This is a genomic window from Nocardioides sp. NPDC092400, assembly GCF_040684155.1.
GTDB lineage: Bacteria > Actinomycetota > Actinomycetes > Propionibacteriales > Nocardioidaceae > Nocardioides.
Window position 1 is genome coordinate 319198 of sequence record NZ_JBFBFJ010000003.1, and the last position, 101641, is coordinate 420838.

The window sequence follows — 101641 nt, forward strand, 5'->3', positions numbered from 1 at the left end:
CTTCACCAGCCAGCGGATGCCGCGGTTCAACTCGATCTCGATCTCCGGCTACCACATGCAGGAGGCCGGGGCGACCGCCGACCTCGAGCTCGCCTACCCCCTGGCCGACGGCGTGGAGTACATCCGCGCCGGCCTGGAGAGCGGGCTGACCATCGACACGTTCGCGCCCCGCCTGAGCTTCTTCTGGGCGATCGGCATGAACTTCTACATGGAGGTCGCCAAGATGCGCGCCGCCCGCGCGCTCTGGGCGCGCCTGGTGCGCCAGTTCGACCCGCAGAACCCCAAGTCGCTGAGCCTGCGCACGCACTCCCAGACCTCCGGCTGGTCGCTGACCGCCCAGGACGTCTTCAACAACGTCCAGCGCACCGCGATCGAGGCGATGGCCGCGACCCAGGGCCACACCCAGTCGCTGCACACCAACGCGCTGGACGAGGCGATCGCGCTGCCGACCGACTTCTCGGCCCGCATCGCGCGCAACACCCAGCTGCTCCTGCAGCAGGAGAGCGGCACCACCGGCACCATCGACCCCTGGGCCGGCTCCTACTACGTCGAGCGGCTGACCCACGACATCGCCGAGCGCGCGTGGGCCCACATCCAGGAGGCCGAGCGGGCCGGTGGCATGGCCAAGGCGATCGAGCAGGGCATCCCGAAGATGCGCATCGAGGAGGCCGCCGCCCGCACCCAGGCGCGGATCGACTCCGGCGCGCAGAAGGTCATCGGCGTCAACACCTACCGGCTCGCCGCCGAGGACAAGCTCGACGTGCTCAAGGTCGACAACGACGACGTCTACCGCCAGCAGGTCGCCAAGCTCGAGCGGCTGCGGGCCGAGCGGAACGACGACGACGTGCGACGCGCGCTCGAGGCGCTCACCGGCAGCGCCGAGCGCGGCGCCGGCCAGGGCCTCGACGGGAACCTGCTCGCGCTGGCCGTGGACGCGGCTCGCGCCAAGGCGACCGTCGGTGAGATCTCCGACGCCCTGGAGAAGGTCTACGGCCGGCACCAGGCCGTGATCCGTACGATCTCCGGCGTGTACCGCGACACCGCAGGCGAGGGCGACGGGACCCTGGTCCAGCAGGTCCTCGACGCGACGGCGGAGTTCGAGGAGGCCGAGGGGCGCCGCCCGCGCATCCTGGTGGCCAAGATGGGCCAGGACGGCCACGACCGCGGCCAGAAGGTCATCGTCTCGGCCTTCGCCGACATGGGCTTCGACGTCGACGTGGGGCCGCTGTTCTCCACGCCCGAGGAGGTCGCGCAGCAGGCGGTCGACGCCGACGTCCACATCGTCGGGGTCAGCTCGCTCGCCGCGGGCCACCTCACGCTCCTGCCGGCGCTGCGCGACGCGCTCGCCGAGCAGGGGAGGCCGGACATCATGGTGGTGATCGGCGGCGTGATCCCGCCCGACGACGTGCCGACGCTGACCGAGATGGGGGCGGCCGCGGTGTTCCTGCCCGGCACCGTCATCGCGGAGTCCGCGCTCGACCTGCTGGCCCGGTTGCGCGAGCAGCTCGGTCACTGATGCCGCCGGACGTTCCCACGCTCGTCGAGGGGATCCGGTCCGGCAGGCGGGCCGCGGTCTCCCAGGCGATCACGCTGGTGGAGTCCTCGCGTCCCCAGCACCGGGCGCTGGCCCGCGAGCTGCTGACCGAGCTGGCCGAGGACTCCGGGGGCCGCGACGTCGTCCGGGTCGGGATCTCCGGGGTGCCCGGCGTCGGGAAGTCGACGTTCATCGAGTCGCTGGGGACCCGGCTGACCGCGGCCGGGCACCGGGTCGGCGTGCTGGCGGTCGACCCGTCCTCGGTGCGCACCGGCGGGTCGGTGCTCGGCGACAAGACCCGGATGGGCCGGCTCGCCTCCGACGCGCACGCGTTCATCCGGCCCTCGCCCAGCGCGGGCACCCTCGGCGGCGTCGCCCGCGCCACGGTCCAGGCGATGGCGGTCCTCGAGGCGGCGTCGTACGACGTGGTGCTGGTGGAGACGGTCGGCGTGGGCCAGTCCGAGGTCACGGTCGCGGGGATGGTCGACACGTTCCTCTTCCTGACCCTGGCCCGCACCGGCGACCAGCTGCAGGGGATCAAGAAGGGCATCCTGGAGATCGCGGACGTCATCGCGGTCAACAAGGCCGACGGCGACCGCGAGGGCGAGGCCCGCGTGGCCGCCCGCGACCTCGCCGGCGCGCTGCGGATGGTCCGTGGCATGGAGGAGTGGGCGCCGCCGGTCGTCACCTGCTCGGGACTGACCGACGTCGGCGTCGACGACCTGTGGGACCGCGTGCTGGCGCACCGCGACCACCTCGGCGCCGAGGGCCTGGCCCGCAAGCGCGCCGAGCAGCAGCTCGACTTCACCTGGGCGATGGTCCGCGACGAGCTCGACCAGCGGCTGCGCCACTCGCCGGCCGTGCGGGCCGTGCGCGACGAGATCCGCGCCGCGGTGCTCACCGGGGAGCTGCCCGCCACCGTGGCGGCCGACCGGATCCTCGCGGCGTACGACGAGGGGCGCACCACCCGGGAATGACCCGGACGGGTCCCCCGAAGATGGGACATCTGACTCATGCGCCCGGGACACGGGGCTGCCCAGGATCGTGGCTCCAGTCACCGTCCTTGGAGGATCCCCATGTTGCGTCCCACCTCCGCCGTGGTCTCGACCGCGGCGCTCGCGCTGGTCGTCCCGGCGCTCGGCGCCACCGCCGCCGGCGCCCCTGCCGCCGCCCCCGCCGGGGGCGGCCAGGTCGTGGCCAGCAAGCTGGTCAGCCCGCTCAGCCTGGCCGTGAAGCCCAACGGCACCGCCTACGTCGCCCAGAACTTCGCCGGCGTCCTGACGAAGGTCAGGAAGGGCGAGAAGCCCGTCGTCGTCGCCAAGGCGCGGAAGGGCCGTGAGATCGGCGCCGTCGACGTCACCCGCGGCGTCGTCACCTATGCCGTCTCCTGGGGCGAGAACGAGGGCGGCATCGTCCGCCAGGTCCGCAACGGCAGGGCGCGGACCATCGGCAACATCGCCGCCGCGGAGCGCGCGACCAATCCCGACGGCGGCACGACCTACGGCTTCACCGACCTGCCGGAGGGCTGCGAGGTGCCGCCGTTCCTCCAGGCCTACGACGGCATCGTCGAGACCCACCCCTACGCCACCGCCGTCGACGGGGGCACGGTGTACGTCGCCGACGCCGGCGCGAACGCGGTGTTCCGGATCGCCGGTGGCCGGGTGACCCCCGTGGCCGCCCTGCCTCCGGTCGAGGTGACCGTCCCGGCCGAGGCCGCCGCCGCGCTGGAGCTGCCCGACTGCGTGGTGGGGGAGACGGTCGCGCTCGAGGGTGTGCCGACCGACGTCGAGGTCGGCCCCGACGGGGACCTCTACGTCACCAGCCTCCCGGGCGGGCCCGAGGACGGCAGCCTCGGCGCCAACGGCTCGGTGCTCCGCATCGACCCGGCGACCGGCGAGGTCACGACGGTCGCGACCGGCTTCCTCAGCACGACCGGCGTGGCCGTGGCGGGGAACGGCGACGTCTACGTCGGGGAGCTGTTCACCGGACGGATCTCCAGGGTCCCGGCCGGCACCAGCACCCCGCAGCCGCTGCGCACCCAGAAGATGCCTGCGGCGCTCGAGCTGCAGGGCCGCTGGCTGTGGGCGACGACCAACGTGCTGGGCGCCGAGGGTGCGCCGCCCAACGGCAAGGTGATGCGCTTCCCGCGCTGACCCGCGGCGCTGCCCCAGCGCTGCCCACCCGCGCGGGTCCCGGCCGGTGGCCGGGGCCCGCGCGGTCATCACGAGGGGACTAACCTGGGAGGTCTGATGACCAGGGACCCCCGCGTGCACGAGCTGATCCGCGAGGTCGTCGAGAAGCACGAGGCGGACCTCGTCGACCTGCGTCGTGACCTGCACGCCCACCCCGAGCTCTCCTGGCAGGAGAAGCGCACCGGCGACCTGGTCGCCGCGGCGGTCGAGAGGGCCGGCTGGCGGGTCACCCGGATGCCGCGGTCCGGCCTGGTCGCCGACCTGGGGGAGCGGGGCCCGGTCGCGGCGATCCGCGCGGACATGGACGCCCTCCCGGTCCACGACGTCACCGACGACCCGTGGCGCAGCACCGTCCCGGACGTGGCCCACGCCTGCGGCCACGACGTGCACACCGCCGCCGCGGTCGGCGCCGCGCTCGGCCTGGGCCGGCTCCACGACGAGGGGCTGCTCGACGGCCGCGTGCGGCTGGTGTTCCAGCCCGCCGAGGAGGTCATGCCCGGCGGGGCCGTGCACCTGATGAGCCTCGGCGTCCTCGACGACGTCGAGCGGATCTTCGCCCTGCACTGCGACCCCGGCGTCGACGTCGGCCAGGTCGGCCTCCGGCTCGGCCCGCTGACCAGCGCCGCCGACCGGGTGGAGGTGCGCCTCGAGGGCCGCGGCGGCCACACCAGCCGCCCGCACCTGACCGGCGACCTGACCTTCGCCCTGGCCAAGGTGACCACCGAGCTGCCGGCGGTGCTCAGCCGCCGGATGGACCCGCGGGCCGGCGTCTCGGTCGTCTGGGGCATGGTCCGCGCCGGCGCCGCACCCAACGTCATCCCCGACGTCGGCGTGGTCGCGGGCACGGTCCGCATCCTCGACGCGGTCGCCTGGGCCGACTGCGAGCGGATCGTGCGCGAGGTCGTGCACGAGCTCGTGGCGCCGTACGGCGTGACGGCGGTGGTCGACTACCAGCGCGGCGTGCCGCCGGTCGTCAACGAGCCGGTCTCGAACCGGCTGCTCGCGCGCTCGGTGCACGCCGTCCTCGGCGACGGCGGCCAGGTGGCCGCCCCGCAGAGCCTCGGTGGCGAGGACTTCGGCTGGTACCTCGACCAGGTGCCGGGCGCGATGATGCGCCTGGGGACGCGGACGCCGGGTGGGCCGACGTACGACCTGCACCAGGGCGACCTGCGGGTCGACGAGCGCGCCATCGCCATCGGCGCCCGGGTGCTCGCCGGAGCAGCAGCCGCGGCCGCCCGCGACGCCTGAGGCGCCGGGACGACCGCGGCCGGGGTGCTGCGGGGGAGGGCGGTCAGCCCTTGCGGTACGGCACGCCGGAGGCAGCCGGTGCCCGGGACTGCCCGACCAGGCCGGCGACGGCGAAGACCGTCACGACGTAGGGCAGCATCAGCATGAACTCGCTCGGCACCGGGGAGCCGATGACCGAGAGCACGCCCTGCAGGTTGGAGGCGAACCCGAAGAGCAGCGCCGCGAGCGTGGCGCGGATGGGGTCCCACTTGCCGAAGATGACCGCAGCGAGCGCGATGTAGCCCGCGCCGCCGGTCATCTCGCGGTTGAACTGCGAGACCGACACCAGCGTGTAGAACGCACCGCCCGCGCCGGCGATCGCGCCCGCGACGAGGACCGTGCGGTAGCGGGTCCGGATGACGTTGATGCCGACGGTGTCCGCGGCCTTGGGGTGCTCGCCGACCGCGCGCACGCGCAGGCCCCACTTGGTGCGGTAGAGCGCCCAGGTGACCAGGGCGACCGCGACGTAGAGCAGGTAGACCAGCGCCGACTGGCGGAACAGGATCGGCCCGATCACCGGGATGTCGCCGAGCACCGGCACGGTCACCGGGCCGAGCCGCGGCGGCGCGTTGAGGTCGGCGGCGTTGGGCGCCAGGACCTGGGAGAACATGAAGCTGGTCAGGCCGACGATCAGCACGTTGAGCACGACGCCGACGATGACCTGGTCGACGAAGTAGCTGATCGCGAAGACGCCCAGGATGAGCGCCACCAGCGCACCGGCGGCCATCGCGCCGAGCACGCCGACCCACGCGGAGCCGGCGACCGAGCCGATCAGCGCGGCCGCGAACGCCCCGGCGAGCAGCTGGCCGTCGATCGCGATGTTGACCACGCCGACCCGCTCGCCGAGCACGCCGCCGAGGGCGCCGAAGACGAGGGGGACGGCGAGGGCGAGCCCGCCCGCGAGCAGGCCGACGACCGGCAGGGTCGCACCGGCGGCGGCCCAGGCCAGGAACCCGACCATGGCGATGACGCCGAAGACGGCCACCAGCCACAGCGGGGTGCGGGCGCGGGCCAGGTAGCGGCGCACCGACTCCGCGGTGCACAGCGCCAGGAGCGCGACGGCGACCCAGGCGGTCGCCACCGCCGGGACGGTGAGGTCGGGGATCTGGGCGAAGTCGTTGCGGGTGGCGATCCGGAAGGTCGTGTCACCGCTTTGGGAGCCCAGCGCGACGGCGGCCGCGAGGGCGACGGTGACGACGGCCAGGATGACCGGGGTCTTCTTGCTGACGACCGCGATGACCGGCGGCTCGTCGGAGACCGGCGCCGGGTTGGTCGTGGTCGGGGCGGACGTGCTCACGCGGCCTCCTTGGCGGGCAGGCGGAACATCGCGCGCACGAGCGGCGGGGCAGCGATGAACAGCACGATGAGGGACTGGATGACCAGGACGATGTCGACGGGGATGCCCTCGGAGGCCTGCATCGAGAAGCCGCCGGCCTTGAAGGCGCCGAAGAGCAGGCCGGCACCGAGGATGCCGAGCGGGTGGGACCGGCCGAGCAGCGCGACGGTGATGGCGTCGAAGCCGATGCCGGCGTCGAGGTCGGTGGTCACGCCGCTGGTGGTCGTGCCGAGGGTCTGGTTGGCCCCGGCGAGGCCGACGAGGGCGCCGGCGATGAGCATCGCGACGACGTAGGTGCGGCCGACGTCGATGCCCGCGGTCCGGGCGGCGCTGGGGTTGACCCCGACGGCGCGGAAGCGGAAGCCGAGCGCGGAGCGGCTCAGCAGCCACCACACGACCGCGACCGCGACCAGCGCGAGCACGAAGCCCAGGTGCAGGTTGAACCGGTCGCCCAGCAGCGCGGGCATCGTGGCGCTCTCCGGCGTGGGCAGCGACTTGGGGTTGATCGACCCGGGCGCCTGCAGCAGGCTCTGGCGCGAGAGCGCGTAGAAGACCAGGTAGAACGCGACGTAGTTGAGCATGATCGTCACGATCACCTCGTGCGCGCCGGTGCGGGCCTTGAGCAGGCCGGCCAGGCCGGCCCACAGCGCGCCGGCGGCCATGCCGACGAGGATCGCGAGCGGCAGGTGCAGGATGCCGGGGAGGTCGGCGTTGATCGCCACCCAGCCGGCCGCCGCGCCCGCGAGCAGCATCTGCCCGCGGCCACCGATGTTGAACAGGCCGGCACGGAACGCCAGGCCGACGCCGAGGCCGGCCGCGATCAGCGGGCCGGCGAACTTCAGGGTCTCGGTCAGCGGGCGGATCTGCGTGGCGAGGTCCGCGCCGCGGGAGTTGTAGACCGAGCCGCGGAACAGCGCGCCGTACGCCCCGGAGATCGCGTCCCACGAGGCCTGGAAGAAGTCGCTGGGCCGCGAGCCGATGTAGCCCGCGGTCTCCCGGACGGCCTCGTCGGTGACGAGGATCAGGATCGACCCCACGACGACGGCGAGGAAGATCGACAGGACCGCCACCAGGGCGTTGCCGGTCGTGATCGCGCGGGCGGTGTCGTACCAGCGGCTGTTGCCGCTCGGTCCGTCCCCGTCGGCCGACGCGGGTGAGGTCTCCACGCCGGTGGTCGCGGCGGGGGAGGGGGCGGGGATCCCCTGGGTGTGCGCGCCGGTGGACGGCTCCTCGGGGTGGGTCATGCGACGGCTCCTGCGGGTCGTTCTCCGGTCATCATCAGGCCCAGCACCGCACGGGGGGTGTCGGCCGGCACGATCCCGACGACCTGGCCCCGGTAGAGGACCATGATCCGGTCGGCCAGCGCGACGACCTCGTCGAGCTCCGTGGAGACGACGAGCACGGGGACCCCGGAGTCGCGGGTGGCGATGATCTGCTGGTGGATGAACTCGATCGAGCCGACGTCCACGCCGCGGGTGGGCTGCGCGGCCACGAGCAGGCGCAGGTCGCGGGAGAGCTCGCGCGCGACGACCACCTTCTGCTGGTTGCCACCCGAGAGGTTGCCGGCGGCGGTGTGGATGCCCGGCGCGCGGACGTCGTACTCCTGCAGCTTCTCGCGGGCGAACTCCTCCAGCTTGCCCAGCTGGAGGGAGCCGCCGCGGACGAAGGGTGCACCGAAGCTGCGGTCGAGCATGAGGTTCTCGGCGATGCTGAAGGTGCCGACCAGGCCGTCGACCTGGCGGTCCTCGGGCACGAACCCGACGCCGGCGTCGAGCACCTGGCGCACCGTGCGCCCGCGCAGCTCGCGGCCGTCGAGGGTGATCGACCCGGTCACGTGGTCCTGCAGCCCGAGCAGCGCCTCGGTGAGCTCGGTCTGGCCGTTGCCCTGGACGCCGGCGACGCCGAGCACCTCTCCGGCGCGGACCTCGAAGCTGATGCCGGCCACGTGCACCAGGCCGGTGGCGTCGGCGACGGTGAGGTCGCGGACGACGAGCGCCTCGCCGCCGAGGGTGGGCTCGTCCTTGCGGACGGTCAGCTCCACCGGGCGGCCGACCATCATCGCGGCGAGCTCGGGGTTCGTGGCGGTGGGCTCGGCCTCGCCGACGACGCGGCCGCGGCGGATGACGGTGATCCGGTCGGCGACCTCGCGGACCTCGCGGAGCTTGTGGGTGATGAAGACGACCGCCGTGCCGCTGGCGCGGAGCTGGCGCATGATCTCCATCAGCTCGTCGGTCTCCTGCGGGGTGAGCACCGCGGTGGGCTCGTCGAACACGAGGACCTTGGCGTCGCGGGAGAGGACCTTGATGATCTCGACGCGCTGCTGCACGCCGACGGGCAGGTCACCCACCACGGCGTCGGGGTCGACGTGGAAGCCGAACCGGTCGGAGATCTCGCGCACGCGGGCGCGGGCGGCGTCGAGGTCGAGGGAGCCGCCGAAGCCGGTCTCCTCGTTGCCGAGCATGACGTTCTCGGCCACCGTGAAGACCGGGACCAGCATGAAGTGCTGGTGCACCATGCCGATGCCGGCGGCGATCGCGTCACCGGGGCCGCCGAAGTGCTGGACCTCGCCGTCGAGGACGATCTCGCCCTCCTCGGCCTGGTAGAGGCCGTAGAGCACGTTCATCAGCGTCGACTTGCCGGCGCCGTTCTCGCCGAGCAGGCAGTGGATCTCACCGCCGGCGACGGTCAGGGATATCCGGTCGTTGGCGACCAGGGAGCCGAAGCGCTTCGTCACGTCGCGCAGCTCGAGTTGCATGGGTCAGTCCTCGCGGCACAGGGGTGGGTGGCGGCAGGGCCGGACGACGCGGTCGGCGTCGCGGCACCTGCACGGTACGGCAGAGGGAGGCCGACCGGCGTGGTCGACCTCCCTCTGCGCGGGTGTCACTGGTTGAGGTAGCTCTTGACCTCGATGGAGCCGTCGATGATGCCGGCCTTCACCTGCTCCAGCTCGTCGGTCAGGGTGTCGGACACCTTGTCCTCGAAGTTGTGGAACGGGGCGAGGCTGACGCCGTCGTTCTCCAGGGTGCCGACGTAGTTCTCGGCGTCGAAGTTGTCCTCGGAGGCGGCCATGATCGTCTCGTAGGCCGAGATGTCCATGCCCTTCTGGATCGAGGTCAGGATGACGTCCTGGGTGGCGGGGTCGGTCTCGAACTGGTCGGCGTCCACGCCGACCATCGCGACGTCGCGGCCGGAGTCGGCGATCGCGGTGAGCGCGCCCTGGTAGATCGGGCCGCCGACCGGGAGGATCACGTCGACGTCCTGGTCGAGGAGCTGCTTGGCGGTGTTGGTCGCCTTCTCGTTGGCCTCGAAGCCGCCGGTGAAGGAGCCGTTCTTGCCGTCCCAGCCGACGACCTTGACGTCCTTGCCCTTCTCCTGGTTGTAGTACTCCACGCCCTGGCGGAAGCCGTCCATGAAGATGGTGACGGTCGGGAACGGCTGGCCGCCGAAGGTCCCGACGACGCCGGTCTTGCTGTAGTCCGCGGCCGCGTAGCCGGCGAGGAACGCCGCCTGGGCGGTGTCGTACAGCAGGGGCTTGATGTTCTCGGCGTCCTTGGTGCCGTCGAAGTCGTTGTCCGCCGCGTCGTCGATGAGCGCGTAGTGCAGCTCGGGGTTCGCGGTGGCCGACTCGACGGTGGCCGCGGAGAGCGCGAAGCCGACGGAGACGATGATGTCGCAGCCCTCGGCGACCAGGCTCTCCATGTTCGGGCCGTAGTCGTTCTCGCTGTTGGACTCGACGGCCTTCGGCTCGACGCCGATCTCCTCAGCCGCCTTGACGACGCCCTCGTAGCTGAGCTGGTTGAAGGACTTGTCGTCGAAGCCACCCGCGTCGGAGACGATGCAGGGGAGGAAGTCGCTCGCCTCGCTGCCGCCGCCGTTGCTGCTCTCCTCCGGCGCGTCGCCGCAGGCCACCAGCATCGTGGATGCCGCGAGCACGGCGATGCCGCCCATCACGGACTTCCTCATCTTGTTCAACGTCTTTCCTCCAGGTCCCAGCCCCCGCTCGTCCGGGGGCGCCACGCGGCACCGTAACCGCTGGTGCCCGGCGGGGAGGGTGCTTCGCAAGGCGAGGGTTCGAACAGTTACCGAGTTGGAACCTGGCGGCCGCTCCCGGCGGCCGGCGGGGGTGCGTGGTCCACTGGGCCCTCGGAGACGGAGGACCCACGGAGGACACATGGCAGACCAGCACCAGCTCGCGGGCCAGCTCGAGGGCCAGCTCGCCGAGGGCGAGGACGTCGCCCTCTGGGCAGGGCTCCGCAGCGCCGCCGTGGAGGCGATGCGCCGGGCGTACGCGCCGTACTCGCACTACCCGGTGGGGGCGGCGGCGCTCGTCGACGACGGGCGCGTGGTGACCGGCTGCAACGTGGAGAACGCCGGGTACGGCGTGACCCTGTGCGCGGAGTGCGGCCTGGTCTCCCAGCTGGTCGTCACCGGCGGTGGCCGGCTGACCCACTTCGTGTGCGTGAACGGCGAGGAGTCGGTGATCATGCCGTGCGGCCGCTGCCGCCAGCTGCTCTTCGAGCACGGCGGGCGCCGGCTGCGCCTGTGGACGGTCTCGGGGCTCAAGGGGATGGACGAGGTGCTGCCCGACGCGTTCGGGCCCGAGGACCTCGACGAGGTCACGCACTGACCCGTCGCCGGCCGGGTGGGTCACGGGGTGGGTCGCCGGGTGGGTCACCGCGCGGGTTACCGAGCGGTGCCGGGGCGGTCGTAGGGTCGCGGCATGCCTGAGCACGACGCCGTCGAGGTCATCTCCGCCAAGCGCGACCGCCACGAGCTGTCCGACAGCCAGATCGACTGGGTCGTCGACGCCTACACCCGCGGCGCGGTCGCGGACGAGCAGATGTCGTCGCTGGCGATGGCGATCCTCCTCAACGGCATGAGCCAGCGGGAGATCGCGCGGTGGACCGGCGCGATGATCGCCTCGGGGGAGCGGATGGACTTCTCCTCGCTCTCGCGCCCGACCGCCGACAAGCACTCCACCGGCGGCGTCGGCGACAAGATCACCCTCCCGCTCGCCCCGCTGGTCGCCGCGTGCGGCGTCGCGGTCCCGCAGCTCTCCGGCCGCGGCCTGGGCCACACCGGCGGCACGCTGGACAAGCTCGAGGCGATCCCCGGGTGGCGCGCGGCGCTGTCGAACGAGGAGATGATGGCGCAGCTCGAGTCGATCGGCGCGGTCATCTGCGCCGCCGGCGCGGGCCTGGCCCCGGCGGACAAGAAGCTCTACGCGCTGCGCGACGTCACCGGCACCGTCGAGGCGATCCCGCTGATCGCCTCCTCGATCATGAGCAAGAAGATCGCCGAGGGCACCGGGGCGCTCGTGCTCGACGTCAAGGTGGGCTCCGGGGCGTTCATGAAGGACGTCGACCGCGCCCGCGAGCTCGCGCGGACGATGGTCGCGCTCGGCACGGACGCCGGTGTCCGCACCGTCGCGCTGCTGACCGACATGGCGACCCCGCTGGGCTTCACCGCCGGCAACGCGATCGAGGTCGCGGAGTCCGTCGAGGTGCTCGCCGGCGGCGGCCCCGCCGACGTGGTCGAGCTGACCCTGGCGCTGGCCCGCGAGATGCTCGCCGGCGCCGGCGTGACCGACGTCGACCCCGCCGACAAGCTGGCCGACGGCTCGGCGATGGACGCCTGGAAGGCGATGGTCCGCGCCCAGGACGGCGACCCCGACGCCGCGCTGCCCGTCGCCCGTGAGAAGCACGTCGTCGCCGCGCCCTCGACCGGCGTGCTCACCCGGCTCGACGCCATGTCGGTCGGCCTCGCCGCCTGGCGCCTGGGCGCGGGCCGCGCCCGCAAGGAGGACCCGGTGCAGGCCGGTGCCGGCGTCGTCTGGCACGCCCGCCCCGGGGACGCCGTGACGGAGGGCGAGCCGCTGTTCACGCTGCTCAGCGACGACGAGCACCGCTTCGAGCGGGCCCTCGCCTCGCTCGAGGGCGGGTACGACGTGGCCCCCGCCGACACCGGCTTCACCCCCCAGCCGCTGATCATCGACCGCATCGGCTGAGCGCTCGTGCCGCGGGCGGGGCAGGTGGCGGGGCGCGTGGCGGGAGGTGGCGCCGGCTCCGGTGCGGTGCCCGGCCCGCGGGAGGCGGCCGCGCTGGTCTTCGGCTCCTCCGCGGCGGTCCTCGTCGTCGAGCTGGTCGCGCTGCGGCTGCTCGCGCCGTACCTCGGGCTGACGCTCGAGACCAACACGCTGGTCATCGGGCTGGCCCTGGCGGCGATCGCCCTGGGCTCGTGGGCCGGCGGCCGGGCGGCCGACGTCGTCGACCCGCGCCGCGCGCTGGCACCGCTGCTCGGCCTGTCCGGCGTGGTGGCGGCCGCGACGCCGTTCCTCGTCCGGGGCGCGGCGGAGACCGCGGGCGGCCCGCTGCTGCTGCTCGCGGTCGCCGTGACGATCGGCGTCCCGGGCGCGCTGCTGTCGGCCGTCACGCCGATGGTCACCAAGCTGGCGCTGACGTCGCTGGCCGAGACCGGCACCGTCGTAGGTCGCCTGTCCGGCATCGGCACCGCGGGCTCGATCGTCGGCACCGTGCTGACGGGCTTCGTGCTGGTCTCGGCCGTGCCCGTCAGCGGCATCCTCGTCGGGCTCGGCGTGCTGCTGGTGCTGGCCGCGGTCGTGGTGGGGGTCCGGGTCAGCGGCTGGCGCGCGGCCGGGCCGTCCCTGGCGCTCGTGCTCGCCGGCACGGGGCTCGGCGCGCTCGGTGCGGTCGCGGCACCGGGCGGCTGCGACGTCGAGACGCAGTACCACTGCGCCCGTGTCGAGGCCGACCCCGCGCGGGAGAGCGGCCGGGTGCTGGTGCTCGACGGGCTGCGCCACTCCTACGTCGACCTCGCCGACGCCACCCACCTGGAGTTCGAGTACGTCCAGGCGGCCGCGTCCGTCGTGGACGCGACGTTCCCCGCGGGCGAGCCGCTCGCGGCGTACCACCTCGGTGGCGGGGGGCTCACCCTGCCGCGCTACCTCGCCGAGGTCCGGCCGGGCACGACCAACGTGGTCTCGGAGATCGACCCCGGCGTCGTGGCGGTCGACCGCGACCGGCTCGGCCTGGAGACCGGGCCGGGGCTCGAGGTGCGCGTCGAGGACGGGCGCCGCGGGCTGGACCGGCTCCCCGACGACAGCCGCGACCTCGTGGTCGGCGACGCCTTCGGCGGGGTGAGCGTGCCCTGGCACCTGACCACCCGGGAGGCGGTGGCGCAGGTACGGCGCGTGCTCCGGCCCGACGGGGCGTACGTCGCCAACCTGATCGACCACGGGCCGCTGGACTTCGCCCGCGCCGAGGTGGCGACCCTGCGCGAGGTGTTCGACCACGTGGCGCTGCTCGCCCGGCCCGGTGCCTTCGACGGGACCCAGGGCGGGAACCTCGTCGCGGTCGCCTCCGACCGGGCCGTCGACCTCGACGCGGTGACCCGCGTGGTCGAGCGGCGCGGGCTCGGCTGGGAGGCCCGCGGCGACGCCGACCTCGACGACTGGGTCGGCGGCGCCGACGCGCTCACCGACGACCACGCCCCCGTCGACCAGCTGCTCACGCCGTACGCGGAGGGGTGACGGTCCCCCGGACCGGTCGTGTCAGCGGGCCGCCCGGCGGTACTGCACCGGCCACAGGTCGGTGCCCTCGACGCCGAGCTCGGCGGCGGCGCGCAGCGGCCAGTGCGGGTCGCGCAGCAGCTCGCGGGCCAGCAGCACGACGTCGGCGGAGCCGTCGGCCAGGACGTCCTCGGCCTGCTTGGGCTCGGTGATCAGGCCGACCGCGCCCGAGCGGATTCCGGCCTCGGTGCGCACCCGGCGGGCGAACGGCACCTGGTAGCCCGGCCCGACGGGGATGTCGGCGGGCGCGTTGCCGCCGGTCGAGGTGTCGACGAGGTCGACGCCCTCCTCGCGGAGCAGCCCGGCGAGGCGCACCGTCTCGTCGGCGGTCCAGCCACCCTCCACCCAGTCGGTGGCGGAGAGCCGCACCACCACCGGCACGCCGGGGGCGACCCGGGCCCGGAGCTCGCGGACGACCTCCAGGGTCAGCCGGACGCGGCCTTCGAACCCGCCGCCGTACCCGTCGGTGCGGTGGTTGGACAGCGGCGAGAGGAACTCGTGGAGCAGGTAGCCGTGGGCGGCGTGCACCTCGAGCACGTCGAACCCGGCCGCGACGGCGCGCTCCGCGGCGTCGCCGAAGGCGGTGACCACGTGGGCGATCCCGGCGGCGTCGAGCGGCTCGGGGTCCTCGCGCAGGCCCGGGTAGGGCGTCTCCGACGGGCCGACCGGGCGCCAGCCGCCGTCGGCGTCCGCGACGCCGCCGCGGGCCGCGGTGAACCCGGAGTACGTCGAGGCCTTCCGCCCGGCGTGCGCGAGCTGGATCCCGGCCGCGGCGCCCTGGCCGTGGACGAAGTCCACGATCCGCGCCCAGGCGGCCTGCTGCTCGTCGTTCCAGAGCCCGGTGTCCTCCGGCGAGATCCGGCCCTCCGGGACGACGGCGGTGGCCTCGGTGATGACCAGGCCGGCACCGCCGCGGGCGAACGATCCGAGGTGCACCAGGTGCCAGTCGTCCGGCATGCCGTCGACGGCGGAGTACTGGCACATCGGCGCCACCCACACCCGGTTGCGGACGGTGACGTCGCGGAGGGTGATCGGGGTGAAGAGCTGGCTCACGGGGTGGTGCCTCCTGGGTGCGGGTGCAGGTGCGGGTGGGAGCGCGTGCTCCCGGGGGCCCAACCGGTCGTCCGGGTCAGGGATTCCCGGCGGACCCCCGGGGCGGGCTCAGCCGAGGGTGGCCGCGTCGATGACGAACCGGTAGCGGACGTCGGAGGCGAGGACGCGCTCGTAGGCCTCGTTGACCTGCTCGGCGGGGATCACCTCGACCTCGGCGCCGATGCCGTGCTCGGCGCAGAAGTCGAGCATCTCCTGGGTGAGCGCGATGCCGCCGATCATCGACCCGGCGAAGGACCGGCGGGCGCCGATGAGCGACATGACGTTGACGCTCAGCGGCTCGGCGGGTGCGCCGACGTTGACCAGGGTGCCGTCCACGGCCAGCAGGCCGAGGTACGCGTCGAGGTCGATGCCGGCGCTGACGGTGTTGAGCACCAGGTCGAAGTGGCCGGCGAGCTGCTCGAAGGTCGCCGGGTCGGACGTCGCGTGGTAGTGGTCGGCGCCCAGGCGCAGGGCGTCCTCCTGCTTCTTCAGCGACTGCGACAGCACGGTCACCTCGGCGCCGAGGGCGTGGGCGATCTTCACCGCCATGTGGCCCAGGCCCCCGAGCCCGACGACGGCCACCTTCCGGCCGGGACCGGCGTCCCACCGGCGCAGGGGTGCGTACGTCGTGATGCCGGCGCACAGCAGCGGCGCGGCCGCTGCCGGGTCGAGGCCGTCGGGGACGGCCAGCACGTAGTCGGCGTCGACCACGACGTGGGTCGAGTAGCCGCCCTGGGTCGTCGTGCCGTCGCGGTCGGTGCCGGCGTACGTCGGCACCATCCCCTCACGGCAGTACTGCTCGTCGCCGTTGCGGCAGCTCGCGCACTCGCCGCACGAGCCGACCATGCAGCCGACGCCGACGAGGTCGCCGACCCCGTGCCGCGTGACGCTGCTCCCGACCTCGGTGACCGTGCCGACGATCTCGTGGCCCGGGACGACGGGGAAGGGCTGCGGGCCCCAGTCGCCGTTCACGGTGTGGATGTCGGAGTGGCAGATCCCGGCGTACCGGATCTCGATGAGCACGTCGTTCGGGCCGACCTCGCGGCGCTCGATCGTGGTGGGGGCCAGGGGCTGGCCGGCGGCGGGTGCTGCGTAGGCGCGGACGCGCATGGGTTCTCCCGGTGTGGGGTGGGTGGGTGTGTGGGGTGGGGTGGGTGCCCGGGCAGGCCGGAGCCGCGGACCGGGTGGTCCGCCGTGGGTCGTCGGGTGGGTGGGTCGGTGGGGCTAGGGCTTGCCGACGGCCTTGAGCCGGTCGGCCAGGGCCCGGGCCTGGCCCGAGAGGAGCTCGGTGCGCGCGTCGTCGCCCGCCTCGACCGCCTCCCAGTAGGCGATCTTCAGGTCGACGTACTCCTGGCGCAGGGCGACCTGCGTGGCCTCGACCCGGAGCCGGTCGCGCTGCTGGGCGAGCAGCTCCACCTGCTCGGCGGCGGCCGCCGGACCGAGCCGGCCGTTGGCGACGTACCGCCGCATGTCGGCCACCGACAGGCCGGTGGCCGCCAGGCAGGCGACCCACATGAGCTGGTCGAGGTCGTCCTCGTCGTAGACGCGGTGCTTGCTGCTCGCGCCGCGGCTGATGGGCGGGACGACGCCGATGGACTCGTAGTACCGCAGCGTGCTGGCCGGGAGCCCGGTCAGCGCTGCGGCCTCCTTGATCGTGTAGCCGCGCTGCGCGGTCGGTCCACTCATGTCCTCGACGCTAGGAACTTCGAGTACTCGAAGTCAAAGGTCGTCCGCGCCACACCGAGCGCACACGTGCGTGGCGGGGTACCGGCGGTCGGGGCTGCGGCCCGGACCGACCGATGAAGGAGCACGACATGGACAAGCGCACGCTCGGCAACGACCGGCTGGAGGTCTCCGCGATCGGCCTGGGGTGCATGGGCATCAGCCAGTCCTTCGGGCCCTCGCCGGAGCGCCCGGAGATGGTGGACTTCCTGCGGCAGGCGGTCGACCGTGGCGTCACGTTCTTCGACACCGCCGAGGTGTACGGCCCGTTCCACAACGAGGAGGTCGTCGGCGAGGCGCTGGAGCCGCTGCGGGACCAGGTGGTCATCGCGACGAAGTTCGGCTTCTCCCTCGACGACAGCGACCGGCGCGTCGACAGCCGGCCCGAGCACGTCCGCGAGGCGCTCGAGGGCTCGCTGCGGCGCCTGCGCACCGACCACGTCGACCTGCTCTACCAGCACCGGGTCGACCCGGAGGTGCCGATCGAGGAGGTGGCCGGGACGGTCGGTGAGCTCATCGCGGAGGGCAAGGTCCGCCACTTCGGCCTGTCGGAGGCGGGCGTCGATACCATCCGCCGGGCGCACGCCGTCCAGCCCGTCACCGCGCTGCAGAGCGAGTACTCGCTGTTCTGGCGCGAGCCCGAGGACGCGATCCTCGGGGCGCTGGACGAGCTCGGCATCGGCTTCGTCCCGTTCAGCCCCCTGGGCCGGGGCTTCCTCACCGGCACGGTCGACGCGACCACCGAGTTCTCCGAGGGCGACATCCGAGCGGGCCTGCCCCGGTTCACCCAGGAAGCGCGCCAGGCGAACCTCGCGCTGGTCGACGGCGTGCGCGCGGTGGCGGACCGGAAGGAGGCGACCGTGGGCCAGGTCGCGCTCGCCTGGCTCCTGGCGCAGTCGCCGAGCATCGTGCCCATCCCCGGGACCCGCCGGACCAGCCGGCTCGAGGAGAACCTCGGCGCCGCCGGGCTCGTCCTCGACGCGCAGGACCTCGCCGAGCTGGACGAGGTCTCGACCCGGGTCAAGGTGGTGGGGGAGCGCTACCCCGAGGCGATGGCGCGGATGATCGACCGCTGAGCCACCGGCCCGTCCCCGGCGGCCCGACGGGCGGCTAGGGTCCGTGGCGTGCGGCAGCGTCTGGTCGAGACGGCAGGCCGGTGCGCGACACCGGTCGGCCTCCCCGGGGCTACCCCGGGGACCACCGGCACGTCCGGGCACAGCACCGCGCGCGACTCGCTGCGCTCCGCTGCAGGTCCTCGCGCGCACGACGGGACTGGTCGAGCAGCGCTGCCGCACCCCGTCATCAGGCGGCGCGGGCCGTCCCCGCGATGAGGGACGACCTCGCGCGGGCGCTCGCCGCCGCGTTCCTCGCGGGCGGGTGGACGCACCCGGCGCTGGTGGAGGCCGGCGCGGTCGTCCTGGGTCGCCGGCCGAGGTGGCTGGCGGTCCTGGCTCGGCAGACGCTGGAGCTCTACCCGCGCCCGCCGCACGACCGGCCCCGCGAGCTGGCCGCCACGATCAGCACCCGGCCCGCGGCGGCGAAGGCCGCTCGCGCCCGGCCGCTCGTGCAGCCGGTGACCCCCACCCGGATGCTCGAGAACCGCTGGCGCCTACCGGTGCTCCACGGCCTCGACGACGTGGCCGACCTCCTGGGGGTCAGCCCCGACGAGCTCGACTGGTTCGCCGACCCCCGCCGCCTGGCGCGGTCGGCCGCGGACGTCCCGCTCCAGCACTACCGGGTGAGCCACCGCGTCGCGGCCAGCGGCGCGATCCGGGTGCTCGAGGCGCCCAAGCAGCGGCTCAAGGGCATCCAGCGGCTGCTCCTCGACGAGGTGGCGTCGCGCATCCCGCCCCACGCCGCCGCCCGCGGGTTCCGGCCCGGCGGCTCGGTGGGCTCGTACGCCGCACCGCACGCCGGCCGGCCGGTCGTCGTGCGCCTGGACCTGGAGGCGTTCTTCGCCAGCGTCACGGTCTCCCGCGTGTACGGCCTGTGGCGGACGGCCGGCTACCCCGAGCCGGTCGCCCACTGCCTGGCCGGGCTGGTGACCACCGTCCTGCCCCGGTCGGCGTGGCGGGCCCTCCCGCGACCGGCCGACGACGGGCTGCTCGACGCGCACTGGCGGCTGGGCCGCCGGCTGGCGGCGCCGCACCTGCCCCAGGGTGCGCCGACCTCCCCGGCGATGGCCAACCTGGCGGCGTACCGGCTCGACGTGCGGCTGACCGCCCTGGCGCAGTCGTGGGGCGGTCGCTACACGCGCTACGCCGACGACCTCGCGCTCTCCGGAGCAGCGGGGTGGGGGAGCGGCACCTCGAGGCTGCTCGACGCCGTCGAGGAGGTCGTGCGCGACGAGGGGTTCCGGCTGAACCCGCGCAAGACCGGCGTGATGCCGCGCGCCGGGCGGCAGACGCTCGGCGGGCTCGTCGTCAACGACCGGCCACGCGTCGCCCGGGCCGAGGTCGACCTGCTCCGCGCGATCCTCCGCAACTGCCGCCGGTACGGCGCGGACAGCCAGAACCGCGACGGCGTGCCGGCCTGGGAGCAGCACCTGCGCGGCAGGATCGCCTGGGTCGCCCAGCACGACCCGGTCCGCGGGGCGCGGCTGCAGGCGCTGCACGACGCCGTCGACTGGGGCTGATCCCGGGCGCCCGGCACCTCCGGGAGACGGGCACGGCGTCCCGGGAGGGCTGGCGCAGGGGTCGCTCAGGCGGAGCCGTTCTGCGGCGAGGTGTTGTCGGTGCCGCCGAGCTGGGCGAGGAACTGGTGGCAGCGGTGGGCCCGGTCGGAGTCCTGCTGCATGACCTCGCGGAAGAAGTCGGCGATCTCCTGCTGTCCGGCGTTCTCCGCGTCGCGGACGTACTGGCCGTAGTCGTGCCCGGCCTTGAGCGAGTGGTACTGCACCGAGATGAGGTCGAAGGTGACGTCGTCGAAGCCGGTCTCTCCGGTGGCCATGGGGTCCTCCTGCGGGGTCGGTGCGCCGCGGTCGTGCCGCGGCACGGGTGGGCTCTCGAGGTGCCCCACGCACCGGGGCGCATACGACGCCCTGCTGGAGCGGGCGGAGGCCCGGTCAGTCGCGCTCGTCGGTCTGCCGGGAGGCGGTGAGCGTGAGCGCCCCCCAGCCGGCGACCAGGCCGACGAGGACCGCGAGGACGGCGTACGTCACCCGCTCGCCGTGGAAGAACGACGCCACCAGCTCACCGCTCCAGCGCCCGGCGGGCAGGGTGGTGGTGACCAGGGCGGCGACCAGCGTGCCGACGACGGCGGTCCCGAGGCTGGCGCCGACCTCCTGCGCGGTGTCGTTGAGGGCGGCCCCCATCGAGGTCCGGTTGCGCGACATCGCCAGGACCAGCGCGACGGCGCAGATGGTCATCACGGTCCGCAGGCCGACGGTCAGCACGACCATGCACACCGCGATCGGCAGGTAGCCGTGGTCGACGCTCCACGCCAGCCCCGCGAGCGACCCGGCGAGGAGGGCGGCTCCCACGAGGCAGGCCAGGCGGTGGCCCAGCCGCTTGCCGAGCGCCTCCGAGACCGGGGTCGCCAGGATCATCGTGAGGATGAGCGGGAGGTTCGCCAGCCCGGCCCGGACCGGGCTCCACCCGTAGGCGTACTGGAAGTGCAGGACCATCCCGAACATCACGCCGGCCATCGCGACCGAGGTGCCGACCTGGGCGATCGTGGCGCCGCGGACCGTGTCGTCCGCGAACACGGCCAGGTCCAGCATCGGGTCGGGCGTGCGCCGCTCGTGGGCGAGGAACGCGACGAGCGCGACGACCGCGCCGAGCACCGACCCGACGGTGGTCACCGACAGCCACCCGTGCTCGACGCCGCTGGTGAGGCTGTAGCAGGCGAGGCCGATGGCGGCGACGCTGAGGACGGCGCCGAGGAGGTCGAGGCGGTCGCCGGTCAGGTCCTCGGTGCGGTCAGCGGGCACGCCGAGGCGCACGCCGATCCAGGCGACCAGGGCGATCGGGGCGTTGACGAGCAGCAGCCAGGTCCAGCTGACGTGGGCCAGCGCGGTGCCGCCGAGGAGCGGACCCAGGATGAAGCCGCTCATGCCGACGACGATCATCACCGTCATCGCGCGGGTCTGCAGGGCCTCGTCGTCGAAGAGGCGGAAGATGAGCGAGTTCGTGATCGGGGCGGTGCCGGCGGCCGCGACGCCGAGCGCCGCACGGAGGGCGATCAGGTCGCCGCCGGAGTCGACGGCCAGGACCGCCAGGCTGGTCACCCCGAACGCCGCGAGCCCCACCAGCAGGACGCGTCGACGACCGAGCCGGTCGGCCAGCGAGCCGGAGGTGAGCAGGAGCCCGGCGAAGGTCAGGGAGTAGGCGCCGGTGACCCACTGCAGCGTCGTCGTGCCGCTGCCGAGGTCGCGTCCGATCGTCGGGAGCGCGACGGTCAGCAGCGTGCTGTCGACCATCTCGACGAAGAACGCCAGGCACAGGGCGGCGAGCGGGATCCAGGCCGCCCGGAGCGAGCCGTAGGTGCGGATTGGTGCGGGAGCGGTGGTGGGGCTCATGGTGGCCTCCTTGGTCGTCGAACGTCGTTCGATTATCGAACGGCGTTCCATAAACTAGAACGGCGTTCGACCGAAAGCAAGGTGTGATGGGATGAGGACCATGGCTGCCCCACGACGCACGGCGAGGACGGGTGATCCGGCAGTCGGGGCCGGTGGCCGGCGCCGCGCGAGCCACTCGATGGAGGCGGTCGTCTCCGAGGCCGTCGCCCTGCTCGACGAGGCGGGGGAGGGGGCGCTGACGTTCCGTGCGCTGGCCGCGCGGCTCGGGGGCGGCGTGGCCAGCATCTACTGGTACGTCGCGAACAAGGACGAGCTGCTCGACCGGGCGACCGACCACGTGGTCGCGGAGGTGCTCGCGGCCACCGCCGGGTGCACCGGGAGCGAGGACCCGGTCGACGACGTCCGCGCGATCGCCGTCGCGCTGTTCGACGCGATCGTGGTGCGGCCGTGGCTGGCGGCGTACTTCATGCGCGACACGGGCCTCCAGCCCAACGCGCTGCTGCTCTACGAACGCCTGGGCGAGCAGGTGCTGCGGCTGGGCCTCGGCCCGCGGGACAGCTTCCACGCGGTGTCGGCGGTGGTCGGCTTCGTCGTCGGCATCGCCGCCGACCTCGGCCAGCAGCCGCCGCAGGAGGTGCTCGAGGGCACCACCAGCCGGGAGGACCACCTCGTGCGGCACGCAGACGCCTGGCGCGAGCTCGACCCGGAGACCTACCCGTTCCTCCACCACGTCGTCGACGAGTTCGCGACCCACGACGACACCGAGCAGTTCCGGGCTGGGCTCGACCTGCTCCTCGCGGGCCTCCGCCTGCAGGCGGGTCGCTGACCGACGCCCGGCGCGGCCGTCGCCCGGCGGGGGGTCAGAGGCGCAGTGCCGTGCGGACGAGGTCGGCCACGGCGCGGGAGCGGCTGTGCGGGGGCCAGGCGACGACGGTCGTGATGGCCGGCGCGCTCGGGACGGGGACGGCGACGACCCCGTCGCGCAGCTGGGCCCGGCAGGAGTCCGGCGCGAGGAAGTGGGTCCGGCCCAGCGAGATGAGCTGCAGCAGCTGGGTGTGGTCGTGCACCTCGGGACCGGGGCCGTCCGGGTAGCGCCCGTCCGGGCCCGGCCAGCGGGGCGCCGGGAGGTCCGGCACGTCGACCAGGTCGTCGACGTGCAGCTCGGCGCGTCCGGTGAGCGGGTGGCCGGCGGGCAGCACGGCGACCTGGCCCTCGGTCACCAGCTCCTCGGAGTCGAGCCCCACCAGGTCGTCGTACGGCGCGTGCAGGATGGCCACGTCGGCCCGGCCGGTCCGCAGCAGCCGCTGCTGCTGGCCGGGGCCGCACAGCGCCACCTCGACGCGGACGGCGCCGGGCTCCGCGGCGTACGCGTCGAGCAGCTTGGCGAGCAGCTCGCTCGAGGCGCCGGCCTTGCAGGCGAGCACGATGCCGGGCTGGTCCGCGGACGCGAGGGCGGCGCGGCGGGTCCGCTGCTCGGCGGCCTCCACCGCGTCGAGCGCGGCCCGTGCCTCGGCCAGGAGCACGGCGCCCGCCTCGGTCAGGGCTACCGACCGGCTGGTGCGGAGCAGCAGCGGGGCGCCGAGGCGCCGTTCGAGCCGGCTGATCGCGCGGGACAGCGGCGGCTGTGCCATGCCGAGGCGCGCGGCGGCGCGGCCGAAGTGCAGCTCCTCGGCGACCGCGACGAAGTAGCGCAGCTCCCGGGTCTCCACCGGGCTGAGCGTAGTCGCGCGCCCGTGGCATCGATACCGCTCGGGTATCGCCGGTGACCCGGACGGTGTTGGACCGCCCGCTCCACGCCGCGGACGATCGAGGACATGGCAGAGCACAGCGAAGACAGCAGGACCGCCCTGGTCACGGGCGCGAACAAGGGCATCGGCTACGAGATCGCGGCGGGCCTCGGCGCCCTCGGCTGGCAGGTCGGGGTGGGCGCCCGGGACGCCGGTCGACGCGAGCAGGCGGTGACGCGGCTGCGTGCGGCGGGCGTCGACGCGTTCGGCGTGCCCCTCGACGTCACCGACGACGACAGCGTCGCCTCGGCCGCCCGGCTGCTGGAGGAGCGGGCCGGCCGGCTCGACGCCCTGGTCAACAATGCCGGCATCACCGGGGGCCCCGCCCAGCAGCCGTCCACCGCCGACCTCGACGTCATCCGGACCGTCGTGGAGACCAACGTCATCGGCGTCGTCCGGGTCACCAACGCGATGCTCCCGCTGCTGCGGCGCTCCTCCGCCCCGCGGATCGTGAACATGTCCAGCGGCGTGGGCTCGCTCGAGCGGCAGTCGGGCCCGGGCGGGGAGCTCACCACCGGCCCGGTCGCGGTGGCGTACGCGCCGTCGAAGACGTTCCTCAACGCGGTGACGCTGCAGTACGTCAAGGAGCTCGGCGAGACCGGCATCAAGATCAACTGCGCGTGCCCGGGCTTCGTCGCCACCGACCTCAACGGGTTCCGCGGCGTCCGGACCCCGCAGGAGGGCGCCCGGACGGCGATCCGCCTGGCCACGCTCCCGGACGACGGACCTACGGGTGGCTTCTTCGAGGACGCCGGCGTCGTGCCGTGGTGACCGGACGGCCGGGGCGCTGAGCCACGCTGCCGACCCCGGGGCCGGGCACGCCGGTCGACATCAGCCGGGCGCCGCCGTCCGCACGCGATCCACCTGCACGAGCCCAGGGCCCGCTCAGTGGGCCGAGGTGTCGCCGCGGGTCCGTCGCCGCGTCCGGGCGGAGCGCGGTGGTGCTGAGCGCATGTGCTCACGCGCGGGCTCGAGCACGGCGAAGAGGTCCTCGACCTGCCGGCGCGACAAGGGCTGCAGCAGGAGGTCCTTGATGACCGCGACGTGTCCCGGCAGCACGTGCGCGACGCGCTCGCGTCCGGTGTCGGTGATCGTGACGGTCACCCCGCGCTCGTCGTCGGCGGCAGGGGCGCGCGTGACCAGGCCGGCCTTCTCGAGCAGCCCGGCCTGGTAGGTCATCCCGCTGCGGCTGTAGACGACGCCGTCCGCGAGGTCGGTCATCCGCTCGCTGCCGGTCGCCGAGTCCAGCCCGAGCCGTGCCAGCAGCTGGAACTGGACGTAGCTGAGGTCGCCCTCCTCGCGCAGCTGCTGCTCCACGGCGTGCCGCAGGAGCCCTGCCACCTCGATCAGGGCGAAGTACGCCCCCAGCTCCACCCGGTCGAGGGGCGGGGGCGCACTGGTCGTGCCGTCAGTCGTCATGGCGAACACGCTACTTCACCTTCGAACCACTTGTTTCGAATTCGAAGCGCTGCTACGGTCGCCCTGTGCTTCAGATTCGAAGCAACCATTTACAGAGGGAGACCAGTCATGAAGGCGATCGTGTTCCACCAGTACGGCGACCCGGGCGTCCTGCAGTACGAGGACGTCGAGACGCCGACCCCCGGACCCGGCCAGGTCCGCGTGCGGGTCGCCGCGACGACGTTCAACGGCGTCGACGGCAACATCCGCGCCGGCCTGATGCAGGGGCCGATGCCCCTCGAGCTGCCGCACGTGCTCGGCCTGGACGTCGCCGGGACCGTCGACGTCGTCGGCGACGGTGTCGACGGCCTCGCGGTCGGCGACCGGGTCGTGGGCTTCCTGCCGTTCGTCGCCGACGGTGCCGCGGCCGAGCACGTCGTCGTCTCCGCCGAGGCGCTGGCTCCCGCGCCGACCAGCATCCCGCTCACCGACGCCGCCGCCCTGCCGGTCGTGGGGCTCACCGCGTGGCAGGCGCTGTTCGACCACGCCGGCCTGGCCGCGAGCCAGCGGGTCCTCGTGAACGGTGCCAGCGGTGCCGTCGGCGGGTACGCCGTCCAGCTGGCCAGCGCTGCCGGGGCCCACGTGATCGCGACCGGGAGCCCCCGCAGTCGGGACCGGCTCACGGCGCAGGGGGCCGCGGAGGTCGTCGACCACACCGCCACCTCCGTCGCCGATGCCCTCGAGGAGCCGGTCGACGTGCTGCTCAACCTCGCCCCCGTCGACCCGGACGTGCTCACCTCGTTCACCGGGCTCGTCCGCGACGGTGGCGTCGTGGTCAACACCACCGTCTGGATGCCCGCGCCCAGCGACGAGCAGCGCGGTGTGCGCGGCATCGACCTCTACGTCCGCAGCGACGCCGCGCAGCTCGCCGAGCTCGTCGCGCGCGTCGATCGCGGCGAGCTGGCGATCGACATCGCCGAGCGCGTCCCGCTCGCCGACCTGGGCTCGGTCCACGCCCGGGCCGCGACGGGCGCCCTCAGCGGCAAGGTCGTCGTCCTCGCCCCCGGAGCCTGACCCGGCCGCACGACCCCGGTGACCCGCAAGCGACTCCGGGAGGGGCGATCAGCCGACCCCGTGGCGCGCGCCCGGGCCGACGTGCACGCCGGCCAGGAACTCGACCATGGCGTCGAGGTCCCAGCCGGTCCCCGACGGGTACTGGATGCGCACGACGCCCTCGGGGTCCCCGGGTCGTGACCGGGTCGCGACCGTCGTGTGGCCGGCGTCGTCGGTGATCCAGAAGCGGCGTCCGTCGCGGTCGAGGACCCGGCCGTCCGGCGGGTTCGCGTCGAAGAGGATGACGAGCTTGCCGCGGAAGTCGTCGGGCTCCTCGGAGACCGACCCGTCGTCCGGCGCGATCGTCACGGCGGTCGGCTGCTGTGCCTGCACCGACCACCCCGCGGGCGCGAGGTCGAAGGTGTACGGCGCGGCCTCGAACGGCTCGGCCACCAGCTCCACGCCGACGGCGCGCGTGGTCGCGGGACGGGCGGGCCCGCCGTCGCCCTGGAGCACCGCACCGGCGCCCACGGCGAGCACCGCTGCGGTCGTCGCGCCGCTCAGGGCGAGCCGGAGCCGGCGTCGTGACCGGGCCCGGGCGGCGGAGCGTGCGCGAGCCAGGTCGGCAGCGGGGTCGGCCGCGGGCCGTTCGCCGTCGGCGACGGTCAGCAATGCGCGCTTGAGGTCATCGGTGGACATCAGGACACCCCCAGGGGCAGGTCGAGGCCGGACAGGTGGGCGCGGAGGTGGGCCAGGGCGCGGGCGTTCTGGGACTTCACGGTGCCGGGGGAGCAGCCCAGCACCCGGGCCGTCTCGGCGACGTCCAGGTCGTGCCAGTGCCGCAGCACCACGACCGCGCGTTGCCGTGGGCCGAGCGAGGCCAGGGCGGCCAGCACCAGCTCGCGGAGCTCCGGGTCGCCCGACGGGGCCGCCTGCTCGTCGCCGAGGGAGTCGATCGGCTCGGACACGGTCCGCTCGCGCCGTCGGTGGGCGCGGCGGGTCTCGTCGACGAAGACGTGGGTGAGGCTGCGCCGGGCGTAGGCGAGCGGGCTGTCGGCCCGTCGTACGCGCGCCCACGCGAGGTACAGCCGGGTCAGCGTCGTCTGGACGACGTCCTCGGCGTACGCCTCGTCACCGGCGCACAGCAGCACCGCCGTCCGGACCAGGTCAGCGCGGTGGGCGCTCGTGAACGCCACGAACTCCGCGGCCCTCTCGTCGTCGCGCACATCGCCCCCTCTCGTCCCGTTGACGGGTGCGGCCCGCCGGGAGGTTGCATGCAACCGCACGGACCGCCGGCACCCGTCAACCAGGCGTGAGGACCAAGGTCGCGCTGGGTGCCTGGAGCATCGTCCTGTTCGTGTCGGCGTGCGCCGCCCCGACCGCCCCCACGGCCCGGGACGCCCCGCCGGCACCAGGGTGGGGCGTCGCCGGGTCCCCGGGCCCAGCGGTCGCCGGGACCGGTGCCCTCGACCTCACGCGTCGGTCGACGACCGACCCCGGGAGCACCTGGGTCGTCGTCAACAAGTCGCACCCGCTGCCTGCCGGCTTCCGGCCGGAGCTGGGCCTGGTGCGCGGCTACCAGGTCGCCCTGCCGGCAGTCGGCCCGCTCACCCGGCTGCTCGACGACGGCGACGCACGCGGCCTGGGCTTCAAGATCGCCAGCGCGTTCCGCTCCTTCGGCTACCAGGAGCAGCTGTACGCCGGCATCGTCTCCAGGAGCGGTCGGGCCGCCGCCGACCGGGTGTCGGCCCGGCCCGGACACAGCGAGCACCAGACCGGGCTGGCGGTCGACCTGGTGACCCCGGCCGACCCCTCCTGCGACCTCGACCCGTGCTTCGCCGGCACCCCCGGCGGTCGCTGGTTGGCGCGCGCAGCGTGGCGCCACGGATTCGTCGTCCGGTACCAGCCGGGCACGGAGGCGATCACGGGCTACCGGGCCGAGCCGTGGCACCTGCGCTACGTCGGCCGCCCCGTGGCCGCTGAGCTGCACCGCACCGGCGTCGCCACCCTGGAAGAGCTCTTCGGGGTGCCCGGCGGCGGCTACCGCTGACCGCGCGGCCGACGCCGCGGAGCGCCGCTGCTCAGCCCCCGAGGGCGGCGAAGATCTGCTCGTACCGCGCCTGTGGGTCGAGGTTGAGGCCGGACTTGACGAGCCTCGCCCACTCGTCCGCCAGCACCTCCTGGGCACCGGACTCGATGGCGTCGAGTGCGGCACGGGCCAGGTCCGACGGTGCGATCTTCGGCGCCTGCACGCCCTTGGCCATGTCGGTGTCGACCAGTCCCATGTGCACGCCGACCACGTGGGTGCCCTGGGCGGCGAGCTCGAGCCGCGTGCTGTCGGTCAGCGCCCAGGCCGCGGCCTTCGACGCGGCGTACGCGCCGGCGGTCGGCGAGGTGAACCACGACAGTGCCGAGATGACGTTGAGGATCGCGCCGCCGCCGTTGGCGCCCAGGACGGGGGCGAAGGCACGGGTCATGCGCAGCGGGCCGTAGAAGTTCGTGTCCATCTCCCGGCGGATCTCGGCCTCGTCGCCCGCGACGAGCGGCGTCCCGGTGGAGATGCCGGCGTTGTTGATGAGCACCTGGACGTCACCCGCCGCGGCGGCGGCCGCCGCGACCTGGCCCGCGTCCGTGATGTCCAGCTCGAGCGCGTGCACGCCCGTGGTGCGGATCGTCGCGGCGTCGCGTGCGGCGGCGTAGACCTTGGCCGCTCCGCGCTCCTTCAGCTGCTCGACGAGCTCGGCGCCGATGCCCCGGTTCGCCCCGGTGACGAGCACCACCGCATTCCTCAGGTCCATGACCCATCCATTCTGTAGCGATCGCTATTGATTGACCCGAGGACCGAAGCACATTCCATAGCGATCGATACGTTATGCTGTGCGGCATGGCCGGCCGACCGCGGAGCTTCGATCGCGACGCCGCTCTGCGCGCGGCTGTCGAGCAGTTCTGGCGCACGGGCTACGAGGAGACCTCCGTCGCGATGCTGACCTCGGCCATGGGGGTGACGCCGCCCAGCCTGTACGCGGCGTTCGGCGACAAGCGCCGCCTGTTCGAGGAGGCCTCGGCGGTCTACTTCGCGCGCACGTGCGAGGAGGTCGACCGGGCCGCGGGGCTGCCGACCGTGCACGAGGCCGTCGCCCGGATGTTGGACGACACCGCACGCGCCCACACGGACCCGGCCACGCCGGCGGGGTGCCTGATGCTGACCGAGCCGCGGCTCGAGGCGCAGCGCGAGGTCCTCCGCCGACGGCTCCAGGAGCGGCTCGACCAGGGCGTGCGGGACCGCGACCTCCCGGCCACGACGGACACCGGTCACCTCGCCTCGTTCCTCGTGGCCGTCATGCGTGGCATGTCCGGCTGCGCCCGCGACGGAGCCACCGCCGAGGACCTCCTGGGCATCGCCGGGACCGCGATGGCCGCCCTCCCCGCGCCGCCGCGCTAGCCGGCGCCCGGGACGGGAGGGCCCGCGCCGGACGTGCGGCGCGGACCCCGCGGCCTACGCCCCGGCCCGCGCCCTCCGGACCCGGTAGACGACCCGGTCGATCGCCACGTTCCCGGCCGCGTCGGTGGCGGTGGCGGTGACGACCACGCGCGTGCCGCCCGCGGTCCTGGTCGCCCGGTGCCTCAGCCGGCAGGAGTCGAGGCCCGAGAGGCGGTCGGAGGCTCGGCAGCGGGCCCGGGGCAGGTCCCCGCGGCGGTACGTCGCGCCGTCGCGGACACCCGTGACGGCAACCTTCGGGCCGGTGCCGTCGATGTCGACGCCGCCCACCCGCACGGTGGCCCGCCCGCCGTCCGTGGCCGTGACCGTGCGGCTCACCCCCTGGTCGGCACCGTCGCCGCGGAGGGTGACCGGTGCGGGGCAGCGACCGGCGAGCGGCGCGCTCCCCGGGGCGCAGGTGAACGTCACGGTCACCGGGCCGGTCCACCACCCCGAGGCCGGCCGGGCCGACGAGAGCCGGGCGGTGATCCTCGGGTCGGTGACGACGACGGCGGCGGAGCCGGTCGAGCCGGTGAAGTCGCCGTCGCCGGCGTACGTCGCGGTCACGGTCGTCGTGCCGGCGGGCGCCGCACGGTCGAGGGTGGCCACCCCGCCGTCCAGCGCGGCGGTGCCGAGCGGGGCGCCGCCGGCGGTGAAGGTGACCGTGCCGGTGGGTGTCCCGGCGCCCGGGGCGACCGGGAGGACGGTCGCGCGCTGCCTGGTCGCGCCGGTGGTCACCGTGGTCGTCGTGGCCGCCCGGGTGACCGTGACCGTGCGCGTCGCGGAGCCCGGTGCGTACGACGCGGTGCCGGCCTGCCGTGCGGTGACCGTGCAGGTGCCCGGGTCGGTGAAGGTGACCGTCGTGCCGGTCACCGTGCAGGTGCCGCCGGCGGCCAGCGTCACCGGGGCGCCCGAGGCGCCGCCCTGGGTCGTGACCGCCCAGGTCTGGCCGACGACCGGGGCGGCCGGCGGCTCGGAGGTGAAGGTCACCGTCTGCGGCTGCGGCGCCGGCGGGGTGGTCGGCGGGGTGGTCGGGGGAGTCGTCGGCGGGGTCGCGACGGTGCAGTCGATCGCGCCGCGGCGCAGCGAGTGCCCGTCGGTGTCGCCGTCGTCGGCCCACAGGACCTCCTTGCGGCCGTCCACGCAGCGCGACTGCGGGGCGATCGCGAAGCCCTCGTTGTTGAGGTTGGGCATCCCGACCGGCCGGTCGTGGGCGGAGTCGACGACGAAGCTGCCCGTGCCGTCGATCGCCAGTTGCGAGGTCCGGCCGTCGTGGGTGTCGTCGGTGACCGCCCACACGCGGCCGCGCTCGGGGTCGAAGGCGACGTCGGCGAGGTGCTCGAAGCCGCTGTCGATGGTGGCGACCTTGTGCGAGGTGGTGCCGTCGCTGTCGAGGGCGAACGCGATGAGGTCGCCGGTGTCCTCGACTGCGACGAACCACAGGCCGCTGCCGTGGGTGGGGTACGTCGCGGGGTCGTACGTCGCGCCGGTGCTCTGGTCCCGGAAGCCGTGGGCGGTCAGGTAGGAGTCCGGCACGAACGCGACGCCCTCGAGCCCGAGGTTGGCGCCGGCGGCCGGGATCTGACGGGTCAGGTCCCACTCGGCGGTGGCGCGGATGGTGGTGCCGGTCGCGGCCGGGTCGTAGCGCAGGATCGACATCCGGCTCACCCCGCTGGCGGCGTTGTTGCGCTCCGAGGCGAGGTAGACGAAGCCGTCGGGGCCGATGGCGATCCCCTCGGTGTCCGGGGCGCCGGTGCCGTCGACGTACACGGGGGTCTTCGGCCAGCCGGACGCCGGCACGAGCTCGGTGCCGCTGCGGGTGAGCTTGAACAGGGTGCCGAGCTTGTTCTGGGCCGCCCACAGCACGTCGGGGTCGGCGGGGTCGAAGGCGAGGCCGGAGAGGTCCTGGGCGAAGGTGCCCGCGAGGTCGGCCGTGGTGACCGTCTGGGCGCCCGGCCACGGGGTGGTGTCCAGGCCCGGGCAGGAGTTGACCGCCCCCTTCGTCGGGGCCTTGGCGTCCCGGAAGTCGCCCAGGCCGTCCTTGCAGCGCGCCCAGGTCCGGGTGGCGGGGGCGGTCCAGGCGTGCTGCTCGACGAGCGCGGTGCCGTCGGCGGCGTACAGGCGCACCGCGTCGGCGTCGTCGAGACCGAACCCGAGGGTGCTTCCCTCGAGCACCAGGTGGCCCTTGGCGGCGATGCTGGTCGAGGCCGGGAGGACGTAGGCGTGCGCGTCGTCGGCGTCCTTGACGACGTAGCCGGAGACGTCGACCGTCGCGGTCGAGATGTTCACCAGCTCGACCCAGTCGCCCGGCGTGCCGCCGGTGCTCTCGACCTCGTTGATGCGGACCGGGCTGCAGGCGTTGGGCAGGCCCCGGGTGGAGGCGGTGGTGTCGCGGAAGTCGCCGGTGCCGTCGGGGCAGCGGCCCCACGTGGTCGCGGCGTGCGCACCCCAGGTGGTGGTGTCGACCTGGGTGGTGCCGTCGGCGAGGAGCAGCGTGACGCTGTCACCGACGCCGAGCCCGAAGCCGGGGCTCTGCGCGATCTCGGTGTAGACGGCGCGGTGGCCGCCCGCGGAGATGGTCGTGCCGGCGGGCACGACGACCGGGGTCGCGGCGTGGGCCGGGTCGCCGTCGAGGATCTTCCAGCCGGAGACGTCGACGGGGGAGGCGGAGCGGTTCTTCAGCTCGACCCAGTCGGCGACCTGGTCGCCGTTCGACTCGACCTCGTTGATCACCACGTCCGGCGGCCCGGCCGGGCCACCGCTGCAGGCGTTGGCCGCGCCGAGAGTGTCGGGCGCCACGCCGAACGCGTCCGAGCCGTCGGGGCACTGGCCCCAGTTCGCGGCGTGCGTGTCGGCGGGGTACGTCGTGGAGTCGAGCAGGACCGCCCGGTTCGGCGGGTACAGCCGGACCGAGTCGCCCTTGCCCAGGCCGAAGGACGGGTTGACGTCGAAGGTCCGGTGGGCGTGCGCCTCGAGGACCGTGCCGGGCGGGACCGTGAAGACGTGGCTGTCGTCGTTGTCCTGGAGCACGTAGCCGGAGATGTCCACGGCCGCGTCGCCGACGTTCGTCAGCTCCACCAGGTCGCCGGGGTCGGACTGGACCTCGTTGACCTTGATGCTCTCCGCACCTGCCGGAGGGGCGCACCGGTTGGCCGCGCCCCGGGTCGCCGCGGCGGTGACCTCGAACGTCCCGGTGCCGCTCGGGCAGCGGCCCCAGCTCCTCCCGGCCGGCGGGTGCGAGGCGTAGGCGTGGGAGTCCACCGGCGTGGTCGGGTCGGTGTCGCTGAACAGCCGGACCGCGTCGCCTCCGCCCAGGCCGAACGCGAAGTCGACGCCCTCGCCGCTCAGGGTCAGGAGGGCGCCGGCGGCGATCGAGCTGCCGGCCGGGAACGTGTACGGGTTCTCCTCCTTGCTGTCCTTGAGGACCCAGCCCGAGAGGTCGACCGGGCCCGCCCCGGTGTTCACCAGCTCGACGAAGTCGGGGTTGTTCGAGGAGAGCTCGTCGATGCGCACCGCACTGTCGGGGGTGGTGCAGGCGTTCTCGGCGCCGGGAGTCGCGGGGACGACGACGAACGTGCCGCCGGTGACCGGGCAGCGGCTCCAGCTCGAGCCCGCGGCCGGGTGCGCGGCGTAGTCGTGGGCGTCGACCGGGCTCGCGAGGTCGCTGTCGCTGAAGAGCCGTACGGAGTCGCCGTTGCCCAGGCCGAAGGCGAAGTCGACCTTCTCGCCGCGCAGGAGCCGCGTCTCGCCGGCGGCGAGGGAGCTGCCGGCCGGGAACGTGTAGGAGTTGCTCTCGCTGTTGTCCTTGAGCACCCAGCCGGAGAGGTCGACCGCGCTGGCGCCGGTGTTGACCAGCTCGACGAAGTCGGGGTTGTTCGACGAGAGCTCGCTGATCCGCACGTCCGCGTCCGCGGCGTCCGCCGGGGCGGCCACCGTGACCAGGCCCGCGAGGGCGAACGTGACGGAGCCGAGCAGGGCGGTCGGACGGTGCCGGAATCTGGCCACGACGCTTCTTCCTCGAGTGTGCTGCCGAGCCAGCGACGGATGGGGGCGACCGGCAGCCTGGGGGAGGGTGGCGAAGCGGAGGTGAACGGCCCGCGGTGGGCCGCTGAACGTCAGGCTCCCGGTGGGCGCCGAGCGGACCGGCGGGCCGGGGCACGAGGTCAGCCGATCGCGTGGACCTCGTTCTCCCGGGCGCAGGCGGTGGGCCCGCCGAAGACGTGGGCGGCGCGGGCGGTGGCGGCCTCCGGTGTCAGCGTGGGGCCGACGTGGGTCACGAGGAGCCGGCCGGCGCCGGCGCGACGGGCCAGCGCCCCGGCGTCCTCCGGGGTGTGGTGGCCCTGCGGCGCGTCCGAGGTCCACCGGTCCGACTCCGCCTCGCACAGCAGGAGGTCGGCGCGCTCGGCGAGCGCGTCGAGCGACGTGCAGGGCCCCGTGTCGCCGGAGAAGGCCAGCACCTTCCCCTCGTACGTCGCGCGGAGGCCGTACGCCTCGACGTCGTGCTGGACCGCGGCGGCTCGCAGCGCCAGGTCGCCGATGCGCACCTCGTGGCCGTCGTGCAGGTCGTGCAGCGCCAGGTGGGGCGCCAGTGCCCCGCCGAGGTCCGGCCGGTCGAGGAAGCCGGACAGGCGCCGCAGCAGCCCGCTCGGCGCGTGCACGGGGATCGGCGCCTCCACCCGCGGGCCGCCGTACGCCAGGGCGTAGAACGCGCCCAGCAGGTCGGCGCTGTGGTCGGCGTGCAAGTGGGAGATCCAGATGGCGTCCACGTCGGTCAGTGCCGTGTGGCGCTGGAGGTTCGCGAGGGAGCCCGGGCCGGCGTCGACCCACACCCGGGTGTCGCCGGCGGTCACGAGGTAGCCGGAGCAGGCCCGGTCGGGGAGGGGGTGCGGGGTGGCGGTCCCGAGCACGGCGAGCGTGAACACGGAACGAACCTAATGTATTGATATGTGTTGCGCAGCATGGTTATCCGGTGTGGCGTCGTCCCGCGCATGGGACCGGCCGAAGAAGTGCGGCTCCGTCGGCGGGGGCACCGTCCGCCGGGGCCCGTTCGGCCGTACGGTCGACCCATGATCACCCCGCGGATGCTCGCGGACGAGCTCGGCGTCACCGACCGGACCATCCGGCGGTGGCTGCACGCCATGGGGTGGCAGATCACGCCGTACGCCTACTTCCGGCTCACCGAGGCGGAGGCCGAGAAGGTGCGGGCCTACGGGCGCGAGCGCCTCGCGCGGCGCGCGCGGGACTGAGCGGCCGCCACTCCCGCTGCGCGGGCGGCGGCGGAGTGCGTCAGCCGGCGAGGAGCAGGACGACGGTCTCGGCGACGCAGGCGGGCTTGGCCTCGCCCTCGATCTCGACGGTGTAGGCGATGACGGCCTGCTTGCCGGCGGGGATGTCGGTGACCTCGCCGAAGGCGACGTGCCCGCGGACGCGCTTGCCGACGAGCAGCGGGTTCGGGAAGCGGACCTTGTTGACGCCGTAGTTGAGCTTGGCGCCGGGGGTGTCGAGGGCGAAGACCTGGCTGCCCAGCCACGGCACCAGCGACAGGGTGAGGTAGCCGTGGGCGATGGTCCCGCCGAACGGGCCGTCCTTCGCGCGCTCGACGTCGACGTGGATCCACTGGTGGTCGCCGGTGGCCTCGGCGAAGAGGTCGACGCGTGCCTGGTCGATCTCCACCCAGTCGGTCGAGCCGAGGTCGGTACCGGCCGCCTCGGCGACCTCCTCGAAGCTGGAGAACGTGCGCATGGGGGCTCCTCGGGGACGCGTGCGGGAAGGCTGTGGGCGGGGGCTGCGGGGCTCGTGCGGGCTCGCACCAGGCGATGTGGAACTCGGTGACCGGGGTGGTTGGATGGTCGGCATGCAAGATAGTGCCCCCGTCACGCTGACCAGGGAACAGGTGCGCCGGGCGCCGAAGGTCCTCCTCCACGACCACCTCGACGGCGGGCTCCGCCCCCAGACCATCCTCGAGCTCGCCGCGGCGTGCGGCCACGAGCTGCCGGTCGCTGGCAACGCCGAGGAGCTCGGCCGCTGGTTCACCGAGGCCGCCGACTCGGGCTCCCTCGAGCGCTACCTCGAGACCTTCGACCACACCGTCGGCGTGATGCAGACCGCCGACGCGCTCACCCGCGTGGCCCGCGAGTGCGTGGAGGACCTGGCCGAGGACGGCGTGGTGTACGCCGAGATCCGCTACGCCCCCGAGCAGCACGTGCAGGAGGGCCTCAGCCTCGACGACGTGGTCGCCGCCGTGCAGCGGGGCTTCGACGAGGGCTGCTCGGCCGCGGGCGACCGGATCGTCGTCCGGCAGCTGCTCACCGCCATGCGGCACCAGGCCCGCTCGATGGAGATCGCCGAGCTCGCGATCGCCTGGCGCGACCGCGGCGTGGCCGGCTTCGACATCGCCGGCGCGGAGGCGGGCTACCCGCCCACCCGCCACCTCGACGCCTTCGAGTACCTCCAGCGCGAGAACTCCCACTTCACCATCCACGCCGGCGAGGCGTTCGGGCTGCCGTCGATCTGGCAGGCCATCCAGTGGTGCGGCGCGGACCGGCTCGGGCACGGCGTCCGGATCATCGACGACATCACCGCGCACGAGGACGGCACCGTCGAGCTCGGCCGGCTGGCGGCGTACGTCCGGGACAAGCGGATCCCGCTCGAGATGTGCCCCGCCTCCAACATCCAGACCGGCGCCGCCGCGTCGATCGCCGAGCACCCGATCGGCCTGCTCAAGAGCCTGCGGTTCCGTGTCACCGTCAACACCGACAACCGGCTGATGAGCGGCACCTCGATGACCGACGAGATGTGGGCGCTGGTCGAGGCGTTCGGGTACGGCGTGCGCGACGTCGAGTGGTTCACGATCAACGCCATGAAGTCGGCGTTCCTGCCCTTCGACCAGCGCCTCGAGCTGATCTCCTCGGTGATCAAGCCCGCGTACGCCGCGCTGGCCGCCGAGCTGGGCGGCTGACCGACCCGGACGTCATGCGGAGGGAGCACCCGCTCCCACGCTCCGGATGACGTCCGCACGCGGGCCGGTTTCTGTCCACAGCGTCCCGCGGGGCGCCGGCGCCCCCAGGGCACCCGCGGAGCGATGGCCCGGGTCCGCCGCTCCGGGGAGCGTGCGTCCGTGCCCGCGACGACTCCCCACGACCTGCCCGTCCTCCTCGCCGCCCGGCGCCTCGCGGCCGACCAGGGCGGTGTGGTGTCGCGGCGGCAGCTCTACGCGCTGGGTGTCACCCGGTGGCAGGTGAGGGGACAGGTCGCCGGCGGCCGCTGGCGACTGGTGGGCGACCAGTCCGTGTGCCTGCACAACAGCACCCTCAGCGAGGCTGGCCACCACTGGGCGGCGGTGTTCCAGGGTGGGCCACGCGCGTGCCTGGACGGGGCGTCGGCCCTGGTGGCTGGCGGCCTGCAGCGGTACGTCGTGGACCGGGTCAGGGTGTCGGTCCCGCGCGGCGCGCGCGTGCGACGGAGCCCGCGGTACGACATCCGGCAGACCCGGCGGTGGAGCGCGACCGACGTCGTGCCGACCGGGGTGCCGCGGACCCGGCCCGCGACGGCGGCGGTCCGCGCGGCGCTGTGGGTCGCGACCGACCGCCAGGCGGCGTACCTGCTGACCCTGACCGTGCAGCAGGGCCTCGCCACCGCCGAGCAGGTGGGCGAGGAGGCGCTGCGCGTGCGGAGGGACCGGCGACGTGCGCTGGTCCAGCAGGTGGTCGGTGAGCTGCTCGAGGGCGCCCGCACGTTGGACGAGGCGGCGATCGTGCGGGAGCTGGTGCGCCGGGGGCTCCCGGCGCCCGCGCGGCAGGTGGTGCGGCGCGGGCGCAACGGTCGGTACGTCCTGGACCTCTGCTGGCCCGAGCACCGGCTGGTCGTCGAGGTCGACGGCATCCAGCACGCCTGGGTGGACCACGTCGTCGGCGACGCGGTCCGGCAGAACGACCTGGTCCTGTCGGGCGACCGGGTGCTGCGGGTGCCGATGCTGCGGCTGCGGCCCGACACGTTCTACGGGCAGATCGAGCAGGCGCTCCTGCACCGGACGGGCCACGCCTCGGACGTCATGCGGGCCGAGCACCCGCTCCCACGCTCCGGATGACGTCCGGGACCACGGCGAACCACGGCCGGTCCCACCCGGCCACCCGCAGCCGCCCGGCCGCGAACGCCTCCCGGCGGACGACCACGACGTCTCCCCGGGCCGGGTCGTAGAGCCGCAGGCGGTCCGCCTCGACAGCCAGGACCAGCACCACGTGGCGCGGGAGGAGCCGGTTGCCGACGTAGAGCGCGCTGCGCCCCGTCGCCTCCTGCAGGGTCGACCAGCGGGCGCGCCGGACCCGGTGCCGCACACCGGTGACCAGCGCGAGCTCCCGGGCCACCGCCCACGGCGGCGTGCCGAGCGCGCGCGGCCAGGGCAGCTGCGCGCGGCCGTCGCGGGACCGGTGGCCGGTCACCCGCCGGTGCAGCGCGAGCACCTCCGCCGGGAACGACGCGGCGGCTCTCGCGGCGTACTCCTCCTCGGCGAGCATCCGCGCGACCACCAGCACCGAGGCGCCGCAGGAGAGCGGGTCGGGCTGGCGCAGCGCGGCGCCCCAGGGGAGCAGGGTCACCCCCGAGTCATAGCAGCCGCCGGAAGCGGGCGCCGGGAGCCGTCGTCGGGACCCCGCGTCAGCGGGCCGCGTCGGCGGTCAGCCGCGCGACCTCGGCGCAGGCCTCGTCGGGCGTGACCGGCCGGCAGCCCTTCGCGACGGCGTCGGCGACGACCTCGCGCTGGGCGCGCATCAGGGCGATGCCCCGCCGGACGAGGACGAGCGGCGGCTTGCGGTGCTCCCGCAGGTCGCGCTGGAGGCGGAGCCAGAAGGTGCGCAGGGGCGACCGGCGGATGCAGTACGCCGCGGCGAGGATCCCCGCCTCACGCGCGGGCCGGACGACGTCGGGGGCGAAGATCCCCTCCGCGACGTAGTACGGGGCACCGTCCAGGTCGAGGGTCTGCCACCCGCAGCGGCCGTCGTGGGCGATGTCGTAGATCGGCACCTCGGCCTTCCCCTCGCGGCACAGCGTCTCCATCGCGGCGAGCGCGTCGTCGGGCAGCCAGGAGTCGGGGTGGTCCCAGTCGATGATGCCGGCGTTCGCGCCGTGCTCGATGCGGGGGAGCGTGGGGTCGCCACCGGACTTGTAGAAGTCGTCGAGGCGCAGCACCGGCAGGCCCATCCGCGCGGCGAGCCGGGACTTGCCCGACCCCGAGGGGCCGGCGAGGACGATCACCCGGGCGCGCACCGGGACATCCTGCCGTGTCCCGGCCCCCGGGGCTCAGTCGACCCGGACCTGGTCGCCCTCGACGTGGGCCTTGCCACGGCGCAGCCGGAGCACCTTGGAGTACGCCGCCACGAACTGGCGGTAGCCCCGGGCCGGGCCGTGGTAGCCCAGGAACCCCTTCGGCCCGTCGACCATGACGCCGGTGCTGACGTCGTACCGGCTCTGGTGCCACGGGCAGACCAGGCACCCGTCCGCGTCGACGTGGCCCTCGCTGAGGTCGGCGAGCTGGTGGCGGCACCGGCGCGAGACCGCGAACGGCTCCCCGGTGCGCGCGGTCGGGTCGGTGGTGTCCGTCGTGCGGCGCAGGCCGACCACCCACTGCCCGACCAGGCGGACCTTGCCGCCGGCCAGCTCGGAGAGGGGGACGCCGGGCTGCTTGTCGTCGCTCATGGGAGGGCCGGTACCCGCTCCGGGCCCTCCGTCTGCGACCGGGTCGCCGACGATGACGGCGACGGCAACAGCGGTCAGTAGCTGCCGGAGCCGGAGGACGCGCCGTCGCCGGCGGAACCGAGGAGCGCGCGGCTGCCGGAGACGCCGAGCCGGGAGGCACCGGCGGCCATCATCGTGCGCGCCTGCTCGAGGGTGCGCACGCCGCCGGAGGCCTTGACCTGCAGCTGAGGGACCGTCTGGGCCATCAGGCGCACGGCGTGCTCGGAGGCCCCGCCGGAGGGGTGGAAGCCGGTGGAGGTCTTGACGAAGTCCGCGCCGGCGGCGGCCGCGGCGCGGCACACGCCGACGATCTCCTCGTCGGACAGGGCGGCGGACTCGATGATCACCTTGAGCACCGTCGGCGCCGGTGCGGCCGCGCGGACCGCGGCGACGTCGGCCTCGACCGCGTCGTACCGGCCCTCCTTGGCGGCACCGATGTCGATGACCATGTCGACCTCGTCGGCGCCGTTCGCGACCGACTCCGCAGCCTCGGCGGCCTTGACCGTGGAGGTGTGCTTGCCGCTGGGGAACCCGCAGACGACGGCGACCTTCAGCCCGCTGCCCTCCGGCACGGCGACGGGCAGCATCGAGGGGGAGACGCACACGGAGTAGGTCCCGAGCTCGACGGCCTCGGCCACCAGCGCCTCGACGTCGGCGCGGGTGGCCTCCGGCTTCAGCAGGGTGTGGTCGATGGCCTGGGCGACCTGGGTGACGGAGGGTTCGCTCACCGGTTCAGCATAGGCTCGACGCCGCGCCCGGCCCGACGGTGGGCTGGGGCACGACCGGACCGAGAGCAGGAGGACGACGCGGTGGGCGAGCAGGGACCCGGCGAGGTCACGGAGAGCTTCCGACCCACCAGCGGACGGGTGAGCGGCGTCCTCGGCCTGCTCGCGGCGCTCGGCGCCGTCGTCCTCGGCGTCACCGAGAGGTACGACGCGGCGGTGGTCGTCGGCGCGGTCTTCTTCGGCGTCCTGGTCTGGGCGGCCACGCTCCGCCCGCGGGTGCTCGTCGCCCACGGCCGGCTGGTGCTGCGCAACATGCTCGAGACGGTCACGATCCCGCTCGCGGCGGTCGAGGAGCTCGGCGTGCGGCAGGTCCTCGCCGTGCGCGCGGGGGAGAAGCGGTACGTCTCGCCGGCCATCGGCCAGACCCTGCGCTCGACGCTCCAGACGCGGGCGAGCTCGACCCCCGGTGGCACAGACCCCGACCTGGGCACCCCCGGCCCGTCGTACGCCGACATCGTCGAGATGCGGATCCGTCAGCTCGTCGACGAGGACCGCACCGCCCGCGGCATCCGCCGCTCCTCCCCGGAGGTCACCGCGCTGGCCGCCGAGGTGCGCCGCACCCCGGCCTGGGCCGAGATCGTCCTCCTGGCGGTCACCTTCGTCGGGTTCCTGGTCACGCTGGTCCTCTGAGGAGGCCTGCTCGACTGGTCCGGAGGTCAGCGCATCGTCTCGCGGAAGGTGCGCAGCAGGGAGCCGACCACCTCGGTGTGGCTGTCGTCGCCGGTGGCAGGGTCGTCGCGTCCGCGGAGGAAGTCGGTGAAGCCGTCCTCGCGCTCCAGGTCGACGCCGCTGACGTCGCGGAAGCCCATCGACCAGTCGGGGAAGGCCCGCTGCTCGATCCGGTCGCGCAGCAGCACGATCACCCCGCGGTGGCGGGGGTCGCGCTCGATGTCGGCGAAGGTCTGCTCGACCTCCTCCTCCGGGCCCTCGAGCACCTGGATGATGTTGCCGTCGCGGTAGAGCAGCACGCCGCTGAGGCCGCGCTCGTGGTTGCGCGGCCGGCTGGTCTCGAGGAGGCGGACCAGGGCGTCGGCGTCGAGCAGCTCGGTGGCGGAGCTGACGTAGGTCAGGGAGAGCACGGCGTCCGGGTACCCAGTCGTCCGGCGGGTCTGCCGCTCAGATCCCGGCCGCGGACTTGATGTCCGAGCGCAGGGCGTCGAGCCGGCCGGCGGCGTGGATCCGCGCCGCGTCGACGCCGTCCTCGCGGTCGACCGGCACGACGACCTCGAGGTAGCACTTCAGCTTCGGCTCCGTCCCGCTCGGTCGTACGACGACGCGCGCGCCGCCCGCGAGGGCGTAGCGCAGCCCCTCGGTCGGCGGGAGGTCCGCGGAGCCGGTGCTCAGGTCGTCGACCCGCTCGACGGCGAGGCCGCCCAGCGCGGCGGGCGGGGTCGCGCGCAGCCGCTCCATCGCGGCGCCGATCTCGGCCAGGTCGGTGACCCGCACGGAGAGCTGGTCGGTCGCGTGCAGGCCGTGCTCCAGCGCGATGTCGTCGAGGACGTCGGGCAGGCCGCGGCCCTCGGCCTTGGCCCGGGCGGCGAGCTCGCACAGCAGCAGCAGCGCGGAGACGCCGTCCTTGTCCCGGACGTGCTCGGGGTCGACGCAGTAGCCCAGCGCCTCCTCGTAGCCGAACGCGAGCCCCTCGACCCGGCCGATCCACTTGAAGCCGGTGAGCGTCTCGGCGTACGGCTGGCCGGCCTTCGCGGCCATCTTCCCGAGCAGGGAGGAGGAGACGATCGAGGTGGCGTAGGTGCCCTGCTTGCCGGAGCTGAGCAGGGCGTGGGCGAGCAGCGCGCCGACCTCGTCGCCGCGCAGCATCCGCCACCCGTGCGGGCCCGGCACCGCCGCGGCGCAGCGGTCGGCGTCGGGGTCGTTGGCGACCACGAGGTCCGCGCCGTGCTGCTCGGCGAGCGCCATCGCGAGGTCCATGGCACCGGGCTCCTCGGGGTTCGGGAACGCGACCGTGGGGAAGTCCGGGTCGGGCTGCTCCTGCTGCTCGACGACCCGCGGCTGGGAGAACCCGGCGGACTCCAGCACCTGCAGCACCGACGTGCCGCCGACGCCGTGCAGCGGGGTGTAGACGAGGTCGAGGTCGCGGGGGCCGTCCTCGGCGAGGCCGGCGACGGTGTCGAGGTAGCGGTCGACGATGCCCTCGTCGAGTACCGCGCCGCCGTTCCCGCGGGGCACGTCGGCGACCGGGCCGACCGCCGCGATCCGGGCGGCGATCTCGGCGTCGGCCGGCGGCACGATCTGGCTGCCGTCGCCGAGGTAGACCTTGTAGCCGTTGTCCTGCGGCGGGTTGTGGCTCGCGGTCACCATCACGCCGGCCGAGCAGCCCAGCTCCCGGATGGCGTAGGCCAGCAGCGGCGTCGGGAGCGGCCGCGGCAGGAGGTGGGCGGCGAACCCGGCGCCGGTCACCACCTCCGCGGTGTCGCGGGCGTAGACGTCGCTGTCGTGGCGCGCGTCGTACCCGATGACCACGGGGCCGGTGGCGCCGGTGTCGCGCAGGTACGCCGCCAGGCCGGCGGCGGCGCGGGTGACGACGACCCGGTTCATCCGGTTCGGGCCGGCGCCGATCGCGCCCCGCAGGCCCGCCGTGCCGAACTCCAGCGTCCCGGCGAACCGGTCCGCCAGGTCGGCCGTCGCGGCCGCGTCCCCGGCCTCGACGCGGGCGACGACCGCCTCGAGCTCCTCGCGGGTGCGCGGGTCGGGGTCCTCGGCGGTCCAGGCGCGGGCGGCGGCGAGCAGGGAGGGAACGTCGGTGTTCGTCACCGGTCCACCCTACGAGCCGCCGACCCCGCGCCCGGCCGCGCCTCAGGCCTCGATCGAGGACATGTCGCCGTACCGGTCGCCCACGACGGCGTCGCGCGGCACGGCCTCCTCCAGGCGGCGCAGGTCCCCGGCGTCCAGCGGCACGTCCAGGGCGCCGACGTTCTCCTCGAGGTAGGCCACCCTCTTGGTGCCCGGGATCGGCGCCACGTCGTCGCCCTGGGCCAGCACCCAGGCGAGGGCGAGCTGGCCGGGGGTGCAGTCCTTCTCGGCGGCGAGCTCGCGGATCTTGTCCACGAGGCGGAGGTTGGCGCGCAGGCCCTCGCCGTTGAGGCGGGGGAAGTACGCCGAGCGGCGCGAGTCGTCCTCGGCCAAGGACTCCTCCGAGGTGATCGCGCCGGTGAGGATGCCGCGGCCGAGCGGGGAGTACGGCACGAGCCCGATCCCCAGCTCGCGGATGGTCGGCAGGATCTCGTCCTCGAGGTCGCGGGTGAACAGCGAGTACTCCGTCTGCAGCGCGGTGATCGGGTGGGTCGCGTGGGCGCGGCGGATGGTGGCGGCCGACGCCTCGGAGAGCCCGAGGTGGCCGACCTTGCCGGCGGCCACCAGCTCGGCCATCGCCCCGACGGTCTCCTCGATCGGGACCGACCGGTCCACGCGGTGCTGGTAGTAGAGGTCGATGTGGTCGACGCCGAGCCGCGAGAGCGAGGCGTCGCAGGCGGCCCGGACGTACTCCGGGCGGCCGTTGATGCCGACGCGGGTGCCGTCGGGCAGGCGCTCGTTGCCGAACTTGGTCGCCAGCTGCACCTCGTCGCGGCGGTCCTTGATCGCCGCCCCGACCAGCTGCTCGTTGGTGAACGGGCCGTACATGTCGGCGGTGTCGAGGAACGTCACGCCCAGGTCGAGCGCCCGGTGGATCGTCGCGGTCGCCGTCGCCTCGTCTGCGGTCCCGTAGAACTCCGACATCCCCATGCAGCCGAGGCCGAGGGCGGACACGGTGAGGGACGAGGCGGTGCCGAGGGTGCGCTTCTGCGTCACGGAAGAGGTCATGCCCCCAGCAAAGACCTCTGCTCCAAGCCGTGCCAGGTCCTGGTGGGGCCAGGCTCGGGGTGGTCGGTTTCCCCGGGGCCCCGGGGAAACCGGCACCTCTCAGGGGTTGCATCCCCTGAGGAGTGCCGGTTTCCCCTGAGGAGTCGGGGCGAAGGGTGGCTCAGGAGCGGTCGAGGGCGGGCCGCTCGAACGTCGGCGTGGCGTACGGGCCGCCGACGTGCGCGGCGTCCCAGTCGTCCTCGGGGGAGGGCTGGATCCGGTCGGCCCAGGCCTCGGCGTCGTCCTGCGGGTCGTAGCCCAGCGCGCGACCCGGCTCGAGGTCCCACCAGGCCCGGGTGTTGGCGGAGATGCCGTACAGCACCGCGAAGCCCGGGGCCGTGGCGGTGAGGCCGGCCTCGACCATGCGGACGCAGTCGTCGTGGGAGAGCCAGGTGGAGAGGTTGCGGACCGTCTCGGGCTCGGGGAGGAACGAGCCGATCCGGCAGACGACCGCGTCGATGCCGTACCGGTCGACGTAGAGGCTCAGCAGCGCCTCGGCGGCCACCTTGCTGACGCCGTAGAACGTGTCGGGCCGCGGCCGGGCGTCGACGCCGACCAGGTCCCGGCGCGGGGTGCGGCCCAAGGCGTGGTTGGAGGAGGCGTAGACGATGCGGCGCACGTCGTGGGCGACCATCGCGTCGAGCAGCGCGCCCGTGGTCACCACGTGGGAGGCCAGCGAGTCCGGGAGGTTCGCCTCGCCGGGGTGCCCGGCCAGGTGGACGACCGCGTCGAGGGACTGCTCGACGAAGACGGCGTCGACGGCGTCGGGGTCGGTGCAGTCGACGGTGTACCAGGCGCCGTCCTCGCCCGAGGGCTGCGGCAGCCGGTCGAGGCCGACGACCTCGTGCCCCCGGTCGGCGAGGCCCAGCGAGACCACCCGGCCGATGCTGCCGGCGGCGCCGGTGACCAGGACCCTCATGCGGACGCGCCCCGGACGCCGCGGCGGTCGTGGGAGCCGGCGGGGCCGGTGTCAGTCCTGGCGTGCCGGGCGGCGGTAGGCATCGATGCGTTCTCCGAGCTCGGTGAAGAGGGCCTGGTTCAGCCGGAACGCTACCTTCACCTCCTCGACCACCCGGTCCACCCCGGCGCCGTCGAGGCCCAGTGCGTCGAGGCGGGCGCGGTAGGCGTCCTTGTACGGCTTCGGCTTGGGGATCGCGGGGAACGCGTAGAACGCCGTCCCGGCCCCGTCCAGCTCGAAGGCCCGGTCGAGCACCCGGCCGATCGCCTGGCCGCCGGACAGGTCGCCCAGGTAGCGGGTGTAGTGGTGGGCCACCAGCGCGCCGCCCCAGGACGCCCCACGGAGGCGGTCGCAGTACGTCGCCGCCGCCGGCGACTCGCCGGGCGCGAGGTCGTGGTCGGCGCCGGGCGCCCAGTGGTCCAGGTCGGCGTCGATCGCGGCGAGCCGCTCCAGGGCCGGGTCGTGGACGGCGGCCACGAGGGGGTCGTCCGAACGCTCCCGGACGACGGTCTCCATGGCGGCGTACACGCCGCGGAGCCGGCGCAGGTACGCAGCGTACCCCTCCTCGGAGATGCGGCCGTCGAGCAGCTCGGACATGAACGTCGACCCCTCGGCGTCCTCGTGCTCCGCGCGGGAGCCCTCGCGCATCGCGACCGACAGGGCGGGTGTGGTGGGGCCGGCGTCGAGCACGGTCATGAGTCTCTCCTGCGGCTGTTGCGTCGCTGTGACGGGGGCTGGAGCGGGGGCTGGAGCGGGGCTGCGCCATCGAAGCGCGGTCCGGACACGCTGTCAAAAACATCCTGACACACTGTCAGATCGGTCTGGACATTTGGTGAGGCTTACCTAACTTAGGTGTACCTTACTCGGCGTGCTGCCCCCGTCCTCCTCCGTCCGCCTGCTGGTCCCGTCGATCGCCGGGCTGGTGGTCGCGCTGCTGCTGGCCGGCTGCGGGATCTCCACCGGCGAGCGGGCCGTCGGCTCCGACGCCGACCCCTCGGCCCTGCGGACGGCGCCACCGCTGGCCGACGTGGAGCCGCTGGAGGACGTCCGCGCCTGGGACGGCGAGGCCGTCGTGGCGGCCGACGACGCGATCGACCCCGTCGCGGAGGCGCCCGAGCAGCACCTGCCGGTGACGCTGACCGACGCCCAGGGGACCGAGGTGCGGGTCGAGGACGCCAGCCGCGTGCTGGCGCTCGACGTGCACGGGACGCTCGCGCGCACCGTCGCCGAGCTGGGCCTGGCCGACGTGCTCGTCGGCCGCGACGTGTCCACCCAGGTCGCGGGGCTCGACGACCTGCCGCTGGTCACCCAGGACGGGCACGACCTCGTCGCCGAGGCGATCCTCGAGCTCGATCCCACGCTGGTCGTCACCGACACCTCCCTCGGTCCCTGGGACGTCGTGCTGCAGGTGCGGGACGCCGGCATCCCCGTCGTCGTGCTCGAGCCGGAGCGCACCCTCGAGAACGTCGGAGGACTGGTCCACGGCGTCGCCGAGGCGCTCGGCGTCCCGGAGGAGGGCGCGGCGCTCGCCGAGCGGACCCGGCGGGAGATCGACGCGGTCACCGCCGAGGTCGCGCGCGTCGCGCCGGCGGACGAGGGCGAGCGGCTGCGGATGGTGTTCCTCTACGTGCGCGGGCAGAGCGGCGTCTACTACATGTTCGGCGAGGGGTCGGGCGCGGACTCGCTCATCGACGCGATCGGCGGGTACGACGTCGCCGAGGAGATCGGCTGGAACGGCATGAAGCCGCTCACCGACGAGGGCCTGGTCGCCGCGCAGCCCGACCTGGTGCTGATGATGTCCGGGGGCCTGGAGTCCGCGGGCGGGGTCGACGGCCTGCTCGAGCGGCTGCCCGCGCTGGCCGAGACCCCCGCGGGCCGGCACCGCCGGTTCGTGGCGATGGGCGACGCGGCCGTCCTCGGCTTCGGCCCCGCGACCGCCTCGGTCCTCGAGGCCCTCACCGTCGCGGCGTACGCACCGGGCGAGCTGTCGTGACCGCCACCCCCACCGCCGCCCCTCCCGCCGCCGGCCGCACCGCCCCGGCGACCCCGCGGACCGCCGCCCGCGTGCTCGCGGGCCGGGTCGGCCTGCTCGGCGGGCTGGGCGTCGCCCTGCTCGTGGCACTCGTCCTCGGGGCCGGCCACGGCCAGCTCGACGTGCCCCCGAACGAGGTCGTCGGGTCGGTGCTGCACCGCCTCGGGCTGGACTGGGGCCCCGTCCCGTCCCACCCCCAGGGCGAGAGCACCCTGTGGCAGGTCCGGTTCCCGCGCGTGGCCATGGCCGCCCTCGCGGGCGCCGCGCTCGCCACTGCGGGCGCCCTGATGCAGGGCGTCTTCGGCAACCCCCTGGCCGAGCCCGGCGTCGTGGGGGTCTCCTCCGGGGCCGCCGTCGCGGCGGCCTCGGTGATCGTGCTCGACCTGACCTTCGCCGGCACCTGGACGGTCGCGGTGTGCGCCTTCCTCGGCGGGCTGGTGACCACCGTGCTGGTCTACGTGATGTCGCGCGACGAGGGCCGCACCGAGGTGGTCACGCTGGTGCTGACCGGCATCGCGCTCAACGCGGTGACCAGCGCCGGGCTGGCCTTCCTGATGTTCCTGGGCGACACCCAGGCGCGCGAGGAGATCGTCTTCTGGCAGCTGGGCAGCCTCAACGGGTCGCGCTGGGAGCAGGTCGGCGTCGTCGCGCCGCTCGCCGTCGGCGGGATCCTCGTCGCCCTCCTCCTCGCGCCCCGGCTGGACCTGCTCGCGCTCGGCGACCGCGCCGCCCGCCACGTCGGTGTCGACGTCGAGCGGCTGCGGATGACCACGATCGTGGCGGTCGCCGTGCTCACCGCCGCGGCGGTGTCCTTCTGCGGGATCATCGCGTTCGTCGGGCTGGTCGTGCCGCACCTGGTGCGGTTGGTGGCCGGTCCCGGCCACCGGCTGCTCGTGCCCGCCAGTGCGCTCGGCGGTGCCGTCCTCCTCGTCGTCGCGGACCTGTGGGCCCGCACCGCGATCGAGTACGCCGACCTGCCGATCGGGATGCTGACCTCCCTGGTCGGCGGCCCCTTCTTCTTCTGGCTGCTGCGCCGGGCCCGTCGTACGGCGGGGGGCTGGGCGTGACGGCCCCCGGCGCGACGGTCCGCGCACGCGGCGTCGGCGTGGCCGTCGACGGCCACCGCATCCTCGACGGGGTCGACGTCGACGTCCGGCCCGGGGAGCTGCTGGCCCTGGTCGGGCCGAACGGCGCCGGCAAGTCCACCCTGCTCGGCGTCCTCTCCGGCGACACCGTGCCGACGACGGGCACCGTCGAGCTCGGCGGGCGCGAGCTGCGCCGGCACGCCGCCCGCGACCTGGCCCGGGTGCGCGGGGTGCAGCTGCAGCAGCAGGGCCTCGCGTTCGGGTTCCGCGTCGAGGACGTCGTGCGCATGGGCCGCTCCCCGTGGCACCGGACCCCGGCCGAGGACGACGACGAGCGCGTCGTCGCCGAGGCCATGGAGCGGGCGGACGTGGCCGCTCTCGGGCAGCGGCACTTCCCCACGCTCTCGGGCGGCGAGCAGGCGCGCACGTCGTTCGCCCGGCTGCTCGCCCAGGCCACCCCCGTGCTGATGCTCGACGAGCCGACCGCGGCCCTCGACATCCGTCACCAGGAGGCGCTGCTCGACGTGCTGCGCCGCACCGTCCGGGCCGGTGCCGCCGCCGTTGTCGTGCTGCACGACCTCTCGCTCGCCGCGGCGTACGCCGACCGCGTCTGCGTCCTCGCCGACGGCCGGGTCCGCGCCGACGGCCCGCCCGCCGAGGTGCTGACCGGGGCGCTGCTGAGCGAGGTCTACGGCCACCCGGTCGACGTCGTCGAGCACGCCGGCCACCTCCTCGTCGTCCCCGTCCGCACCCCGTCGCCGCTCCAGGAGGTCCTGTGAGGTCCCGGCTCCTCGCCGCGCTGCTGCTCGCGGCCACCTGCTCGCTCGCCGTGCCCGCAGCCCCGGCCGCCGCGGCCTCGCGGGTCACCGTCGCGAACCCCGACGGCGACGCGGCCGTCGACCCGACGTACGCCACGACCCTGCAGGTGCGGGGGAGCGGCTTCCAGTCGATCCGCGGCGGGCACGGGGGGATCTACGTCTTCTTCGGTGCCGTCGACGGCACCTGGCAGCCCAGCCGCGGGGGCGCGACCGGTGAGGACTACTGGTACGTCCCGGACAGCGAGGCGCGCGACAACCAGGGCTTCCAGAAGTACGTCGCGTTCCCCGGCTCCGACACCGCGGGCTCCGCCAACGGCGGCACCATGTCGGCGAAGGGCACGTGGTCCACGACGGTCGTCGTGCCCGGCGCGACGTTCCGGGCCTACGACCGCGACGACTCGGTGCGGACCATCGACTGCCGGAGGCTGACCTGCGGCGTGATCACCGTCGGTGCCCACGGCGTGAAGAACGCCCGCAACGAGACCTTCACCCCCGTGCGGGTCGCCTCGCTGCAGCAGGCGGCGCCCACCGACCCGGCCGACCCGGCTGACCCGACCGACCCGGCCGCGCCCGCGGCCGGGGCGGACACCGGCGCACCGGTCGCGCCGCCCGGTCCCGTGGCCGGGGCCGTGCCGGAGGGATCCGTGCCGAGCGGCGCCCAGACGCCCGCCGCGGGCGAGGTGCCCGGTGCCGGCGCCGCGGCGAGCACGCCCACGCTCAAGGTCGACCGCGCCTCGGCCGTCGCCGGCAACGTGCTCGCCTTCACCGCCGCCGGCCTCCCGCCGGGCCGCCAGGTCACCGTCGTCCTCGACGACGGTGCGGCGGGTGCCGGGCCGTTCCTCGTCGGCGCCGACGGCGGCACCGCCGGGGTGCTGGCCCTGCCCGAGGACGCCGCGGCCGGCACCCACGAGCTGCGTGTCCACGGCGTCGACGGGGCCCCCGCGGTCTCCTTCGCGATCACCGGGACCGACGCGGTGGCCGCGACGGCCCGCCCGGGCTCCGAGCGGGCCGGCCTGCTCGTCGCCGGCGCGGCGGGCCTGGTGCTCCTCGCGGCGGCCGGCCGCGCGGCGTACCCCCTCCTGCGCACGCGGCGGGTGCGTCGTGCGGCCTGACCGGCGACGGCACGGCATCGCCGCCGCGCTCGCCTCGGCCGCCGTCGTCGCCCTGCTCGGCGGGACGTCCGGCGGGGTGCTCGGGGCGGCGCCCGCCGGTGCCGAGGAGCCCGCCGAGGACCCCACGACCCGGGTCGAGCTGGACGGGGCCGTGCTCCGGTGGGGGATCAACCACGAGTCGAGCAACCGGGCGCACGCGCCGGACACCTACAACTTCCTCTCCGCCGGCCGGGTCCCCGACCCGGGCCGGGGCGGCACGACGCTGCCGCGGTCGTCCTGGCAGCAGCGCGAGGGCGACGTCCGCATCCAGAAGTGGGACGGCCGCCGGTGGCGCCCGGCGACCTGGAAGGGGTTGTCCACCGATGCCGCCGGGAAGCCGCTCGGCCCACCCGCGAGCGGGTCGACGAGCGGTCTGCGGTTCACGATCGCCTCGGGCGAGGGGTACGTCGACCCCGCCGCCGGCACGGCCCACGTCGCGTGGGACGGCGACCTCACGGTCGTCTACTACTCCGGGATGTCGATGTTCCACGTCAGCGACCCCGTGCTCGACGTGGCCGACGGGCGGGGCACCCTCACCGCGACGGTGAGCGGGTACGCCTCCTCGGTCGACGACCCCGGGTCCTGGACCCCCGTGCCGGGGGAGACCGTCACGCTCGCCGACCTGCCGGACGTCGACCTCGGCGACGCCGGACCGGGCGGCGGGCTGAGCGTCGAGCCGGCGTACCGCGGCGTGACCGTCGACGGCCTCGGCCAGACGACGGGGGAGGAGTGGTCGGGCTCCTTCCCGGGGGCCTTCGTGGCGTACATGGACCGCCTCGGCACCGCCGCCTTCTGGTTCTCCAGCGGCTCCTCGACCGACCCGTTCAAGGTCCCGCAGCCGCTCACCGTGTCCTACGACGCCACGGGCACCGACCCCGCGCCGACCCCGACCGCGCCGCCCACGCAGCCGGTCATCGTCAACCCGACGGTCGCGCCGCCGACCGCGGACCCGGCGCCCGGTCCCGCGCCGGTGGCCCCCGCCCCGGTGGCCGCCCCGGCCCCGGTGGCCCCCGCCGTGCCGACGGTGCCGGCCGCACCGGTCGCCGCCGCACCGGCCGCGGCTGCGCCGGCCGCGCTGCCGGCCAGCACGCAGCTGGTCGCCGCGGCGCCCACCCGGGCCGAGCCCGGCCCCGCCCCGTCCTGGCCCTGGTGGCTGGCCGGTGCCCTCCTGCTCGCCGCGGCCGTCGTGCTGCTGCTGCCCGTGCCCCGACGCGCCCGCGTCGCCTGAGAGAGGAACGCCATGATCCGCCCCACCCGCTGGGTCGCCTCGGCGGCCGCCACGACGCTCGCGGCCTCCGGCCTCGCGCTCGTCGCAGCCGCCGCGCCGGCCCCCGCCGCGCCACCGGCCCCCGTGCTGACCTGGGAGATCTCCCAGCAGTTCGACGACCACCTCTCGAGCCACGTCCTGGGCGGTGGCGCCACCGAGACCACCGAGGGTGTCGTCACCTTCCCGGACGGCGTGGGGACCTACGACCCGGCGACCGGTGCGGGGTCGGTGTCCTACGCCGGCTCCGTGGCGGGCTCGTTCGCCTTCGGCGGCTCGCCGTTCTACACGGTCACGATCGCGAACCCCACGGTCACCGTGGACGCCGACGGCGAGGGCACCGTGACGGCCGAGGTGTCCGCCTCCAACGTCGGCAGCGGCCAGGCGCCCGCCGCGTCGACGGATCCCGAGCGGGTCACCGTCACGACCTTCGACGCGCCGGCCTGGACGGTCGCGGACGGCCTCGGGTCCGTCACCGCCACGCCCGACTGGGACGGCGTGCTCCCGGAGGGCCCGGAGTCGGTTGCGCTCGGCATCAAGGCCGGCCAGCCGGTCGCCGGCCGGTCCTGGCACCCTGCGTTCCTCGGCCAGCTGACCCCCGGGGTCCGCGCGCACTTCCACGCCTCCGGTGCGGGCAGCGACGCCAAGAAGGCGCCCGCACCCTTCACCGCCCAGGCCACGCCGGCCGCGGCGCCGGTCGCCACGCCCGCGCTCGAGGTGACCACCACCTCCGCGTCGTACGCCGACGGCCTCGCGCTGTCGGTGACCGGGACCGGCTTCGACCCCGACGCGAAGGTGCAGCGCGCGCCGGACGGCGTGTACGTCGGCGTCGCGCCCAGCGGCGGCATCCTCGGCCTGACGGACGCCGGCTTCGCGGCGGCCACGCACGTCGGCAGGGCGAAGCTGGTCAGCGGGTCGTTCACCACCGCGCTGGTCGTGCCGACCGCGAAGCTCGACCCCGCGAGGTCGTGGTCGGTCTACACCTGGAGTGCCCACGGCAACCCGGTCGCGGACGACTCGCAGGCCGTCGAGAAGGCCCTCGCCGTCGACTGGTCGAAGCTGGCGCAGCCCGGCACCGGCCCCGGGACCGACCCCGGCCCGGGCACCGGTCCCGAGGTTCCGGCGAGCAACCCGCGGACGACCGCGTCCGTGACGGCCGCGTCGTACGCCGGCGGGGTGCAGGTGGCCGTCTCCGGCACCGGCTTCCGGGCGGTCACCAACGCGGGCGACAACGGCGTCTACGTCGGCCTGGCGCCCGCGGGCGGGATGCCGAGCACCGGCTCGCAGACCGACCAGGCCGCGTTCGCGGCGGCGGCCTGGGTCATGCCGCAGCAGATGCCCGGCGGCGCCTTCAGCACCACGCTGCTCGCTCCGACCGCGAAGCTCGACCCCACCAGGAGCTACGCGGTCTACACGTGGCAGGCGCACACCCACTCCAACACCAGCCAGGACACCCAGACGCCCGTCACCATCGACTGGTCCAGGCTCGCGCCGCCCGCCGGTGGGCCCGGCGGGGGCAGCGGCCCCGAGCAGCCCGAGCAGTCCGGCGAGGAGCCCGAGCAGCCGGGTGAGGAGCCCGAGCAGCCCGCGGCGGTCGGGGTCACCGGCCCCGCCCAGGCGGCCTTCGGCCGGTCGGGCTCGATCTCGGCCGTGATCACGGTCGGCGGCGAGCCGGCGTCCGGCACCGCGGTCCTGACCGGCCTCGGCGCCGAGCAGACCACCGAGCTCGTCGACGGCCGCGCGACGTTCCGCATCCCGGCCCGCCTGGGCGCGGGCCGCCACACCGCACGGATCTCCTTCGACGGTGTGGTCGTCGCCGAGCACGTGGTGGTCGTCGAGAAGGCGTCGCCGGTCGTCACCGCGCGCTGGTCGCGCCAGCCCACCGCCACCGCGGCGGGCCGGCTGACCACGGTCGTCCGCGGAGCGGCTGCCGTCGGCGACCCCGCCGGCCGGGTGCGGCTGCGGCTCTACCGCGACGGGAAGCTCCGGCGCACGATCGCGCCGGTCGCCCTCGAGGACGGCCGGGCCACGTTCGCGGTCGCCCGGCTCGGTGCCGGCACCTGGAAGGTCCGGGTGCGCTACCTCGGCGCCCGCAACTACGTCGGCGACACCACGGTCCTCGACCTGCGCGTCCGCTGAACCACGGCGGGGGCGCACCCGCGTGCCCCCGCCGCCACCCCGTACCGAGAGGAAGCACCATGATCCGCCCGACCCGCTGGGCCGCCTCGGCCGCAGCGACCACGATGGCCGCCTCCGGCCTGGCCCTGGTCGCCACGGCCGCCCCGGCCACGGCCGCCCCGGCCACCGCCGCGGCCGCGCCGTCCCTGACCTGGGAGATCTCCCAGCAGTTCGACGACCACCTGTCGAGCCACGAGCTCGCCGGCGGGGCCACCGAGGCCGCCGACGGGGTGGTCACCTTCCCGGACGGCGTGGGGAGCTACGACCCGGCGACCGGTGCGGGGTCGGTGTCCTACGCCGGCTCCGTGGCGGGCACGTTCGAGATCCCGATGGTCGGCACGGCCGTCTACACGGTCACGTTCGCCCAGCCGCGGGTGACCGTCGAGGCCGACGGCGACGGCACGATCAGCGCGCTCGTCTCGGCGAAGGTCAACGGCGGCATGGGCCAGCCGGCGAGCGACGTCGCCCCGGCGCGGGTCACGGTCACCACGTTCGACGCGCCGGCCTGGACGGTCGCGGACGGCCTCGGCTCGATCACCGCCACCCCCGCCTGGGACGGCGTGCTCCCGGAGGGCCCGGGGTCGGCGGCGCTCGGGATCCCCGCCGGCCAGCCGGTCGACGGGAAGGCCTGGGCCGCCGACCTCCTGGGCCACCTGCCGTCGGGGCTGCGCGCCCACTTCCACGCCTCCGGCGCGAGCAGCGACGCCAAGAAGGCGCCGGCGGCGTTCACCGCCCGGGCCACCCCGGCCGCCGCGGCCGCGCCCGCGGTCTCCCACACCGCGACCACCTCGCGCAGCGGAGTCGCGTTCACCGTCTCCGGCACCGGCTTCGACGGCACCACCAACCCCGGCGACAACGGCGTGTACGTCGGTCTCGCGGAGGCCGGTGGCCTGCCCGAGACCGACGACATGGCCGACCAGTCGGAGTTCGTGGCGGCGGCCTGGGTGCCCGCTGCGCAGGTCGTGGGCGGTGCCTTCACCACGTCGCTCACCGCGCCGGCGGCCAAGCTGGAGCGCGGCACGTCGTACTCCCTCTACACCTGGCAGGCGCACACCCACTCCAACACCTCCCAGGACACCGAGACCCCGGTGACCATCGACTGGGCCGCGCTGGGCGGCAAGACCGAGCCGCGCGCGACCGTCGCGGTCACCAAGAAGCCGACGTCCGTCCGGGCCGGCAGGCTCCGCGTCGCCTACACCGGTGACGCCGGCACGGTCGGCGGCAAGGTCACCGTCCGCATCGCCAGGGCGGCGACGTCGGGGCGGACCGGCAAGGTCGTGGCCACCCGCACCGCGAGGCTGGCCGGGGGCAGGGCCACCGTCGCCCTGCCGAGGCTCGCGAAGGGCGGCTACCGGATCAAGGTCGTGTACGCCGGCTCGTCGGTCTACGAGCGCGTGGCGCGGACCGTGGCGCTGAAGGTCGCCCGCTGACCCCTCAGCCCGCGGAGCCCCCGGCCCCGACCGCGCGCAGGACGAACGACTCGATCGTCCGCGCCGGGAGGTGCCGGGGGCTCAGGCACGCATGGACGAGGGGCAGCGTGGCCTCGACGTCCTCGACCACCATCCGCCCGGAGTCGCGCCCCGCGACGAGGACCGAGCGCAGGACGTCCTCGACCGCGACGACGTGCCCGCGGATCTCCCGGCGGGCCTCGTCGCTCAGCATCGCGAACAGCCGCGGCCCCAGGCCGAGGTGGAACTCCTCGTCCGCGGCGAGGTGGTGGCGCACGTAGGTGCGCAGCTGCTCGACCGGGTCGTCGGTGACGCCGAGGACCTCGGTCAGCCGGGCGACGTACCGCTCGGTCTCGTCGCTGGCGAAGGCGACGACGACGGCGGCCTTGTCGGGGAAGTGGTGGTAGATCGCGGTGCGGCCGATGCCTGCTCGCTCGGCGATCGCGGCCATGGTGACGGCGTCGTAGGACCGCTCGCCGACCAGCTCGGCGAAGGCGTCGAAGACCCGGCGTCGCAGGTCGGCGCGGTGCTCCTGCAGCGAACCGGCGCTGATGCGCGGCACGCGGCCACGCTACCGGTCGGTCGGCAGCGGCGCGGGGACCGGCGCGGGGACCGGTGCGGTCACCATCGCGGTGGCCATCAGCACGAGGTTCTGCACGAACCGCTCGGTCGGCAGCTCCTCGCGGCCGCTCGGCGGCAGCTCGCCGGCGCGGGCGCGCGCGGCCACCGAGTGCATGACGAACGCCGTCATCAGCGCCAGCCGCTCGTTCTCCAGCGACTGGTCCATCGCCATCGGTGCGAGCCGCTCCCGCATCAGCCCGAACAGCTCGTAGCCCCCGGTGCGGGCGAACGCGGCCTGGACGTCCGGTCCCAGGGGCGTGATGTCCTGCTGGACCAGCTCGCCGACGATGACGATGTAGCACCGCCCGCGCCAGCCCATCTCCGAGACCTCCGTGACGGGCCGCACGATCGCCTCGACGACCGAGGCGATGTCGTCGGCGGGGTGCTGCCGCGCGAGGTCGAGCAGCTCGACCTCGCGGCGGCCGATGTCGTCGGCGTGCTGCTCCAGGACGGCGGCGATCAGGCCCTCGCGGCTGCCGAAGTGGTAGTGGACCGCACCCCGGTTGCGCTGCCCGGCCTGGCGGGTGATCTCGAGGAGCGAGGCGTTGTGCACGCCGTGCTCGGCGAAGGCCCGCAGGGCGGCGTCGACGAGCAGCTGCCGGGTGCTGCCCGCCGCGGTGTCCATGTCCGGGCTCAGATCCTGGGGACGATCCGGCCGAGGAGGTCACCCATGCGCGTGGCGGCGGCGCGCCCGGCCTCGAGCACCTCCGCGTGGTTGAGGGGCTCGCCGGTGATGCCCGCGGCGAGGTTCGTGACCAGGCTGATGCCCAGCACCTCCATGCCGGCCTCACGGGCGGCGATCGCCTCCAGCGTCGTGCTCATGCCCACCAGGTGACCGCCGATCGCCCGGGCCATGCCGATTTCGGCCGGGGTCTCGTAGTGGGGGCCGGGGAACTGCACGTAGACGCCCTCGTCGAGGGTCGGGTCCACCTCGCGGCACATCGCCCGCAGCCGGCTGGAGTAGAGGTCGGTGAGGTCGACGAAGTTCGCGCCGACGATGGGGGACCGGCCGGTCAGGTTGATGTGGTCGGAGATCAGGACGGGGGTGCCCGGCGTCCAGGTCTCCTTGAGCCCGCCGCATCCGTTGGTGAGGACGACGGTGGAGCAGCCGGCCGCGGCGGCGGTCCGGACGCCGTGCACGACGGCGGCGACGCCGCGACCCTCGTAGTAGTGGGTGCGGGAGAGGAACGCCAGGACGTTCTTCTCGCCGACCTTGAGCGACCGGATCTTCCCCGAGTGGCCGGCGACGGCCGCGGCGCTGAAGCCCGGCAGGTCGGTGGTGTCGATCTCGGCGGTGGCCCCGCCGAGGGCGTCGACCGCCGGCAGCCAGCCGGAGCCGAGGACGAGCGCGAGGTCGTGGCGCTCGACGCCGGTCAGGTCGGCGAGGGCGGTGGCCGCCTCCTGCGCCAGGGCGTACGGGTCGGGGGAGCTGGTCTCGGTCACGGCGGAACTGTAGGTCAGGTCCGCCGCCCGGTCAGAGTCCTGTCGACCGGCAGGGGCGGCGCCTGAGGGCCGCGACGTAGTCGGCCGGCGCGTCGGCGGCCTCGGCCGCGTCGGCGAGGACACCGAGGTACGACGCGGAGGGCAGCCCGCCCTCGTAGGCGTCGAGCACGTAGGTCCACACGACGACCTCGCCGTCCATGGTGGAGACCCGGACCTTGGTCTTGCGGTACAGCCCGGAGTCCGCGGCCTCCCAGCCGTCGAGGTGCTTCTCGTCCTCACGGGTGATGTCGTAGACCGCGACGAAGACCTGCTCGAAGGGGTCCTGGACGATCGTGGAGAGCGCGCCGTCCCAGCCGTGCTCCTCGCCGCCGAACGTCAGCCGCCACCCGCTGAGCCACCCGGTGGTGCGCATCGGGGAGTGCGGGCAGCGCTCGCCCATCCGGGCGGGATCGAGGTTGGTCCCGTAGGCGGCGTAGAGCGTCACGTCCGCAGGCTACTGGTCGGTGGGCGACCCGGTCGGGGTGACCTGCGCGACAGAAGTAGGCTGGCGACCGTGACGAACCACTTCGATGTCCTCGTCCTCGGCGCCGGTCCCGGGGGCTACGTCGCGGCGATCCGCGCCGCCCAGCTCGGCAAGACGGTCGCCGTGGTGGAGGAGAAGTACTGGGGCGGTGTGTGCCTCAACGTCGGGTGCATCCCGTCGAAGGCGCTGCTCAAGAATGCCGAGCTCGCCCACGTCCTGACCCACGAGAAGGACAAGTTCGGCATCGAGGGCGACGCCACGATGTCGTTCGGACCGACCCACAAGCGCAGCCGCCAGGTCTCGGCCGGCATCGTCAAGGGCGTCCACTTCCTCATGAAGAAGAACAAGATCACCGAGATCGACGGCTGGGGCACCCTCACCGGCCCGACGTCGGTCGACGTGACCAAGGACGGCGAGACCACGTCGTACACCTGCGACGACCTGATCATCGCGACCGGCGCGCGGACCCGGCTCATCCCCGGCACCGAGCTCTCGGACCGCGTCGTGACCTACGAGGAGCAGATCCTCACCGACCAGCTCCCCGGCTCGATCATCATCGCCGGGTCCGGCGCGATCGGCGTCGAGTTCGCCTACGTCATGAAGAACTTCGGCGTCGACGTGACGATCGTGGAGTTCCTCGACCGGATGGTGCCCACCGAGGACGCCGACGTGTCCAAGGAGCTGCTCAAGCACTACAAGAAGCTCGGCGTGAAGGTGCTGCTGTCGACCAAGGTCGAGGGCATCGACGACTCCGGCGACAAGGTCAAGGTCACCGTCTCCAGGGACGGCGAGCAGCAGGTGCTCGAGGCCGACAAGGTCCTGCAGGCGATCGGCTTCCAGCCGCGCACCGAGGGCTACGGCCTCGAGGCGGCCGGTGTCGAGCTCACCGAGCGCGGCGCCATCGCCGTCGACGGCCGTGGGCGCACCAACGTCGACCACGTCTACGCCATCGGCGACGTCACCGGGAAGATGATGCTCGCCCACGCCGCCGAGGCGATGGGCATCGTGGCCGCGGAGACGATCTCCGGCGCGGAGACGATGGAGATCGACTTCGACATGATCCCGCGGGCGACGTACTGCCAGCCCCAGATCGGCTCGTTCGGGTACACCGAGCAGCAGGCCAAGGACAAGGGGTACGACGTCAAGACGGCGACGTTCCCGTTCTCGGCCAACGGCAAGGCCCAGGGCCTCGGCGACGCGGTCGGCTTCGTCAAGGTCGTCGCCGACGCCGAGCACAACGAGATCCTCGGCGCCCACATGATCGGCCCGGACGTCACCGAGCAGCTGCCGGTGCTGACCCTGGCCCAGCAGTGGGACCTCACCGCCGACGAGGTGTCGCGCAACGTCTTCGCCCACCCGACGCTGTCCGAGGCCGTGAAGGAAGCCGTCCACGGCATCGCCGGCCACATGATCAACTTCTGATGGCCACCGACCGCGTCGTCATCGTCGGGGGCGGGCCCGGCGGCTACGAGGCCGCGCACGTCGCCGCCCAGCTGGGCGCCGAGGTGACGGTCGTCGACACCGACGGGGTCGGTGGCTCGGCGGTCCTCACCGACTGCGTCCCGAGCAAGACCCTGATCGCGACCGCGGAGGTCATGGACGAGCTGGCCGGCGCGGCCGAGCTCGGCGTGATCTTCACCGACACCGAGGGCGACGCCGCGGAGACCATCCGCGTCGACCTGGCCCGGGTCAACGCCCGGGTCAAGCAGCTCGCCGCCGACCAGTCCGCCGACATCGCCCGCCGCCTGGCCAAGGACGGCGTGCGCGTCGTCGAGGCGCGCGGCCGGCTCGACGGGCCGGGCCGCGTCGTCGCGACCGCGGCCGACGGCTCCGAGCAGACCCTCGAGGCCGACGCGGTGCTCATCGCCACCGGTGCGGCCCCGCGCACGCTGCCGACCGCGCAGCCCGACGGCGAGCGCATCCTCACCTGGGAGCAGGTCTACGACCTCACCGAGGTGCCGACCGAGCTGATCGTGGTCGGGTCGGGCGTGACCGGCGCGGAGTTCGCCAGCGCCTACCTCAACCTCGGCATCCCGGTCACCCTGGTCTCCTCCCGCGACCGGGTGCTGCCGGGCGAGGACGCCGACGCGGCCACCGTGCTCGAGGACGTCCTGCGCCGCCGCGGCATGACCGTGCTGTCGAAGTCGCGGATGGAGTCGGTCACCCGCGACGGCGACGTCGTCACCGTCGCGCTCACCGACGGCCGCACGGTCCAGGGCTCGCACTGCATCCTGGCGCTCGGCTCGGTCCCGAACACCACGGACATGGGCCTCGAGGAGGCCGGCGTCGTCCTCAAGGACGGCGGCTTCGTCAACGTCGACCGGGTCTCGCGCACCTCGGCGCGCGGCGTCTACTCCGCCGGCGACTGCACCGGCGTCTTCATGCTGGCCTCGGTCGCCGCGATGCAGGGCCGGATCGCGATGTGGCACTTCCTCGGCGACGCGGTGCACCCGCTGGACCTGAAGAAGGTCTCCTCCAACGTCTTCACCTCCCCGGAGATCGCGACGGTCGGCTGGTCGCAGCAGGCCGTCGACGCCGGCGAGATGCAGGCCGAGGTCGTCACGCTGCCGATGTCGGGGAACCCGCGCGCGAAGATGCAAGGGGTCCGCGACGGCTTCGTGAAGCTGCTGTGCCGCCCGGGCACGGGCATCGTCGTCGGAGGCGTCGTTGTCGGCCCGCGCGCCAGCGAGCTGATCCACCCGGTCTCCGTCGCCGTCGCCGAGTCGCTCACCGCCGACCAGCTCGCCCAGGCGTTCACGGTCTACCCGTCGATGTCCGGCTCGATCGCCGAGGCCGCCCGGAGGCTGCACCACTTCTGAGCCTCCCGGCCCCCGTCCGCGATCCCACCGGCCCAGCAGTCACAGCGGCACCAGGTTGGGTGCGTACGACGGTTCGCCGGCGAGCCCGCTTCACCCGCGCTGACCTGTGCTGACCTGCGGAAACTACAGATCTGTAGTTCACTCGCACCGATTGCGGGACTCCTGTGACAGGTGGTGCCATTGGTGCATGCGTCTGTTCTCGACCCTGGCGGCCTGCGCCCTCGTGCTGCCGGTCGCCCTGCTCCCGGGGGCGGGGCAGGCGGCTCCCGCCCGTGCCGCCGCGTCCACGATCGACGACTGGGCGGTGCCGCGCGCGGCGACCGTGACCATCACCGGTCGCGGCTACGGGCACGGCCACGGCATGTCGCAGTACGGCGCCGAGGGCGCGGCCCGGCAGGGCCTGGGCCACCGGGAGATCGTGGAGTTCTACTACCCCGGCACCCAGTGGGGGACGAGCCGGGGCCGGGTCACCGTGGCGCTGTCCACCGATCCCGGTGACGACGTCGTGGTCCGTCCGCGCCGCGGGCTGACGGTCCGGGACCTCGCCGGCGGCGACCGGCTGCGGCTGCCCGAGAACGGCGCGAAGCAGTGGCGCATCGCCGAGGCCGGGACGGGGAGGCTGCGGGTCGCCTACCGGACCGACAAGTGGCGCAGGTGGCGCGACCTCGCGGGCAACGGCGAGTTCTACGCCGGGGGAGCGCCGGTCACGCTGGTGACGCCGGCGGGCGACAGGCCCTACCGCGGCCGGCTCCGCGCCGCCCGCGTCGGCACCGGCGTCGAGACCGTCAACGACCTGAGGCTCGACAGCTACCTCAAGGGCGTCGTGCCCCTCGAGATCCCGGCGACCTGGAGCCCCGCCGCCGTGCGGGCGCAGGCCGTCGCGGCGCGCACGTACGCGTCGTACGAGCGTGCCCACCCGCGGGCCTCGGCCTACCAGCTGTGCGACACGACCTCCTGCCAGGTGTACGGCGGCGTGGCCGCCGAGCACCCCGCCTCCAACGCCGCGGTCGACGCGACCGCCGGGCAGGTGCTGACCGCCGGCGGGGAACCCGCCTTCACCCAGTTCGCCTCGAGCAGCGGCGGGTGGACCTCGGCCGGGTCGGTGCCCTACCTCACCGCGCAGAAGGATCCGTACGACGGCTGGGCCGGCAACCCGGTGCACCGGTGGAGCACGACGGTCGACGACGGCCGCATCGAGCGCGCCTGGCCCGCGGTCGGCGACCTGCGGCGGATCGTGGTCGCCTCGCGCGACGGCAACGGCCAGTGGGGCGGGCGCGTCGCCAGCGTCCGGCTGGTCGGCTCGCGCGGCTCGGTCACGGTGTCCGGCGACACGCTGCGGTCGGTGCTGGGGCTGCGCTCGACGTACCTCACCTTCAAGGTCGCCTCCCGCTGACGGCGGCGCGGTCGCACGGGGGGATGATTCCGCCCGTGAACCCGCCTGACGCCGCGCCCACGTCCGTCGCCGAGGTCGAGCGGCTGCTCGCCCGGATCGCCGAGGTCGACCCGGTCGTCCGCGCGGTCTGCACGGTCCACCCCGACGCCCTCGGCCAGGCCCGGGCGCGCGACGCCGAGTCCGCGGCCGGCCGCAGCCGCGGTCCGCTGCACGGGCGGGCCGTGCTGGTCAAGGACAACGTCGACACCGTCGACCTGCCCACGACCGCCGGCTCCCTGGTGCTCGCGCAGCGGCCGAACCCGGTCCAGGACGCCGCGCTGGTCGCCCGCCTGCGCGAGGCCGGGATGGTCGTGCTCGGCAAGGCCAACCTCTCGGAGTGGGCGAACATCCGCGACTACGAGTCCACCTCCGGCTGGAGCGCGTACGGCGGGCTCACCCGCAACCCCTACGCGCTCGACCGGTCGGCGGGCGGGTCGAGCTCCGGCAGCGGCGCGGCCGTCGCCGCCGGCCTGGCGGCGTTCGCGGTCGGCACGGAGACCGACGGCTCGATCAGCTGCCCCGCGGCGTACAACGGCTGCGTGGGGCTCAAGCCGACCGTCGGTCTGGTGCCCACCACCGGGGTCGTGCCGATCGCCTCCTCCCAGGACTCGCCCGGACCGATGGCCACGACGGTGCGCGACGCCGCGGCGCTGCTGTCGGTGCTCGCCGGGGACGGCGTGGACTACGCGGCGCACGCCGTCGAGGGTCGGTTGGCCGGGAAGCGGATCGGCGTGCCGCGCGGGCCCTACTGGGGCTACTCGGCCGAGGCCGACGCCGCCGCCGAGCGCGCGATCGCGGCGCTGTCGGCCGTCGGGGCCGTCGTCGTCGACGGCACCGACCTGCCGACGATGCCGGCCTCGCTCTACGACGACGAGCTGCTGGTGATGCTCGCCGAGCTGCGCACGGAGCTGGCGGCGTACCTCGCCGGCCGCCCGGGCGACGGCCCGCGCGACCTCGCGGAGGTCGTGGAGTTCAACCGGCGCCACGCCGACGTCGAGCTCGAGCACTTCGGCCAGGTCTGCCTCGAGGAGGCGCTGGCGGGCCCCGGCACCGACTCCGAGGAGTACGCCGCCGCGCGGGCGCGCTGCGTGGCCGCCACCCGCGAGGGCGGCATCGACCGGGTGCTGCGCGAGCACGCGCTGGACGTGCTGGTGACCCCGTCCTACCCCCGCGCCCACCGGATCCGGCTCGACGGTCCCGAGGAGCTGATCGGGTCGTGCACCGGGGTTCCGGCGATGGCCGGCTACCCGCTGCTCACCGTGCCGACCGAGCTCGCCGACGGGCTGCCGGTCGCGGTGTCGTTCTGGGGCACCGCCGGCAGCGAGCGGACGCTGGTGGAGGTCGCCCACGGCTACGAGTCGCTGCGCGACCCGCTCCCCGCGCCGACGTTCGCGCCGTCCGTGGGCTGAGGCCGGCCTGGGCCGTGGTCGCGGCCACCCGGATCGTTCAATTGCGCGATCGCTGTGGCGTGGGAGCGCTTCCTCGGTCGTGGCACCACCCGGATCGTTCAATTGCGCGATCGCGGTGGCGGCCCGAGCCCCAGCCCGGGCCATCCCGGACCGAGCCGACGCCGACGCGGCGGACTCAGCCGCGGGCGCGGAGGAGCGGGCGGAGCGCGAGGCCGGCGAGGAGCGCCCAGAACGCCGAGCCGACGCCGAGGACGGTGACGCCGGAGGCGGCGACGAGGAAGCAGACGGCGGCGGCCTCCCGGCCGTCCTCGTCGGCGAGCGCGCCGGAGAGCGAGGCGGCGAGGGTGCCGAGGAGCGCCAGGCCGGCGGCGGCCTGGACGACGTCGCCGGGCGCGGCGACGACGACGGCGGTGAGCGCGGAGCCGGCCGCGGCGAGGACGAGGTAGGAGACCGCCGCGCTGGTGCCGGCCAGCCAGCGCCGGGAGCGGTCGGGGCCGGCCAGCGGACCCGCGGCCATCGCGGCGGTGATCGCGGCGAGGTTGACGGCGTGCCCGCCGAGCGGTGCGGCGAGCAGCGTCCCGAGGCCGGTGACCGCCATCGACTCGCGCCACGGCACGGCGTACCCGTGGCTGGCCATGACCGCGACGCCGGGGACGTTCTGCGAGGCCATCGTCACGACGTACAGGGGGAGCGCGATGGAGACCAGGGCCGGCAGGGTCCACTCCGGCGTCGTCCAGGCGAGGGTGGGCAGCAGGCGGTCGGTGTCGACCGTGTCGCCGGCCTCGAGCAGCACGACGGTGAGCGCGACGACCAGCGCGGCCGGCACCGCCCACCGCCGGAAGAGCAGCTGCCCGACGACCCAGGTGAGCACCACGGGACCGACCAGGCCGGGGGCGTCCGCCAGCCCGGTCACCGGAGCCAGGCACAACGGCATCAGCACCCCGGCCAGCATCGCGCGCGCCAGCGACGCGGGGATGCGGCCCACCAGGTCGCCCAGCCAGGGCACCAGGCCGGTCAGGCCGATGAGGAGGGCGGTCACCACGAAGGCGCCCACCGCGGCCGGCCAGCCGCCCTCGACGGCACCGGTGGAGACCAGGAGGGCCGCACCCGGGGTCGACCAGGCGAGCGTGAGCGGGGTGCGGTGGCGCAGCCCCAGCCAGAGCATCCCGAGCGCCTGGGCCAGGCAGAGCGCGACCAGCCCCGACGCCGCCTCGGCCGAGGAGGCGCCCACGGCGGCGAGGCCCGCGAGGACGACGACGAAGGAGCTGCTGAACCCCACCACCGCCGTGACCACCCCCGCCACGACGGGGGTGGACCGGCCGGCGGCCAGGTGGGCGCCGGCCGCGCTCACCCGGCGCTCACCCGGCGCCACCCGCGCCACGAGCGGCTCACCGGCGCGTCACTCGGCCAGGACGAGCACCAGGTCGCCACCCTCGACGGCCTGGGTGCCGCCGACGGCGACCCGCTCGACGCGGCCGGCGACCGGGGCGGTGATCGAGGCCTCCATCTTCATCGCCTCGATCGTGGCGACGGTGTCACCGGCGGCCACGGTGTCGCCCTCGGCGACCACGACCGTGACCACGCCGCCGAACGGCGCCGCGACCTGGCCGGGCCGGGAGGTGTCGGCCTTCTCCGCCGCGGCCACCTCGGAGGCCACGGACCGGTCCCGCACCGCGATGGGCCGCATCTGGCCGTTGATCGTGGCCATGACGGTCCGGAAGCCGCGCTCGTCGGGCTCGCTGATGGCCTGCAGGCCCAGGATCAGCCGGATGCCCTCGGCGAGGTCGACCTGGTGCTCGACGCCGGTGCGCAGGCCGTAGAGGTACTCGACCGTCGGCAGCACCGAGACGTCGCCGTAGGTCTGGCGCTTCTCCAGGAAGTCCTTGGTCGGCCCGGGGAACAGCAGCTGGTTCAGCGCACGCTGCCGGGGCGGTCCGGCCTGCGCGAGCGCGGCGCGCTGGTCCTCGGTGAGGTCCTGGTCGGGTGCCTGCCAGGTGCGCCCCTCGAGCGCCTTGGTGCGGAACGGCTCGGGCCAGCCGCCCGGCGGGTCGCCGAGCTCGCCGTTGAGGAAGCCGATCACCGAGTCGGGGACGTCGAAGCGGCCCGGGTCCTCGGCGAACTCCGCCGGGTCGGCGCCGATGCCCACGAGCGAGAGCGCGAGGTCGCCGATGACCTTGGAGGACGGGGTCACCTTGGGGACGTTGCCGAGGATGTCGTTCGCCGCGGCGTACATGTCCTCGACCTGCTCGAACTTCTCGCCGAGGCCCAGCGCGATGGCCTGCTGGCGCAGGTTCGACAACTGCCCGCCGGGGATCTCGTGGCGGTACACGCGACCGGTCGGTGAGGCGAGGCCGGACTCGAACGGCGCGTAGACGCGGCGAGTGGCCTCCCAGTACGGCTCCAGCGCGTTGACCGCCGCCAGCGACAGCCCGGTCTCCCGCTCGGAGTGGTCGGTGGAGGCGACCAGCGCCGAGAGCGGCGGCTGCGAGGTGGTGCCGGCCATCGACGAGGTCGCGGCGTCGACGGCGTCGACCCCCGCCTCGATCGCCGCGGTCAGCGTCGCGAGCTGGCCGCCGGTGGTGTCGTGGGTGTGCAGGTGCACCGGCAGGTCGAACCGCTCGCGCAGCGCGGTCACCAGCGTCCGCGCCGCCGGGGCGCGCAGCAGGCCGGCCATGTCCTTGATCGCCAGCACGTGCGCGCCGGCCTCGACGATCCGCTCGGCCAGGCGCAGGTAGTAGTCGAGCGTGTAGAGCTGCTCGCCCGGGTCGGACAGGTCGCCGGTGTAGCACAGCGCCACCTCGGCGACGGTGGTCCCGGTCGCGCGCACCGCCTCGATCGCCGGGCGCATCTGCTCGACGTCGTTGAGGGCGTCGAAGATCCGGAAGACGTCGATGCCGGTGGCGGCCGCCTCCTCGACGAAGGCGTCGGTCACGGCGGTGGGGTACGGCGTGTAGCCGACGGTGTTGCGGCCGCGCAGCAGCATCTGCAGGGCGATGTTCGGCACGGCCTGGCGCAGCTGGGCCAGCCGCTCCCACGGGTCCTCGGCGAGGAAGCGCAGCGCCACGTCGTACGTCGCGCCGCCCCACGCCTCGAGCGACCACAGCTCCGGGGTGGTCCGGGCGACGTGCGGGGCGACCGTCAGCAGGTCGCGGGTGCGCACGCGGGTGGCGAGGAGGGACTGGTGGGCGTCGCGGAAGGTCGTGTCGGTGACGGCCACCCGGGACTGCTCGCGCAGCCGGCGGGCGAACTCCTCGGGCCCGACCTTGAGCAGCAGCTGGCGGGTGCCGTCCGGCGCCGGGACCTGCAGGTCGGTCGGCGGGAGCTTGGTCGCGGGGTCGACCGAGACCTTCGCCTCGCCGTGCGGCTGGTTGACGGTGACATCGGCGAGGTAGGTCAGCAGCTTGCTGCCCCGGTCGCCGCTGCCGCGCGCCTGGAGCAGCTGCGGGTGGGTCTCGATGAACGACGTCGTGACGTTGCCGGAGGCGAAGTCGGGGTCGTCGAGCACCGCCTGCAGGAACGGGATGTTCGTCGAGACGCCGCGGATGCGGAACTCCGCGACCGCCCGCCGGGCCTTCTCGACCGCCTTGTCGAAGGTCCGGCCGCGGCAGGTCAGCTTGGCCAGCATCGAGTCGAAGTGCGCGGAGACCTCGGCGCCGGTGTAGACGGTGCCGCCGTCGAGCCGGATGCCGCCGCCGCCGGGGGAGCGGTACGTCGTGATCACGCCGGTGTCGGGGCGGAAGCCGTTCGCGGGGTCCTCGGTGGTGATCCGGCACTGCAGCGCGGCGCCGCGCAGCACGATGCCCTCCTGGGAGAGGCCGAGGTCGGCGAGGGTGTCGCCGGAGGCGATCCGCAGCTGGGACTGCACCAGGTCGACGTCGGTGACCTCCTCGGTCACCGTGTGCTCGACCTGGATCCGGGGGTTCATCTCGATGAAGACGTAGTTGCCCTGCGGGTCGAGCAGGAACTCCACCGTGCCGGCGTTGCGGTAGCCGATCTCGCGGGCGAAGCGCACGGCGTCCGCGCAGATCCGGTCCCGCAGCTCGGGATCGAGGTTCGGCGCCGGCGCGATCTCGACGACCTTCTGGTGGCGCCGCTGCACCGAGCAGTCGCGCTCGAAGAGGTGGATGACGTTGCCCTCGCCGTCGGCGAGGATCTGCACCTCGATGTGGCGCGGGTCGACGACGGCCTGCTCGATGAAGACCGTCGGGTCGCCGAAGGCCGCCTCGGCCTCCCGCATGCAGGTCTCGACCGCCTCGCGGAGGTGCTGGTGGTCCGGGCCGGGCTCGTCGACCTTGCGCATGCCGCGGCCGCCACCGCCGGCGACGGCCTTGACGAAGAGGGGGTAGGGCATCTCCGAGGCCGACGCGACCAGCGCGTCGACGTCGGTGGAGGGCTCGACGCTGGCGAGGGTCGGCACGCCGGCCGCCTTGGCCGCGGCGATCGCGCGCGCCTTGTTGCCGGTGAGCTCCAGCACCTCGGACGTCGGCCCGATGAAGGTGATGCCGGCCTCCGCGCACGCCTCGGCGAGCGCGGGGTTCTCCGAGAGGAACCCGTAGCCGGGGTAGACCGCGTCCGCGCCGGCGCGCACCGCCGTGGCGACGATCGCCTCGGGGTCGAGGTAGGCCCGCACCGGGTGCCCCCGCTCGCCGATCTCGTAGGCCTCGTCGGCCTTGAGCCGGTGCTCGGACCACCGGTCCTCGTAGGGGAAGACCGCCACCGTCTTCGCGCCCACCTCGTAGGCGGCGCGGAACGCACGGACCGCGATCTCGCCGCGGTTGGCCACGAGCACCTTGGAGAACATGGCGGACAGGCTAGGGGTCCACGGCCGTCACCGCCGTGGCGGAGGCCACGCGCGAGACGACCGGCGGCACGGGACCGGCCCGGGACCGGCACGGGACCGTCGCCGCCGGGCCGCCGCTACACCGGCCGGTTGCGGAACCGGCGTCCGGTCAGCAGGCGCACGAACCCCAGCAGGACCCAGCAGCCGAGCACGATCGGGAGGCCGAAGAACAGGCCGGCAGCGATCCCTCCGCCGGTGCCGCCCCAGTAGTCGCCCTCCTGCCGCACGAGCGGGTCGGCAGGGAGCTGCTCGAGCCACTCGGGGATGCGCAGCGCCGCGTCGCCGAGGTACGACGGCTCGTCCTCCGCCTCGCCCCAGTCCTCGGCGTACCGGTCCATCGTCCAGCCCGGCGAGACCTGCGTCGTGCTGGCCTCGGGGCCCTGCCAGAGCACCAGCACGCCCGGCTCGTCGAGCCGGTGGAGGACCTGCTCGGCGGCCTGGATGTAGTGGTCGTAGCCCGCGAACCAGCTGTCGCGCCAGACCAGGACGTAGACCGGGAGGTCCCGCTCGGCGACGAGGTCGGCGATCTCCTCCTCGGCGGCCTCGTCGAGCATGGCCCGCCCGTCCGCGGTCACGTGCACGTGGTCGTCGCGCAGACCCTCCGCCGCGGCCACCACCCGGTCGCCTGCTGCGAAGGCCTCGTCGGGACTCTCGTCGAGCCGGTGGTCGACCACCAGGGCGGCGCCGGCGCCCAGCACGAGCGCGGCCACGCCGCAGGCCAGCCGTCCCAGCGCCGTCACCGCGACCGCCGCAGGTCGGCGGCGACGTGCTGCCACAGGTCGTCGACGAACGCGCCGTACCCGGTGCGGGCCCAGACGGTGTCGAGCTCGTACCAGGGCCGGGCGCGCCCGAGCAGCCCGCCGCGGACCACCATCGGCGCCAGCGCCGTGCCGGTGGCGCGGGTGCACCGCGGGCACGCCGGCACGGTCAGCTCGCGGTCCCCGACGGGGACGGTGCGGCGTGCGGTGCCCTCGCCGTGGCGGGGGTCGAAGAAGCACGGGCGGTACGGCGCTGGTGCCTGAGCCTGTTCCTGGGCCTGTTCCTGGGCCTGTTCCTCGGCTTGTCCCCGTGCCGACCGGCGCGAGCGCTTCCGCGTGCCCGCGGCCCGGGTGGCGACCCGGACGAGGACCAGCGCCCCGAGCAGGTCGTCGAGGTCGGCGGGATCGGTGCCGGTGCGCTCGAGCAGCGAGCGGGCGGTGTCGTAGGACCCGTCCACCAGCTCCCGCTGCTCCGGTCCGAGCGGCCGGCCCGCACCGCGGGCGAGCAGCCGCGACAGGGACTCCAGCTCGCGCTCGGCGGTGGCGCGGACCTCCGCCGGGCCGGGCGCGGGCGCCGGGGCGTCGCCTCGGGCGGCACGACGCTGCTCCGACGAGCGGGTCCGTCCCGTCCGGCGGGCGGCCGCCACCGGGCCGGCGGCGGGGGCCGTCTCGCGCCACCGGAATGCCGTGCGCAGCAGCAGGTAGGAGCAGCCGGCGACCGCGACGAGCGCCAGGGTGCTGCCCATCGCGTAGGTGCCGGAGGTCGGCACGTCGTAGTCGAGGTCCCACTCGGCCGGCTCCTGGAAGACCGTCCGCCCCGACCAGGAGTCGAAGCGGTCCTCGGAGACCTCCTCGCCCCGGTCGACGGCGTCGAGGACGTCGAGCGTGCGTGCGGAGATGCCCGCGGGGGCCAGCCCGGCGTTCGCGCCGCCCTCGGGCCGCAGGCCGGTCTCGACCTCGTAGCGCAGGGTCGCCTCGGGCACGTCGCCGAAGGAGGCGAACGTCAGGGCGTGGCTCTTCGGGTCGGTCTGCACGACGTAGAGCCCGTCGCCGCCGATCCGCTCGTGCAGGCGGGTCGCGAGGTCGCGGCCGGGGTCGGTCCCGGAGAGGCCCTCGGGACCCGGCGCCAGCACGACGTACGCCGGGTAGCCGAGGCCGTCGACGACCTCGGTCAGCGCCGCGTCGACCTCTTCGGTGCGGCCGTTGCCGAAGAGCGGGTCGACGAGGACGTGGTCCTCGGCCAGCGACCCGGCCAGCGACTCCAGGTCGGTGACGCCCGGCGTCGCGTCGGCCGTCACCGGCGACCACCGCGGTGCAGGCGCCGGACCAGGTCGGGCTCAAGCGCCCCGAAGCCGGTGGAGGCCCACGGCTCGCGGTCGGTCTCGAAGTAGTGCTGGGGCCTGCCGCGGACGACCACCTCGAGGATGTCGGGCCGGCGCCCCGCCTGGAGGTCGCGGCGGCAGGCCGCGCAGATCGGCGCCTCGACGCGGCGGCCGTCGTGCTCGAGGGCGTGGTCACGCGACGCGCGGCCGTGCAGCGGGTTGAGGAAGCAGCGGGTGGAGGGCTCGAACGGCCGGCCGCGGCGGGCGGCGGCGAGCGCCTCCTCGCCACGCCCCGCGAGCACGACGGCGCCCACGGCGTCGAGCGGGTCGACCTCGGCGGTCGGCTCGTCGGGGAGCAGCCGCCCGGCGGCGTCGTAGTGGTCGAGCGCCGCCGCCCAGGCGCTTGCGCCGGAGCCGCCGAGGTCGGCGGCGTCGATCCGCTCGCCGAGGGCCAGCACGTCGGCGCGGGCGCGGCGGGCCAGCTCGGCGTCGCCGGCCTCGCGGACCCGGTCCAGCACGGAGTCGGGCAGCGCGAACGTCCGCGCCCCGCGACGGGCACGCACCCGCCGCCCCACGGCCGCGGCCCCGAGGCCGAGGGCCGCGAGGAGGACCAGGACGGTCACGCCGCCGACCACGGCGTCCGAGGTGTCGCCCTCGTCGGCGTACGACGTGGAGGACCCGGTCGAGCCGCCCGACTCGCGCTCCGCCTCGTACCGCGCGGAACGGCCGTCGCTCGCCGCGGCGGCGGCGGCCTCGTAGGTCCCGTCGTCGAGGTGCCGGACCAGGGACAGCAGCGCGTCGGCGAGGGGCTGGGCGTCGCCGTCCGCGTCGGACACGAGCAGGGACTCGGCGTCCCGGGCGACGTCGGGACTGCCCGCCACGTCGCCCCACTGCTGGACCGCCGGACGCACCTCGCGGCCGCCGGGGATGGTGGGGTACGACGCCGGCTCGCCCTCGGCGACCGCCCACTCGCTGTTGGCGCCGACGTAGAGCCCGTCGGGTCCGCCGGCGTCGTGGACGCGCGCGAGCAGGTCGTCACCGGCGTAGATGTTGCTGTCCTCGGGCGGGCGGACCAGCACGACATGGACCGGCACGTCGGCCTCCGCCAGGGCCTTCCGCACCGCCGCGACCTCGGCCTCCGTCATCCAGGTCTCGGTGCCCGGCCCGAGGTGCAGGCCGGAGGTCGTCAGGTCCTCGACGATGGCGTCGATGTCGTCGGCCACGGCGTGCTCCTCCCGGTCGCCGGGTGATCGTAGAGGAACGGCTCGACCAGCCCGGGGGTCGCCGCGGCGGCGAGGGCGACCGCGTCCGCCTCGGGCACGTCGAGCAGCGTCACCGCCTGACGACCGCCCGCCGTCGTGGCGACCAGCGAGACCAGCCCCACGCGGCGCTGGAACCAGGTGGCACGGAGGTTCCAGCCGATCACCGCGCCCACGTCGAGCACGTCGCGCCGGCGGTAGAGGCTGCCCGACCGGCTCACGACGTACCCCTCGACCAGCGCGTGCCCGAGCGAGCGTGACCGGTCGGCCGCCAGGGCGCAGGCGACCACCGGCGCCACCACGGCCAGGACCAGCAGCCAGGTGGAGGCCCAGCCGGCCCGGCCCGCGAGGAGCAGGCAGCCGCCGGCGACCACCAGGGCGGGCACCAGCGCCCGGGTCCACCGCCGGTGGGTGGCGGCCGGACCGTGCCGGCGCAGGGGTACGTCGACGGGCCCGGCGACGCCGAGCACCCGCCGCGCGGTCGCCTGGACCACGCCGCGCGGCGCGGGCGGCACGAGCACCGAGGAGGACTCCTGGCCGTCGCCGAGGCCCGTGACGATCGCGGCGAGCCGGCCGCCCCCGGTCGCGCGCAGCCCGAGCGGCTCGCCGAGGGTCACGCCCGCCAGCCGGGCGTCGTCGAGGCTGGTCTCGCGGGTGGTGAGCAGGCCGCGCGACAGGTGCCAGGCCCGGTCGGCGTGGCCGAGGGTGAACCCCCAGTTGGCGAGCAGGTAGCCGCCGACCGCCAGCACCGAGGTCACCACGCCGACAGCCAGGACGGCGGCCACCGCGGCCAGCAGCACCGGCGCGCCCGCGGCGCGGTCGGCCCACGAGGAGACGTCGAGGCGGCGGGCCCCGCCCACCGCCTCCAGCAGCTGCACGCCGCCGCCGAGGACGCCGGCGCCGAGCACGACGCCGGTCGAGGTCAGCGGGGCGAAGCGCGCCCAGGCGGGGTCGAAGGTGAGCACCGGCGGGGGAGCGGCCGGCGCGGGACCCGCCTCGCCCGGGTCGAGGGCTCCGCCGGGCCCGGGAGCGGCCCGGAGCAGCTCCTCGCGCAGCCGGCGCGCCCGCTCGACCGGCAGCCCGTCGAGGTCGAGCTGCTCGTCGTCGCTGGTCGAGGCGGTGCCGGTGCCGACCCGCACGGTCGTGAGGCCGAGCAGGCGGTGGATGGGGGAGGCGGTCAGGTCGACGGTGCGCACGCGGTCGACCGGGGTCGAGAGCACGTGCCGCTCGAGGAGCCCGCGGCGCAGCTCGACCCGGCCGCCGGCGACGCGGTAGCTGGTGGTCAGGTACCGGAGCAGGCCGAGCGCGACGGGCACCAGGATCCCGAGCAGCTGCCAACCACGGGCGCCCGACGCCGTGCCCGCGACGAGCAGGCCGAGCAGCACCGGGGCGAGCTTCACGGTCTCCCGGACCGGGTGCACCAGGAGCATCCGCGGGTCGAGCCGCTGCCAGTCCTCCGGGGCGCCGGGCAGGCTCACGTCGCGTCGCCGTCGACGGCGTCGGCGCGCGCCGTCAGCTCCGCGACGAGGTCCCGGGCCAGGGCCCGGTCGAGGCCCTCGATCTCGAGGGCGCCGGCGGCCGAGGCCGTGGTCACGGTGACCGTCGCCAGGCCGAAGAGCCGCGCCACCGCGCCCTCGGCGCGGTCGACGGTCTGGATGCGCGAGAGCGGCGCGATCCGCTGCTCGCGCGCCCACCACCCCCGCTGGGTGTGGACGGCGGTGTCGGTCACCTCCCAGCGGTGCACGGCGTAGCGCCACTGCGGCACCACCGCCACCCACCCGAGCACCGCCGCCCCGGCGAGCGCCACCGCCCACCAGGGCACGTCGACGGCGTCCACGGTGAGGTCGACGACGAGCACGACGCCTATGGTCACCACGCCCTCGACCAGGGCGGTGACCTGCCACATCAGGCGGGCTCGGGGACTCACCCGGTGGCGCGGCTCGCGCAGGACGGTCGTCACGCGGACACGCTAGCCAGCCGCCCGCCGGCGGCCGGGAGTCGCGTCAGTCCTTGACCTCGCAGATGACCGCGCCGTTGGTGACGGTCTGCCCGACCTCGGCCTGCAGGCCGGTGACGGTGCCGGCCTTGTGCGCCTTGAGCGGCTGCTCCATCTTCATCGCCTCGATGACCACCACGGTGTCGCCCTCGGCGACCTCCTGGCCCTCCTCGACGACGACCTTGACGACCGTGCCCTGCATCGGGCTGGTGACCGCGTCGCCGCTGGCCGCCGCACCGCTGCCGCCGCCCTTCTTGCGCTTGGGCTTCTTCGCAGCCGCACCGGCGCCGCCGCCGGCGGAGATGCCGCCCAGCCCGGCCGGGAGGACGACCTCGAGGCGCTTGCCGCCGACCTCGACGACGACGCTCTGCCGCTCCTCGGGCTCGTCGGCCTCGGCGGCGTCACCGGAGTAGGGCTCGATCCGGTTGTCGAACTCGGTCTCGATCCACTGCGTGTAGACGTCGAAGGAGCCCTCGCCCGAGGGCGTCGAGGCGCCGACGTACGCGGGGTCGGAGACGACCGCGCGGTGGAAGGGGATGACGGTCGGCATGCCGTCGACGACGAACTCGTCCAGCGCGCGGCGCGAGCGCTCCAGCGCCTGGGTGCGGTCCCGGCCGGTGACGATCAGCTTGGCGATCAGGGAGTCGAACGAGCCGGGGATGGTCTCGCCGTTCTCGTAGCCGCCGTCGAGGCGCACGCCCGGGCCGCTCGGCGGGCTCCAGGCCGACAGGGTGCCGGGCGCCGGCATGAAGTTGCGGCCGCCGTCCTCGGCGTTGATCCGGAACTCGATGGAGTGGCCGCGGATCTCCGGGTCGTCGTAGCCGAGCTCCTCGCCGGCCGCGATGCGGAACATCTCGCGGACCAGGTCGATCCCGGTGACCTCCTCGGAGACGCAGTGCTCGACCTGCAGGCGGGTGTTGACCTCGAGGAAGGAGATGGTGCCGTCCTGGGCGACGAGGAACTCGCACGTGCCGGCGCCGTGGTAGCCGGCCTCGCGCAGGATGCGCTTGGAGGACTCGTAGAGCTCGGCCAGCTGCTCGTCGGACAGGAACGGCGCGGGCGCCTCCTCGACGAGCTTCTGGTTGCGGCGCTGGAGCGAGCAGTCGCGGGTCGAGACGACCACGACGTTGCCGTGCTGGTCGGCCAGGCACTGGGTCTCGACGTGGCGCGGCTTGTCGAGGAACTTCTCGACCAGGCACTCGCCGCGGCCGAAGGCGGTGACCGCCTCGCGGACGGCGGACTCGTAGGCGTCGGGGATCTGCTCGAGCGTGCGGGCGACCTTGAGGCCGCGCCCGCCGCCGCCGAAGACCGCCTTGATGGCGACCGGGAGGCCGTTGGCCTCGGCGAACTCCACGACCTCGTCGGCGTCCTTGACCGGGTCCTTGGTGCCCGGCGCGAGCGGGGCGTTCGCCTTGTCGGCGATGTGCTTGGCCCGGGCCTTGTCGCCGAGGGCCTCGATGGCGGCGGGCGGCGGGCCGATCCAGGTCAGCCCGGCGTCGATGACGGCCTGGGCGAAGTCGGCATTCTCGGCGAGGAAGCCGTAGCCGGGGTGGACCGAGTCCGCGCCGGACTTCTCGGCCACCGCGATGATCTTGGCGATGTCGAGGTAGGAGTCGGCCGGGGTGGCGCCGCCCAGGGAGTGGGCCTCGTCGGCCAGCCGGACGTGCATGGCGTCGCGGTCGGGCTCGGCGTACACCGCGACGCTGCCGATGCCCGCGTCCTTGCAGGCGCGGATGACCCGCACTGCGATCTCGCCTCGGTTGGCGATCAGGACCTTCGTGAGGGGCTTGCTCTCCGGCACCGTGGGCACTCCTGGCTCTCTCGGACGCTCGTTCGACGGACGGGTCGGGCGACCCGGCGGGCAGGTTATCGCCCCCTGTCCAGGGGGGTCCGGGTGGTCTCAGTCGCGAGACGGCGATCCGACGGCCGCTGGTGGTTAACAACCATTAACCTCTGCGTCTAGCATGCCGTGCATGACGTCGTTCGAGCTGTCCCGCGAGCACGAGGAGTTCCGCCGCAGCGTCCGCGAGTTCGCGGAGGCCGAGATCGCGCCGCACGCGGCGCGGTGGGACCGCGAGCACCACTTCCCCGTGGAGGTGGTGCAGAAGATGGGTGCGCTCGGCCTCTTCGGCCTCACCGCGCCCGAGGAGTACGGCGGCGCCGGGGACGATGGCGACTTCACGAGCCTGTGCGTGGCGATCGAGGAGATCGGCCGCGTCGACCAGTCGATGGGGATCACCCTGCAGGCCGGGGTGGGCCTCGGCATCAACCCGATCCTGACCTACGGCACGCCCGAGCAGCGGGAGCGCTGGCTGCCGGCCCTGGTGGCCGGCGAGCGGCTCGCCGGGTTCGGCCTCACCGAGCCCGGTGCCGGCTCCGACGCCGGGGCCACCCGGACGAGGGCCGAGCTGGTCGGTGACGAGTGGGTCGTCGACGGGTCGAAGCAGTTCATCACCAACTCCGGCTCTGCGATCACGTCGGTCGTGACGGTCACCGCCCGCACCGGCACGCGGGAGGGCGGCAAGCCGGAGATCTCCGCGATCATGGTCCCCGCCGGGACGCCCGGCTTCACCGTCGAGAAGGCCTACGACAAGCTCGGCTGGCACGCCTCCGACACCCACCCGCTGTCCTTCGCCGACGCCCGGGTGCCCGCCGACCACCTGCTCGGCGAGCGGGGCCGGGGGTACGCCCAGTTCCTCGCCACCCTCGACGACGGCCGGGTCGCGATCTCGGCGCTGTCGGTCGGGTGCATCCAGGCCTGCCTGGACATGGCGGTCGCCTACGCGGGGGAGCGGCAGACCTTCGGCGGCCCGATCGGTCGCAAGCAGGGCGTCGCCTTCCAGGTCGCCGACCTCGAGGTGATGCTGCACGCCAGCCGGATGCTGACCTACCGCGCGGCGGCGATCAAGGACTCCATGGCGGCGGGCGGCGCGACGTACCAGGAGTTCAAGCAGGCGGCGGCGGTCGCCAAGCTCTACTCCACCGAGTCCGCGGTGACCGCGACCCGGATCGCGACGCAGGTCTTCGGCGGCTACGGCTTCATGGAGGAGTACCCGGTCGCCCGCTTCTACCGCGACGCGAAGGTGCTCGAGGTCGGCGAGGGGACCTCGGAGGTCCAGCGGATGCTCATCGCGCGGGGGCTCGGCCTGCCCGTCGAGTGAGGAGCGTCATGGTGCGCCTGTCACGATGAGGCATGGCTGCTGACCGGGTGCTCGCGATCGTCCAGGCCGGAGGCGCCGGTGGGCGCATGGACGTGCTGACCCGGGAACGGGCCAAGCCGGCGCTGCCGTTCGTCGGGGTCTACCAGCTGCTCGACTTCCCGCTGTCCAACCTCGCGCACTCCGGCGTGACCGACGTGTGGCTCTCGGTGCAGTTCCAGGGCGGGACGCTCGAGGAGCAGGTCGCCAACGGCCGGCCCTGGGACCTCGACCGCAACACCGGCGGCCTGCGCCTCCTCATGCCCCAGGAGGGGACCGGGAGCCTGGACGAGGACGGCTTCGCGAAGGGGAACGCCGATGAGCTGTTCCGCATCCGCGACCAGGTGCAGGCCTTCGACCCCGACGTGCTGCTGGTGATGAGCGCCGACCACGTCTACCGCTTCGACTACCGCGACGCGATCGCCACGCACCGCGAGCACGGCGCCGAGTGCACCGTCGTCACCTCCGAGGTGCCGATCGAGCAGGCGTCCAACCACGCCACCGTCGAGCACGACGAGGACGGCCGGGTCACGGCGTTCGACTACAAGCCCGAGGAGCCCACGACGGGGACCGTCGCGACGGAGATCTTCGTCTACGACCCGGCGGTGCTGGTCGAGGAGCTCGGCCGGCTGCACCAGGAGCTGAGCGGCGACAGCCCCGCGGGCGACACCGGCCTCGAGGACTTCGGCGACCACCTGCTGCCCCGGCTCGTCGAGCGGGGCAAGGTCGTCGCCCACCCGATGCCCGGCTACTGGCGCGACCTCGGCCAGCCGCACCTCTACCTCAAGGCGCACGAGGAGTTCCTCACCGAGGACCAGGACGTCGTCGGCGTGCGCGGCTGGGACATCCTGACCCGCCAGCCCCAGCGTCAGCCCGCCCGCGTGCTGGCCTCGGCCACGGTCGCCGACAGCATGGTGAGCCCCGGCTGCCGGGTCGCCGGCGAGGTGGAGCGGAGCGTGCTCGGCCCCGGCGTGGTGGTCGAGGAGGGCGCGGTCGTCGCGGACAGCGTCGTGTTCACCGACAGCGTCGTACGACGCGGCGCGCAGGTGCACCGCTCGATCGTCGACAGCGGCTGCGAGATCGCCGCCGGCGCCCGCGTCGGCGACCCGGACGCACCAGCCACCGAGGACCCCGACGCGGTGACGATCGTCGGGCGGCACAGCGTCGTCGGCGAGGGCGTCGTCCTGGAGGCCGGCAGCCGGCTCGAGCCGGGCACCACCGCCTGAGCGGCGCTCGCGGGGGCGGCGGTCGCGCCGAGGCGGGGAAGCGGACCGACGTTCGTTAGCCTGGGCACCATGTCGAACCGGCGCTTCCTCGGTGAGGCCGGTCGGTTCGTCGCCGTCGGCGGCCTGGCCACCGTCGTGGCGCTGTTCATCTTCAACCTGCTGCTGCACGGCTACAACACCGGCGAGCACGCGCTGCTGCCCGACCAGCCGATCCTGGCGTACGTCATCGCCAACACGGTGGGCATGTTCGTCAGCTACCGCGGGAGCCGGACCTGGGCCTTCCGGGACCGCCCGCCGCGGCAGGCCGACGGCGGCCTGACGGCGTTCGTCGGCATCAACGCGGTCACCATGCTCTTCCCGATCGCGTGCCTGAAGATCAGCCGCGACGTGCTGGGGCTCAGCGACCCGATCTCGGACAACATCGCGGCCAACGTGATCGGGCTGGTGCTCGGCCTGGTCTCGCGGTTCTACCTCTTCCGGCGCTTCGTCTTCCGCCGGCCGATCCACCTCACCGAGATGTACGACCCGGCCGAGCCGGTGCTCCCCGCGGAGCCGGACCACCTCGGTGAGTCGACCGACCCCGACGGCACCGCGCTGCCGGGCGGTCCGGTCAGCGAGTCCAGAGATCCGTCCACGAGTGGCCCAGGTCGCTCATCAGCGTCCGGAGCAGGGGAAGGCTGACGCCGACCACGTTGTGGTGGTCGCCCTCGATCCCGGTCACGAACGCGCCGCCGAGGCCGTCGACGGTGAAGGCGCCCGCCACGTGCAGCGGCTCGCCCGTCGCGACGTACGCCGCGACCTCCTCGTCGCCGACGTCGGCGAAGTGCACGGTGGTCGACGCCGTGGCGGCGACGACCCGGTCGCTGGCGGTGTCCCGGAGCGAGTGACCGGTGCGGAGCACGCCGGACCTGCCGCGCATCGAGCGCCACCGCTCCACGGCCTCCTCGGCGTCGGCCGGCTTGCCCAGCGCCTGGCCGTCCAGCTCGAGGACGGAGTCGCAGCCGAGGACCAGGGCGCCGGCGGGCACCTCGGGGCGACCGGCGACCGCCGCGCACTTCAGCTCGGCCAGCTGCAGCGCCAGCTCGGCCGGCGGCACGCCGACCACCTGGGACTCGTCGACCCCGGAGACGACCACCAACGGGTCGAGGCCGGCGTTGCGCAGCGTCGTGAGGCGGGCGGGGGAGGCGGAGGCGAGGACGAACGTGACCACCGGCCCAGCATCGCGCACCGCCCGGCAGGCACAATGACCGCGTGCCCCTCGACCCTCCCGGCCGCACGGACGAGCCCTCCCGTTCCGGTCTGCCCCGGGTGCTCCTGGTGGCCGCCGTCGCCGTCGTGGCGCTCGCCGTCGGCGGTGTCCTGGTGGCCCGCGCCCAGCACCTGGGGCCGTTCGAGCTCGGGCCGCAGGAGACCAACCCGTTCGCCGAGCGGCCGCAGTACGCCGACCCCGACTCCCGCACCGCGCAGGCGGCCCGGCAGGCCGAGGCCGACGGCCGTGCCGAGGAAGCCGCGGCGTTCGCCGAGCTCGTCGAGGTGCCGCAGGGCATCTGGCTGACACCGGAGGAGCGCCCGCCCGGCGACGTCGGGGGCTACGTCCAATCGGTCGTGACCGCCGCGGACGAGGCGGGTCGCGTGCCGCTGCTGGTGGTGTACGGCATCCCCGACCGGGACTGCACGGGCGGCTACTCCAGCGGCGGGCTCGACGCCGAGACCTACGTGCCGTGGGTCCAGGAGATCGCGACCGCCGCCTCCGGGTACGACGCCGCCGTGGTGCTCGAGCCGGACGCGCTGGCCTCCGCGGTCGACTGCGACCGCCGCGCGGAGCGGGTGGACCTGCTGGCGCGGGCCGTCGACGTCCTCGTCGAGGCCGGCGTGACGACGTACATCGACGGCGGCCACTCCGGCTGGGTCGCCCCCCGCCAGGTCGCCGCGCTGCTGCGCGAGGTGGGCGTCGCGGACGTGCGGGGCTTCGCGACCAACGTGTCGAACTACCAGACCGACCCCGCCGAGGTGGCGTACGCCGAGGAGGTCAGCGAGCTGGTCGGCGGCGCTCACTACGTCGTCGACAGCGGACGCAACGGCGTCGGCTCGGGCGACGAGTGGTGCAACCCGCCCGGGCAGTCCCTCGGCCAGCGGCCCGGGTACGTCGACGACGGCACCGGGCTGGACGCGTTCTTGTGGATCAAGCCGCCGGGGGAGAGCGACGGGGAGTGCAACGGCGGCCCGCCGGCGGGCGAGTTCTGGCCCCAGCGCGCCGGCGAGCTGCTCGCCGCACGCTGACCGCGCACCCGGACGGGGCAGCCGTTGTTAGGGTTCGTGCCATGCAGGGGGATGCGTGGACCGCGGTCATCATCGAGGACGACCCGGACGTCCGCGATCTCATCGACATCGTCCTGACCCAGTCCGGATTCTCGACGGTCGTCGCGCCCGACGGTCCGTCGGGCGTCGAGGCGGTCCGCACGCACAACCCGCTGATCACCACCCTCGACGTGAACATGCCCGGGATGGACGGCTTCGCCGTGGCCCGGCGGCTGCGCGAGTTCAGCAACACCTACCTGATCATGATCACCGCGCTGGCCGACGAGATCGACGTGGTGCAGGGCTTCGAGGCCGGCGCCGACGACTACCTCGTCAAGCCCTTCCGCCCGCGTGAGCTGCGTGCCCGCGCCGACTCGATGCTGCGCCGCCCCCGGGTGCGTGCTGACCAGCCCGTCGGCTGGGCCGAGGAGGTCGAGGCCGGTGCTCCGGCCGCCGCTGCCGCCGAGCCCGAGCCGCCGCAGGAGTCGTGGGCCGCGGCCGCCGCCCGCGACCTGACCCAGAACTCGCCGCTCCGGCTCGTCCGCACCGACGACCCCGTGCAGCCGGCACCGCCGCAGCAGCCACAGCCCATCGCCCCGCCGCCGCAGCCGACCTACGAGCCCCACCACCAGCCGCCGCCCCCGGCGCCGGCGCCCTCCCCGGCCCCGTCCTACGAGCGGCCCGCCTACCAGCAGCCGGTCCACGAGCAGCCGGTCGCCGAGCCGCCGGTCGCGGAGCCGCCGACCTACCAGCCGACGCCGTACCAGCAGCCGGTGCAGCATCAGCCGGTGTACGAGCAGCCCGCCGCGCCGCTCCCCCCGGCCGCGCCCGCCGCTCCGCCCGCGCCGGTGCAGCAGCCGGTGCAGCAGCCGGCGTACCAGCCGCCCGCGCCCACCGGCGGGACGCACGCGGCCCCCACGGCGCCGGTGCCTCCTGCGGGCGGCCCGTCCGCCGACGGCTCGTGGATCCGGTTCAACGGCCTCGCGCTCAACAACGAGACGCGGGTCGTGACGGTCGGCGGCGGCGCGGTCGACCTGACCCGCACGGAGTTCGACCTGCTCGCCTCCCTGCTCAGCACCGGGCGCCGGGTCCGGAGCAAGGCCGACCTCGTGCTCACGATGCGCGGCCAGCAGTACGTCACCTCCTACTTCGTCAACGAGGCCGACAAGCGCTCCGTCGAGCTCCACATCGCCAACCTGCGCCGCAAGATCGGCGACGACGGCGCCGTCCCCCGCTTCGTCGAGACCGTCCGGGGCGTCGGCTACCGCCTCGCCGAGACCGCCTGACCCACCCCGCACGTCGAGCGCCGTCGAGACCCGCGCCTGCAGGTCGAGGGTCGCCGTGACGCGCGCCCGCTGGTCGAGCAGCGAGCCCTGGCGAGCGTCGTCGAGACCCGGCCCTGTTGGTCGAGCAGCGAGCGCGAGCGAGCGTCGTCGAGACCCGGTGAGGTGCGCAGGGCCTGGGGGTGGTCGCCGGGCCGCCGGGTGGGCTCGGCTCGAGGTCTCTTTTCGAGTCGTGTGGTTGCGCGCCGCTGTGGTCGAGGTCCTGGTCGCGCCTGCTTCTCGGCCCACGGTCGGCGGGGGTCGACCGCTGTGGTCGCGGAGGTGGAGGAGGGAGCCGCTCGGGTCGGCCTAGGGCCGTCGGTGGAAGGCGACCTTCCCGCCTTGCAGGTGGGTGGTGTCGTAGGCCGGGTCGTGGATGCGGGCGTGGTGGCGCGGGCAGAGGTTGCGGGCGTTGGCCAGGTCCGTGGCGCCGCCGGTGGACCAGGGTTGGTCGTGGTGGGCGTGGCAGAGGTGGGCGGGCCAGTCGCAGCCTTCTGCGGTGCAGGTCGGCTGGGTGAGGTTCAAGGCTCTGCGTTGGGCACCGGTGAAGAGCCTCGCGGTGCGGCCGAGGTCGAGCAACTCTGACTGAGTGCCGAGGACAGCGGGGATGAGTCCTGCCTCACAAGCCAGCCGTCGCGCCTGGGCGGCGGAGATGGTGGTGCCGTCGTCGAGGACACCCGGTGCGAGGCCGCCGAGGAGCGAGGCGATGTCCATGGTGACGACGACGGTGGCGTTGAGGCAGCCGAGCTTCGGGACGGACGTGGTGGGGAGGCGTTCGAGGAGCTCGCAGAACGCGTCGCCCATCCGCTCCGGCGACGGCCGCCGCTCCACGGGCTCGGATCCGCCTGGTTCCTGGGTGGCGGCTTGGTGCTTGGGCGCCGCGAACGCGAGGAGGGTCTTCCTGAGCATGGCGCCGTGGAGCTCGGGGATCTTGAACTTCCCCGTCACCGAGCCCCGTCCGTCGGGGCTCATCGTCAGCCACGCCGTCTCGCGGGCGAGCCGCTCCTCCGCTTCGAGTGCGCGGGCGTCGCGTGCTTCGCCGATCTCGGGTGCGACGACGGTGAGGACGTGCTTGGCCAGGATCCGCAACGCCTTGGGGTCACGGTGCTGCGCCTCGGCCAGCAGGTGCTGCTCGGCACGGAGCGCGATGGTCGGGTCGTCCAGGTCGGTGGGCAGCTGGTCGAGGCACTCGGTGATGACGCGAGCGTGATCGACCGACACCTCGCCATCGGCGAAAGCCGTTGCCGTCTGGCAGTGGCGGTCCAAGGACTCGGCCAGCCGCATGCGGTGCTTCGCAGCGGGACGGGTCTGATGCGTTTCGGTCGCCCACCAAGCGGCGGTGTCGGTGGCACCGACCCGCTCGCCGGCGTGCCGGCGGTCGGCCTCGGCGACCAGGCGGAGCTCCAGTGCCTCGACCTGTGCACGGAGCCGCGCGGCCTCGCGGAGCGTGTCGGTGACGTCGTCGTCCGACATCGACCACAGGTGGACCTCGGCGGCTGACCGCATCTGCTTGCGGGACTTCGCGACAGCGCGGCACACCACGTGTGTGCTGCGTCGGGAGTCCTTGGCCATGGGTCTACTCAAGCACCGACCACCGACAGTCAGACGCGTGTTTCCCCAGGTCAGGCCGCATCGTGGACCACGACTTCAGGGAACTTCTCGGCGACCCCAGAGGCTCGATGCCCTGCGCACCTCGCCGGGTCTCGACGACGCCTCGCCAGGGCCCGGCTGCTCGACCAGCGGCAGCCGGGAGACCGCCGCGACCACTCGCCGTACCTCTCCCGTAGCTGCCCCCACCGCGACCACCCATGGCCAGGAAGCCGGAGACGAGCACCCAGGCCCTGCGCACCTCACTGGGTCTCGACGACGCCTCGCCAGGGCTCGGCTGCTCGACCAACAGGGCGACCTGGCAGCCGGGAGACCGCCGCGACCACCCGCCGTACCTCTCCCGTAGCTGCCCCCACCGCAACCACCCATGGCCCGGAAGCCGGAGGCGAGCACCCAGGCCCTGCGCACCTCACCGGGTCTCGACGACGCCTCGCCGGGGCTCGGCTGCTCGACCAGCAGCGACTCCCCAGGCCTGCGCACCTCACCGGGTCTCGACGACGCCTCGCCGGGGCTCGGCTGCTCGACCAGCGATGCTTCGGCTGCTCGACCAGCGGTGGGTCAGTTGGCGTTGATCGGGATCTTGGTGACGACCGTGGGGGTGTCGGACTCGAAGATCGCGATGGGGACGGTCTGCTTCACGGTGCGGGCGACGAACTCACCGGAGCCGGGGGAGGTCTCGAAGTGGACGTCCGCGACGAGGGTGAGCTCGACGCCGCGGGTGTCGTCGGAGACCGGGCCGATCTTCTGGTTGCGCAGCTCGAAGGCGCCCTTCGGCGAGGTGATCAGCATGCCGTGGAGCGGATGGGTGACCGCCTCGGGGTCGAAGGTGATCCGCGAGGCCTCGGCGTCGAGGCGGTAGGGGTGCTGGGTGCGGCCGCCGTCGGAGGTGATGGTGCGCGAGGTGGCCTTGATGTTGCCCAGGTAGGCCTTGCGCTTGGTACGGAAGGGGTCGCGCAGCTTCCGGTCGAGGTCGTAGACCTGCAGGGTGAGGGAGAAGAACTTGTTGCCCTTGGGGAACCACTCGTTGGTCCGCGGCGTGGCCTTGGTCGGCCACATCGTGTAGACGAAGTCCATCCCGTCCATCTTGATGTGCGACTGGAACGTGCCGTCGCGGGTGAACTGCGAGTCGTACGCCGGCTGCGCGGCGGCGGGGTTCTCCGCCTTCACCGGCTCCGGGTCCGTGCCGAAGCCGTCGAGGACCGAGCAGCTCGACAGCGAGCCGGCGACGAGGAGGGCGAGAGCGGCGGCGAGGCCGCGCAGTCCGCGGGACCGGCGGGGGCCGCCGGGGCGGGAGGACGTGGACACGGTGGTGGTCTCCGGAGCGGTGGGTCGGGTGGGAGCGGGTACGGCGGCGCGGGCGCTCATGCCTTGAACCCGCGGTAGCGCCGGCACGACTTGATGAACATCCAGACGGTCTGCAGCACGGTGATGACGCCGAGGATCGGCCAGCCGAACGCCAGCAGGTCCGACGTGGTCTGCACGGGCACCTGCGTCCAGGCCGCCCAGGTGGCGACGAAGAAGACGCCGAGGGCGACGAACGGGTAGGTCCAGGCGATGCCCTTGCCGCGCTCGGCCTTCGCCTGGGCGGCCCAGTTGTCGGTCTGCTGGCGGCTGAAGAACTTCAGCCAGGCCCGCACGAAGTGGCCCATCCGGATGAACATGTAGAGCTCGGCGGGGAAGACGAGCAGCACGAAGAGGTAGTCGCGCCGGTTGGCGAACTGCATCGAGTGCGCCACCCGGAAGTTCAGCCACACCGCGGCCAGCGGCGGGATCAGCCACCAGGCCTGGAAGACGAACGCGTCGATCATCAGCGAGCCGATGAGGAGCGCCAGGAACATCAGGCGCGTGGTCATGTTGATGACCATCGAGAGGTGCTCGAACCACCGCAGCCGCAGGTTGGGGTGGAACGGCTGGCCCTTGGTGTCGCCGCGCTGACCGGGCCACATCAGGTCGATCGCGCCGAAGTTCCACTTGACCTGCTGGGCGTCGAGCGAGCGCAGCGTGGTCATGCCGCCGACGTGCGCGCGGGCACGGGCGGAGATCTTGGTGAGGTAGCCGGCGGACTTGATCTGCAGCGAGAGCAGGGAGTCCTCGACCTCGGAGTCGCTGACCCACGGCGTGCGCTGGTGGCTGTCGCGCATGACGTCGCGCAGCGCCTGGGTGGAGAAGATCGAGAACTGGCCGCCGAGGACCGCCATGTTGCGGCCCTTGAGCAGGTTCTGCATGTTGAACGCCGAGAACTGCGCGCGCTGGCCGGCGATCAGGAACTTGGTGACGACCCCGTCCATCGCGGAGTCGTCGATGGAGTAGATCGCCGAGATGCCGCCGATGCGGTCGTCGCTGGAGATCTCGTCCACGAGGTGCTGGATCGCGTCCGGCTCCGGCGTGGTGTCGCCGTCGACGCCGAGCAGGTAGTCCATGTGCTCGACGAGGGAGTAGCCGTAGTTGAGGGCGCCGACCTTCTTGTCGGGGTTCTTGCCGATGTCGTGGACGTAGACGACCGTGGTCTGCTCGCCGGTCGGCGTCATCCGCGTGTGCGGGCCGGCGTAGTGGCTGGCGATCTCGACCGAGTCGTCGCTGGTGTTGTTGACGACGAGGTGGATGGCGTCGGGCAGCCGGGTCTGCTGCAGCAGCGAGTCCAGGACGCCGGCGATGGTCTCGGCCTCGTTGTACGCCGGGATGACGCAGCCGACGGTCGGGCGCAGCGTCGGCAGCTCGTCGACCGCCTCGAGGAACTGCTGGGCGTAGGCCTCGAGTGCCGGGTCGGGCATCCGCACGTAGCGCGGGTCCTCGACGCCCGGGGCGAGCCCCGCCGTCAGCTGGTCACCCGCCGACCCCATGTCGTTCGCGTCCACGTGCTGTTCCTATCCCTGCCGGGCCGCTCCGTGGCTGCCCGTCCGGTCGTCTGTCGGGACGATCCTGGTGGGCCCACCTCAAGGGGTGGCGCCGCGAACCTCAACTTCCGCTCAAGGATGACGTGCGGAGGGGGCTCGGCGGGTGGGAATCAGCGAGGAAGTGCGCTCGATCGCCAGCCGCCGGGGCCGTGCGGCAGCGTGCGGCGTACGGCGCGGTGCGGCGCGCCCCACTCGGGCCGCGGCCGCGGGGGCGCCGGCTCGTCGCCGCCCATCGCGGAGAGCACGGCCACCAGCGCCGCGACCTCCTCGGGGGTGGCGTGCGGGCTGACGACCCGCAGCAGGGGCCGGGTCGGCTCCTGCCCCTGGTCCTGCGCCTGGTCCTGCGCCTGCTCCGGGGCGACGGCCGGGGACTGCTCGTCGGCGGCCATCAGAGCGGGATGTTCCCGTGCTTCTTCGGCGGCAGCGTCTCCCGCTTGGAGCGCAGGAGCCGCAGCGCACGGACGACCTCGGCCCGGGTCTCGTGCGGCTGGATGACCGCGTCGACGTACCCCCGCTCGGCGGCGATGTAGGGGTTGGCCAGCGTGGTCTCGTACTCGTCGATCAGCTCGGCGCGCCGAGCCTCGACGTCGCCGCCCTCGGCCTCGACCTGGGCGAGCGTCTTGCGGTGCACGATGTTCGCCGCGCCCTGGGCGCCCATGACCGCGATCTGGGCGGTCGGCCAGGCGACGTTGATGTCGGCGCCGAGGTGCTTGGACCCCATGACGTCGTAGGCGCCGCCGTAGGCCTTGCGGGTGATGACGGTGACCAGCGGGACGGTGGCCTCGGCGTAGGCGTAGATGAGCTTGGCGCCGCGGCGGATGATGCCGTTCCACTCCTGGTCGGTGCCGGGCAGGAAGCCGGGCACGTCGACGAAGGTGAGGACGGGGATGTTGAAGGCGTCGCAGGTGCGCACGAAGCGCGCGGCCTTCTCGGAGGCGTCGATGTCGAGGGTGCCGGCGAACTGCATCGGCTGGTTGGCGACGACGCCGACGGGGCGGCCCTCGACGCGGCCGTAGCCGATGATCAGGTTCGGCGCGAACAGCTCCATGACCTCGACGAAGTCCTCGTCGTCCACGACGGCCCTGATGACGTCGTGCATGTCGTAGGGCTGGTTCGGGGAGTCCGGGATGATCGTGTCGAGCGCACGGTCGGAGTCGTTGACCTCGAGGTCAACGACCTCGTCATAGGCCGGCGGCTCGTCGAGGTTGTTCTGCGGGAGGAACGAGAGCAGCGCCTTGACGTACTCGATCGCGTCCTCCTCGTCGGAGGCCATGTAGTGGGCGTTGCCGGACTTGGTGTTGTGCGTCCGGGCGCCGCCGAGGTCCTCCATCGAGACGTCCTCGCCGGTGACGGTCTTGATGACGTCGGGACCGGTGATGAACATCGCCGAGGTCTGGTCGACCATGACGGTGAAGTCGGTGACCGCGGGGGAGTAGACGTGGCCACCGGCGCAGTTGCCCATGATCATCGAGATCTGGGGGATGACGCCCGAGGCGTGCACGTTGCGCCGGAAGATCTCGCCGTACAGGCCGAGCGAGACGACGCCCTCCTGGATGCGGGCGCCGGCGCCCTCGTTGATGCCGATGATCGGGCAGCCGGTCTTCATGGCGAGGTCCATCACCTTGGTGATCTTCTCGCCGTACACCTCGCCGAGCGAGCCGCCGAAGACCGTGAAGTCCTGGGAGAACACGCACGCCTGGCGACCGTCGATGGTCCCGTAGCCCGTGATGACGCCGTCGCCGTAGGGACGGTTCTTCTCCAGGCCGAAGGCGGTGCTGCGGTGCCGGGCCAGCTCGTCGAGCTCGACGAAGGAACCCTCGTCGAAGAGCATCTCGATGCGCTCGCGGGCGGTCTTGCGACCCTTGGCGTGCTGCTTCTCGACGGCCTTGGCCGAGCCGGCGTGCACCGCCTCGTCGAGCCGCCGGTCGAGGTCGGCCAGCTTCCCGGCCGTGGTGTGCAGGTCGATGTCCGCGGGGACGTCGGTCCCCTGCCCGGGACGTTCGGTGCTCTCTGCGCTCACGGTCCGGAGGTCTCCTCGCTGGCGTCGGTGCTGGCGTCTGGCTGGCGTCTGGCTGGCGTCTGGTTGGCGCCGTGGCTGGGCCGTGGGTCAATGTAGTGCCCGTGACCGCGACGTCGGCCGAGCGCCCACCACTTGACGAGACCGTCCTCTCCGCCATCAGTCCGGACCTCGTCCCGGGCCTCCTCGTGGAGGTGGTGCCGCAGGCGCCGTCGACGAACGCGCTGGTCGCGGAGCGCGCCCGGGCGGGTGCGCCGGAGGGTCTGGTCGTCGTCACCGAGCACCAGACCGCCGGCCGGGGTCGGCTCGACCGGTCGTGGGAGACGCCGGCCCGCTCCGCGCTCACCTTCTCGGTCCTGCTGCGCCCGACCGCGCCGACCCGGAGCTGGCCGTGGCTCCCGCTGCTCGCCGGCTACGCCGTGGACAAGGCGCTCAAGGCCGACGGCTTCGCAGCCGGGGTCAAGTGGCCCAACGACGTGCTCATCGGCGACCGCAAGGTCGCCGGCATCCTGGTCGAGCGGATCGAGACCGAGGGCGGGCCCTGTGCCGTCGTCGGCATCGGCATCAACGTCGGGCTCGCCCCCGAGGAGCTGCCGGTCCCGACGGCGACCTCGCTGGCCATCGAGGCCTCCCACGGCTCGGCGGGCGGGACGGCGCCCGACCGGACCCGGCTGCTGGTCGACGTGCTCGCCAGCCTGCGCGAGTCCTACGACGCGTGGCAGGCCGGTGGCGACCTGGCCGGCATGCGGCTGGCCGAGTCGTACGCCGACGCCTGCGTGACGGTCGGCCGGCAGGTGCGGGTCGACCTGCCCGACGGCTCGGTGCTGACCGGGATGGCGACCGCGATCGATCCCTCGGGGCACCTCGTCGTGGCCGGCCCCGACGGCCCGGTCGCGGTCGGTGCCGGCGACGTCGTGCACGTGCGTCCCGCGGACTGACTGCTTCCCGCACCGCTCCGGGTGTGATCGGTGACATGATCCGCGGGTGGCCATCTCGCAGAAGCTCCTGAGCGACGGGGAGACCGTCGTCGTGAGCACCCGCACGCACGCGAAGGCACTCCTGGCGCCGCTGCTGGTGCTGGTCGTGGTGCTCGCCGCTGCGGTGTCGGTGCAGGTGCTGGCCGACAACCGGTACGTCACGTGGTTCGTCTGGGCCGTCGCCGCGGTCGTGCTGCTGCGGTACGTCGTGTGGCCGTTCCTCGTCTGGTCGACCGCGTCGTACACCTTCACCGACCGGCGGCTCGTGACCCGGACCGGAGTCCTGACCCGCCGCGGCCACGACATCCCGCTGTCGCGGATCAGCGACGTGGCGACCGAGCTGCACCTGACCGACCGGATGCTCGGCTGCGGCACGCTGGTCATCAGCGACGCGAGCACGCACGGCCAGGTGCGGCTGCCGGACATCCCGCACGTCGAGGACGTCCAGCGCCGGCTCAACGACCTGCTGCACGGCCTGCACGACCCCCGGACCGACCGACGCGACGAAGGTGCCTGAGCTGACCTCCCAGAACCCCGACCAGCCCGACCAGCCCGACCAGCCGCCCGGGGAGGGCCAGGCTCCCGAGGAGCTGCACCGCACCATCCTCGGCGAGGCCCTCGACCTGAGCGCCGAGGACGTCGCGGCGGGCGCGGGGGTGAGCCTGGAGGAGACCCGCCGGCTGTGGCGGGCGCTCGGCTTCCCTGAGCACGGCGAGGAGGCGGCGTACAACCAGGCGGACCTGCGGGCGCTCTCCACCCTCGTCGACGGCGTCCGCGCCGGCCTCTTCGACTTCGACCTCGCGGTGAACATCACCCGGGCCGTCGGCCAGAACATGGCGCGCCTCGCCGACTGGGAGGTGGCTGCGATGGTCAACCGGATCGACGAGCTCGAGCACGGCGACGAGGCGACCGGCACCCGCGGCGGGTCGGCCCGGCGCTTCCTCGACCACTTCGGCGGGCCGTTCGAGGAGCTGCTGATCTACGCCTGGCGGCGGCACCTGGCCGCGGCGGTCGCGCGGATCGAGGCGCTCGGCGCCGACGAGGAGGACCTGCACACCACGACCCTGTCGGTGGGCTTCGCCGACATCGTGTCGTTCACCGCGCTGTCCAACCAGCTGAGCGAGGAGCGCATCGGCGACCTGGTCGAGCTCTTCGAGTCCCGGTGCGCGGACGTGGTGGCGATCCAGCGCGGCCGGGTCATCAAGAGCATCGGCGACTCCGTGCTGTTCGTGAACGACGACCCCGTCCGGGCCTACGACACCGCCGAGGGGATCATCAACGTCATCGGCCGCGACCAGCGGATGCCCGACGTCCGGGTGGGCCTCGCCACCGGCTCGGTGGTCATGCGGCTGGGGGACGTCTTCGGGCCGCCGGTGAACATGGCGGCCCGGCTGACCGCGGTGGCCCGGCGCAACCGCGTGATCGTCGACGCCACGACCGCCGAGCTGCTGCCCGCGGACCAGTTCGAGACCCGCCGGCTGCCCGCCCGACCGGTCCGCGGCTTCGGCATCGTGGAGCCGTTGGCCGTCCGGAGACATTAAGACGGGTCTCACCTTTCTGGGTGAGAAACCTGGCAGGAAGTTGTCACTGTCAATACGGGGCGTTTTTACCCGGTTCACGGACTGGCTGCCTACGGTTGTCGTGTGTTCGAGGTGCAGGACGTCCGAGTCGACCCAGACAGCCGCCGTGCGTGGCGCGGCCAGGAAGAGGTCGTGTTCTCCCGCAAGGAGTTCGACCTCGTGCAGGCCCTGATCTCGCGGGCCGGGGACATCGTGACCCGCGACGAGCTCATGCGCGACGTGTGGCACACGACGTTCTGGACCTCCTCGAAGACCATCGACGTGCACCTCGGCTGGGTCCGCCGCAAGCTCGGCGACGACAGCCGGCGCCCGCACCTGATCACCACGATCCGCGGCAAGGGCCTCCGGTTCGAGACCCGGCCGCCCGCCTGACCGGCCCCCTGCCGAGGGCGTGGCGCTGACCGGCCGCCGGACGGTGGGGTCGTCTGCTCTAGGGTTCCGACGTGCCTGAGCTCGCTCCCACGCTGGCCGTCATCGGCGGTGGCCAGCTCGCCCGGATGATGGCGCAGCCGGCGATCGCGCTCGGCCTGCCGCTGCGGCTGCTCGCCGAGGCCGAGGGCGTCTCCGCCGCCCAGGTCATCCCCGACCACCTGGTCGGCGACCACCGCGACCTCCCGACGCTGCGGGCGGTGACAGCCGGCTGCCGCGTGGTGACCTTCGACCACGAGCACGTGCCGACCGAGCACCTGCACGCCCTCGAGGCCGACGGCGTCGCGGTCCGCCCGGGCCCGGACGCGCTGGTGCACGCCCAGGACAAGGGCGTGATGCGCGAGCGCCTCGCCGCGCTCGGGGTGGAGTGCCCGCGGAACGCGATCGTCGCCGACGTCGCCGACGTCGAGGCGTTCGGGCTCCCCTGCGTCCTGAAGACCACCCGCGGCGGGTACGACGGCAAGGGAGTGTGGTTCGTCGGCTCCGCCGAGGACTGCGCCGAGGCGTTCGCCGCCGCCCGGGCCACCGGGGTGCGGATCCTGGCCGAGGAGCGGGTCGACTTCCGGCGCGAGCTCTCCGCGCTGGTGGTCCGCTCGCCGAGCGGCCAGGCGGCGGCGTACCCGGTCGTGGCGAGCACCCAGCGCGACGGCATCTGCCACGAGGTGGTCGCCCCGGCGCCCGACCTCGACCCCGACCTCGCGACCCACGCCCAGCAGGTCGCGCTCCGGATCGCCGGCGAGCTCGGCGTCACCGGGGTGCTCGCGGTCGAGCTGTTCGAGACGACCGACGGGCGCGTCCTCGTCAACGAGCTCGCGATGCGGCCGCACAACACCGGCCACTGGACCCAGGACGGCGCGGTCACCTCGCAGTTCGAGAACCACCTCCGCGCCGTGATGGACCTGCCGCTGGGCTCGCCGGCCCCCCGCGCGCGGTGGACGGTGATGGTCAACATCCTCGGCGGCCCCGACCCCGAGGTCGGGCGGCTCTGGGACGGCTACCCGCACGCGATGGCGCGCGACCCGCACCTGCGGGTCCACCTGTACGGCAAGGAGCTGCGACCGGGCCGCAAGGTCGGCCACGTCAACGCCTACGGCGACGACCTTGAGGACTGCCTGGAGCGGGCGCGGCACGCCGCCGCCTGGTTCCGTGGCGACCTCGGCAACGAGAGTGAGTGACATGGCTGAGCAGGTGCGCGTCGGGATCGTCATGGGGTCGGACTCCGACTGGCCGACGATGCAGGCCGCGGCGGAGGCGCTGGAGGAGTTCGGTGTCGCCCACGAGGCCGACGTCGTCTCCGCGCATCGGATGCCCGAGGAGATGCTCGCCTACGGCAAGGAGGCCGCCGGCCGCGGGCTCTCGGTGATCATCGCCGGGGCCGGGGGAGCGGCGCACCTGCCCGGCATGCTGGCCGCGGTCACCCCGCTGCCGGTCATCGGCGTCCCCGTGCCGCTGCGCTACCTCGACGGCATGGACTCGCTGCTCTCGATCGTCCAGATGCCGGCCGGCGTCCCGGTCGCCACGGTCGCGGTGGGTGGGGCCCGCAACGCCGGCCTGCTCGCCGTCCGCATCCTCGCCGCCACCGACCCCGCGCTGCAGCAGCGGATGGTCGACTTCCAGGCCGAGCTCAAGGCCTCCGCCCAGGCCAAGGGCGAGGTCGTGCGCCGCGAGTCGGCGCCGCGACGCGTCGGCTTCTAGGCGGCTCCCTGCCGCCTGCCGTCGGGCCACCGCGATCGTTCAATTGCGCGATCCGGGTGGCGAAGACCGGGATCCGCTGAACAGGCCACCGCGATCGTTCAATTGCGCGATCCGGGTGGTCGAGGACCGCAGCAGGGCCGGGATCAGCCCCCGACGAGCCCGTGCTCGTGGGCGAAGACGACGATCTGCACCCGGTCGCGCAGCGCCAGCTTGCGCAGGATCGCGCCGACGTGGGTCTTGACCGTGGACTCGCTGGCGTAGATCCGCGCGGCGATCTCGGTGTTGGACAGCCCGCGGGCGACGGCGGCGAAGACCTCGCGCTCCTTCTCGGTCAGCCCGGCGTACGCCGCGGGCACGGCCGCCCGGGCGCGGAACTGGCCGTCGAGCAGCGTCGAGAGGTCCGAGGGCGCGAGGACGGCGTTGCCGGCGTGCACGGTGCGGATCGCGTCGCGCAGCATCAGCGGGGTGGTGTCCTTGAGCAGGAACCCGCTCGCGCCGTACCGGATCGCCGTCGCCGCCCGGTCGTCGAGGTTGAACGTCGTCAGCACCACCACCCGCAGCGGCTTGCTGCGGCGAGCGGCGCGGTCGGGGGTGAACAGCTGGCGGGTCGCCTCGACGCCGTCCATCTCGGGCATCCGGATGTCCATCAGCACCACGTCGGGCTCGAGCTCGTCGACCAGGCGCAGCGCCTCGAGGCCGTCCCCGGCGGCGCCGACGACCCGCATGCCGTCCTGGGCGTCGACGATGACCCGCACGCCCTCGCGGAAGAGGTCCTGGTCGTCGACGAGGAGGACCTCGATCTCGCCGGGGGTCGAGCCGCTCACCGGCCGGCTCCCCGGGGCACGGACCGCAGCGGGACCCAGGCCGTCGCGGTGAAGGTCGCGCCGCCCGGCTCCTCGCGGCGGCGCACGTCGAGCCGGCCGCCGACCGCCTCGAGGCGGCGGCGCATGCCCTCCAGCCCGTGGCCGGCCGTCGCCTGCGCCTCCATCTCCGCGGGGTCGACGGCCGCGAGCGGGCGGGTCTCGTCGGCGGCGGGCGGGGCGCCGACCACGTTGCGCACCTCCAGCCGCAGCTCGCCCTCCCAGTGGCGCTCGACCAGGACCGGCTCGCCCCGGTGGCCGTGGCGGATCGCGTTGGTGAGCATCTCCTGCAGCACCCGGAAGGCCACCACCTCGAGCTCGGGCGGCAACGGCCGCGGGGTGCCGACCTCGGAGGAGACGACCTCGTGGCCGCTGGCCCGGACGCCCTCGACCAGGGCGTCGAGGTCGCCGTGCTGGCCGGCCGCGGGAGCGGCGCCGGCGGAGGCGCTGAGCACCTGGCGGACGTCCTGGAGGGACGTGCGGGCCGAGGTCGCGATGTTGGCCATGGTGCGGCGCAGCGCCTCGGCGTGCGCCTCGAGGTCCGTGGCGGGGAGGTACTGCGCCGACTCGGCCTGGGCCAGGATGACCGCCAGGGAGTGCCCCACCACGTCGTGCACGTCGCGCGCGAGCTGCGCCTGTCCCTCGCGCAGCCGCGCGATCTCCTCGGCCTGGTCGCGCTCGGCCTCGGCGGCGACCTGGGAGACCCGCGAGCTGCGGGCCCGGTCGAGGAACCGCAGGGCGAGGCCGGCCAGCCACGGGGTGGCGAGCAGCGCCAGGATCAGCAGGCTGGCCGGGACCCGCCAGTCCCCGCCGCGGTACGCCGTCTGGGCGAGCAGGCGGACGCCGACCAGGTCCAGCGCGCGGTAGACGAGGTCGCTGTCGAGCCAGAGCACCGCGATGAGCGCGCCGAGCGGCATCGACAGGCCGCTGAGCCACACCGTGAGCGGGCGGCCCCAGCGGGCGCACCCGAAGGCGGCGACCGCCAGCAGCACCTCGACGAGCATCGCGCCGGTCCCGCTGGTGACCTGCACGGCCCCGGCGAACCACGCCGCGGCGAGCGACCCGGCCGGCAGCGCCCGCGAGAGCCCGACCGCCACGGCGACGGCGAGCACGACGAGGTACGCCGCGCCGCCGTCGTCGAGGAAGAGGTTGCCCCGGACCTCGATGATCCCCAGGGCAAGGGTGGCGACGCCGGCGGAGGCATCGGGCACCCACCGCTGCCAGGTCGGCGCCTCGCTCACGCGGCCACCGGGGCCCGGTCGGGCGCGGCCGCGCGGCGGCGCTGGAGGGGCGCCTCGACGAAACGCCAGCTCAGCGCGGCGCACACCAGGGTCAGCACGGCCGCCAGCGGGCCGGCGAGGTCGGTGTGCGGGCGGAGCCAGACCGTCAGCGGGTAGTTCCACAGGTACGCGGCGTACGACACCGTCCCGAGCCACACCAGCGGACGCAGGAGCGGGGAGCCCACGGTCGTCCAGGTGCGCCAGGACGACAGCACGACCGCCGTGAGGAGCGCGATGGCCGGGCCTCCTGCCAGGTAGGTGAGCGCGTGACCGCGCAATGGAACCACGGCCAGGACCGCCAGCGCGCCGAGGGCCGCCAGCACGACCGGTCGCGGCACCCGCAGCCGGTCGGCACCGATCCGGGACGCCGCACCCACCACGAAGCACACCGCCCAGGAGGTCGGCAGCGCGTAGGCGAGGTCGGGGTCGCTGCGCAGCCACACCACGGTCGCCGCGCAGGCGAGCAGGCAGCCGACGGTCGCGACGACCAGCAGCGTGCGGGTGCGGCCGCGGGGCACGGCGAGCAGGAGGAGCGCCGGCCACACGAGGTAGAACTGCTCCTCCAGCGCCAGCGTCCACAGGTGGAACGTCGCGTCGCTCGGGTCGCCCAGCGGGAGGTCGGCGGTCCAGGTCAGCGCGACCAGGACGGTGTCGCCCAGCCGGTCGCGGTCGCCGATCGGGTCCAGCGCGAGCGTCACCACGACGACGCCGGCGACCAGCACCAGCAGCGGCGGGACGAGCCGGCGCGCGCGACGACGGTAGAAGCGGAGCAGGTCGATCCGCCCCGTGCGGGCCACCTCGTCGACCAGCAGGCCGGTGATCAGGTGGCCCGAGAGGGCGAAGAACACCACGACGCCGACCACGCCCGCGCCCGGGAAGGGGTCCGGGGCCGCGTGCCGCAGCAGCACGAGGCCGACGGCCACCCCGCGCAGCAGGTCGATGCCGTCGACCCGCCCCCTCACGCCAGCGCGCCGCGGACGAGCTCGTCGAGCAGGGCGGCGTACGGCAGGCCGGCGGCGGCGAACATCCGCGGCACCTGGGAGTGCTCGGTCATCCCCGGGACGGTGTTGACCTCGTTGAGCACCAGCCCGTCGGCGGTGAGGAAGAAGTCGACCCGGGCGACGCCGTCGCAGCCCAGCGCGTCGTACGTCGCCACCGCGGCCTGCTCGAGCGCCTTGGCGTCGACCTCGTCGAGGTCCGCCGGCACGAGGAGGTCCGCGTGGCCGCCGTACTTCGCGTCGTGGTCGAAGAGCCCGTCGACCACGATCTCCAGGGCGGGCGAGGCGAGCAGCGACCCGTCCGGCCGCCGCAGCACGGCGACGTCGACCTCGCGGCCGTCGACGACCTCCTCGACGAGCACGCGTCCGTCGAGGGCCAGCGCCGCGTCGAGCGCGGGCGCGAGCCGGTCGGGCGTCCGGACCAGGGTCACGCCGTGGCTGGAGCCGGCGGCCACCGGCTTGACCACGACCGGCCCGGTCCACGCGAGCGTCGCGGCGGTGTCGGCGGTGACCAGCCGTCCGGCGGCGGTGGCGATGCCCACCGCGCCCGCGACCAGCTTGGTCACCCACTTGTCCATGGCGACGGCGCCGGCGCCCACGCCGGAGCCGACGTAGGGCCTGCCGGCGAGCTCGCACAGCGCGGCGAGCTCGCCGTCCTCGCCGTGCGGGCCGTGGACGACGGGGAAGACCACGTCGCAGCCGGCCAGCACCCCGACGGCGCCGGCCAGGTCGAGCGGGGTGCCGTGCTCGTCGAGCCAGGACCCGTCCCGGGCGATGGTGAGCCGCACGACGTCGTACGCCGCCGGGTCGAGCGCGTCGGCGACGGACGCGGCCGAGGCCAGCGACACGTCGTGCTCGCAGCTGCGGCCGCCGCCGATGACCGCCAGGCGGGTCGGGACGCGGGTCGGGACGTGGGTGGACCGGGGGCTGGTGAGGGTGGTCACGGGAGGCTCCTGAGGTGGGTGGCGCCGGCGGTGCGGCGCTGGAGACGGGCGGCGGCGCCGAGGCCGGTGACGACCTCGTGCGGGATGGTCCCGGCCCAGGCGGCCCACTCCTGCGCGGTCGGCTCGCCCGCGTCGCCGGGACCGAGCAGGGTGACCGGCTCGCCGAGGTCGACCGGGCGGTCGCCTAGGTCGACGACGACCTGGTCCATGGAGACGCGGCCGACCAGCGGGCGCCGGCGGCCGGCGACGAGCGCCTCGGCGCGGCCCGAGGCGGCGCGGGGGAGCCCGTCGGCGTACCCGACCGCGAGCAGGCCGAGGTGGGTGGCGCGCTGGGTGCGGTGCGCGTGGCCGTACCCGACCGGCGTCCCGGCCGGCACCCGACGCACGGAGACGACGGGGGCCGTCAGCGTGAGGGCCCCGCGCAGCGGCGTCGTGCCCGAGGGGTCGATGCCCACGAGCCCGGCACCGACCCGGCTCATCGTGTGGTGGGTCCGGGGGTCGGTGAGGGTCGCGGCGGTGGCGGCGAGGTGGCGGTGGACCGGCCGCAGCCCGGCGGCACGGGCCGTCTCCAGCGCCCAGGCGAACCGGGTCCGGGCGAGCCCGTTGCACGGGTCGGTGGGGTCCTCGGCGCAGCCCAGGTGGCCCATCAGCCCCACGACCTCGACCTGGCCGCGCCGCTCGGCACGGCGCGCCGCGGCGCACAGCGCCGACCAGGAGGCGGGCGCCGCGCCGTCGCGGGCCATGCCGGTGTCGACGTGCAGGTGGACCCGCGACCGGCCCGGTGCGGCGGCGACCGCGGCGAGGTGCTCGGCGCCGGGGACGGCCACGTCGACGTCGCGGGCGGCCGCGGCGGCCCAGTCGGCGTCCACGGGGTTGAGCCAGCTCAGCAGGGGCGCGCGCAGCCCGGCCGCCCGCAGCGGCCACGCCTCGCCGAGCCCGGTGGTGCCGAGCCAGGTCGCGCCGTGCGCCAGGGCGGTGCGGGCGACGTCGACCGCACCGTGGCCGAAGCCGTCGGCCTTGACGACCGCCATTAGCGCGCCCTGCGCGCGGTCGGCCAGCAGCCGGGTGTTGGCCGCGACGTCCGCCAGGTCGACCTGGAGCACGGGCACCTGTGCCGGCCCGGGGACCGCCGTCGGCGCGGGGGAGCACGCCGTGCTCACGCCGCCACCGCCTCGGTGACCGGGCCGTGCAGCGCGTGGGCGGCCCCGGTCACCAGCGCCCAGTACCGGTCGCCGTGGCTCCAGTGCCACCACTCGGTGGGGTAGTTGACCAGGCCCTCGGCCCCGAGCACCTCGGCGAGCAGGCGCCTGCGGGCGCGGGCGGCCGCCGGGATGTCGGTGGCGGCGGTGAAGCAGCGGCCGCCGCTCTGCTCGGGGGTCGCGTCGACCGGCGTGCCAAGGTCGAGCTCCACGCCGGCGGGGTCGGTGCGGACGTCGACGAGGGTCAGGTCGACGGCGGCGCCGGCCACGTGCGGCGCCACGTCGAGGGGCGAGACGAACCGGCTGGTGAGGCGCTCCAGCGCGGCCGGGTCGCCCGCCGCCTCCGGGTGCAGGACCCGCAGCTGCGCGGCGTACGCCGTGATGATCGCCTGCTGGTCGACCGCGCTGCGGTGCCCCTCGAGCACCCGCAGCCGGAGGCCGTCGGGCAGTGCCGCGTCGGCGCGCACGAGCCGCTCCGCGAGGCCGCGGCGGACCCGCGCGCCGACGGGGGAGAGGTCCGCGCCGAGGCGGACCAGGGGCTCACCGGACTCGACCACCGGCACGGCTCGGACCCGCGGGTCCGACAGGAGGATCGTCATGGTCCCCACGCTGCCGCGGCCGCCGCCGTGGCGCGTCCGCCTCAGGTGCCGGACCGCTGTCCTCGAGGACGAGATCCCCTCCCACCGGCGGATCGGCTCAGGTCGGCGCCGTGCCGACCGATGAGGGGGCTGCCGAACATGGATGGAAGGCAGCAGGACACACATGGACGAGATGGACGAGATCGTCCAGGAGTTCCTCGTGGAGAGCCACGAGAACCTGGACCAGCTGGACCGCGACCTGGTCGCCCTCGAGCGGGAGCCCGGCTCCCGGGACCTCTTGGCGAGCATCTTCCGCACGATCCACACGATCAAGGGGACCAGCGGGTTCCTGGCGTTCGGGCGGCTCGAGGCGGTCACCCACGTCGGGGAGAACCTGCTCGCGAGGCTGCGCGACGGCAAGATGTCGATGACGCCCACGACGACCGACACGCTGCTGGCGATGGTCGACGTCGTCCGCGAGCTGCTGACCTCCATCGAGGCAACCGGCGGCGAGGGCGAGGTCGACGTCGAGCCGGTCGTCGCGCGGATCTCCGCGGTGCTCGACGGCGGCCAGGCCCCCGTGGACGCGGTCGCCGAGCCGGCCCCCGTGCTCGAGCTGGAGCCGCTCGTGGCCGAGCTCCTCGCCGAGCCGCAGACCGGGCCCGAGCCCGAGCCGGCCCGCGAGCCCGAGCCGGCCCCCGAGCCGCTGCCGGTCGTCCGGCAGGCGGCCGAGGACACCGCCGACGCGACGGCTGCTGAGCCGGCGCGCCGGAACGTGGCGGACGCCTCGATCCGGGTCGACGTCGACCTCCTCGACACGCTCATGCGGCTCGTCGGGGAGCTGGTGCTGACCCGGAACCAGATCGTGCGGCAGGCGGGCGCCCAGAGCGCCGACCAGGAGCTGGCCGGTGCCGCGCAGCGGCTGAACCTGATCGCCAGCGAGCTGCAGGAGGGCGTGATGAAGACGCGCATGCAGCCGATCGACCACCTGTGGTCGAAGCTGCCCCGCGTCGTCCGCGACCTGGGCTCCGCGCTCGACAAGTCCGTCGAGCTGGTCATGGAGGGTCGCGAGACCGAGCTGGACCGGTCGCTGCTGGAGTCGGTCAAGGACCCGCTGACCCACCTGGTCCGCAACGCCGTCGACCACGGCCTCGAGAGCGCCGCCGACCGCCTCGCCGCGGGCAAGCCGGCGCAGGGCGGGCTGACCCTGCGGGCCTACCACGAGGGCGGCCAGGTCGTCGTCGAGGTGTGCGACGACGGTGCCGGCATCGACCCGGCCCGGGTGTCGGCCAAGGCCGTCGAGCGGGGCCTGCGCACACCCGCGCAGCTCGAGGCGATGACCCACGCCGACGTGCTGCAGCTGATCTTCACGCCGGGCTTCTCGACCGCCGCGGCGGTCACCAACGTCTCCGGCCGCGGGGTCGGCATGGACGTGGTGAAGACCAACATCGAGGCCATGGGCGGCACCATCGAGGTGGAGTCCGCGCTCGGCCGCGGCACCACCTGCCGGCTCCGCATCCCGCTGACCCTCGCGATCGTCCCCGCCCTCACCGTCGAGTGCGCCGGCGACCGGTACGCCATCCCGCAGGTCAGCCTGCTGGAGCTGGTCGCGCTCGACGCCGACCGGGCCGCCAGCGAGGTCGAGGACGTCAACGGCGCCAGCGTCTACCGCCTCCGAGGCGCGCTGCTGCCGCTCGTGCGGCTCGCCGACGTGCTCGGTGTCGAGTCCGACCGCTCCGACGGCCACGTGCTGATCGCGGTCCTGCAGGCCGAGGGCAAGCGGTTCGGCCTGGTCATCGACCGGGTGCTCAGCACCGAGGAGATCGTCGTCAAGCCGCTCACCTCGCGGATCAAGGAGCTCGGGACGTACTCCGGCGCCACGATCCTCGGCGACGGCCGCGTCGCGCTCATCCTCGACGTGCAGGCGCTGGCCCGGCGGGTGCTGTCCGCCGAGGCGCTGGAGCGCGCGACCGGGCAGGCCACGGCCGTCGAGGCCGTCGCCGCGAGCGACCACCTCCGGATGCTCGTCGTGGGCATCGGGGGCGAGCGCCGGGTCGCGATCCCGCTCTCCTCGGTGACCCGGCTCGAGAGCATCCCGGCCTCCACGGTGGAGCAGGTGGGCAGCCGCGAGGTCGTGCAGTACCGCGGCGCGATCCTCCCGCTGCTCCGGCTCGACCGGCACCTCGGGGCCTTCGGGGGCCAGGAGAACGACGAGCTGACGGTCGTCGTGTACTCCGCCGGCGAGCGCAGCGTGGCGATCGTCGTGGAGGAGATCATCGACATCGTCGACGAGGACGCCCAGGTCCGCAGCGACATCGACGACCACGGCCTCCTCGGGTCGGCCCTGGTGCGCGACCGGATCGTGGAGCTGCTCGACGTGCGCGCCGCGATCCTCGCCGCCGACCCCGGCTTCTACGACCACGCGCCCCTCGAGGCGGCGCCCGAGCTCGCGGAGGCGCTGTGAGCACCCGACTGGTGACCTTCACCCTCGACGACCGCGTGTACGGCGTCGACGTGGACGCCGTGCAGGAGGTGCTGCGCGGGCAGCCGCGGACGCGGATCCCGCTGGCACCGACCAGCGTGGCCGGGCTGATCAACCTGCGCGGCCAGGTGCTCTCGGCGGTCGACCTGCGCGAGCAGCTCGGCCTGGCGGCGTACTCCAGCGACCAGGAGCCGATGCTCGTCGTCATCCGGGTCTCCGGCGAGCCCGTGGCCCTGCTGGTCGACAGCATCGGCTCGGTCGTCGACGTGGAGGCCGACCAGTTCGAGCCGCCGCCGGACACCCTCGCGGGCGTGGCCCGCGACCTCATCCTCGGCGCCTACAAGCTCGAGGACCAGCTGCTGCTCGCCCTCGACGTCGACCGCGCCGTCGCGGCCTGACCCGGACCCCGGAGCCATCATGAAGACCCTCATCACCTGGTCGGTGGGGCGGCGCCTCGCCGCGATCGCCGGCATCGGCGTCACCACCTCCGTCGTCATCACCGGCGTGGCGGTCCACGGCCTGCAGCAGGTCGACCGGCTCAGCCAGGAGCTGGCCGCGCTGGAGGACACCCGCTCGGGCATGCACGCGATCGACACGCGCTCCAGCGAGCTGAAGTACGACGCGCTGAAGTCGCTCACCGCCGAGGACCCCCGCACCGTCGTGACCGACGTCGAGGAGGACGTGGCCACGATGGAGGAGCTGGTGGCGTCCCTGCCGTCGGACAACATCGAGGTCAGCCCGGACGAGGTGGCCGCCTTCGGTGCGGCGCTCGACGGCTACGGCCGCGACATCGCCGCCTTCGTGGCGGGTGCGGTGAAGGACCAGCGCGCGATGCATGCCCGGGTCGGGGAGATCCAGGAGGCCAACGACAAGGTCGACGACATCGTCGGCGGGGCGGTCGAGGACCTCACCGGCTCGGCGGAGGCCAAGACCGACGAGGTCGACGGCGCGCGCAGCGACATGATGCGCAACATCCTCGTCGTCGCGGTGCTCGGCATGCTCGCCCTCGCTGGGCTGGCGCTCGTCATCGCCCGCTCGATCACCCGGCCGCTGCGCCGCGGGATCGACGTGCTCCAGGCCCTCGCCGGGGGCGACCTGACCCGGCGGGTCGAGGAGACCTCGACCGCCGAGCTCGGCGACCTCGAGCGTGCGCTCAACGCCTCGGTCGGATCGGTCGCCCAGATCGTGACGTCGGTGTCGGAGTCGGCCGAGGCCGTCGCCGGTGCGGCAGAGGAGCTGTCGGCGGGTTCGCAGCAGATCGCTGCGGGTGCGGAGGAGACGTCGGTGCAGGCGGGTGTGGTCTCGGGTGCTGCGGAGGAGGTGTCGCGGAACGTGTCGACGGT

General features: G+C 74.3%; 92 protein-coding genes and 1 pseudogene. 43 read left to right on the forward strand and 50 right to left on the reverse strand.

Annotated elements, in window-relative coordinates:
- The 4 genes and pseudogenes from AB0N29_RS13280 to AB0N29_RS13295 form a co-directional block, all read left to right on the forward strand.
- Positions 1–1516, forward strand: a pseudogene (locus AB0N29_RS13280) (methylmalonyl-CoA mutase family protein); the annotation flags it as partial.
- Positions 1516–2511 carry a methylmalonyl Co-A mutase-associated GTPase MeaB gene (meaB, locus tag AB0N29_RS13285; protein WP_302267908.1) on the forward strand — a complete coding sequence of 332 codons (996 nt, stop codon included), beginning with the start codon at positions 1516–1518 and terminating at the stop codon, positions 2509–2511. The pseudogene AB0N29_RS13280 and the gene meaB, both read left to right, overlap by 1 nt.
- 99 nt (positions 2512–2610) lie before the next feature.
- Positions 2611–3687 carry a ScyD/ScyE family protein gene (locus tag AB0N29_RS13290; RefSeq protein WP_364867343.1) on the forward strand — a complete coding sequence of 359 codons (1077 nt, stop codon included), beginning with the start codon at positions 2611–2613 and terminating at the stop codon, positions 3685–3687.
- A gap of 96 nt (positions 3688–3783) precedes the next feature.
- On the forward strand, positions 3784–4974 hold the full coding sequence (locus AB0N29_RS13295) for an amidohydrolase (protein WP_302267905.1): 1191 nt from the start codon (positions 3784–3786) through the stop codon (positions 4972–4974).
- A gap of 43 nt (positions 4975–5017) precedes the next feature.
- On the opposite strand, the gene AB0N29_RS13300 is transcribed toward AB0N29_RS13295, so the two are convergent.
- From AB0N29_RS13300 to AB0N29_RS13315, 4 genes are all read right to left on the reverse strand, one after another.
- A complete protein-coding gene (locus tag AB0N29_RS13300) occupies positions 5018–6310 on the reverse strand; it encodes an ABC transporter permease (RefSeq protein WP_364867346.1) in 1293 nt (430 codons plus the stop codon).
- Positions 6307–7593 carry an ABC transporter permease gene (locus AB0N29_RS13305; protein WP_302267903.1) on the reverse strand — a complete coding sequence of 429 codons (1287 nt, stop codon included), beginning with the start codon at positions 7591–7593 and terminating at the stop codon, positions 6307–6309. Before AB0N29_RS13305 ends, AB0N29_RS13300 begins: the two co-directional genes overlap by 4 nt.
- The gene (locus AB0N29_RS13310) at positions 7590–9104 is read right to left on the reverse strand and encodes an ABC transporter ATP-binding protein (protein WP_302267902.1); all 1515 of its coding nucleotides are present in this window, start codon (positions 9102–9104) and stop codon (positions 7590–7592) included. Before AB0N29_RS13310 ends, AB0N29_RS13305 begins: the two co-directional genes overlap by 4 nt.
- A 125-nt stretch (positions 9105–9229) precedes the next feature.
- On the reverse strand, positions 9230–10312 hold the full coding sequence (locus AB0N29_RS13315; RefSeq protein ID WP_302267901.1) for a BMP family ABC transporter substrate-binding protein: 1083 nt from the start codon (positions 10310–10312) through the stop codon (positions 9230–9232).
- A 208-nt stretch (positions 10313–10520) separates the two neighbouring features.
- Between AB0N29_RS13315 and AB0N29_RS13320 the strand changes: the two genes are divergently transcribed.
- The 3 genes from AB0N29_RS13320 to AB0N29_RS13330 all read left to right on the forward strand — a co-directional run bounded on the left by AB0N29_RS13320 (position 10521) and on the right by AB0N29_RS13330 (position 13898).
- The gene (locus AB0N29_RS13320; RefSeq protein WP_302267900.1) at positions 10521–10976 is read left to right on the forward strand and encodes a cytidine deaminase; all 456 of its coding nucleotides are present in this window, start codon (positions 10521–10523) and stop codon (positions 10974–10976) included.
- 93 nt (positions 10977–11069) lie between these two features.
- Positions 11070–12356 carry a thymidine phosphorylase gene (locus tag AB0N29_RS13325; RefSeq protein ID WP_302267899.1) on the forward strand — a complete coding sequence of 429 codons (1287 nt, stop codon included), beginning with the start codon at positions 11070–11072 and terminating at the stop codon, positions 12354–12356.
- Between the two features lie 36 nt (positions 12357–12392).
- Positions 12393–13898 (forward strand): fused MFS/spermidine synthase, encoded by a 1506-nt coding sequence (locus AB0N29_RS13330; RefSeq protein WP_364867350.1) that lies wholly within the window; start codon positions 12393–12395, stop codon positions 13896–13898.
- A 21-nt stretch (positions 13899–13919) separates the two neighbouring features.
- Here the strand turns inward: AB0N29_RS13330 and AB0N29_RS13335 are convergent, their stop codons facing one another.
- The 3 genes from AB0N29_RS13335 to AB0N29_RS13345 all read right to left on the reverse strand — a co-directional run bounded on the left by AB0N29_RS13335 (position 13920) and on the right by AB0N29_RS13345 (position 16715).
- Complete coding sequence (locus tag AB0N29_RS13335; protein ID WP_364867352.1) at positions 13920–14990, reverse strand: NADH:flavin oxidoreductase/NADH oxidase; 1071 nt, start codon at positions 14988–14990, stop codon at positions 13920–13922.
- 108 nt (positions 14991–15098) lie between these two features.
- Complete coding sequence (locus AB0N29_RS13340) at positions 15099–16139, reverse strand: NAD(P)-dependent alcohol dehydrogenase (RefSeq protein WP_364867354.1); 1041 nt, start codon at positions 16137–16139, stop codon at positions 15099–15101.
- A 114-nt stretch (positions 16140–16253) separates the two neighbouring features.
- Positions 16254–16715, reverse strand: a complete 462-nt coding sequence (locus tag AB0N29_RS13345) for a MerR family transcriptional regulator (protein WP_364867356.1) — start codon at positions 16713–16715, stop codon at positions 16254–16256.
- 128 nt (positions 16716–16843) lie between these two features.
- On the opposite strand from AB0N29_RS13345, the gene AB0N29_RS13350 reads away from it, so the two are divergent.
- Both AB0N29_RS13350 and AB0N29_RS13355 read left to right on the forward strand, forming a co-directional pair.
- The gene (locus tag AB0N29_RS13350; RefSeq protein ID WP_302267894.1) at positions 16844–17827 is read left to right on the forward strand and encodes an aldo/keto reductase; all 984 of its coding nucleotides are present in this window, start codon (positions 16844–16846) and stop codon (positions 17825–17827) included.
- 251 nt (positions 17828–18078) lie between these two features.
- Positions 18079–19386, forward strand: a complete 1308-nt coding sequence (locus AB0N29_RS13355; protein WP_364867359.1) for a reverse transcriptase family protein — start codon at positions 18079–18081, stop codon at positions 19384–19386.
- A 65-nt stretch (positions 19387–19451) separates the two neighbouring features.
- Here AB0N29_RS13355 and AB0N29_RS13360 read toward each other — a convergent pair whose 3' ends face one another.
- Positions 19452–19700, reverse strand: a complete 249-nt coding sequence (locus AB0N29_RS13360; protein ID WP_302267891.1) for a hypothetical protein — start codon at positions 19698–19700, stop codon at positions 19452–19454.
- A 115-nt stretch (positions 19701–19815) separates the two neighbouring features.
- Positions 19816–21270, reverse strand: a complete 1455-nt coding sequence (locus AB0N29_RS13365) for an MFS transporter (protein ID WP_364867361.1) — start codon at positions 21268–21270, stop codon at positions 19816–19818.
- A 100-nt stretch (positions 21271–21370) separates the two neighbouring features.
- Between AB0N29_RS13365 and AB0N29_RS13370 the strand changes: the two genes are divergently transcribed.
- Positions 21371–22096, forward strand: coding sequence for a TetR/AcrR family transcriptional regulator C-terminal domain-containing protein (locus tag AB0N29_RS13370; RefSeq protein WP_364867363.1), 726 nt, complete (start codon positions 21371–21373; stop codon positions 22094–22096).
- Between the two features lie 34 nt (positions 22097–22130).
- Here AB0N29_RS13370 and AB0N29_RS13375 read toward each other — a convergent pair whose 3' ends face one another.
- Positions 22131–22979 (reverse strand): LysR family transcriptional regulator, encoded by an 849-nt coding sequence (locus AB0N29_RS13375; RefSeq protein ID WP_302267884.1) that lies wholly within the window; start codon positions 22977–22979, stop codon positions 22131–22133.
- A gap of 105 nt (positions 22980–23084) precedes the next feature.
- On the opposite strand from AB0N29_RS13375, the gene AB0N29_RS13380 reads away from it, so the two are divergent.
- Entirely contained in the window at positions 23085–23828 is a 744-nt protein-coding gene (locus AB0N29_RS13380) for an SDR family oxidoreductase (RefSeq protein ID WP_302267882.1), read from the forward strand.
- Positions 23829–23942: 114 nt separating this feature from the next.
- Here the strand turns inward: AB0N29_RS13380 and AB0N29_RS13385 are convergent, their stop codons facing one another.
- A complete protein-coding gene (locus AB0N29_RS13385; RefSeq protein ID WP_364867366.1) occupies positions 23943–24476 on the reverse strand; it encodes a MarR family winged helix-turn-helix transcriptional regulator in 534 nt (177 codons plus the stop codon).
- Positions 24477–24584: 108 nt separating this feature from the next.
- Here AB0N29_RS13385 and AB0N29_RS13390 point away from each other — a divergent pair, with 108 nt between their 5' ends.
- The gene (locus AB0N29_RS13390; RefSeq protein WP_364867369.1) at positions 24585–25529 is read left to right on the forward strand and encodes an NADP-dependent oxidoreductase; all 945 of its coding nucleotides are present in this window, start codon (positions 24585–24587) and stop codon (positions 25527–25529) included.
- 48 nt (positions 25530–25577) lie between these two features.
- On the opposite strand, the gene AB0N29_RS13395 is transcribed toward AB0N29_RS13390, so the two are convergent.
- Both AB0N29_RS13395 and AB0N29_RS13400 read right to left on the reverse strand, forming a co-directional pair.
- Positions 25578–26207, reverse strand: a complete 630-nt coding sequence (locus AB0N29_RS13395) for a hypothetical protein (RefSeq protein ID WP_364867371.1) — start codon at positions 26205–26207, stop codon at positions 25578–25580.
- Complete coding sequence (locus AB0N29_RS13400; protein ID WP_302267876.1) at positions 26207–26734, reverse strand: SigE family RNA polymerase sigma factor; 528 nt, start codon at positions 26732–26734, stop codon at positions 26207–26209. Before AB0N29_RS13400 ends, AB0N29_RS13395 begins: the two co-directional genes overlap by 1 nt.
- An 86-nt stretch (positions 26735–26820) precedes the next feature.
- Here AB0N29_RS13400 and AB0N29_RS13405 point away from each other — a divergent pair, with 86 nt between their 5' ends.
- Positions 26821–27558, forward strand: coding sequence for a M15 family metallopeptidase (locus tag AB0N29_RS13405; RefSeq protein ID WP_364867373.1), 738 nt, complete (start codon positions 26821–26823; stop codon positions 27556–27558).
- A 31-nt stretch (positions 27559–27589) separates the two neighbouring features.
- Here AB0N29_RS13405 and AB0N29_RS13410 read toward each other — a convergent pair whose 3' ends face one another.
- Entirely contained in the window at positions 27590–28306 is a 717-nt protein-coding gene (locus AB0N29_RS13410; protein WP_364867375.1) for an SDR family oxidoreductase, read from the reverse strand.
- 86 nt (positions 28307–28392) lie between these two features.
- Between AB0N29_RS13410 and AB0N29_RS13415 the strand changes: the two genes are divergently transcribed.
- The gene (locus tag AB0N29_RS13415; RefSeq protein ID WP_302267870.1) at positions 28393–28950 is read left to right on the forward strand and encodes a TetR/AcrR family transcriptional regulator; all 558 of its coding nucleotides are present in this window, start codon (positions 28393–28395) and stop codon (positions 28948–28950) included.
- 54 nt (positions 28951–29004) lie between these two features.
- Here the strand turns inward: AB0N29_RS13415 and AB0N29_RS13420 are convergent, their stop codons facing one another.
- Both AB0N29_RS13420 and AB0N29_RS13425 read right to left on the reverse strand, forming a co-directional pair.
- Positions 29005–32991 carry a lamin tail domain-containing protein gene (locus tag AB0N29_RS13420; RefSeq protein ID WP_364867377.1) on the reverse strand — a complete coding sequence of 1329 codons (3987 nt, stop codon included), beginning with the start codon at positions 32989–32991 and terminating at the stop codon, positions 29005–29007.
- A gap of 158 nt (positions 32992–33149) precedes the next feature.
- Entirely contained in the window at positions 33150–33908 is a 759-nt protein-coding gene (locus AB0N29_RS13425) for an MBL fold metallo-hydrolase (RefSeq protein WP_364867379.1), read from the reverse strand.
- A gap of 144 nt (positions 33909–34052) precedes the next feature.
- Here AB0N29_RS13425 and AB0N29_RS13430 point away from each other — a divergent pair, with 144 nt between their 5' ends.
- Positions 34053–34232 carry a hypothetical protein gene (locus AB0N29_RS13430; RefSeq protein ID WP_302267864.1) on the forward strand — a complete coding sequence of 60 codons (180 nt, stop codon included), beginning with the start codon at positions 34053–34055 and terminating at the stop codon, positions 34230–34232.
- 40 nt (positions 34233–34272) lie between these two features.
- On the opposite strand, the gene AB0N29_RS13435 is transcribed toward AB0N29_RS13430, so the two are convergent.
- On the reverse strand, positions 34273–34728 hold the full coding sequence (locus AB0N29_RS13435) for a MaoC family dehydratase (protein ID WP_364867382.1): 456 nt from the start codon (positions 34726–34728) through the stop codon (positions 34273–34275).
- Positions 34729–34840: 112 nt separating this feature from the next.
- On the opposite strand from AB0N29_RS13435, the gene AB0N29_RS13440 reads away from it, so the two are divergent.
- Positions 34841–35944, forward strand: a complete 1104-nt coding sequence (locus tag AB0N29_RS13440; RefSeq protein WP_302267862.1) for an adenosine deaminase — start codon at positions 34841–34843, stop codon at positions 35942–35944.
- 159 nt (positions 35945–36103) lie between these two features.
- Positions 36104–37072, forward strand: a complete 969-nt coding sequence (locus AB0N29_RS13445) for a DUF559 domain-containing protein (RefSeq protein WP_364867384.1) — start codon at positions 36104–36106, stop codon at positions 37070–37072.
- Here the strand turns inward: AB0N29_RS13445 and AB0N29_RS13450 are convergent.
- The 4 genes from AB0N29_RS13450 to deoC form a co-directional block, all read right to left on the reverse strand.
- Positions 37035–37580: a hypothetical protein gene (locus AB0N29_RS13450; RefSeq protein ID WP_364867386.1), complete on the reverse strand. Its 546-nt coding sequence runs from the start codon at positions 37578–37580 to the stop codon at positions 37035–37037. The two genes, AB0N29_RS13445 and AB0N29_RS13450, sit on opposite strands and share 38 nt — an antisense overlap.
- A gap of 58 nt (positions 37581–37638) precedes the next feature.
- Entirely contained in the window at positions 37639–38247 is a 609-nt protein-coding gene (locus tag AB0N29_RS13455) for an ATP-binding protein (RefSeq protein ID WP_302267859.1), read from the reverse strand.
- A gap of 33 nt (positions 38248–38280) precedes the next feature.
- Positions 38281–38676, reverse strand: a complete 396-nt coding sequence (locus tag AB0N29_RS13460; protein ID WP_302267858.1) for a Rieske (2Fe-2S) protein — start codon at positions 38674–38676, stop codon at positions 38281–38283.
- A 74-nt stretch (positions 38677–38750) separates the two neighbouring features.
- A complete protein-coding gene (gene deoC, locus AB0N29_RS13465) occupies positions 38751–39443 on the reverse strand; it encodes a deoxyribose-phosphate aldolase (protein WP_364867389.1) in 693 nt (230 codons plus the stop codon).
- A gap of 81 nt (positions 39444–39524) precedes the next feature.
- Here deoC and AB0N29_RS13470 point away from each other — a divergent pair, with 81 nt between their 5' ends.
- Complete coding sequence (locus AB0N29_RS13470) at positions 39525–40130, forward strand: hypothetical protein (protein WP_302267856.1); 606 nt, start codon at positions 39525–39527, stop codon at positions 40128–40130.
- 26 nt (positions 40131–40156) lie between these two features.
- On the opposite strand, the gene AB0N29_RS13475 is transcribed toward AB0N29_RS13470, so the two are convergent.
- From AB0N29_RS13475 to AB0N29_RS13495, 5 genes are all read right to left on the reverse strand, one after another.
- A complete protein-coding gene (locus AB0N29_RS13475) occupies positions 40157–40579 on the reverse strand; it encodes a BLUF domain-containing protein (protein WP_302267855.1) in 423 nt (140 codons plus the stop codon).
- Between the two features lie 37 nt (positions 40580–40616).
- Complete coding sequence (locus AB0N29_RS13480; protein ID WP_302267854.1) at positions 40617–42272, reverse strand: phospho-sugar mutase; 1656 nt, start codon at positions 42270–42272, stop codon at positions 40617–40619.
- 42 nt (positions 42273–42314) lie between these two features.
- Positions 42315–43319, reverse strand: a complete 1005-nt coding sequence (locus AB0N29_RS13485) for an aldo/keto reductase (protein ID WP_302267853.1) — start codon at positions 43317–43319, stop codon at positions 42315–42317.
- 160 nt (positions 43320–43479) lie between these two features.
- Positions 43480–44277, reverse strand: a complete 798-nt coding sequence (locus tag AB0N29_RS13490) for an NAD(P)-dependent oxidoreductase (protein WP_364867393.1) — start codon at positions 44275–44277, stop codon at positions 43480–43482.
- Between the two features lie 51 nt (positions 44278–44328).
- Complete coding sequence (locus AB0N29_RS13495) at positions 44329–45012, reverse strand: biliverdin-producing heme oxygenase (RefSeq protein WP_364867395.1); 684 nt, start codon at positions 45010–45012, stop codon at positions 44329–44331.
- 172 nt (positions 45013–45184) lie between these two features.
- Here AB0N29_RS13495 and AB0N29_RS13500 point away from each other — a divergent pair, with 172 nt between their 5' ends.
- Genes AB0N29_RS13500 through AB0N29_RS13530 form a run of 7 tightly spaced genes read left to right on the forward strand, consistent with a single transcriptional unit; the run spans position 45185 to position 54274 of the window.
- Complete coding sequence (locus AB0N29_RS13500; RefSeq protein WP_364867397.1) at positions 45185–46309, forward strand: ABC transporter substrate-binding protein; 1125 nt, start codon at positions 45185–45187, stop codon at positions 46307–46309.
- Positions 46306–47415, forward strand: a complete 1110-nt coding sequence (locus AB0N29_RS13505; RefSeq protein WP_364867399.1) for an iron ABC transporter permease — start codon at positions 46306–46308, stop codon at positions 47413–47415. The genes AB0N29_RS13500 and AB0N29_RS13505 overlap by 4 nt, the downstream gene beginning before the upstream one ends.
- Positions 47412–48212: a heme ABC transporter ATP-binding protein gene (locus AB0N29_RS13510; RefSeq protein ID WP_364867401.1), complete on the forward strand. Its 801-nt coding sequence runs from the start codon at positions 47412–47414 to the stop codon at positions 48210–48212. Before AB0N29_RS13505 ends, AB0N29_RS13510 begins: the two co-directional genes overlap by 4 nt.
- On the forward strand, positions 48209–49363 hold the full coding sequence (locus AB0N29_RS13515; protein ID WP_364867403.1) for a hypothetical protein: 1155 nt from the start codon (positions 48209–48211) through the stop codon (positions 49361–49363). The genes AB0N29_RS13510 and AB0N29_RS13515 overlap by 4 nt, the downstream gene beginning before the upstream one ends.
- Positions 49353–50630 (forward strand): hypothetical protein, encoded by a 1278-nt coding sequence (locus AB0N29_RS13520; protein ID WP_364867405.1) that lies wholly within the window; start codon positions 49353–49355, stop codon positions 50628–50630. Before AB0N29_RS13515 ends, AB0N29_RS13520 begins: the two co-directional genes overlap by 11 nt.
- Before the next feature lie 12 nt (positions 50631–50642).
- The gene (locus AB0N29_RS13525) at positions 50643–52805 is read left to right on the forward strand and encodes an HtaA domain-containing protein (protein ID WP_364867407.1); all 2163 of its coding nucleotides are present in this window, start codon (positions 50643–50645) and stop codon (positions 52803–52805) included.
- A 59-nt stretch (positions 52806–52864) separates the two neighbouring features.
- Positions 52865–54274, forward strand: a complete 1410-nt coding sequence (locus tag AB0N29_RS13530) for an HtaA domain-containing protein (RefSeq protein ID WP_364867410.1) — start codon at positions 52865–52867, stop codon at positions 54272–54274.
- 4 nt (positions 54275–54278) lie between these two features.
- Here the strand turns inward: AB0N29_RS13530 and AB0N29_RS13535 are convergent, their stop codons facing one another.
- From AB0N29_RS13535 to AB0N29_RS13550, 4 genes are read right to left on the reverse strand one after another with little or no spacing between them, the layout of a single operon-like run.
- On the reverse strand, positions 54279–54854 hold the full coding sequence (locus AB0N29_RS13535; protein WP_302267843.1) for a TetR/AcrR family transcriptional regulator: 576 nt from the start codon (positions 54852–54854) through the stop codon (positions 54279–54281).
- A 9-nt stretch (positions 54855–54863) separates the two neighbouring features.
- Complete coding sequence (locus AB0N29_RS13540) at positions 54864–55538, reverse strand: TetR/AcrR family transcriptional regulator (protein WP_302267842.1); 675 nt, start codon at positions 55536–55538, stop codon at positions 54864–54866.
- 8 nt (positions 55539–55546) lie between these two features.
- Positions 55547–56356, reverse strand: coding sequence for a purine-nucleoside phosphorylase (locus AB0N29_RS13545; RefSeq protein ID WP_302267841.1), 810 nt, complete (start codon positions 56354–56356; stop codon positions 55547–55549).
- Positions 56357–56387: 31 nt separating this feature from the next.
- Positions 56388–56840: a gamma-glutamylcyclotransferase gene (locus AB0N29_RS13550; RefSeq protein WP_302267840.1), complete on the reverse strand. Its 453-nt coding sequence runs from the start codon at positions 56838–56840 to the stop codon at positions 56388–56390.
- Positions 56841–56909: 69 nt separating this feature from the next.
- On the opposite strand from AB0N29_RS13550, the gene lpdA reads away from it, so the two are divergent.
- The 4 genes from lpdA to AB0N29_RS13570 all read left to right on the forward strand — a co-directional run bounded on the left by lpdA (position 56910) and on the right by AB0N29_RS13570 (position 62539).
- Complete coding sequence (gene lpdA / locus AB0N29_RS13555) at positions 56910–58301, forward strand: dihydrolipoyl dehydrogenase (RefSeq protein WP_364867416.1); 1392 nt, start codon at positions 56910–56912, stop codon at positions 58299–58301.
- Complete coding sequence (locus AB0N29_RS13560; protein WP_364867418.1) at positions 58301–59698, forward strand: NAD(P)H-quinone dehydrogenase; 1398 nt, start codon at positions 58301–58303, stop codon at positions 59696–59698. Before lpdA ends, AB0N29_RS13560 begins: the two co-directional genes overlap by 1 nt.
- Positions 59699–59885: 187 nt before the next feature.
- A complete protein-coding gene (locus AB0N29_RS13565) occupies positions 59886–61091 on the forward strand; it encodes a SpoIID/LytB domain-containing protein (RefSeq protein WP_364867420.1) in 1206 nt (401 codons plus the stop codon).
- A 35-nt stretch (positions 61092–61126) separates the two neighbouring features.
- Positions 61127–62539, forward strand: coding sequence for an amidase family protein (locus AB0N29_RS13570; protein WP_364867422.1), 1413 nt, complete (start codon positions 61127–61129; stop codon positions 62537–62539).
- Between the two features lie 175 nt (positions 62540–62714).
- Here the strand turns inward: AB0N29_RS13570 and AB0N29_RS13575 are convergent, their stop codons facing one another.
- From AB0N29_RS13575 to AB0N29_RS13610, 8 genes are all read right to left on the reverse strand, one after another.
- Positions 62715–63890, reverse strand: a complete 1176-nt coding sequence (locus AB0N29_RS13575) for a benzoate/H(+) symporter BenE family transporter (protein WP_364867424.1) — start codon at positions 63888–63890, stop codon at positions 62715–62717.
- A 48-nt stretch (positions 63891–63938) separates the two neighbouring features.
- Positions 63939–67340: a pyruvate carboxylase gene (locus AB0N29_RS13580; RefSeq protein ID WP_364867426.1), complete on the reverse strand. Its 3402-nt coding sequence runs from the start codon at positions 67338–67340 to the stop codon at positions 63939–63941.
- 116 nt (positions 67341–67456) lie between these two features.
- A complete protein-coding gene (locus AB0N29_RS13585) occupies positions 67457–68119 on the reverse strand; it encodes a hypothetical protein (RefSeq protein ID WP_302267832.1) in 663 nt (220 codons plus the stop codon).
- Positions 68116–69435 carry a hypothetical protein gene (locus AB0N29_RS13590; protein WP_364867429.1) on the reverse strand — a complete coding sequence of 440 codons (1320 nt, stop codon included), beginning with the start codon at positions 69433–69435 and terminating at the stop codon, positions 68116–68118. Before AB0N29_RS13590 ends, AB0N29_RS13585 begins: the two co-directional genes overlap by 4 nt.
- Entirely contained in the window at positions 69432–70682 is a 1251-nt protein-coding gene (locus AB0N29_RS13595) for a hypothetical protein (RefSeq protein ID WP_364867431.1), read from the reverse strand. The genes AB0N29_RS13590 and AB0N29_RS13595 overlap by 4 nt, the downstream gene beginning before the upstream one ends.
- Positions 70646–72196 (reverse strand): PH domain-containing protein, encoded by a 1551-nt coding sequence (locus AB0N29_RS13600; RefSeq protein ID WP_364867433.1) that lies wholly within the window; start codon positions 72194–72196, stop codon positions 70646–70648. The genes AB0N29_RS13595 and AB0N29_RS13600 overlap by 37 nt, the downstream gene beginning before the upstream one ends.
- Complete coding sequence (locus tag AB0N29_RS13605; protein WP_302267826.1) at positions 72193–72678, reverse strand: PH domain-containing protein; 486 nt, start codon at positions 72676–72678, stop codon at positions 72193–72195. The genes AB0N29_RS13600 and AB0N29_RS13605 overlap by 4 nt, the downstream gene beginning before the upstream one ends.
- A 43-nt stretch (positions 72679–72721) precedes the next feature.
- Positions 72722–74515, reverse strand: a complete 1794-nt coding sequence (locus AB0N29_RS13610; RefSeq protein ID WP_364867436.1) for a biotin carboxylase N-terminal domain-containing protein — start codon at positions 74513–74515, stop codon at positions 72722–72724.
- A gap of 172 nt (positions 74516–74687) precedes the next feature.
- Here AB0N29_RS13610 and AB0N29_RS13615 point away from each other — a divergent pair, with 172 nt between their 5' ends.
- From AB0N29_RS13615 to AB0N29_RS13625, 3 genes are all read left to right on the forward strand, one after another.
- Entirely contained in the window at positions 74688–75875 is a 1188-nt protein-coding gene (locus AB0N29_RS13615; protein WP_364867438.1) for an acyl-CoA dehydrogenase family protein, read from the forward strand.
- 32 nt (positions 75876–75907) lie between these two features.
- The gene (locus tag AB0N29_RS13620) at positions 75908–77137 is read left to right on the forward strand and encodes a sugar phosphate nucleotidyltransferase (RefSeq protein WP_364867440.1); all 1230 of its coding nucleotides are present in this window, start codon (positions 75908–75910) and stop codon (positions 77135–77137) included.
- A 69-nt stretch (positions 77138–77206) separates the two neighbouring features.
- Positions 77207–77818 (forward strand): GtrA family protein, encoded by a 612-nt coding sequence (locus AB0N29_RS13625; RefSeq protein ID WP_364867442.1) that lies wholly within the window; start codon positions 77207–77209, stop codon positions 77816–77818.
- Here AB0N29_RS13625 and AB0N29_RS13630 read toward each other — a convergent pair.
- Positions 77748–78347 (reverse strand): nucleoside triphosphate pyrophosphatase, encoded by a 600-nt coding sequence (locus tag AB0N29_RS13630; protein WP_364867444.1) that lies wholly within the window; start codon positions 78345–78347, stop codon positions 77748–77750. The genes AB0N29_RS13625 and AB0N29_RS13630 overlap by 71 nt on opposite strands.
- A gap of 41 nt (positions 78348–78388) precedes the next feature.
- Between AB0N29_RS13630 and AB0N29_RS13635 the strand changes: the two genes are divergently transcribed.
- Positions 78389–79417, forward strand: a complete 1029-nt coding sequence (locus AB0N29_RS13635; RefSeq protein ID WP_364867446.1) for a glycoside hydrolase family 6 protein — start codon at positions 78389–78391, stop codon at positions 79415–79417.
- Positions 79418–79458: 41 nt separating this feature from the next.
- A complete protein-coding gene (locus AB0N29_RS13640) occupies positions 79459–80721 on the forward strand; it encodes a response regulator transcription factor (protein WP_364867448.1) in 1263 nt (420 codons plus the stop codon).
- A 345-nt stretch (positions 80722–81066) separates the two neighbouring features.
- Here AB0N29_RS13640 and AB0N29_RS13645 read toward each other — a convergent pair whose 3' ends face one another.
- From AB0N29_RS13645 to AB0N29_RS13665, 5 genes are all read right to left on the reverse strand, one after another.
- Complete coding sequence (locus AB0N29_RS13645) at positions 81067–82329, reverse strand: DUF222 domain-containing protein (protein WP_364867450.1); 1263 nt, start codon at positions 82327–82329, stop codon at positions 81067–81069.
- Between the two features lie 594 nt (positions 82330–82923).
- Positions 82924–83730 carry a hypothetical protein gene (locus AB0N29_RS13650; RefSeq protein WP_302267815.1) on the reverse strand — a complete coding sequence of 269 codons (807 nt, stop codon included), beginning with the start codon at positions 83728–83730 and terminating at the stop codon, positions 82924–82926.
- Entirely contained in the window at positions 83727–85220 is a 1494-nt protein-coding gene (locus AB0N29_RS13655) for a glycosyltransferase family 2 protein (RefSeq protein ID WP_364867453.1), read from the reverse strand. Before AB0N29_RS13655 ends, AB0N29_RS13650 begins: the two co-directional genes overlap by 4 nt.
- 149 nt (positions 85221–85369) lie before the next feature.
- Entirely contained in the window at positions 85370–85648 is a 279-nt protein-coding gene (locus tag AB0N29_RS13660) for an acyl-CoA carboxylase subunit epsilon (RefSeq protein ID WP_364867455.1), read from the reverse strand.
- On the reverse strand, positions 85648–87279 hold the full coding sequence (locus AB0N29_RS13665; RefSeq protein ID WP_364867457.1) for an acyl-CoA carboxylase subunit beta: 1632 nt from the start codon (positions 87277–87279) through the stop codon (positions 85648–85650). The genes AB0N29_RS13660 and AB0N29_RS13665 overlap by 1 nt, the downstream gene beginning before the upstream one ends.
- A 101-nt stretch (positions 87280–87380) precedes the next feature.
- On the opposite strand from AB0N29_RS13665, the gene AB0N29_RS13670 reads away from it, so the two are divergent.
- From AB0N29_RS13670 to purE, 6 genes are all read left to right on the forward strand, one after another.
- Positions 87381–88214, forward strand: coding sequence for a biotin--[acetyl-CoA-carboxylase] ligase (locus AB0N29_RS13670; protein WP_364867459.1), 834 nt, complete (start codon positions 87381–87383; stop codon positions 88212–88214).
- A 46-nt stretch (positions 88215–88260) separates the two neighbouring features.
- Positions 88261–88770 carry a PH domain-containing protein gene (locus tag AB0N29_RS13675; RefSeq protein WP_364867461.1) on the forward strand — a complete coding sequence of 170 codons (510 nt, stop codon included), beginning with the start codon at positions 88261–88263 and terminating at the stop codon, positions 88768–88770.
- A complete protein-coding gene (locus tag AB0N29_RS13680) occupies positions 88763–89794 on the forward strand; it encodes an adenylate/guanylate cyclase domain-containing protein (RefSeq protein WP_302267809.1) in 1032 nt (343 codons plus the stop codon). Before AB0N29_RS13675 ends, AB0N29_RS13680 begins: the two co-directional genes overlap by 8 nt.
- 102 nt (positions 89795–89896) lie before the next feature.
- Positions 89897–90205 (forward strand): winged helix-turn-helix domain-containing protein, encoded by a 309-nt coding sequence (locus tag AB0N29_RS13685; protein WP_364867463.1) that lies wholly within the window; start codon positions 89897–89899, stop codon positions 90203–90205.
- A 71-nt stretch (positions 90206–90276) separates the two neighbouring features.
- A complete protein-coding gene (locus tag AB0N29_RS13690; RefSeq protein ID WP_302267806.1) occupies positions 90277–91437 on the forward strand; it encodes a 5-(carboxyamino)imidazole ribonucleotide synthase in 1161 nt (386 codons plus the stop codon).
- Position 91438: 1 nt separating this feature from the next.
- The gene (purE, locus tag AB0N29_RS13695) at positions 91439–91957 is read left to right on the forward strand and encodes a 5-(carboxyamino)imidazole ribonucleotide mutase (RefSeq protein WP_302267805.1); all 519 of its coding nucleotides are present in this window, start codon (positions 91439–91441) and stop codon (positions 91955–91957) included.
- A gap of 143 nt (positions 91958–92100) precedes the next feature.
- Here the strand turns inward: purE and AB0N29_RS13700 are convergent, their stop codons facing one another.
- Genes AB0N29_RS13700 through AB0N29_RS13725 form a run of 6 tightly spaced genes read right to left on the reverse strand, consistent with a single transcriptional unit; the run spans position 92101 to position 97837 of the window.
- The gene (locus AB0N29_RS13700; protein ID WP_302267803.1) at positions 92101–92781 is read right to left on the reverse strand and encodes a response regulator transcription factor; all 681 of its coding nucleotides are present in this window, start codon (positions 92779–92781) and stop codon (positions 92101–92103) included.
- Complete coding sequence (locus AB0N29_RS13705) at positions 92778–94058, reverse strand: histidine kinase (protein ID WP_364867467.1); 1281 nt, start codon at positions 94056–94058, stop codon at positions 92778–92780. The genes AB0N29_RS13700 and AB0N29_RS13705 overlap by 4 nt, the downstream gene beginning before the upstream one ends.
- Positions 94055–95059 (reverse strand): acyltransferase, encoded by a 1005-nt coding sequence (locus AB0N29_RS13710; RefSeq protein ID WP_302267801.1) that lies wholly within the window; start codon positions 95057–95059, stop codon positions 94055–94057. Before AB0N29_RS13710 ends, AB0N29_RS13705 begins: the two co-directional genes overlap by 4 nt.
- Positions 95056–96039, reverse strand: coding sequence for a D-alanine--D-alanine ligase (locus AB0N29_RS13715; RefSeq protein WP_364867470.1), 984 nt, complete (start codon positions 96037–96039; stop codon positions 95056–95058). Before AB0N29_RS13715 ends, AB0N29_RS13710 begins: the two co-directional genes overlap by 4 nt.
- Positions 96036–97199, reverse strand: a complete 1164-nt coding sequence (gene alr / locus AB0N29_RS13720) for an alanine racemase (protein ID WP_364867472.1) — start codon at positions 97197–97199, stop codon at positions 96036–96038. Before alr ends, AB0N29_RS13715 begins: the two co-directional genes overlap by 4 nt.
- Positions 97196–97837 (reverse strand): M15 family metallopeptidase, encoded by a 642-nt coding sequence (locus tag AB0N29_RS13725; protein WP_364867474.1) that lies wholly within the window; start codon positions 97835–97837, stop codon positions 97196–97198. The genes alr and AB0N29_RS13725 overlap by 4 nt, the downstream gene beginning before the upstream one ends.
- A gap of 163 nt (positions 97838–98000) precedes the next feature.
- Between AB0N29_RS13725 and AB0N29_RS13730 the strand changes: the two genes are divergently transcribed.
- The 3 genes from AB0N29_RS13730 to AB0N29_RS13740 all read left to right on the forward strand — a co-directional run.
- A complete protein-coding gene (locus AB0N29_RS13730) occupies positions 98001–100280 on the forward strand; it encodes a chemotaxis protein CheA (RefSeq protein ID WP_364867476.1) in 2280 nt (759 codons plus the stop codon).
- Entirely contained in the window at positions 100277–100696 is a 420-nt protein-coding gene (locus AB0N29_RS13735; RefSeq protein ID WP_302267796.1) for a chemotaxis protein CheW, read from the forward strand. Before AB0N29_RS13730 ends, AB0N29_RS13735 begins: the two co-directional genes overlap by 4 nt.
- A 19-nt stretch (positions 100697–100715) precedes the next feature.
- A partial coding sequence (locus AB0N29_RS13740) for a methyl-accepting chemotaxis protein (protein WP_364867479.1) occupies positions 100716–101641 on the forward strand: 926 nt, incomplete at its 3' end.

Coding starts and splice junctions, on each gene's coding strand:
- purE (WP_302267805.1), top strand. CDS start 91,439: ATGGCTGAGCAGGTGCGCGTCGGGATCGTCATGGGGTCGGACTCCGAC.
- AB0N29_RS13360 (WP_302267891.1), bottom strand. CDS start 19,700: ATGGCCACCGGAGAGACCGGCTTCGACGACGTCACCTTCGACCTCATC.
- AB0N29_RS13315 (WP_302267901.1), bottom strand. CDS start 10,312: ATGAGGAAGTCCGTGATGGGCGGCATCGCCGTGCTCGCGGCATCCACG.
- AB0N29_RS13485 (WP_302267853.1), bottom strand. CDS start 43,319: ATGACCTCTTCCGTGACGCAGAAGCGCACCCTCGGCACCGCCTCGTCC.
- AB0N29_RS13390 (WP_364867369.1), top strand. CDS start 24,585: ATGAAGGCGATCGTGTTCCACCAGTACGGCGACCCGGGCGTCCTGCAG.
- AB0N29_RS13560 (WP_364867418.1), top strand. CDS start 58,301: ATGGCCACCGACCGCGTCGTCATCGTCGGGGGCGGGCCCGGCGGCTAC.
- AB0N29_RS13370 (WP_364867363.1), top strand. CDS start 21,371: ATGGCTGCCCCACGACGCACGGCGAGGACGGGTGATCCGGCAGTCGGG.
- AB0N29_RS13355 (WP_364867359.1), top strand. CDS start 18,079: ATGAGGGACGACCTCGCGCGGGCGCTCGCCGCCGCGTTCCTCGCGGGC.
- AB0N29_RS13645 (WP_364867450.1), bottom strand. CDS start 82,329: ATGGCCAAGGACTCCCGACGCAGCACACACGTGGTGTGCCGCGCTGTC.
- AB0N29_RS13415 (WP_302267870.1), top strand. CDS start 28,393: ATGGCCGGCCGACCGCGGAGCTTCGATCGCGACGCCGCTCTGCGCGCG.
- AB0N29_RS13730 (WP_364867476.1), top strand. CDS start 98,001: ATGGACGAGATGGACGAGATCGTCCAGGAGTTCCTCGTGGAGAGCCAC.
- AB0N29_RS13530 (WP_364867410.1), top strand. CDS start 52,865: ATGATCCGCCCGACCCGCTGGGCCGCCTCGGCCGCAGCGACCACGATG.
- AB0N29_RS13440 (WP_302267862.1), top strand. CDS start 34,841: ATGCAAGATAGTGCCCCCGTCACGCTGACCAGGGAACAGGTGCGCCGG.
- AB0N29_RS13340 (WP_364867354.1), bottom strand. CDS start 16,139: ATGCGCGTCCGCGCCTACGCAGCACCCGCCGCCGGCCAGCCCCTGGCC.
- AB0N29_RS13385 (WP_364867366.1), bottom strand. CDS start 24,476: ATGACGACTGACGGCACGACCAGTGCGCCCCCGCCCCTCGACCGGGTG.
- AB0N29_RS13625 (WP_364867442.1), top strand. CDS start 77,207: ATGTCGAACCGGCGCTTCCTCGGTGAGGCCGGTCGGTTCGTCGCCGTC.
- AB0N29_RS13430 (WP_302267864.1), top strand. CDS start 34,053: ATGATCACCCCGCGGATGCTCGCGGACGAGCTCGGCGTCACCGACCGG.
- AB0N29_RS13490 (WP_364867393.1), bottom strand. CDS start 44,277: ATGAGGGTCCTGGTCACCGGCGCCGCCGGCAGCATCGGCCGGGTGGTC.
- AB0N29_RS13615 (WP_364867438.1), top strand. CDS start 74,688: ATGACGTCGTTCGAGCTGTCCCGCGAGCACGAGGAGTTCCGCCGCAGC.
- AB0N29_RS13320 (WP_302267900.1), top strand. CDS start 10,521: ATGGCAGACCAGCACCAGCTCGCGGGCCAGCTCGAGGGCCAGCTCGCC.
- AB0N29_RS13580 (WP_364867426.1), bottom strand. CDS start 67,340: ATGTTCTCCAAGGTGCTCGTGGCCAACCGCGGCGAGATCGCGGTCCGT.
- meaB (WP_302267908.1), top strand. CDS start 1,516: ATGCCGCCGGACGTTCCCACGCTCGTCGAGGGGATCCGGTCCGGCAGG.
- AB0N29_RS13325 (WP_302267899.1), top strand. CDS start 11,070: ATGCCTGAGCACGACGCCGTCGAGGTCATCTCCGCCAAGCGCGACCGC.
- AB0N29_RS13435 (WP_364867382.1), bottom strand. CDS start 34,728: ATGCGCACGTTCTCCAGCTTCGAGGAGGTCGCCGAGGCGGCCGGTACC.
- AB0N29_RS13295 (WP_302267905.1), top strand. CDS start 3,784: ATGACCAGGGACCCCCGCGTGCACGAGCTGATCCGCGAGGTCGTCGAG.
- AB0N29_RS13345 (WP_364867356.1), bottom strand. CDS start 16,715: ATGAGTGGACCGACCGCGCAGCGCGGCTACACGATCAAGGAGGCCGCA.
- AB0N29_RS13395 (WP_364867371.1), bottom strand. CDS start 26,207: ATGTCCACCGATGACCTCAAGCGCGCATTGCTGACCGTCGCCGACGGC.
- AB0N29_RS13495 (WP_364867395.1), bottom strand. CDS start 45,012: ATGACCGTGCTCGACGCCGGCCCCACCACACCCGCCCTGTCGGTCGCG.
- AB0N29_RS13460 (WP_302267858.1), bottom strand. CDS start 38,676: ATGAGCGACGACAAGCAGCCCGGCGTCCCCCTCTCCGAGCTGGCCGGC.
- AB0N29_RS13365 (WP_364867361.1), bottom strand. CDS start 21,270: ATGAGCCCCACCACCGCTCCCGCACCAATCCGCACCTACGGCTCGCTC.
- AB0N29_RS13640 (WP_364867448.1), top strand. CDS start 79,459: ATGCAGGGGGATGCGTGGACCGCGGTCATCATCGAGGACGACCCGGAC.
- AB0N29_RS13410 (WP_364867375.1), bottom strand. CDS start 28,306: ATGGACCTGAGGAATGCGGTGGTGCTCGTCACCGGGGCGAACCGGGGC.
- AB0N29_RS13525 (WP_364867407.1), top strand. CDS start 50,643: ATGATCCGCCCCACCCGCTGGGTCGCCTCGGCGGCCGCCACGACGCTC.
- AB0N29_RS13565 (WP_364867420.1), top strand. CDS start 59,886: ATGCGTCTGTTCTCGACCCTGGCGGCCTGCGCCCTCGTGCTGCCGGTC.
- AB0N29_RS13305 (WP_302267903.1), bottom strand. CDS start 7,593: ATGACCCACCCCGAGGAGCCGTCCACCGGCGCGCACACCCAGGGGATC.
- AB0N29_RS13660 (WP_364867455.1), bottom strand. CDS start 85,648: ATGGCCGCCGACGAGCAGTCCCCGGCCGTCGCCCCGGAGCAGGCGCAG.
- AB0N29_RS13380 (WP_302267882.1), top strand. CDS start 23,085: ATGGCAGAGCACAGCGAAGACAGCAGGACCGCCCTGGTCACGGGCGCG.
- AB0N29_RS13620 (WP_364867440.1), top strand. CDS start 75,908: ATGGCTGCTGACCGGGTGCTCGCGATCGTCCAGGCCGGAGGCGCCGGT.
- AB0N29_RS13290 (WP_364867343.1), top strand. CDS start 2,611: ATGTTGCGTCCCACCTCCGCCGTGGTCTCGACCGCGGCGCTCGCGCTG.
- AB0N29_RS13310 (WP_302267902.1), bottom strand. CDS start 9,104: ATGCAACTCGAGCTGCGCGACGTGACGAAGCGCTTCGGCTCCCTGGTC.
- AB0N29_RS13650 (WP_302267815.1), bottom strand. CDS start 83,730: ATGAGCGCCCGCGCCGCCGTACCCGCTCCCACCCGACCCACCGCTCCG.
- AB0N29_RS13725 (WP_364867474.1), bottom strand. CDS start 97,837: ATGACGATCCTCCTGTCGGACCCGCGGGTCCGAGCCGTGCCGGTGGTC.
- AB0N29_RS13540 (WP_302267842.1), bottom strand. CDS start 55,538: ATGGACACCGCGGCGGGCAGCACCCGGCAGCTGCTCGTCGACGCCGCC.
- AB0N29_RS13350 (WP_302267894.1), top strand. CDS start 16,844: ATGGACAAGCGCACGCTCGGCAACGACCGGCTGGAGGTCTCCGCGATC.